Annotated in this window: 101 protein-coding genes and 1 tRNA gene (1 of these 102 running past the window's edge); 13 read left to right on the top strand and 89 right to left on the bottom strand. The window is 42.7% G+C overall.

The window, feature by feature from the left end; all coding sequences use genetic code 11:
* The 24 genes from ilvB (BXO88_RS04975) to BXO88_RS04860 form a co-directional block, all read right to left on the bottom strand.
* On the bottom strand, positions 1-1308 hold the 5' portion of the coding sequence (gene ilvB / locus BXO88_RS04975) for a biosynthetic-type acetolactate synthase large subunit (RefSeq protein ID WP_078036648.1). The gene continues 327 nt to the left of window position 1, outside the view; only the first 1308 of its 1635 coding nucleotides appear in the window; the start codon lies at positions 1306-1308; the stop codon falls past the left edge of the window.
* 85 nt (positions 1309-1393) lie between these two features.
* Positions 1394-2593 (bottom strand): threonine ammonia-lyase, encoded by a 1200-nt coding sequence (ilvA, locus tag BXO88_RS04970; protein WP_078036647.1) that lies wholly within the window; start codon positions 2591-2593, stop codon positions 1394-1396.
* A 56-nt stretch (positions 2594-2649) separates the two neighbouring features.
* The gene (gene ilvN, locus BXO88_RS04965) at positions 2650-2904 is read right to left on the bottom strand and encodes an acetolactate synthase small subunit (protein ID WP_036606254.1); all 255 of its coding nucleotides are present in this window, start codon (positions 2902-2904) and stop codon (positions 2650-2652) included.
* A gap of 79 nt (positions 2905-2983) precedes the next feature.
* The gene (gene ilvB / locus BXO88_RS04960) at positions 2984-4642 is read right to left on the bottom strand and encodes a biosynthetic-type acetolactate synthase large subunit (RefSeq protein ID WP_078036646.1); all 1659 of its coding nucleotides are present in this window, start codon (positions 4640-4642) and stop codon (positions 2984-2986) included.
* A gap of 714 nt (positions 4643-5356) precedes the next feature.
* Positions 5357-6658: an ATP-binding protein gene (locus tag BXO88_RS04955; protein ID WP_078036645.1), complete on the bottom strand. Its 1302-nt coding sequence runs from the start codon at positions 6656-6658 to the stop codon at positions 5357-5359.
* Between the two features lie 198 nt (positions 6659-6856).
* Positions 6857-7876, bottom strand: a complete 1020-nt coding sequence (gene ilvC, locus BXO88_RS04950) for a ketol-acid reductoisomerase (protein ID WP_078036644.1) — start codon at positions 7874-7876, stop codon at positions 6857-6859.
* 284 nt (positions 7877-8160) lie between these two features.
* Positions 8161-9540 carry an NAD(P)/FAD-dependent oxidoreductase gene (locus BXO88_RS04945; RefSeq protein WP_078036643.1) on the bottom strand — a complete coding sequence of 460 codons (1380 nt, stop codon included), beginning with the start codon at positions 9538-9540 and terminating at the stop codon, positions 8161-8163.
* 246 nt (positions 9541-9786) lie between these two features.
* The gene (locus tag BXO88_RS04940) at positions 9787-11070 is read right to left on the bottom strand and encodes an O-acetylhomoserine aminocarboxypropyltransferase/cysteine synthase family protein (protein WP_078036642.1); all 1284 of its coding nucleotides are present in this window, start codon (positions 11068-11070) and stop codon (positions 9787-9789) included.
* 261 nt (positions 11071-11331) lie between these two features.
* Positions 11332-11405, bottom strand: a tRNA-Pro gene (locus BXO88_RS04935).
* A gap of 199 nt (positions 11406-11604) precedes the next feature.
* On the bottom strand, positions 11605-12213 hold the full coding sequence (locus tag BXO88_RS04930) for a vacuolar family H+-ATPase subunit H (RefSeq protein WP_078036641.1): 609 nt from the start codon (positions 12211-12213) through the stop codon (positions 11605-11607).
* 29 nt (positions 12214-12242) lie between these two features.
* On the bottom strand, positions 12243-12722 hold the full coding sequence (gene coaD / locus BXO88_RS04925) for a pantetheine-phosphate adenylyltransferase (protein WP_078036640.1): 480 nt from the start codon (positions 12720-12722) through the stop codon (positions 12243-12245).
* Positions 12723-12788: 66 nt separating this feature from the next.
* On the bottom strand, positions 12789-13352 hold the full coding sequence (gene rsmD / locus BXO88_RS04920; protein WP_078036639.1) for a 16S rRNA (guanine(966)-N(2))-methyltransferase RsmD: 564 nt from the start codon (positions 13350-13352) through the stop codon (positions 12789-12791).
* Positions 13353-13399: 47 nt separating this feature from the next.
* Positions 13400-15436: an ATP-dependent DNA helicase RecG gene (recG, locus tag BXO88_RS04915; protein WP_078036638.1), complete on the bottom strand. Its 2037-nt coding sequence runs from the start codon at positions 15434-15436 to the stop codon at positions 13400-13402.
* A 140-nt stretch (positions 15437-15576) separates the two neighbouring features.
* Positions 15577-17307, bottom strand: coding sequence for a DAK2 domain-containing protein (locus BXO88_RS04910; protein WP_139355510.1), 1731 nt, complete (start codon positions 17305-17307; stop codon positions 15577-15579).
* Positions 17307-17666, bottom strand: coding sequence for an Asp23/Gls24 family envelope stress response protein (locus BXO88_RS04905; protein WP_078036637.1), 360 nt, complete (start codon positions 17664-17666; stop codon positions 17307-17309). The genes BXO88_RS04910 and BXO88_RS04905 overlap by 1 nt, the downstream gene beginning before the upstream one ends.
* A gap of 200 nt (positions 17667-17866) precedes the next feature.
* Positions 17867-18085, bottom strand: coding sequence for a 50S ribosomal protein L28 (gene rpmB, locus BXO88_RS04900; RefSeq protein ID WP_036606275.1), 219 nt, complete (start codon positions 18083-18085; stop codon positions 17867-17869).
* 196 nt (positions 18086-18281) lie between these two features.
* Positions 18282-18689: a GerW family sporulation protein gene (locus BXO88_RS04895; protein WP_078036636.1), complete on the bottom strand. Its 408-nt coding sequence runs from the start codon at positions 18687-18689 to the stop codon at positions 18282-18284.
* Between the two features lie 10 nt (positions 18690-18699).
* Positions 18700-19776, bottom strand: a complete 1077-nt coding sequence (locus BXO88_RS04890; RefSeq protein WP_078036635.1) for a hypothetical protein — start codon at positions 19774-19776, stop codon at positions 18700-18702.
* Between the two features lie 73 nt (positions 19777-19849).
* A complete protein-coding gene (locus BXO88_RS04885; protein ID WP_078036634.1) occupies positions 19850-20125 on the bottom strand; it encodes a hypothetical protein in 276 nt (91 codons plus the stop codon).
* A gap of 13 nt (positions 20126-20138) precedes the next feature.
* On the bottom strand, positions 20139-20681 hold the full coding sequence (pgsA, locus tag BXO88_RS04880; protein WP_078036633.1) for a CDP-diacylglycerol--glycerol-3-phosphate 3-phosphatidyltransferase: 543 nt from the start codon (positions 20679-20681) through the stop codon (positions 20139-20141).
* Positions 20681-21949, bottom strand: a complete 1269-nt coding sequence (rimO, locus tag BXO88_RS04875; protein WP_078036632.1) for a 30S ribosomal protein S12 methylthiotransferase RimO — start codon at positions 21947-21949, stop codon at positions 20681-20683. Before rimO ends, pgsA begins: the two co-directional genes overlap by 1 nt.
* Positions 21950-22342 carry a DNA-directed RNA polymerase subunit omega gene (gene rpoZ, locus BXO88_RS04870; protein ID WP_078036631.1) on the bottom strand — a complete coding sequence of 131 codons (393 nt, stop codon included), beginning with the start codon at positions 22340-22342 and terminating at the stop codon, positions 21950-21952.
* Complete coding sequence (gmk, locus tag BXO88_RS04865; protein WP_078036630.1) at positions 22323-22961, bottom strand: guanylate kinase; 639 nt, start codon at positions 22959-22961, stop codon at positions 22323-22325. The genes rpoZ and gmk overlap by 20 nt, the downstream gene beginning before the upstream one ends.
* 67 nt (positions 22962-23028) lie before the next feature.
* Positions 23029-23910: a YicC/YloC family endoribonuclease gene (locus BXO88_RS04860; RefSeq protein WP_242945157.1), complete on the bottom strand. Its 882-nt coding sequence runs from the start codon at positions 23908-23910 to the stop codon at positions 23029-23031.
* A 196-nt stretch (positions 23911-24106) separates the two neighbouring features.
* Between BXO88_RS04860 and BXO88_RS04855 the strand changes: the two genes are divergently transcribed.
* A complete protein-coding gene (locus tag BXO88_RS04855; RefSeq protein ID WP_078036629.1) occupies positions 24107-25888 on the top strand; it encodes an Rqc2 family fibronectin-binding protein in 1782 nt (593 codons plus the stop codon).
* A gap of 77 nt (positions 25889-25965) precedes the next feature.
* On the opposite strand, the gene BXO88_RS04850 is transcribed toward BXO88_RS04855, so the two are convergent.
* The 32 genes from BXO88_RS04850 to BXO88_RS04695 form a co-directional block, all read right to left on the bottom strand.
* On the bottom strand, positions 25966-26718 hold the full coding sequence (locus BXO88_RS04850) for a YebC/PmpR family DNA-binding transcriptional regulator (RefSeq protein ID WP_078036628.1): 753 nt from the start codon (positions 26716-26718) through the stop codon (positions 25966-25968).
* A 133-nt stretch (positions 26719-26851) separates the two neighbouring features.
* Complete coding sequence (locus BXO88_RS04845) at positions 26852-27817, bottom strand: NAD(P)H-hydrate dehydratase (RefSeq protein ID WP_078036627.1); 966 nt, start codon at positions 27815-27817, stop codon at positions 26852-26854.
* Between the two features lie 126 nt (positions 27818-27943).
* A complete protein-coding gene (gene acpS / locus BXO88_RS04840; RefSeq protein ID WP_078036626.1) occupies positions 27944-28303 on the bottom strand; it encodes a holo-ACP synthase in 360 nt (119 codons plus the stop codon).
* A gap of 9 nt (positions 28304-28312) precedes the next feature.
* Complete coding sequence (locus tag BXO88_RS04835) at positions 28313-28951, bottom strand: redox-sensing transcriptional repressor Rex (RefSeq protein WP_044994008.1); 639 nt, start codon at positions 28949-28951, stop codon at positions 28313-28315.
* A gap of 296 nt (positions 28952-29247) precedes the next feature.
* Positions 29248-30534: an adenylosuccinate synthase gene (locus tag BXO88_RS04830; protein WP_078036625.1), complete on the bottom strand. Its 1287-nt coding sequence runs from the start codon at positions 30532-30534 to the stop codon at positions 29248-29250.
* Positions 30535-30649: 115 nt separating this feature from the next.
* Entirely contained in the window at positions 30650-30835 is a 186-nt protein-coding gene (locus BXO88_RS04825) for a phosphate ABC transporter substrate-binding protein (protein ID WP_078036624.1), read from the bottom strand.
* Positions 30836-30931: 96 nt separating this feature from the next.
* Positions 30932-32374, bottom strand: a complete 1443-nt coding sequence (locus BXO88_RS17000; protein ID WP_139355509.1) for a redoxin domain-containing protein — start codon at positions 32372-32374, stop codon at positions 30932-30934.
* A gap of 264 nt (positions 32375-32638) precedes the next feature.
* Positions 32639-34075: an adenylosuccinate lyase gene (gene purB, locus BXO88_RS04815; RefSeq protein WP_078036623.1), complete on the bottom strand. Its 1437-nt coding sequence runs from the start codon at positions 34073-34075 to the stop codon at positions 32639-32641.
* Positions 34076-34181: 106 nt separating this feature from the next.
* Positions 34182-35354, bottom strand: a complete 1173-nt coding sequence (locus tag BXO88_RS04810) for a glycoside hydrolase family 5 protein (RefSeq protein WP_168171622.1) — start codon at positions 35352-35354, stop codon at positions 34182-34184.
* Positions 35351-37639: a glycosyltransferase family 2 protein gene (locus BXO88_RS04805; protein ID WP_078036621.1), complete on the bottom strand. Its 2289-nt coding sequence runs from the start codon at positions 37637-37639 to the stop codon at positions 35351-35353. The genes BXO88_RS04810 and BXO88_RS04805 overlap by 4 nt, the downstream gene beginning before the upstream one ends.
* 2 nt (positions 37640-37641) lie before the next feature.
* Complete coding sequence (locus BXO88_RS04800) at positions 37642-39288, bottom strand: CotH kinase family protein (protein WP_078036620.1); 1647 nt, start codon at positions 39286-39288, stop codon at positions 37642-37644.
* Positions 39269-39955: a DUF4956 domain-containing protein gene (locus BXO88_RS04795; protein ID WP_078036619.1), complete on the bottom strand. Its 687-nt coding sequence runs from the start codon at positions 39953-39955 to the stop codon at positions 39269-39271. The genes BXO88_RS04800 and BXO88_RS04795 overlap by 20 nt, the downstream gene beginning before the upstream one ends.
* Positions 39956-39972: 17 nt before the next feature.
* The gene (locus tag BXO88_RS04790; RefSeq protein ID WP_168171621.1) at positions 39973-40662 is read right to left on the bottom strand and encodes a polyphosphate polymerase domain-containing protein; all 690 of its coding nucleotides are present in this window, start codon (positions 40660-40662) and stop codon (positions 39973-39975) included.
* Positions 40655-41707, bottom strand: a complete 1053-nt coding sequence (locus tag BXO88_RS04785) for an alginate O-acetyltransferase AlgX-related protein (RefSeq protein WP_168171620.1) — start codon at positions 41705-41707, stop codon at positions 40655-40657. The genes BXO88_RS04790 and BXO88_RS04785 overlap by 8 nt, the downstream gene beginning before the upstream one ends.
* A 148-nt stretch (positions 41708-41855) precedes the next feature.
* Positions 41856-42884 (bottom strand): MBOAT family O-acyltransferase, encoded by a 1029-nt coding sequence (locus BXO88_RS04780; protein WP_168171619.1) that lies wholly within the window; start codon positions 42882-42884, stop codon positions 41856-41858.
* A gap of 647 nt (positions 42885-43531) precedes the next feature.
* Positions 43532-44296 carry a 4-hydroxy-tetrahydrodipicolinate reductase gene (dapB, locus tag BXO88_RS04775; RefSeq protein WP_078036682.1) on the bottom strand — a complete coding sequence of 255 codons (765 nt, stop codon included), beginning with the start codon at positions 44294-44296 and terminating at the stop codon, positions 43532-43534.
* Positions 44297-44369: 73 nt separating this feature from the next.
* A complete protein-coding gene (gene dapA / locus BXO88_RS04770; protein WP_078036615.1) occupies positions 44370-45254 on the bottom strand; it encodes a 4-hydroxy-tetrahydrodipicolinate synthase in 885 nt (294 codons plus the stop codon).
* A gap of 194 nt (positions 45255-45448) precedes the next feature.
* A complete protein-coding gene (gene typA, locus BXO88_RS04765; RefSeq protein ID WP_044993928.1) occupies positions 45449-47284 on the bottom strand; it encodes a translational GTPase TypA in 1836 nt (611 codons plus the stop codon).
* Positions 47285-47414: 130 nt separating this feature from the next.
* The gene (locus BXO88_RS04760; protein WP_078036614.1) at positions 47415-48029 is read right to left on the bottom strand and encodes a YigZ family protein; all 615 of its coding nucleotides are present in this window, start codon (positions 48027-48029) and stop codon (positions 47415-47417) included.
* Positions 48030-48140: 111 nt separating this feature from the next.
* Positions 48141-50750, bottom strand: a complete 2610-nt coding sequence (locus tag BXO88_RS04755) for a transglycosylase domain-containing protein (RefSeq protein ID WP_078036613.1) — start codon at positions 50748-50750, stop codon at positions 48141-48143.
* Between the two features lie 169 nt (positions 50751-50919).
* Positions 50920-51561 carry an RpiB/LacA/LacB family sugar-phosphate isomerase gene (locus tag BXO88_RS04750; protein ID WP_078036612.1) on the bottom strand — a complete coding sequence of 214 codons (642 nt, stop codon included), beginning with the start codon at positions 51559-51561 and terminating at the stop codon, positions 50920-50922.
* Between the two features lie 188 nt (positions 51562-51749).
* Positions 51750-52220 carry a Fe-S cluster assembly sulfur transfer protein SufU gene (gene sufU, locus BXO88_RS04745; RefSeq protein WP_139355514.1) on the bottom strand — a complete coding sequence of 157 codons (471 nt, stop codon included), beginning with the start codon at positions 52218-52220 and terminating at the stop codon, positions 51750-51752.
* 17 nt (positions 52221-52237) lie between these two features.
* Positions 52238-53482, bottom strand: coding sequence for an aminotransferase class V-fold PLP-dependent enzyme (locus BXO88_RS04740; protein WP_078036610.1), 1245 nt, complete (start codon positions 53480-53482; stop codon positions 52238-52240).
* A gap of 68 nt (positions 53483-53550) precedes the next feature.
* Positions 53551-54609 carry a SufB/SufD family protein gene (locus tag BXO88_RS04735; protein WP_078036609.1) on the bottom strand — a complete coding sequence of 353 codons (1059 nt, stop codon included), beginning with the start codon at positions 54607-54609 and terminating at the stop codon, positions 53551-53553.
* 11 nt (positions 54610-54620) lie between these two features.
* Entirely contained in the window at positions 54621-56039 is a 1419-nt protein-coding gene (sufB, locus tag BXO88_RS04730) for a Fe-S cluster assembly protein SufB (RefSeq protein WP_078036608.1), read from the bottom strand.
* Positions 56040-56054: 15 nt separating this feature from the next.
* Positions 56055-56795 (bottom strand): Fe-S cluster assembly ATPase SufC, encoded by a 741-nt coding sequence (sufC, locus tag BXO88_RS04725; protein WP_078036607.1) that lies wholly within the window; start codon positions 56793-56795, stop codon positions 56055-56057.
* A 178-nt stretch (positions 56796-56973) separates the two neighbouring features.
* Positions 56974-57894, bottom strand: a complete 921-nt coding sequence (locus BXO88_RS04720; protein ID WP_078036681.1) for a radical SAM protein — start codon at positions 57892-57894, stop codon at positions 56974-56976.
* 5 nt (positions 57895-57899) lie between these two features.
* Positions 57900-59240: an ATP-binding protein gene (locus BXO88_RS04715; protein WP_078036606.1), complete on the bottom strand. Its 1341-nt coding sequence runs from the start codon at positions 59238-59240 to the stop codon at positions 57900-57902.
* A gap of 280 nt (positions 59241-59520) precedes the next feature.
* Positions 59521-60960 carry a GGDEF domain-containing protein gene (locus BXO88_RS04710; RefSeq protein ID WP_078036605.1) on the bottom strand — a complete coding sequence of 480 codons (1440 nt, stop codon included), beginning with the start codon at positions 60958-60960 and terminating at the stop codon, positions 59521-59523.
* A gap of 162 nt (positions 60961-61122) precedes the next feature.
* On the bottom strand, positions 61123-61863 hold the full coding sequence (locus BXO88_RS04705) for a S1 RNA-binding domain-containing protein (RefSeq protein ID WP_078036604.1): 741 nt from the start codon (positions 61861-61863) through the stop codon (positions 61123-61125).
* A gap of 277 nt (positions 61864-62140) precedes the next feature.
* A complete protein-coding gene (locus BXO88_RS04700) occupies positions 62141-62719 on the bottom strand; it encodes a DUF3793 family protein (RefSeq protein WP_078036603.1) in 579 nt (192 codons plus the stop codon).
* Between the two features lie 46 nt (positions 62720-62765).
* Positions 62766-63197, bottom strand: coding sequence for a flavodoxin (locus BXO88_RS04695; protein WP_078036602.1), 432 nt, complete (start codon positions 63195-63197; stop codon positions 62766-62768).
* Positions 63198-63556: 359 nt separating this feature from the next.
* Here BXO88_RS04695 and BXO88_RS04690 point away from each other — a divergent pair, with 359 nt between their 5' ends.
* Complete coding sequence (locus BXO88_RS04690; RefSeq protein ID WP_078036601.1) at positions 63557-64042, top strand: peptidylprolyl isomerase; 486 nt, start codon at positions 63557-63559, stop codon at positions 64040-64042.
* A 49-nt stretch (positions 64043-64091) separates the two neighbouring features.
* On the opposite strand, the gene ptsP is transcribed toward BXO88_RS04690, so the two are convergent.
* The 5 genes from ptsP to BXO88_RS04665 form a co-directional block, all read right to left on the bottom strand.
* Complete coding sequence (gene ptsP / locus BXO88_RS04685; protein WP_078036600.1) at positions 64092-65717, bottom strand: phosphoenolpyruvate--protein phosphotransferase; 1626 nt, start codon at positions 65715-65717, stop codon at positions 64092-64094.
* Positions 65718-65859: 142 nt separating this feature from the next.
* A complete protein-coding gene (locus tag BXO88_RS04680) occupies positions 65860-66117 on the bottom strand; it encodes an HPr family phosphocarrier protein (protein ID WP_044993947.1) in 258 nt (85 codons plus the stop codon).
* Positions 66118-66239: 122 nt separating this feature from the next.
* A complete protein-coding gene (locus BXO88_RS04675) occupies positions 66240-68120 on the bottom strand; it encodes a PTS beta-glucoside transporter subunit IIBCA (protein ID WP_078036599.1) in 1881 nt (626 codons plus the stop codon).
* A gap of 125 nt (positions 68121-68245) precedes the next feature.
* Positions 68246-69070: an HAD family hydrolase gene (locus BXO88_RS04670; protein ID WP_078036598.1), complete on the bottom strand. Its 825-nt coding sequence runs from the start codon at positions 69068-69070 to the stop codon at positions 68246-68248.
* Positions 69071-69299: 229 nt separating this feature from the next.
* On the bottom strand, positions 69300-71156 hold the full coding sequence (locus BXO88_RS04665; RefSeq protein WP_078036597.1) for an alpha-amylase family protein: 1857 nt from the start codon (positions 71154-71156) through the stop codon (positions 69300-69302).
* Positions 71157-71479: 323 nt separating this feature from the next.
* Here BXO88_RS04665 and BXO88_RS04660 point away from each other — a divergent pair, with 323 nt between their 5' ends.
* Positions 71480-72358, top strand: a complete 879-nt coding sequence (locus tag BXO88_RS04660) for an ROK family protein (protein WP_078036596.1) — start codon at positions 71480-71482, stop codon at positions 72356-72358.
* A 136-nt stretch (positions 72359-72494) separates the two neighbouring features.
* Here the strand turns inward: BXO88_RS04660 and BXO88_RS04655 are convergent, their stop codons facing one another.
* Positions 72495-73766 carry a chloride channel protein gene (locus tag BXO88_RS04655; protein WP_078036595.1) on the bottom strand — a complete coding sequence of 424 codons (1272 nt, stop codon included), beginning with the start codon at positions 73764-73766 and terminating at the stop codon, positions 72495-72497.
* Between the two features lie 139 nt (positions 73767-73905).
* Entirely contained in the window at positions 73906-74835 is a 930-nt protein-coding gene (locus BXO88_RS04650; RefSeq protein WP_168171618.1) for a transporter, read from the bottom strand.
* A gap of 156 nt (positions 74836-74991) precedes the next feature.
* On the opposite strand from BXO88_RS04650, the gene BXO88_RS04645 reads away from it, so the two are divergent.
* Together BXO88_RS04645 and BXO88_RS04640 are read left to right on the top strand one after the other, a co-directional pair.
* A complete protein-coding gene (locus tag BXO88_RS04645) occupies positions 74992-75897 on the top strand; it encodes a TIGR01212 family radical SAM protein (protein ID WP_078036593.1) in 906 nt (301 codons plus the stop codon).
* 330 nt (positions 75898-76227) lie between these two features.
* Positions 76228-77544, top strand: a complete 1317-nt coding sequence (locus BXO88_RS04640; RefSeq protein WP_078036592.1) for an EAL domain-containing protein — start codon at positions 76228-76230, stop codon at positions 77542-77544.
* A 118-nt stretch (positions 77545-77662) separates the two neighbouring features.
* Here BXO88_RS04640 and BXO88_RS04635 read toward each other — a convergent pair whose 3' ends face one another.
* Both BXO88_RS04635 and BXO88_RS04630 read right to left on the bottom strand, forming a co-directional pair.
* On the bottom strand, positions 77663-78073 hold the full coding sequence (locus BXO88_RS04635) for a barstar family protein (protein WP_139355508.1): 411 nt from the start codon (positions 78071-78073) through the stop codon (positions 77663-77665).
* 52 nt (positions 78074-78125) lie between these two features.
* Complete coding sequence (locus tag BXO88_RS04630) at positions 78126-78617, bottom strand: ribonuclease domain-containing protein (protein ID WP_078036590.1); 492 nt, start codon at positions 78615-78617, stop codon at positions 78126-78128.
* 223 nt (positions 78618-78840) lie between these two features.
* Here BXO88_RS04630 and BXO88_RS04625 point away from each other — a divergent pair, with 223 nt between their 5' ends.
* Positions 78841-79959 (top strand): hypothetical protein, encoded by a 1119-nt coding sequence (locus BXO88_RS04625; protein ID WP_078036589.1) that lies wholly within the window; start codon positions 78841-78843, stop codon positions 79957-79959.
* 143 nt (positions 79960-80102) lie between these two features.
* Here the strand turns inward: BXO88_RS04625 and fliB are convergent, their stop codons facing one another.
* Positions 80103-81266 carry a flagellin lysine-N-methylase gene (fliB, locus tag BXO88_RS04620; RefSeq protein WP_078036588.1) on the bottom strand — a complete coding sequence of 388 codons (1164 nt, stop codon included), beginning with the start codon at positions 81264-81266 and terminating at the stop codon, positions 80103-80105.
* Positions 81267-81472: 206 nt separating this feature from the next.
* Here fliB and BXO88_RS04615 point away from each other — a divergent pair, with 206 nt between their 5' ends.
* Positions 81473-82540, top strand: a complete 1068-nt coding sequence (locus tag BXO88_RS04615; protein WP_078036587.1) for an anthrax toxin lethal factor-related metalloendopeptidase — start codon at positions 81473-81475, stop codon at positions 82538-82540.
* Between the two features lie 42 nt (positions 82541-82582).
* Here BXO88_RS04615 and BXO88_RS04610 read toward each other — a convergent pair whose 3' ends face one another.
* From BXO88_RS04610 to BXO88_RS04585, 6 genes are all read right to left on the bottom strand, one after another.
* Positions 82583-83251, bottom strand: a complete 669-nt coding sequence (locus tag BXO88_RS04610; RefSeq protein ID WP_078036586.1) for a zinc ribbon domain-containing protein — start codon at positions 83249-83251, stop codon at positions 82583-82585.
* A 159-nt stretch (positions 83252-83410) separates the two neighbouring features.
* The gene (locus tag BXO88_RS04605; protein WP_168171617.1) at positions 83411-85996 is read right to left on the bottom strand and encodes an FAD-dependent oxidoreductase; all 2586 of its coding nucleotides are present in this window, start codon (positions 85994-85996) and stop codon (positions 83411-83413) included.
* Between the two features lie 246 nt (positions 85997-86242).
* Entirely contained in the window at positions 86243-86737 is a 495-nt protein-coding gene (locus BXO88_RS04600; RefSeq protein WP_078036584.1) for a NusG domain II-containing protein, read from the bottom strand.
* Between the two features lie 40 nt (positions 86738-86777).
* On the bottom strand, positions 86778-87662 hold the full coding sequence (locus tag BXO88_RS04595; protein ID WP_078036583.1) for a hypothetical protein: 885 nt from the start codon (positions 87660-87662) through the stop codon (positions 86778-86780).
* A gap of 161 nt (positions 87663-87823) precedes the next feature.
* A complete protein-coding gene (locus BXO88_RS04590; protein ID WP_078036582.1) occupies positions 87824-89239 on the bottom strand; it encodes an alanine/glycine:cation symporter family protein in 1416 nt (471 codons plus the stop codon).
* Positions 89240-89373: 134 nt separating this feature from the next.
* Positions 89374-91656 carry an ATP-dependent helicase gene (locus tag BXO88_RS04585; protein ID WP_078036581.1) on the bottom strand — a complete coding sequence of 761 codons (2283 nt, stop codon included), beginning with the start codon at positions 91654-91656 and terminating at the stop codon, positions 89374-89376.
* Positions 91657-91888: 232 nt separating this feature from the next.
* Between BXO88_RS04585 and BXO88_RS04580 the strand changes: the two genes are divergently transcribed.
* Positions 91889-92569 carry a hypothetical protein gene (locus BXO88_RS04580; RefSeq protein ID WP_078036580.1) on the top strand — a complete coding sequence of 227 codons (681 nt, stop codon included), beginning with the start codon at positions 91889-91891 and terminating at the stop codon, positions 92567-92569.
* 126 nt (positions 92570-92695) lie between these two features.
* Here BXO88_RS04580 and fliD read toward each other — a convergent pair whose 3' ends face one another.
* The 4 genes from fliD to BXO88_RS04560 all read right to left on the bottom strand — a co-directional run bounded on the left by fliD (position 92696) and on the right by BXO88_RS04560 (position 97156).
* Positions 92696-93730, bottom strand: coding sequence for a flagellar filament capping protein FliD (gene fliD, locus BXO88_RS04575; protein WP_078036579.1), 1035 nt, complete (start codon positions 93728-93730; stop codon positions 92696-92698).
* A 272-nt stretch (positions 93731-94002) separates the two neighbouring features.
* Positions 94003-95175 carry an NAD(P)-dependent malic enzyme gene (locus BXO88_RS04570; protein ID WP_078036578.1) on the bottom strand — a complete coding sequence of 391 codons (1173 nt, stop codon included), beginning with the start codon at positions 95173-95175 and terminating at the stop codon, positions 94003-94005.
* Between the two features lie 13 nt (positions 95176-95188).
* Positions 95189-95767, bottom strand: coding sequence for a hypothetical protein (locus tag BXO88_RS04565; protein WP_078036577.1), 579 nt, complete (start codon positions 95765-95767; stop codon positions 95189-95191).
* A 6-nt stretch (positions 95768-95773) separates the two neighbouring features.
* Positions 95774-97156 carry a 2-hydroxycarboxylate transporter family protein gene (locus tag BXO88_RS04560; RefSeq protein ID WP_078036576.1) on the bottom strand — a complete coding sequence of 461 codons (1383 nt, stop codon included), beginning with the start codon at positions 97154-97156 and terminating at the stop codon, positions 95774-95776.
* Between the two features lie 218 nt (positions 97157-97374).
* Here BXO88_RS04560 and BXO88_RS04555 point away from each other — a divergent pair, with 218 nt between their 5' ends.
* Both BXO88_RS04555 and BXO88_RS04550 read left to right on the top strand, forming a co-directional pair.
* Positions 97375-99048 carry a sensor histidine kinase gene (locus BXO88_RS04555; RefSeq protein WP_078036575.1) on the top strand — a complete coding sequence of 558 codons (1674 nt, stop codon included), beginning with the start codon at positions 97375-97377 and terminating at the stop codon, positions 99046-99048.
* 59 nt (positions 99049-99107) lie between these two features.
* Positions 99108-99788 carry a response regulator gene (locus BXO88_RS04550; RefSeq protein WP_078036574.1) on the top strand — a complete coding sequence of 227 codons (681 nt, stop codon included), beginning with the start codon at positions 99108-99110 and terminating at the stop codon, positions 99786-99788.
* A 107-nt stretch (positions 99789-99895) separates the two neighbouring features.
* Here the strand turns inward: BXO88_RS04550 and BXO88_RS04545 are convergent, their stop codons facing one another.
* A complete protein-coding gene (locus BXO88_RS04545; RefSeq protein ID WP_078036573.1) occupies positions 99896-101476 on the bottom strand; it encodes a glucose-6-phosphate isomerase in 1581 nt (526 codons plus the stop codon).
* A 287-nt stretch (positions 101477-101763) separates the two neighbouring features.
* Here BXO88_RS04545 and BXO88_RS04540 point away from each other — a divergent pair, with 287 nt between their 5' ends.
* The gene (locus tag BXO88_RS04540) at positions 101764-102717 is read left to right on the top strand and encodes a carbohydrate kinase family protein (RefSeq protein ID WP_078036572.1); all 954 of its coding nucleotides are present in this window, start codon (positions 101764-101766) and stop codon (positions 102715-102717) included.
* A gap of 28 nt (positions 102718-102745) precedes the next feature.
* Here BXO88_RS04540 and BXO88_RS04535 read toward each other — a convergent pair whose 3' ends face one another.
* The gene (locus tag BXO88_RS04535; RefSeq protein WP_242945156.1) at positions 102746-103234 is read right to left on the bottom strand and encodes a ferritin; all 489 of its coding nucleotides are present in this window, start codon (positions 103232-103234) and stop codon (positions 102746-102748) included.
* A gap of 91 nt (positions 103235-103325) precedes the next feature.
* Positions 103326-104522 (bottom strand): FprA family A-type flavoprotein, encoded by a 1197-nt coding sequence (locus BXO88_RS04530; RefSeq protein ID WP_078036570.1) that lies wholly within the window; start codon positions 104520-104522, stop codon positions 103326-103328.
* A 260-nt stretch (positions 104523-104782) separates the two neighbouring features.
* Here BXO88_RS04530 and BXO88_RS04525 point away from each other — a divergent pair, with 260 nt between their 5' ends.
* Positions 104783-105961: a phosphotransferase gene (locus BXO88_RS04525; protein WP_078036569.1), complete on the top strand. Its 1179-nt coding sequence runs from the start codon at positions 104783-104785 to the stop codon at positions 105959-105961.
* 41 nt (positions 105962-106002) lie between these two features.
* Here BXO88_RS04525 and BXO88_RS04520 read toward each other — a convergent pair whose 3' ends face one another.
* Both BXO88_RS04520 and BXO88_RS04515 read right to left on the bottom strand, forming a co-directional pair.
* Positions 106003-108195, bottom strand: a complete 2193-nt coding sequence (locus tag BXO88_RS04520; protein WP_078036568.1) for an alpha-galactosidase — start codon at positions 108193-108195, stop codon at positions 106003-106005.
* A 368-nt stretch (positions 108196-108563) separates the two neighbouring features.
* Complete coding sequence (locus BXO88_RS04515; protein WP_078036567.1) at positions 108564-109478, bottom strand: Fic family protein; 915 nt, start codon at positions 109476-109478, stop codon at positions 108564-108566.
* 567 nt (positions 109479-110045) lie between these two features.
* Between BXO88_RS04515 and BXO88_RS04510 the strand changes: the two genes are divergently transcribed.
* Positions 110046-110735 carry an aspartate/glutamate racemase family protein gene (locus BXO88_RS04510; protein WP_078036566.1) on the top strand — a complete coding sequence of 230 codons (690 nt, stop codon included), beginning with the start codon at positions 110046-110048 and terminating at the stop codon, positions 110733-110735.
* Positions 110736-111084: 349 nt separating this feature from the next.
* Here the strand turns inward: BXO88_RS04510 and BXO88_RS16460 are convergent, their stop codons facing one another.
* From BXO88_RS16460 to BXO88_RS16950, 8 genes are all read right to left on the bottom strand, one after another.
* Positions 111085-111255 (bottom strand): hypothetical protein, encoded by a 171-nt coding sequence (locus tag BXO88_RS16460; RefSeq protein WP_168171616.1) that lies wholly within the window; start codon positions 111253-111255, stop codon positions 111085-111087.
* Positions 111252-112103 carry a CPBP family intramembrane glutamic endopeptidase gene (locus tag BXO88_RS04505; protein WP_078036565.1) on the bottom strand — a complete coding sequence of 284 codons (852 nt, stop codon included), beginning with the start codon at positions 112101-112103 and terminating at the stop codon, positions 111252-111254. Before BXO88_RS04505 ends, BXO88_RS16460 begins: the two co-directional genes overlap by 4 nt.
* An 83-nt stretch (positions 112104-112186) precedes the next feature.
* On the bottom strand, positions 112187-112729 hold the full coding sequence (locus BXO88_RS04500) for a GNAT family N-acetyltransferase (RefSeq protein ID WP_078036564.1): 543 nt from the start codon (positions 112727-112729) through the stop codon (positions 112187-112189).
* Between the two features lie 211 nt (positions 112730-112940).
* Entirely contained in the window at positions 112941-113252 is a 312-nt protein-coding gene (locus tag BXO88_RS04495) for a GNAT family N-acetyltransferase (RefSeq protein WP_078036563.1), read from the bottom strand.
* A gap of 255 nt (positions 113253-113507) precedes the next feature.
* Complete coding sequence (locus BXO88_RS04485; protein WP_078036561.1) at positions 113508-114122, bottom strand: LysE family translocator; 615 nt, start codon at positions 114120-114122, stop codon at positions 113508-113510.
* Positions 114123-114406: 284 nt separating this feature from the next.
* A complete protein-coding gene (locus BXO88_RS04480) occupies positions 114407-114808 on the bottom strand; it encodes a hypothetical protein (RefSeq protein WP_078036560.1) in 402 nt (133 codons plus the stop codon).
* Between the two features lie 4 nt (positions 114809-114812).
* Positions 114813-115010, bottom strand: a complete 198-nt coding sequence (locus BXO88_RS04475; protein ID WP_027871670.1) for a helix-turn-helix transcriptional regulator — start codon at positions 115008-115010, stop codon at positions 114813-114815.
* Positions 115011-115099: 89 nt separating this feature from the next.
* Positions 115100-115234, bottom strand: a complete 135-nt coding sequence (locus tag BXO88_RS16950; RefSeq protein ID WP_256363644.1) for a hypothetical protein — start codon at positions 115232-115234, stop codon at positions 115100-115102.
* Positions 115235-115343: the final 109 nt, after the last annotated feature.

The raw sequence follows: 115343 nt of genomic DNA, 5'->3' as shown, positions 1-115343 counted from the left end.
TACCTGTTTCCTGGGATCTGCAAGCTTCGCACCGAGAGCCGCCGGGATGGAATATCCCATGGTTCCCATACCGCCTGATGTGAAGAAACGGCCGTTTCTCATGATGTAATTTCCGCAGCTCCACATCTGGTTCTGACCTACATCAGCGACGTAGATGGCATCATCCTTCATATTCTGACAAAGCTCGATGATAAATTCCTCAGGTGTGACAGTTGAAGATTTTCTCACACGCTCAAGGAGCTTCTGCAGCTTTTTATCCTCAGTTTCCTTTTTGTATGCCTTCAGTCTGTCTACCCATTCTGTGTACTCAGAATCGCACTTTTGCTGATTGAAGACCTCAAAAACACTTGCTATATCTCCTACGAGAGGGATCTCAGGTCCTGCGTTCTTACCTATCTCGGCAGGGTCTACATCGATGTGAACGAGAGTTTTGTTCTCAGTGATGAGGTCAGGCTGGCTGATGGATCTGTCCGCAACTCTTGCACCGACCATGATGATCATGTCAGCTTCATTCATGGCACGGTTTCCGTAGGAATTACCGTTGTTGCCAACCATACCGAAGAACATGGGATCGTTAGACTTCATGACGCCTATACCCATCATGGTACATACTACGGGGATCCTGTTGTTGTCCGCGAAGGTTCTTACTGCTTCAACAGCTCTTGCGAGGTGAACACCGCCGCCTACGCATATGATAGGTCTCTTCGCTTCCTTAAGTCTCGCAAATACCTTCTTTATCTGCACAGTGTTTCCCTGCACAGTAGGCTTATATGTACGGAGCTTCGCCTCTTCAGGATACTTGAAGTCCTTTATCTCCTCCTGCTGCACATCTATAGGAATATCGATAAGTACAGGACCTCTTCTTCCGGAGTTGGCTATGTAGAATGCTTCCTTCATGATGCGGGGAATGTCTCTCGCGTCACGTAGTATATATGAATACTTAACGAAGGACTCACATGCTCCGCAGATATCAGCTTCCTGGAACACATCGGAACCCACCAGACTGCTCTTTACCTGTCCTGTGATGACAACTATGGGTATGCTGTCTGCAAAGGCAGTTGCTATACCTGTGATGATGTTGGTGGCACCTGGACCTGATGTTACTGCTGCTACTCCCACCTTTCCGGTGGCTCTCGCATATCCGTTTGCGGAATGGGCTGCATTCTGCTCCTGACGTACCAGTACGGTTTTAATGTCTGTGTCCAGAATGCTGTTGAAAAAGGGAGCGATAGCAACTCCCGGATATCCGAAAACATATTCAACATGTTCATTCTGGAGACATTTAGCTAAAGCGTCTGCACCTGTCATATATCCATATCTCCTTTTTACTGATCTGATGTGATGACATTTCCCATATAAGGGATCTATGTGAGTGAAAGCCGGAAACTAAATCTCAGACAAGCTTGAAGCCCTCTTCCACAAATTTTGCTCTGATAGCTTCGATATGTTCAAAGTTTCTGGTTTCCATCTGAAGAGTCAGATAACAGCCATTGATATCTGTGTCCATGGAGATGGTATTGTGATCTACCTTTGTGACATTTGCGCCCATGGAAGCAACGATATGTGAAACCTCCTCAAGCTGACCCGGCTTATCCAGAAGTTCGATAGTAAGAGTTGCCTTTCTGCCTGTCTTGATGAGACCTCTGTTGATGACACGTGAAAGGATATTTACGTCGATATTTCCGCCTGAAACTACGCAGACTACCTTCTTGCCCTTAACAGGGATCTTGTTGAAGAGAACTGCTGCTACAGAAACCGCACCGGCACCCTCAGAAACAACCTTTTGCTTCTCCATAAGTGTGAGGATGGCTGCTGCTGTCTCGTCATCTGTAACTGTTACGACTTCATCGACATACTTGCTGACCATATCGAAGGTCACATCTCCGGGACACTTTACGGAGATACCGTCTGCGAAGGTGTGAACCTCATTGAGAGCCTCCACCTTTTTGTTCTTCAGGGCTTCTGCCATGCTTGGAGCACCTGCTGCCTGAACACCATATACCTTGCAGTTTGGATTTAACTTCTTCACCACAAAGCTGACTCCTGAGATCAGTCCGCCGCCTCCTACAGGAACAACAACAGCATCTGCATCTGCAAGCTGATCGCAGATCTCCATACCTATGGTTCCCTGACCTGCGATGACATCAACGTCATTAAAAGGATGGATGAACACTGCACCTGACTCCTTCTGATATTCAACAGAAGCGGCATATGCATCATCATAAACACCGTCTATCAGGCGAATCTCTGCACCGTAGCTCTTTGTAGCCTCCACCTTTGAAATAGGTGCTATTGCAGGCAGGAAGATGGTTGACTTGATTCCGGCCTGTTTTGCTGCAAGAGCAACACCCTGAGCATGATTTCCTGCTGAGCATGCAACTACGCCCTTTGCCTTCTCTTCGTCTGTGAGAGTTGAGATCTTGTAGTAAGCTCCTCTTATCTTGAAAGAACCTGTATTCTGAAGGTTCTCTGCCTTGAGATAAAGGTCACAGCCTGCGTCTATCCTTGTGGCATGAACAAGCTCTGTTTTATTGATCACAGGCTTAAGTACATGCGCTGCCTGATAAACTCTGTCCAATGTTAATTCGTTCATAATTCCTCCCCAATAGCTGCTATCCAGCTTTTTTGTTTTGTCAAAGGCTGACGATGTCAGTCTTCCATCATTTCTGTTCTGAGGTCGACCTTCCGGATATCGTAGAGCTTTTCAAGCTGGGATATGACCTGCGTTCTCATGTAGTCGTCTCCAGTGGAAACGATCTCGATCTTTGTTACACCGGGGATGTCTGTAGGACCGGCATGAATAGTCTCGATATTGTAGCCTCGTTTTGAATAAAGACCTGTGATCCTGTTGAGTACGCCGAAACGGTTATTGACCCAAAGATCGATGATAAATCTCTCTTCCATAAGTAGTACCTCCTATTTATTTTGAAATCAGCCTTTATGAATCTGAATCATTCAGGCCGACTGTGAATTTTCCATTTACTCAGTCCTTCAGTATGATGTTCTTTATTGACTTTCCTGGCGGGATCATCGGAAGAACCTTTTCATCCGGATCTATGTGACAATCAATTACGTAAGAACCTGTATCTCCTGTATCTGTCTCTGTAAGTATCTTTTCCAGTTCTTCGAGACTTGATGCAGTGAAGCCCTTGGCTCCGAAGGCGTCTGCAAGTGCCGCATAGTTTGTTTTTCTGTTTAAGGTTGTCTGAGAATATCTTTCGTTATAGAAGATTCCCTGCCATTGTCTCACCATACCGAGAACGTTGTTGTTGAGGATGACAACAGTGATAGGAAGGTCCTGACTCACTACTGTACAGAGCTCGTTTAAATTCATTCCGAAGGAGCCATCTGATGTGAAAAGAACGGTTCTCTTTCTTCCTGAACCGATGCAGCCTCCTATGGCTGCTCCGAGACCGTATCCCATGGTACCGAGACCTCCTGAAGTAAGTAGTGTTCTCGGGGCTTCGAAGTCATAGAACTGAACCGTCCACATCTGGTGCTGACCTACATCTGTAGCAACAACAGTTGTGTCATTTACGTGCTTTCTCACTGCACTGATGATATTCTTCGGACAGAACTCACCGGGACGGTCAGGTATAACGACCTTCTTGAATTCCTCTACCTCGTTTCTCCACTCCTGATGACGGACACCCTTAAGTTCAGAAAGAAGATCCTGAAGTATGGCCTTTACATCACCCTGCAGGCAGAAGTCTGAATTTACATTTTTCCCAAATTCCGCCTTGTCGATATCGATATGGATGACGGTGCACTTTCTGGTGTATTCATCGATATCACCTGTAGCTCTGTCTGAGAAACGTACACCTACAGCAAGCATGAGATCACATTCGGCCTGAGCCTTTGTGGCTGCGTACTGTCCATGCATTCCGCACATTCCGAGGTTGTATTCGTAGGAATCAGGCAATGCTGTTCTTCCCATCATACTGAGTCCAACAGGTGCATCCAGACGGTGTGAAAGCTCCAGAACCTCATTTTCCGCATTGGCTGAGATAACACCGCCTCCGCAGTAGATGAAAGGTCTCTGGCAGTTTCTGATGGCCTCCAGAACCTTTTCCTTCATGTATGGGACTTTCGGCTTATCAGGCATGCGGGGAACTACTGCTATACCGTATTCACAGAGGTCTGTCTGAACGCTCTTTGGGATGTCTATAAGAACCGGACCCTTACGTCCTGAGTTTGCTATGAGAAATGCTTCCTTGATGGTCTGCTCCAGCTCCTGAACGTGACGTACCATGAAATTGTGCTTAACAACAGGCTGGGTGATACCTACGATATCTACCTCCTGGAAACTGTCACGGCCTAAAGCGTTTATGGAGACATTGCCGGTGATGGCAACGAGAGGAACGGAATCAAGATATGCGTTGGCGATTCCTGTTACGAGATTTGTGGCGCCCGGACCAGAGGTTGCGATGACAACGCCTGTTTTGCCGGTGGCTCTTGCATAACCGTCCGCAGCGTGACATGCTCCCTGCTCATGAGCAGTAATGACGTGATTAATCTTTTCGGAAGCCTTGTAAAGCTCGTCATAGATGTCCAGTACTTGGCCTCCGGGATATCCGAAAACTGTATCAACGCCCTGCTTGATAAGTTCTTCAATAAGGATTTCCGCTCCTTTTAATCTCATATCTTTAAACTCCTTTCCTATGGCGTCAGTCCAAAGGATTTATGATCCGAAAGGATCTGATGCTTCATGTCTATTTCATAGAAAGAGACATGTTGATAATGGATTTATGTATGTGAAGTTGTTGCTAAAACGTGGTGAAATGATAAAAACATTTGTTATAAATTAACAGTATAACTATATCACAATAGAAGTATGAAAAGAATACCGCCTTATCTGTAAATCTCCCATCTTCGATGGTCGATTTCACGTTGGCGGTCTTATGTCCGCTTGTGCAAGCACAGCGTCCGCACGACCGCCTTATCACGAAAAAAAACCTTGCAGTGGTAAAGCTGCAAGGTTTTAAAAACATATCTGTCTTTATCTCTCTTGAAAAGCTTTACACAAAAAAGGCACTATTGCGAATCACAATAATGTTCACGAGAATAATAATGACAGATAGAATCACACTGTAATTATTCATGCTTTTTTGCGTCGCCTTTCTACGGAATTGTTATCGAAGCGGAGTGGTATATCACATAGTACACCCGCTTTGTTCGAAAACTTGTACATCAATTATGCGATTATGGAGTCTCCATGTCAATAAATAATAAGTTATACGAGATATGCTTCACTTTGCTTTTTTTAGGCACACAGTATGTCATAAGCTTTCATTGAAATTTACTGAAGATCATGATGATATACCTGCATTTCAAGATGTATATCATCATGAATAAGTCAGTTGTTCAATGAATTGATGAACTGTTGGGCAACACGTCCGGTGTGGCCACCTTTTCTTACGGACCAGACATTGGCCTTTGCAAGAAGCTCCTTTTCCGGCATATCTATACCGTGCTTCTTCGCAAGGCTTATGACTATCTGCTGGAACTCCTGATACGTTGGCTTCGTGTAAAGTATGTTGAGACCGAAGCGGTCAACGAGAGAAAGCTTCTCCTCCAGAGTATCTGAATGGTGTACGTCTCCGCCTACTCCCATATCATCACGATCCGCAGTGCTCTCCTTGATGAGATGACGGCGATTTGATGTGGCGTAGATGAGGATGTTGTCCGGCTTCGTTTCCATACCTCCCTCGATGACTGCCTTCAGATACTTGTACTCTATCTCGAAGTCCTCAAAGGACAGATCGTCCATATAGATGATGAACTTGTAATTACGGCTCTTCACCTTGGAGATCACATAGGAAAGATCCTTGAACTGGTGCTTGTATATCTCGATGAGACGGAGACCTTCCGGATAAAATTCATTGAGGGTCGCCTTGATGGTGGTGGACTTTCCGGTTCCGGCATCGCCATAGAGAAGCACGTTGTTGGCACGCTTACCTTCGATGAAATTCCGGGTATTTTCAAAGATCTGTTTCTTCTGAAGTTCATACCCCACGAGGTCATCGTAGTTCACAGCGTCAAGGTTGTTTATGGGGATGAGCTCGGGAGTACCATCCGTATCGTTCCTTATGCGGAATGCCTTATTGAGTCCGAACATCCCCACACCGTGATCATGATAATATTTCCCCATGGACTCATAGAACTCATCTGCATTATCCGCATCCATAAGTTCGTCCTTAAGCTCGTTGACTGTTTTCGAGATGAAGCTGTAGTACATACGCTCATGCTTTTTCACTGCTTTATAGTTCTGAAGAGTTGAGAAACAGTCGGTGCACAGCATACTTTCAAGCCTGGAAAAATCATAATGCAAAAGTCGGATTATATATTCGAAATCATGCTTTGCAAAATGAGACGCAGATCCCTCCGGTATAGTGGCATTTTCAGATACCATGGCGAGAGGGTTCTCGTCCGTCATGAGAAGAAAGGTAATGTATCCAGCCCAGAGATCATCAGTGAAGCCATAGTTTGTGGCTGTTTCCATGATTTTGTGAACATGGTCAAAGCAGCCTGAAAGCATGCTGAAGACCTTCGATTCCTCTCCCGCTTCCGCTGCATCGGAAATGCTTGCTATGGCTTCCAGAGTTTCGTCGTGTTTCAGGTTACCGTAAACGATAAGATTTGATAAAAGGTTTCTCATAGGTACTCCGTTATATGATATTTGATCGTGTAGGGACATCCACTGCGTGATTTCGCGTTGGCCGTCAAATGTGTGCTCGTGCAGGCACAGCGAATTTACGGCCTTATCACGAATACTAAACAGACCGGCGTTATGCAGTACATAACAGCCGGTCTGAATGAAACTTTATTTGATTAGTAAAGACCGAATGATCTTTTATCAGTTGTTTACGAGCTTGTCTGACTCGTTGTTCCAGCTGTAGAGCTTTCTGATCTCAGCACCGATCTTCTCTGCCGGATGCTCAGCAGCCTTTGTTCTCATAGCCTGGAAGTGAACCTTACCGTTATTCATATCCTGAAGGAACTGAGATGCAAATGTACCGTCCTGGATATCTGCAAGGATCTTCTTCATAGCCTTCTTTGTATCCTCTGTAACGATCTTTGGACCTGTTACATAATCACCAAACTCGGCTGTGTTGGAGATAGAATATCTCATGCCGGCAAAGCCTGACTGATAGATGAGATCAACGATAAGCTTCATCTCATGAACACACTCGAAGTAAGCATTACGTGGATCATATCCGGCGTCAACGAGAGTCTCGAAACCGGCCTGCATAAGTGCGCAAACACCGCCGCAAAGAACAGCCTGCTCACCGAAAAGGTCTGTCTCGGTCTCTGTCTTGAAGGTTGTCTCGAGGAGACCTGCACGTGCACCGCCGATTCCTGCACCGTAAGCAAGTGCATAATCAAGAGCGTGTCCGGTAGCATCCTGATGGATGGCAACGAGGCAAGGTGTTCCCTTACCTGCCTGGTACTCGGAACGAACTGTATGACCAGGAGCCTTAGGAGCGATCATGGCAACATCCACATCTGCAGGAGGAACGATAAGCTTGTAGTTGATGTTGAAACCATGAGCGAACATGAGCATATCGCCAGCCTTTAAGTTAGGCTCAACATCCTTCTTGTACATGCCTGCCTGAAGCTCATCATTGATGAGGATCATAATGATATCAGACTGCTTTACAGCTTCTGCTGTAGGAAGAACTGTAAGTCCCTGAGACTCAGCCTTTGCCTTTGACTTTGAACCTTCGTAAAGTCCTACAACTACATCACAACCTGACTCTTTAAGGTTGAGTGCGTGTGCATGTCCCTGAGAGCCATATCCGATAATGCAGATCTTCTTTCCGTTAAGAAAAGATATATCACAGTCTTTTTCATAAAATAATCTGGGTTCTGACATTGTTATTCCTCCAAAATATAATAATTTAGACAATCGCTCCATGTTGTGCAGCAATTATTTTCCTGTGTTTACCGGTCAAAAAATGCACATCAACTTATGAAATATTGATAAATATTATTTGACCCCCACATTAAAAAATTATAAATAGCGAAAAATGAAATTGCAATAAAAATTATGAAAACGTAATATGATATAACTTCATAGAATGTATAACCAAAAATGAAAAAAGAGGCATAATCCGAAGATATGCCTCTTTTGGTACAAAATGTATCGATATTTTGAAATTATCCCAGTCTCTTTGCTATCTCTCTTGCAACATGTACTCCGCTGGCGCTGGCATGTGAAAGTGAGTGGGTAACTCCGCTTCCGTCACCTATGCAGAAAAGATCAGGATAGATAGTCTCGAGCTTTTCATCAACAGCGACCTCCATGTTGTAGAACTTGACCTCTACACCATAGAGCAGTGTGTCATCATTGGCAGTACCCGGAGCGATCTTATCGAGAGCATAGATCATCTCGATGATGCCATCAAGAATACGCTTCGGAAGTACGAGACTGAGGTCTCCAGGAGTAGCCTTCAGAGTCGGTCTCACTGTGCCTTCTTCTATACGCTTCACAGTACTGCGGCGTCCTCTTTCCAGATCTCCGAAACGCTGAACGATAACTCCTCCTCCGAGCATGTTTGAGAGTCTGGCAATGCTTTCACCGTAACCGTTGCTGTCCTTAAACGGCTCTGAGAAATGCTTGCTTACGAGGAGTGCAAAGTTTGTATTCTCTGTCTGAAGTGAAGGATCCTCATAGCTGTGACCGTTTACTGTGATGATGCCGTTTGTGTTCTCATTAACAACAGCTCCGTGAGGGTTCATACAGAAGGTGCGGACATTATCCTCGAATTTCTGAGTCTGATAAACGATCTTTCCTTCGTAGAGAGCATTTGTGATGTCCTCAAATACAACTGCAGGAAGCTCTACTCTGACACCGAGATCCACTCTGTTTGACTTTGTAGGGATCTGGAGATCATCACATACGGTCTTCATCCACTTGCTGCCGCTGCGTCCTACTGAGATGACACAGTACTTGCAGGAAGCTGTTCCGTCCTTGTAGTCCACTTCATATCCGTCATCAAGCTTTCTGACCTTCTCAACTGGTGTTCTGAAGAAGAACTGAACCTTGTCCTTCATTTCTTTGTAGATGTTCTCGAGAACGACATAGTTTTTGTCGGTTCCCAGGTGTCGTACAGATGCATCAAGAAGTGTGAGCCTGCTCTGGATGCACTTCTTCTTAAACTCTGAACCGGATGTTGTGTAAAGCTTTGTACCCTCTCCTCCGTGAGTCATGTTGATGTTATCAACATACTTCATGAGATCTGTTGCGGCATCTCTTCCTACATGCTCATAAAGAGTTCCGCCGAAGGCATTGGTGATATTGTACTTGCCGTCTGAAAATGCACCTGCACCGCCGAAGCCGCTCATGATGGAGCAGGTCGGACAGTTGATACATGACTTTATCTTGTCACCGTCGATAGGACATTTTCTTTTCTCCAGAGGATTTCCGGATTCAAATACGGCTACAGAAAGCTCCGGCTTCAGCTTCATGAGCTCGTAGGCTGCAAAGATACCACCGGGACCGGCGCCGATTATAATTACATCAAAATTAGTGTTCATTCATTTCCCCTCAATAAATTTAAAAAGCTGCCGTTAACAGGATCTTATGACAAATAAAGGTCATAAGGTGCTGTTAATGGCAGCTTGTGGAAACGCCCAACCATATAATGGGCATATTATGACGATGAGATTTTAAGGTTTTTGGGTTACATAGTCAAGTTAGACTTTCTCTCCAAATCTACCAAAAAGAGCAAGTGAAATATGTGCAAATTAACATATCTTGCCTGCTCTTAAGTTGATTTTACATCAGGCGTTCTGTGAAGCTTCAAGTGCCTGCTTGAGATCCTCTATGATATCATCAACATTCTCGATACCAACTGACAGACGTACCATATCAGGTTTTACACCGCCTGCCATAAGCTCTTCATCAGTCATCTGACGATGTGTGGATGATGCCGGGTGAAGAACGCAGGTATGTGCATCTGCAACATGAGTTGCGATGATGGCAAGCTTCAGATGCTTCATGAACTCTTCTGCTGTCTTACGTCCGCCCTTTACGCCGAAGGAAATGACACCGCAAGTTCCTTCCGGCATGTACTTCTGTGCTCTCTCGTAGTATTTGTCTCCAGGGAGACCAGGGTATGTAACGTAGGAAACATTGGAATTTTCCTGAAGGAATTCTGCCACCTTCTGTGCATTTGAGCAATGTCTCTGCATCCTCACTGCAAGTGACTCGAGACCGAGATTCAGCATGTAGCAGTTCATAGGTGAAGGGATCGCTCCGAAATCACGCATAAGCTGTGCTGTGGCTTTGGTGATAAATGCCTTTTCCTTTCCGAACTTCTCTGCATAGGTTATGCCATGATAAGACTCATCAGGTGTGCAGAGACCAGGGAACTTGTCGGCATGAGCCATCCAGTCGAATTTTCCGGAATCGACTATAACTCCGCCTACTGTTGCGTCGTGGCCGTCCATGTACTTTGTTGTGGAATGAGTAACGATATCTGCTCCCCACTCGAAAGGTCTGCAGTTGATAGGTGTCGCAAAGGTGTTATCCACGATGAGAGGAACACCATGCTTGTGTGCAGCTGCTGCAAAACGCTCGATATCGAATACGATAAGGGCCGGATTTGCGATGGTCTCACCGAACACCACCTTTGTGTTGGGCTTGAATGCAGCCTCAAGCTCTTCGTCACTGCAGTCAGGATCAACAAAGGTGAAGTCGATGCCCATCTTTCTCATGGTGACATTGAAAAGATTGAAGCTTCCGCCGTAGATGCTGGATGATGCGATAACATGATCGCCGGCATTGGCAAGGTTGAAAACAGAAAGAAATGTTGCTGCCTGACCTGATGATGTGAGCATGGCAGCGGTACCGCCCTCAAGTGCTGCTATCTTTGCAGCTACATAATCGTTTGTAGGATTTTGAAGTCTTGTATAGAAATATCCTTCAGCCTCAAGATCAAAAAGCTTTCCCATATCGGCACTTGTATCGTACTTGAATGTTGTGCTCTGAATGATAGGAATCATACGAGGCTCGCCGTTTTTGGGAGTGTAGCCTGCTTCTATACATTTGGTTTCTTTTCTCATTTTACTTCAAAGCTCCTTTGATTAGATTTTTTAGTGTGATCTCGCAATATAGACCAGAATGATCATCGCACTTTTTATGCCATTCATGATAGCTCATATATACCTTTTTCACAAATTAGTTAAAATTTATAACTGGTCATAGTATCAGTCTAGCATACCTCGATCGTGCGAAGTATACATGGACAATCTATATATTAACTGCTTAACGAGAAAAGAAAAAGACCCAACACGTTTCCGTGCTGAGTCAGTCCCAAGGGTTAGTCGATGCGACAAGATTCGAACTTGCGACCTCTGCGTCCCGAACGCAGCGCTCTACCAAGCTGAGCCACGCATCGCTTTTTTTTATGCAAGTGAAATATTAGCAAACTGAACAAAACATGTCAAGCTTAAGATATATCACTTTATAAAAAAGCTTAAGACAGAGTGCTGCATGATTTCATGTAGCACTCTGAATAAGTGAATTAAATAATCTGATCTGTTTAAAGAAAGATACCGTATAGACTATGATGTCCGGACTAAATCCGGGAAGTGCCATCACTGCTGATATTCATCCTGTGAATCAGCGTAAGGATCCATATACTGGGGATCCTGTGGAGCCGGAGCGTTCATAGCGTTGTTAAGCTCTCTACGGTTGTTGGTAACTATATTGTAAGTGTTCTGCATGCTGTCAAGCAATGACTGATACTTTGACTGCTGCTCTGAAATAGAATTTCCAACAAGAGTCTCGATAGAAGCAAGAATTGAATCTGTGTATGTAATGGCACTTGCCTTTACGCTGTTTGCTTCGGCAGTTGCATCAGCAAGGATCTTGTCAGCCTGAGCCTGAGCCTGCTGAACGAGAGAATTTGCCTCGTTGTAAGCCTGCTGCATGATCTCGTTTTCAGACACCATCTCCTGAGTCTGAGCCTTTGCATCCTCTATCATGCTGTTAGCCTGATTTCTTGCGTCAGCCAGAATGGCTTCCTGCTGAGAAATGATCTTCTGATACTTTTTGATCTCCTCAGGTACTCTGAGACGAAGCTCAACCAACAGCTCTTCCATCTCTTCCTTGTTAACAAGGATCTTTGAATTGGAAAGAGGCTGGTATTTGCAACTGTCTATATATTCTTCGATCTCACCGATTAACTGTTCAATTCTGCTCATTTATCTAATCCACCTTATGTTAACTAAAATTACTTTTTATATTTTTCTTTCATCTTTCTCTCGACCTCAACAGGTACGAATTCATGGATGTCTCCATCATAGCTGGCGATTTCCTTAACTGTACTGGAGCTAAGATAAGAATACTTGAGATTTGTCGTAAGAAAGATAGTATCGATATCGGGGGCAATGACTTTGTTTGTCTGAGCAAGCTGCAGCTCGTACTCGAAATCAGTAACAGCACGCAGTCCTCTGACAATAACTGTCGCGTTGCATTCTCTGGCAAAGTTGACAGTTAGACCGCCGAAGGATCTGACCTCAACGTTTCCGAATTTTTGGGTCAAATCTTCAATCATTCTAACACGTTCTGACATAGAAAACAACGGGGTCTTAGCACTGTTCTGCAAAACTCCGACAATCAGTTTGTCTACCATCTTAGATGCTCTTTCGATTATGTCGAGATGACCAAATGTGACTGGATCAAAGGATCCCGGATAGATACCTATTATCATTGTATTTCTTCTTTCTCGGATTATATTTATAGCACGTTAACTAAGCTTATGTAAATATATTGAAGCTTATTCTTTATTTTTTTTGAAAAAAACATGCTTATTTGTTTTATATGTTTTTTCGCGCTGAAGAGTGTAGCCCATAGATGCTATTTCGTCAGCGATGTCATCATTGATATCTGCCTCAATTACGAAGAGAGTGTTCTCATCAACATAATCCATATCATGGATAAGCTGCATAGCCTTACGTTCAAATCCGCGGTTATATGGCGGATCCATAAATACGATTCCGAATCTGTAGCCCTTTCCGTTCAGTCTGTTGAGTGCAGACATATAGTCTGTTGCCAAAACCAGAGACTGCTCACCGAATTTGCAGTGCTCGATGTTCTCATTGATGCAGGCTGCAGCCTTTGGATTGTTCTCTACAAATACTGCTCTTCTGGAACCTCTTGAAAGAGCCTCTATACCTATGGCACCTGAACCGGAAAAAAGATCGAGGAAATCGATGCCCGGAACTTCAAACTGAAGCATATTGAAAAGAGTTTCTTTTATTCTGTCTGTTGTAGGACGTGTGTCCACTGAATCGATGGTTTTAAGTAAAAGTCTTCTTGCACTTCCTGCAATTACTCTCATTTTAATCTCCTTTGATATTTGTTATATAGTATAAGAATCAAATTGCCTTACAGCACATAGCTTTCTTCCAGATATCTGTTTAGTCTGTCCTTTAAAGCCTGATTGTCTGTTTCTTTTAGTTCGGAATCTGAACGGAGTACATACATGGCATCCTCAGATGCTTTTTTTAAAAGCTCCTTATCCTGATAGATGTCTGCGATGCTGAAGTCCAGTGCTCCGGACTGACGTATACCGAAAATGTCCCCCGGACCTCTGAGCCTTAGGTCCTCCTCTGCGATATGAAATCCGTCATTTGAGTTTGCCAGTATCTGAAGCCTCTCCTTTGATTTGTCCGAATTAGAGCTGTCAACAAAGATGCAGAAACTCTGGTGCTCTGATCTTCCCACTCGCCCTCGCAGCTGATGAAGCTGTGCCAAACCGAAACGCTCGGCGTTCTCTACCATCATAACAGTGGAGTTAGGAACATCCACGCCGACTTCCACTACGGTGGTAGATACCAGTATATCGATCTCTTTATGAAGGAACCTGTCCATGATATCGTCCTTTTCCTTTGGCTTCATTTTACCATGAAGCTTTTCGATCTTAACCCCGGCTGGAAAAAGCTTGCGTATCTTTGCGGTATAATCGGTTACATTCTCCAGATCAAGCATATCATTATCTTCGACCATAGGACAGATAATATAGGCTTGCCGGCCCTTTTTTATTTCATCATATATAAATTTATATGCTTTATTCCGATAGCTTTCGTTCACCACTGCATTTTTGATAGGCAGTCGGTTTGAAGGCAGTCCCTTGATGAGGCTGACCTTCATATCCGCATATAAAAGCATCGCCAGAGTTCTCGGTATAGGTGTCGCGGACATGACGAGTGTATGAGGATGTTTACCCTTCTCTCCCAGAGTTTTTCTCTGGTTGACACCGAAACGGTGCTGCTCATCCGTCACCACAAGTGCCAGGTCGTCATAGATGACATTTTCCTGAAACAAAGCGTGGGTGCCGATGATTATATCCGCCTCGTGATTCTCTATCTCTTTATAGATGGCCTTTTTTTCGGAAACCTTTAGAGAACCGGTGACAAGTGCGATCTTAAGGTCATAGGCATTGTCCGAAACTATCTTTTTGAGCTTCTCATAGTGCTGGGCTGCGAGGATCTCTGTCGGTGCCATGATGGCTGCCTGATGACCGTTAAAGGCGGTCTCCAGTGCCGCGATAAATGAAACAATAGTCTTGCCTGAACCTACATCTCCCTGAAGGAGCCGGTTCATGGTGAAGCCTCCGGATAGATCACTCCGTATATCTTCTACAGCGGAAGCCTGACCTTCTGTTAATGTAAAGGGCAGAGCTTTTATGAATGAGTCTATTCTCTCATCTCTTTTTATGATGAAGTCGGATTTTTGTTCGGCGGTGTTCTGCTTCTTTTTCACCAGTGCCATGGAGAAAAGAAACAGCTCATTGTATGCTAGACGTTCCCTGGCTTTTTTGTAGTCCTCCATGTTTTCAGGAAAATGTACATGCCTTATTGCATCATTCATGCTGAGAAGTTCTCTGTTGTAACGTATGACTTCCGGGATGAAATCAGCCTCGGGTTTTGAGACTTCCATTGCCTGACGGATGGCTTTCAGGATTACAGCATTGGACAGTCCCTTAGACTGACCGTAGACTGGCTCAAGGGTATCGATCTTCTTTGCGTATTCATCAACTGAAAAGATCTTAGGCTGGTTAAGTGTCTTCTGTCCTTTATAGTCTCCTACCTTTCCGAAGAAAACGAAGGCTGATCCGGCCTTCAGCGTGTTTCTGAGGAAGGGAGCATTGAACCAGGTGAGACGCATCTTTCCTGAAATGTCACGGATGTATGCGCTGGTCATCCTGAGGCCATGAAGATTAACTACTACTGCATCCTTTTCCAGCATGCCGGTCACCGCTTCAGTTTCGCCTTCGGTGAGATTTCCTATAGATAAAGGCTTTTTGTAGCAAAGGTAAGTATGAGGAAAATAATACAGAAGATCTCTTACGGTAAAGATCCCCAGCTTATTGAATAGTTTTTCTGTTTTTGGACCTATGCCCTTTAAATCTGTCAGAGTCATATATTTTATGTTAAAAATGCTCCTGAGATGATTTTCTCAGGAGCTTGATTATCGTGATGAGTTACTTCGTTCGCATGCCGTGTACACAGACAGTTGTCCGAAGAACCGGGTTAGATCCGGAAGTGCCGGATCATAATGTTTTATTCCACAGATATGAAATAATAATAAATAGGCTGTCCGCCGTACTGAAGCTCAGTCTCAACGGTAGGATACTTCTTTCTGATCTCTGAAGCGAGCTTATCAGCGTCTTCTTCCTTTACATCCTTACCATAATAGATAGTAACTATCTCGGATTCACCATTGATCATCTTTGCAACAGCTTCATTAACTGCTGCGGCGATATCCTTCTGAACTGAAAGGAGTCCGTCATCGCCTATGGCCATGATGTCATTTTCCTCGATTGGATGTCCGTCAATGGTAGTATTACGTACAGCATAGGTTACTTCTGCAGAGTTTACACACTCAGAAGCGTCCTTCATGGCCTCGAAGTTCTCTTCTGCTGTCATATCAGGGCTGAAGCTGATCATAGCTGAGATACCCTGAGGGATAGTCTTTGTAGGTACTACGATGATGGTCTTGTCTTCGATGATATCCTTAGCCTGATTTGCTGCAAGGATGATGTTCTTGTTGTTTGGAAGAACAAATATTGTCTTTGCATTGACCTCGGCACAGGCATTTAAGATGTCCTCGGTTGAAGGGTTCATAGTCTGTCCGCCTTCGATGACATAGTCTACACCGACACCCTTGAAGATTTCTGTAAGTCCTTCACCTGCAGATACTGAAATGAAGCCGAAATCCTTTGCAGGACCGAGATCCTTCTTAGGCTCTTCTTTTGCTTCTGATTTCTCGTTCTCGGCGATCTTTGATGCATCCTTGATGAGAACTTCGTTATGCTCGAGACGCATGTTATCTACCTTCATCTTTGAAAGGTATCCCATGGAGAGACCCTTCTCAAAGGCATTACCCGGATGGTTGGTGTGAACATGAACCTTGATGATGTTCTCGTCAGAGAAACATACAATGGAATCACCGACACCGTTAAGCCAGTTTCTTAATTCGTCAACCTCTTCGTCACTGAACTCGTGATCACCGTTTACCATGAACTCTGTGCAGTAGCCGAACTTGATATCTGCGGTAGAGATATCTCCGCGGGACTTTCTTTCTGCTGCAGGAGCTGCTGCGGCTGACATCTCAACGTCAGGGATCTCCAAATCCACATACTCTCCCTTGAGAGAAGCAAGAGCACCCTTAACGACAGTCATGAGACCCTGTCCGCCGGAATCTACTACACCGGCTTCTTTAAGTACAGGAAGCATGTCAGGAGTCTGTGCCAGAACATCATCACCGTATGCGATGACCTTCTCGAGCATAGTGAAAGTATCCTCATCGAGTACAGATAATTCTGTGATTCGATCAGCCATTCCCTTGGCAACTGTAAGGATAGTACCCTCTTTTGGTTTCATAACAGCCTTGTATGCTGTCTCTATAGCGCGGTTGAAAGCTCTTGCAAGGATCACATCATCGATAACCTCAGCATCGGCATTCTCGCGAATCTCCTTTGTGAAACCACGAATGAGCTGGCTCAAGATAACACCGGAGTTTCCTCTTGCTCCACGGAGTGAACCGCTCGCCATAGCCTTTGCCACATTGTCAATGGTAGGCTCGGAAATCGCAGCTACTTCTCTTGCAGCTGACATGATAGTCATGGTCATATTTGTTCCTGTATCACCATCAGGTACAGGGAATACATTGAGCTCGTTGATGTACTCTTTCTTAGCGTTAAGACTGTTAGCGCCTGCAAGAAAAGCGTTTTTCAACGCAATTGCATCAATTTGATTACCCACAGGTAATTCCTCCTTTATTACTGTCATTAGTCAATGACTCTCACACCTTCGACGAAGATATTAACGTCTTTAACCTTCATGCCGGTATACTCTGTAACTTTATATCTGACGTTTTCGATAAGATTGTCAGCTACGGCCTGAATGCTAACACCGTAAGCTACGATAACATGGAAATCAAGAGAAATCTCATTATTCTCGATGTTTACCATGATTCCCTTGGTGAGGCTCTCACGCTTAAGAAGCTTTACGAGCCCGCCGGACTGGTAAGAGACCTTAGCCATACCAACGATACCAAAACACTCTATAGCGGTAGTTCCTGCATAGGTAGCAATAACATCAGGATTGATCTGAATTTCACCCAGCTTGGATGCGATTGTTCCTTTCATATATTACCTCCGGAAAGATACTGTTAAATCAATATATACAACGGAAATGCGTGAAATCGCATCTACATTGTGAAAGCAAGCTTGATTATAGCATATTATACCGATGTGTGCACTCTGACTTTACTTTAAGGTTTTGCATGAAAAAAGGGTATTACGAGTGATCGTAATACCCTATCATGCATCAATTAGACGATCCAGAATTAAGCGTTTGCCTCAACAGTCTTAGATGTACCGATTGCACGCTGAACCTTGCCAGATCTTAAGCAGGAAGTACATACATACATCTTCTTTGTACCGCCATTTACCATAACTCTAACTGACTTAATGTTAGCCTTCCAGATCTTGTTTGATCTTCTATGTGAATGGCTTACCTTATTTCCGAAGTGAACTGCCTTCTCACAAACTGCGCATTTTGCCATGGTTGCACCTCCCTTTTCAAAATATATCGAATCAGATACGCTCTGAATTCGCGACTCAACTATACTAGCAAAGTTAATCGGAATTTGCAAGCTTTATTTTGAGAAAAAAACATAACTTTTTGCTCTGATAAGAATAGAACATGGATGTTTATTTACAGAACCTTTTATTAAACAGCCAATAGTACGGGAATCCTTATCAATCATCCGATTTTTGTGACATTTCTATAGCTGCTGCTTCTGCCTCTTTTGAAACTCTGCTTCCGCCTGTTATCTTGTCTATGGCATCAGGGATCATATCGAGGATCTTTGTGAATGCATCCTGGTTTTTGACATTAACGAGCTTATAGTTACCATTCTGTATGATGAGAATAGCTGTGGGTGTAATCTTCGAGCTGAGTGCTCCTGCTCCGCCATCATCGCTGTTACTGTCCTTAGGCTTCATAAAGCCTCCGGCACCCATACCGCAGCTTACTTCTATAAGTGGAATAAGCGTAGCATTTCCGACCTTTACAGGTTCTCCTACCACTGTTTTTGAATTAACGAAACCCTCCATCCCCTGAAAAAGTGTTCCGAGAATTTCCGTTACATTATTTTTGTCAGCCATGGGTGCCTCCTTACAAACGATTTATGACAAACTGTCTGATTTTTTTATTTAGCATAAGCTCTATAAGAACTATCAGAAGGTGTATCACTCTGATCCTGCCCTTGAACTTCATATCACCGGCTATGACGGACCTGTCAAATACAGGTTCGATAATGAAGCTTTCTCCATATACGGGATAAAGCAGGCTAAGGTACATCATGACGCTGCCTACTGAAGAAGGATCTTCTGAGCCGTATGTGAAATGTCCGTTTAAACTTCTGAACCGATAATGTCTTAAAAGATACTTTGTGTCTTTTATAAGAAGCTTTAGTGCTTTGATATTTTCTTTATCGCTTAAAGCAGTCTTTATTTCCGCTATCTTTGTAGACACATCATCTATTTTACCAAGAATGTTTCTGAATTTCTTCTCCATTTTTTCAGAAAAGGATGAACCTGAGCTTTCATTTGGAGATGAGCTGTCGGATTCTACAAGTGAATCCTTGTCATTTTGATCTGTATCTGTTGAATCATCTGTGATATCTGAGATATTATCCTCAGAAAGATCTTTTTCCCGGTTCGGTTCAGGAGCTGTATCAGAGATTTCTGTAATTGTGATCTCTGATTTTTCTGTTGTTTCTGATTTGACCTCTTCTGAATCTGAATGATCATTTATTTTCTCTATAGTATTTTCTTGCAGATCGATCCGATTTTCTTCATGGGTTGAAATGAGATCTCCGGTAGAAGCGATATTGTTCAGGTCATCTGTATCAGTATCCTTCTCTATGGAAGAATCTGTATTTTCAACTGCAGATGTGTCAGGCTCTTCTGCTTCGTTTTCATCACTTTCTGATGAATCCATCAGTGTCAGCCAAAGAAATCTTAGATTCATTCTGAGCCCGTCCGGATCAAGGACAGCCTTGAAGCGAAGGGCCTTCAGAAACCAGCTTGCATTAAGGTCGATATAATAGTCATCATTCGCCTCTTTTTTATATCCTGTAGACCTGTATCGTACAGGTACAAAAAGAACTATGCCAAGCAGAAGTAAAATGAGCAATAAAATAACGAGGAGCACAATGCCTATGACCTTTAATATTGTCAGGACAATCATGTAAGCCTCCTCGTTTGATTACGTCTGAAAAAGCATATGTATAGACGTTTGTTTTTTGAAAATCAAGATGTAATCAGGAGATCACATCTTTTCGCTGCATCAGCATCTTTGTGACACATTCGACAGCATCCTTATAACCATAACCGATCCCCAGGATCTCGACATCTTCAGTATCCATCTTAGGATTCAAAAACATAGCCTGATTATATATCTCATAAAGATTAGGAGCCTTCGCTGCGACGATCACATACGCACCGGGCTGAAAATGTCTTTTGCGGAGATTATCAAGTATATAACTCTTTCGTTCCTCGGCGTGTCTGCCAAAGAAGAGATTCTTTGAAAAGATCATGGATAAGAACCCTTTACATTCCGCCTTCTGTGATCACACGGATGTTCTTGATCATATAATCAACAAGTGAAACTATGGTCAGTACCAGCGCGATAACTGCGATGATGTTTGTGATCATCCGTAAAGCCGGAATATCTATGATAAGTAAAATGACAGTTAACATCTGGAAGGTGGTTTTGAACTTACCCCACCAGGAAGCGGCGATAACTATGCCCTTGTCAGCTGCCACAAGTCGGAATCCAGAAATGATAAACTCTCTTGCGATGATGACGATAACGTACCATGCAGGAAGCTGATTCAGCTCTATAAGACAAATAAGAGCTGAACATACCAAAAGCTTATCAGCTAAAGGATCCATAAATTTCCCAAAATCTGTAACTAAATTCTGCTTTCTCGCAATCTGTCCATCAAGAAAATCCGTAAATGAAGCAAGACAGAATACGATCAAAGAAGCAATACGTAAATTCTGATCCTGTCCGCCGTTAAACAACAGCAGTATAACAAACAGCGGAATCAGGAGTATACGAAGTATCGTCAGTTTGTTTGGTAAATTCATTAGATGCGCTCTCCAATCAAGTCATATCCATCTGCATCGATGATACGACAATCGATCATATCACCGGAAATCTTGTTGTTATATTCTCCTGCGTCTACAAATACCATACTGTCGATGTCAGGATTATCCATATAGGAACGGGTGAGATACATGTTGTTCTCCGGGTCATAGCCTATGACCATAACTCTAAGCTCTCTTCCGATCTGCTCCTTTGCCTTTTCAAAAGCGATACCCTGCTGAAGCCTCATGATCTCGTCCTGACGCTGAAGCTTTATCTTCTCCGGAATCTGATCCGGCATTTCAGCCGCAGCTGTGTCTTCCTCCTGAGAATAAGGGAAAACGCCCAAACGTTCAAAACGCATCTCAGTAACGAAATTCTTCAGTATTTCAAAATCCTCTTCAGTCTCTCCCGGGAAACCGGTGATTAGTGTGGTACGAAGAGCGATATCAGGAATAGCCTTACGAAGTGCTGCGATGCGTTCCCTGAGCTCTGCCTGTCTGGTCTTTCTATGCATATTGCCGAGGACAGCATCCGAAGCATGCTGTATAGGGATATCAAGATAGTGTACTACCTTTTGGTTATCACGTATGGTCTCTATAAGCTCATCTGTGATCTCTTCAGGATAGCAGTAAAGTATACGTATCCACTCTATGCCCTCTATCTCGGAAAGTCTGTTGAGAAGCTCAGGAAGTGCTTTCTTCTTATAAAGATCAACACCGTAAAGTGTGGTCTCCTGAGCAACAAGGATAAGCTCCTTTGTTCCTCTGTTTGCGAGCATCGTTGCTTCTTCTATGAGATGCTCCATAGGTACAGAACGATAGTGACCTCTGAGACTTGGGATGATGCAATAGGTACAGTACTTATCACATCCTTCGGCTATCTTAAGATAGGAAGAATAGGTCTCTGAATTTTCGACACGGGACATCTGGATATCCAGCTTGTCTACGTAGTCCTTTACTCCCATGACCTCATCCACTTCGGGAAGCTCTTTTCTTATCTGATCTTTGTAGCGTTCAACCAGACAGCCGGCAACGATTATCTTCTTAAGCTTCGCCGACTGCTTGTATTCACCCATCTCTATGATGGTGTTAATGCTTTCTTCCTTGGCATCACCGATAAAAGAACAGGTATTGATGACAGCGATGTCTGCCTCTGCAGGATCATCGGTTATCTCAGAACCCGGATATTTCTCCAGAAGGTTGCTGAGCATCTTTTCACTGTCTACTCTGTTCTTATCACAGCCAAGTGATATCATATGTATCTTCATTTATGCTTCACTGTCAGAATTATAATCGTCTTCTGAAGATGCTGAAGGGCTGTTGTCGATAAGCTCTGCAGTTCCGTCATCGTCCTCATCAAACTCTTCTGTAGCGAAATCGAAGCGCTTCTCAACAGCGTTTGTTCTGAACTCATCCTCGATCTCTGAACCACGCTTGATAGTGATGGCGTTCTTTGCAAGCTCCTCTACTGCGATGGAAAGAGGCTTTCTGCTTGGGTCTACCGGGAGAACCGGAGAAGCTCCGTCTATTAACTGTCTTGCACGCTTTGCACTGGCGATAACTACAGAGTATCTGCTTTCTACAAGTTTATCTGTGTCGTCCTGAATCGCGTTGGTGTTGTTTGCTGCATCGATCAGTTCGTTATATGATTGCTGTGACATCTTCTATCCTCCTAAGATCTCTTCTAACATTTTCAATTATATCTAAATGGTTGTCAGCCTTCTCGTGCTGAGCACGAATGAGATTATGCAATTTTTCAGTGCATGTGTCAATATCATCGTTTATTAAAATGTAGTCATATGCCTCTACACCTTCAGACTCCTGAATCGCACGTTTCAGCCTCTTTTCCACCACATCCATGGATTCGGTTCCTCTTCCGATGAGTCTGTTTTTGAGCTCAGTACCCGATGGAGGGGTGATGAATACCAATACCGAATCAGGGAACTTCTGCTTGATCTTCAAAGCACCCTGGATCTCGATCTCAAGAAGAACATCCTTGCCCTCTTTGAGCTTTGAGTCTACAAATGCTTTCGGTGTACCGTAGTAGTGCTCTACGTACTGAGCATACTCGATGAGTTCATCTCTTTCTATCATATCAAGAAATTCTTCTTTTGTTTTAAAGAAATATTCTCGACCGTCCTGTTCACCTTCTCTCGGATTACGTGTTGTACATGAGATGGAAAGTGCGTAATTGTCATATTTTTTGAGCAGACTCTTCATGAGTGTGCCCTTGCCTGCACCGGAAAATCCCGATACGACTACCAAAGATCCTTTGTTCATGCTTATCCTCTTAAATATCTAAATTCTGTAGTCATGTGCTGTACAAAAGCTGGTCTGAAATGTGCTTTTACTCCAGATTCTGTATCTGCTCTCTGATCTTTTCTATCAATGTCTTGAGACCGATGGCATCATCGGAAACGATAAGATCGTTAGCCTTGCTGAGAGTCGTGTTAGCTTCTCTGTTCATTTCCTGAGCAAGGAAATCAAGCTCTCTTCCTACAGAACCGCCTGCCTCCAGCTTTCCGCGCATGTTCTTGATGTGGCTGTGGAGACGTACTCTCTCTTCATCTGTACAGATCTTGTCCGAATACATGGTGACTTCCTGAACGATACGGGATTCGTCGATACCGGCTGTTCCGAGAAGCTCTGTAACCTTTGAACGAAGCTTCTGCTCGTAAGCGGCAGTTATCTCCGGGGAACGCTCATCGATTCGAAGAACGATCTTCTCCATTTCCGAAAGCTTATTAAGGAGATCACTCTTTAAGTTAATGCCCTCAGATACTCTTGTTGCAACAAAATTGGTAAGAGCCTGTGTGAGTGCAGGATTAAGCCTGTTCCAAAGCTCGTTGTCATCTTCGGACTCTTCGGAAAGAACGAGGACATCCGGGAGGCTGGCAATGTTTGTAACTTTAACATTGTCATCTACATCGAGCTCTTTACATATCTTTCTCATGGAATCCAGATACTCTTTTGCGAGATCCAGATTAAGTCTCAGAGACTTGGAACCTTCACCGAATTCATCATAGGTGATGAAGAGATCTACCTTTCCTCTGGAAATGAACTCCTTGATGGTATTACGAATATTGGCTTCAAGTGCGTTGAACTTCTTGGGCATCTTGATGTTCAGATCAAGAAAACGTGAATTTACGGACTTGACTTCGACGGAAAGACGATAGATGTCGTTGGATACTTCACATCTGCCAAATCCGGTCATGCTTTTTAAATCCATAGCATACCTCTTTTTTGAGAGTCATCCGCCGGATGACTGTATGATTGTTTGTTTGTCGGAAACTCTCACCTCTGTCTGCGGCTTGTGTTTTCCGAACATTTGTTATAAATTATAATCTACCCTAAAAAATAAGTAAAGTTAAAGAGAAATAGCACTTACTATAGTACATATATATAAGAAATGAGAGGTGATCAACATGGCATATGATGGACTGGTTGTTTCGGCAACGGTTAAAGAATTTCGAGAGAAGCTGATCGGCGGAAAGATCTCAAAGATCACCCAGCCAGAAAAAGACGAGATTGATTTTGTTATACGTAATCAAAAGGATAATTATCGTTTAAAGATTTCTGTAAATCCTTCTCTTCCTCTTTGTATACTCTCTGAGGAAAAGAAGCTCTCTCCCATTTCTGTTCCAACATTCTGTATGGCACTCAGAAAGCACATCGGAAACGGTGCCATCCTGGATGTAAAGCAGCCGGATCAGTCTTTGAAAGGTGATGGACTGGAAAGAGTTATCATATTTGAAATAGAACATCTGGATGAAATGGGCGATCTTGGAAAGAGATACCTGTCCATCGAGCTCATGGGTAAATATTCAAATATCATATTATATAGAGAAGATTTTACTATCATAGACGCGGTCAAGAGGATTTCTCTTTCCCAGTCCTCTGTACGTGAGGTACTTCCCAACAGAGATTATTTCATTCCTGATGCTGGAGGAAAGAAGAATCCTCTGGAGCTTACAGAAGAGTCATTCGTTAGCCTTCTGAGTGATAAGCCGGAGCCTGTATTCAAGGCTCTGTTTCACAATATCACAGGACTTAGTCCTCTGACAGCTTCGGAAATATGTCATAGAAGCTCGGTGGATCCCGATCTTTCAGCCAACTGCCAGCCGGTGGAAGCATTGATAAAGCTCTATCATGGTTTTAATGATGTGATAACTTCTGTTGTGAGAGATCATGCTCCTGATCCTATCATCGTTTATAAGGATGGTGTTCCTTCGGATTTCTCGGCATTTCCTCTTACGATCTATGATAGTGACAGTCAGTATGAAGTCCGTCATTTTGATTCCATGAGTGATGTTATCTCACGTTTCTACAGTGAGAAGGACAAGAGCTCACGAATCCGACAGAGATCTACGGATCTTCGTAAGGTCATAAATACTCTTATGGAGCGTACTTCGAAGAAGCTGAACATTCAGGAAAAGCAACTTAAGGATACTGAGGATATGGATAAGTTCCGTGTCTACGGGGAGCTGCTTCATACCTACGGATATTCACTCACAGGTGGCGAGGAGGTGCTTCGATGTGAGAACTTCTATACCAATGAAGAGATAGAGATTCCTCTCAAAAAGGATCTGACTGCTTCAGAGAACGCTAAGCATTATCTTGAAAAGTACGATAAGCTGAAGCGTACCAGGGAAAATGTTACTGTTCAGCTTGTGGAGACCAGACAGGAGCTTTCGCATCTTGAGTCAATACAGACAGCCCTCGATATCGCCGAAAGCGAGGAGGATCTTCAGGATATAAGAAGGGAAATGGGTGATTTCGGTTTTATCCATAAAGCTCAGGGGAAGGATAAGGCTAAGCTTCAGAGAAAGTCGAAGCCATATCACTTTATTTCCGAGGACGGTTACGAGATATTCGTTGGTAAGAACAATTATCAGAACGAGGATGTGACTTTCAAGATCGGTGATGGAGGCGATATGTGGTTCCACGCCAAGAACGTTGCCGGTTCCCATGTTATCGTAAAGACAGGAGGACAGTCCATGGAGGAGATCCCTGACAGACTGTTCATCGAGGCTGCCGGACTCGCAGCCTACTATTCTTCTCACAGGGATGATAAAAAGGTGGATGTTGACTATACTATCCGAAAGAATCTGAAGAAGGTTCCTAATGCAGCACCTGGTTTTGTTATATATCACCAGAACTGGTCAGTCACTGTTGAACCTAAGAATATGACAGAAGTAAATGATTGATCAAAAAAAGATGCGGCCTTAGTGCTGCATCTCTTCATAAAAAAGCGTATCCGTTTTTGACGGATACGCTTTTTGAATTATATTTCGTCGTTCTCTTCTGCCCAGTTAGTGTAGACATTCTGAACATCCTCAGATGCATCAAGGAGATCGAGAGTTCTGCGAAGTCCCTTAACAGCCTCAGGATCTGTTACAGATACGTAGTTCTGAGGAACCATAACTACATCAGCCTCAGCCATAGGGATGCCCTGCTTCTCGATGTTCTCACGAACTGTCTCGAAATCGCTTGGAGCTGTGAAGATTACGTAAGAATCTTCCTCATCCTGGATATCCTCGGCACCTGCCTCGATAGCCATATCCATAAGTGTATCGAAATCCTTATCCATGTCGTCCATAGCCTCACGGTCAAGGATGATCTGTCCCTTCTCATCGAACATGAAAGAAACGGCACCCTGTGTAGCGAGTGATCCCTTACCCTTTGTGAAAGCTGAACGGATGTCTGCTGCAGCACGGTTCTTGTTATCTGTAAGTACCTTTACGATGAGAGCAACGCCGTTAGGACCGTAGCCCTCATACTGAAGCTCCTCGAAGTTATCAGCCTCCATAGAACCTGCAGCCTTCTTGATACCGTTGTTGATAGTATCGTTAGGCATGTTGTTAGCCTTAGCCTTTGCGATAACTGCAGCAAGCTTTGAGTTGTTGGAAGGGTCAGGACCGCCAGCCTTAACAGCAAGCGCAATCTCATGGCCGATCATTGTGAATATTTTACCCTTAGCGGCATCATTCTTTTCTTTCTTAGCTCGAATGTTAGAAAATTTTGAATGTCCTGACATATCATTCTCCTCAAATCATATATAAAAATCATTGTTTATAAATCAAACTCTAGTACTATAACGTAAAAGAGGCGCAGAATCAAGAGTTTCATGAAGCTGCACCTGTAAAATTAATCGACGGTTGATGATACTGTCAAGATAGCATCTGATCAATTACAAATCCGAGTGAATTGGCTGTGTCTCTCGCCAGAACTCCGTTTATGCCGTATTGTTTTGCAGCATATTGACCGGCTTTTGCATGGATGATGACCGAAAGTACGGAAGCATCATAGGATAGATCGTTGTTATTTTTTGATCCCGGTAGTTTATCTTGTTTTTTGGTATCTGCACGGAGCAACGTATATATGCCTGCGATGGCACCGCTCAGAACATCACCTGAACCACCCTTACTTAGGGCTGGGCTCTTTAGTGTATTTTTAAAGAGCTGCTCTCCTGTTCTGTCTGAGATTATGGTCTCGCTTCCCTTCATTATCGTTATCAGATGATGATTTCCGGAAAATTCCGAGGCTGCCATATCCGGTGCATCAAGTATTTCCTGAACTGTTTTTCCTGATAATCTGCTCATTTCCATCGGATGAGGGGTTACTATGACCGGGACCTTTTCTGATATTTCGGAAAGATCTTCTTTTATAGAAGGAATTCTACTGAGGATATTCAGTCCGTCAGCATCGAGGATGAGAATCGGCGATTTCTTTCGGATGGTTTCATCATCCAACCATGAATCCTTTATGGCTGTCAATGTTTCTGCAAGAATTTCTTCGCTCAGCTTTGAAGTACCGAGCCCGGGACCTGCTATTACAACATCCGCCCAGGAGATGTTTTTCAGGGCGATATCTTTTAATGAAGTCTTCTCATCGTAGCCTTCGTAAACAGCCTCCGGCAGAAGTGTCTGAAGTATAGTCCTGTTTTCCTCATGGGTCAGAAACTTTACGAGTCCCGCGCCTGTGCGATAAGCAGCCAGGGCGGAAAGATAGGCCGCTCCGCTCATACCTTTGCAGCCGGCAAGAACAAGGACCTTACCGTAGGTGCCCTTGTTGCTGTCTGGTAGTCGTGAAGGGATCGAATTAATATAAGGGGAAGCATCAGTCTGGATAGTCATGGATGTATCCTTTCATAGTCAGGAACCTTACTGAATCATGCATTTGCTGCGGTAAAAATCATTTTCTTATCTGTGTAAAGTAAATACTCTGACATTATGTCCAAAGCAGTTGACCAAAAGGATTTTCTATCCTTCCATCACTGCCATTGCTGAAACCAGATCTTTGGTATCGGTTATGGAAACAAGAATATTTTTGCCGCCTAATTCCTCGTATTTTTCCAGAGCTTTACCATGCAGAACGACGTAAGGCTTACCTTTTTCGTTTCTGAGAATCTCGATATCAGCCGGGCGTATGCCTTCAGTGAAGCCGATTCCGAAGCATTTGACCACACATTCCTTACATGCAAAATCACCGGCAAGCATCGAGTCTTTATCTGATGCCTGCCGGAGTTCTTCTTCGGTAAAAATACGTTCTGCAGTACGATTCTTTCTGGTGTTAGCTATACGCTTTATTTCTATAAGATCAGTACCTATACCGATAATCATGACGACCTCTTATTCGGCATTGAGGGACTCGCCCATACGATAGCTAAGACGCATAAGAGACTCGGAAAGGTGCACGTTCTCTATAACGATGTTCTCAGGAACCTCGAGATCCACATGAGCAAAATTCCATATGCCGACGATTCCGTCATTGATAAGCTGCTCTACTACCTTAACGGCAGCGTTCTTAGGGATACATACCGCAGCCATCTTTATGTTTGATGCCTTGATGATCTCATCAAGCTTTTCCATAGGCTGGATCTCGATCTCACCGACTTTCTTTCCGATGATGCTTGGATCCTTATCGAAAATGGCCTTTACGATAAATCCTCTCTTACGGAAGTTGGTATAATTTGCAAGAGCCTGTCCGAGATGACCTGCACCAACGATGATCATTTCATGTTCGTTGTCAATGTTAAGAATCTTTGCGATCTCGTCATGGAGATTTTTGATGTTGTAGCCATAGCCCTGCTGTCCGAAACCACCGAAGTTGTTCAGATCCTGTCTGATCTGAGAGGCGGTAAGCTTCATTCTTTTACTGAGCTCACTTGAGGAAATACGTTCGATGCCCTGATCCATAAGGTCCTCAAGATAACGGTAGTATCTTGGAAGTCTCTGAATGACTGCCTGAGAAATCTCTTTTTTTGCCATAAAATAATCCTCTATATTATCAATCTTTTTTTTATCTGAATTTGATGAGATCATGTTTCCTCTTTCATCACCTAACATATTATACAGTTTTGTTAATTATATGTCAAAAGTTATAGTAGAATTCTTAACAAAGTTTTTATAGTTATCTGTCCTCAATGGATATGACAGTTTTATGAGATTTACATCGAAAGGCGGATCGGAAATGATCCGACCCGCCGATTTTTAATCAGAAGCTGAATGCCTGACACAAAGGTGTCGGCTTAAACATCATCCTGATATCAGATTTTATAGATATATCAGATCTTCGGTGTACGCTTGAGGATCTCATGTCTCTCCGGTCCGTTAGAAACCATGGTGATAGGAGTCTCGATCTGCTTCTCGATGAAGTCGATGTAGTCCTTGCACTCCTTAGGAAGCTCATCATAGTTCTTGATACCGCGGATATCGCAGTTCCAGCCCGGAAGTGTCTCATAAACAGGCTTTGCCTTGTTGAGAAGTGGTGTTACAGGGAAATCCTTTGTTACTTCACCGTCGATCTCATAGCCTGTACAAACCTTAAGCTCCTTGAGATAACCGAGTACATCGAGAACTGTAAGAACAGCCTGTGTAGCACCCTGAAGCTGACAGCCGTACTTTGAAGCAACAGCATCATACCAGCCTACTCTTCTCGGACGACCGGTTGTTGCACCGTACTCACCCTTATCTCCGCCTCTTCTTCTGAGTTCCTCGGCCTCATCACCGAAAAGCTCTGAAACGAAGTCTCCGGCACCGACAGCAGAAGAATATGCCTTTGTTACAGCGATGATATCCTTAATCTCATATGGAGGGATACCAGCGCCCACAGCACCGTAAGCTGCAAGTGTTGAGCTTGATGTAACCATAGGGTAAATACCATGGTCAGGATCCTTCATGGTTCCGAGCTGACCCTCAAGAAGAACTGTCTTTCCAGCCTTGAGAGCTTCTCTAAGGAACTTTGAAGTATCTGTTACGTATGGTGCGATGAGGTCTCTCTGCTTATGAAGCTCAGCAAGAAGTTCATCATAATTGATCTCGGCTGCATGATAAAGCTCGCGAAGTGTAGCGTTTTTGATCTCAACTACCTTATGAAGTCTGTCACACAGAACTTCCTCGTCAAAGAGCTCACATACCTGAAGACCGATCTTTGCGAATTTATCTGAGAAGAATGGAGCGATACCTGACTTTGTAGAACCGTAGCTCTTTCCTGCAAGTCTCGCCTCCTCAAGAGTATCGAAAAGTACATGATACGGCATCATGACCTGTGCACGATTGGAAACAAGTATCTTAGGCTTAGGAACACCTGCGTCAACTAAAGACTTAAGCTCAGCACAGAACTTTTCGATATCCAGTGCTACACCGTTGCCAAGTACAGAAGTTGTGTGATCGTAAAATACACCACTTGGAAGAAGGTGAAGTGAAAAACGTCCGTAGTTGTTGATGATGGTGTGACCTGCATTTGCTCCGCCCTGAAAACGAACTACGATGTCTGAAGACTCGGCAAGCATATCAGTTATCTTGCCCTTTCCTTCGTCTCCCCAGTTTGCGCCTACGATTGCTCGAACCATATAAATCCTCCTAAAGAGATAGTATCCTATAGGATACTACTGATGCCCCTCACCTTTTTGACACATATGAGCTTATAAGCTGCCGTGAGAGATTCGTGACCGAAGCATCAAAAAATTATTTTTTTGTGAGATTCGTGAACCAGATAAATACATATATTACCGATGGTACCACGATCAGGCAAAACATAACGGCCAGAATGTACTCCTTTTTTGCACCTGTAAATGCAAAAAACAGTAGAAGGACAAGCAGTATGGCTATAACGATTAATGCTATGATCGCAAGAATACGTTTTAAAGTCACTTCTGCACCTCCTCGATTCTGCGCATTATATTTCACACAGACATTGAGAATTATAAAGGTTATGCGGCTTATTTTCAAGTTCAACAGATCATTTGTTTAAGACAAACCTGATTCCATTCTCGCTCTGTCGATAACATCTTCCATCATTTCCTTATCCATAGCGCCCGGAACATAGCCGAGGATGTTGCCGTCAGGATCGATCAGGAATGTGGTTGGGAAAGAATTAATATAGTACTCCATTTCTGTGTCATATCCGGTGTCCATAAGTACAGGGAAGGTGTAGCCCTGATTATCTATGAATTTCCGTATTCCTGATACACTCTTTTCCTGTCCCAGGTTGGGAAATGTTATAGTCAGGAAAACTATGTCTGAATCAGCTTTTCCGCTGTATTCTTCATACAGTTCCTGGATATAAGGCAGTTCATATTTACACGGTGGACACCATGTGCCCCAGAAGTTCAGGAAGACGATCTTACCTTTATAGTCAGAAAGAGAGTGAATGTTACCGTACTGGTCTTCAAGCGTGAAATCATATGCTGGATATACGTCTTCATTTGAAGTATTATCAGAAGATTCTGTTTCTTCTGTGGACTCTTCTATACTCTGATCGACTGATTCGTTCCCGGCTCCTTCGTTTTTTTTGACAGAATCCTTCCCGGTTCCTTCGGACGATGCATTACTTTCTTCCGATGCGTTTGTATTTGAAGAAGCTTCTGATTCCTTGTCTGATTCTTCTGATTTGGAAATTCTGTCTTTGACGTTATTTTCATCGGTATCCTGTTTTGAATCAACACTGACAGTATCCATGGAAATTGAAGACATGTAGGAGGATAAACTGTTCATTTGTCCCGTGATCATCAAACAACCGATCATGATAAGCAGTGCCCCGCCTATCTTCACAGAATGACGGACTATGGATCTGTGTCTGCTGAAAAATTCAAGAAGTGTGGTTGTGAAGATTCCAACCAGAAGAAATGGGATAACATAGCCTAAGGTATATACAAAAATAAGAAGTATGCCTGTAAGCATGGTATCTGCAGATGCGGTCATTATGAGGATAGATGATAAAACCGGGCCTATGCAGGGAGTCCATGCGAAGCTTAATAAAAAACCAAACAGAAATGCCGTGAAAGGAGACATTGTCAGACTGTCAGTGTTGAACGGAAGTTTCAGCTCTCTGCTCATGAACATGTTCGTTCCGAAGAACCCAAGCTGATAAAGACCGAGAAGTATGATGATGACACCGCCGATCCTTGCGAAAAGCAGACTATGACCCGAAAACATTCGTCCGATAGCATTCATTCCGAAACCGAGGATCAGAAAGGCAAAGCTTATGCCTACTGTAAAGAAAAAGGTGTTGATCATGACCTTTTTCCTGTCATAGGTGAATCTTCCGTCATCTTCTTTTTTTAATGTACCACCTGAAAGGTAGGCGATATATACAGGTATAAGAGGAAGAACACAGGGAGAGAAAAAGCTGATAACTCCTTCAAGAAAAACAGTCACTAATGATATTCCTGTATTGACCGGTATGTTCATGACTGTTTATTCCTCCCCTATTTCTTAGATGACTGAATCAATATTTATCTAAAAGTATAATAAGATATGAGATTAATTTAGTCTATAAATTGTTTGCAATGAATTGCTTTTCGTAACAATCTGATCAGGAAAAGCATTTTTCTCGATTTATCGAAGGCTCTGGTTTCCATATCCTGAGAGTATGGTGTCTATCTGATATCTCAATCATAAAAAAGAACTATCGAATTATGGTTCGATAGTTCTTTAGGAAAAGTCTTTATTTGATTAGACCTTTATTTCGGCTGTAAGACCAAGAAGAGCCTTATTTTCTTCAAGAATAGGATTTACCACTTCGTTGATGTAGTCCTCTGTCTGTTTTGGAGAGCGGCCAACATAACGCTCAGGCTGCATGCTTGCCTCGAGGTCTTCGAGTGAAAGATGGAAGCTTGGATCAGCAGCAATAAGCTCAAGGAGATTGTTGTCCTTACCCTCTTCCTTTACAGTCTTTCCTGCCTCCATGCTGAGCTGACGGATCTTCTCATGAAGCTCCTGACGGTCTCCGCCTGCCTTAACAGCATCCATCATGATGTTCTCGGTAGCCATGAATGGAAGCTCTGCCATAAGGTGCTTTCTGATTACCTTTGGATAAACAACAAGTCCATCAACAACGTTAAGGTAGAGATCAAGGATACCGTCGATGGCGAGGAATCCCTCAGGTACAGAAAGACGCTTGTTTGCGGAGTCATCAAGGGTTCTCTCGAACCACTGTGTGCTGGATACAAGCATTGGATTCATAAGATCTGACATAACATAATCCGCAAGAGATGCGATACGCTCTGAACGCATAGGATTACGCTTGTAAGCCATGGCACTGGAACCGATCTGATGCTTCTCGAAAGGCTCTTCGATCTCCTTCATGTGCTGCAGCATACGGATGTCGTTTGTGAACTTGTGGGCTGACTGTGCGATTCCTGCGAGAATGCTTAATACGCGGAAATCCACCTTACGGCTGTAGGTCTGTCCTGATACAGGATAGCAGGACTTGAAGCCCATCTTCTCTGCTATCTTCTGATCAAGCTCACGGCACTTTGCGTGGTCTCCGTCAAAGAGCTCAAGGAAGGAAGCCTGGGTTCCTGTGGTTCCCTTGGAACCTAATAATTTAAGAGAATCGAGAACATAATCGAGATCCTGGAGATCCATAACGAGATCGTTGATCCAGAGAGTAGAACGCTTGCCGACTGTTGTTGGCTGTGCCGGCTGGAAATGAGTATAAGCAAGTGTTGGAAGATCCTTATGCTTGAGAGCAAACTTGCTGAGCTCATTGATACAGTTGATGAGCTTCTTTCTCACAAGCTCGAGACCCTGACGCATGATGATGATATCTGTATTATCGCCAACATAGCATGAAGTTGCACCAAGGTGAATGATTCCCTTTGCGTTAGGACACTGTACACCATATGCATAGACATGGCTCATAACATCGTGACGAACCTCTTTCTCACGAGCCTCAGCTACTTCATAGTTGATTTCATCCTGATGTGCCTTTAACTCATCGATCTGCTCTTTGGTGATGTTGAGTCCAAGCTCATGCTCTGTTTCCGCAAGAGCTATCCAGAGCTTTCTCCATGTACGGAACTTGTTGTCCTGTGAAAAGATGTACTGCATCTCCTCTGAAGCATAACGTCCTGTCAGTGGGCTTGTGTAACGATTATGTTCTGCCATCTTGATCTCCTTTAAATAAAGCTTGTATGAACTTATTCTTTTATCTGTGATCAAATGCCCGGTCCAATCCTAAGACTAAAGCAAAAAAAGACCACAGCAACTAGAACTATATAACATTTTTTCTCTGCTGTCGAATGCTTTTACCATCCGGGTTCACAAATACTTCATTTGTCGAAACAGTTTTAACCGAATCATTTATCAAATCCGTCACTTCCCTATCTGTTATTTCATTAGTTTGTCTGTCTATAAGCCTGTACTTTCCACCATTGTCCCACCAAATGGAATGAATATGAATTTTACTCATTTCTTCAGTGAAATATTTTGTCCACTCTGATCTTCCATTACCGGATTTCTTTTCCGAACAGCCATACTCTGTAATGAGAACAGGGATACCTTCTTTCATGAACAGCTCTAAGAGATCATTTTTAAATCGCTGTATGACTTCGGTGTCCTCAGGAGAAGTTCTGTCCCATTTTACTTCTCCGGAATCATCACTTGTAAACCTATGGGGAAGGTAGCAGTGTATGGAAACGATTATATTGTCATAATCAGGATATTCCAGCCCGCTTAGTGCCTCTCTGCCTGAAGAACCGGCATAATCAGTTATGAGGAGATAACGTTCGCTGTTCTTCCCACCGGAGTCTCGAACAGTTTCAATGAAAACAGTATTAAGATAATTAATAACACTTCTGCTTTCTTCAGTACCTTCGGTCCACTCTAGAGAAGATCCTCTGAGTCTTGGTTCATTCATTCCTTCAAACAATAGTTGTATATCGTAATCCCTGAATTCCTGAGCTATCTGCTCCCAAAGTTTTTTAAGTTTCTGTGCGACTTCCTGTTGTCTTTCATAGGTGGGGATCAGCCAGTCCTCATGGTGTGTATCGATTATGACATACAAATCATGAGAAAGAGCCATATCCACTACCTCTTTAACACGATTCATCCATTCAGGGTCAATGTCTCCCTCTGAATCAAGATGTTCCCCCCAGCTTACAGGAATCCGTACCGTGCTGAACCCGCAATCCTTTACGGATACGAACCATTCGTCGGTAATTTCCGGATTATGCCAGTAGGTTTCATAATCATTAACGGTTCTTAATTTATGCTTATATTCCCGTGCAACACACTCTAAAGAATTACCTAGATTTATGCCGTTTCCCATTCTTTCGAGCATTAGATATTCATCCATCCTGTGACCAATGACTCCACATCCCGAGAAACAGATAAGAAGTATAAAAATGATGAATGAAGCCAGTAGTATGCTGATTTTTTTTCTCATTGATTCTCCCATTGATCTATTTTTACCTGCCAACTATTGGTTCTTTCAAGCTCTTTGAAATTATCTATTCTGTAAATATACTGGTTAAATCCGCTTTGAACCAATTTCATTTCATAAGCTTCGTTAGGAAAAATGGTAAGAGACTCAGGAAGATCTTCTCGTTTTCCCTTTTTTTGCTTATCCGTAAGTAAAGTAGGAAATTCAAGCCTCATATACTCAAAATTAAAGTCTTTGATAATGATGTTAAGTCCGTTACTGCTGGTAGTTAGTTCATTAACATTGATCCTTGCTGTAGCTCTGGGCTGAATCACCTTTTTAGTGTTGATTCTTTCATCCAGATTTCTCATTATATCTCCAACATAATTGCTTCTGGCACTAAGCTTTTTCGGCAATGTATGTTCTCTGTCATATACTATCTGGTTGTATTGTTCCTTGTTTTCAAAATCCATCTCCTCTACGATCACACAGTATTTCCAGCAGCTTTTTTCCCGATTGACTTCCTTAACAGCCACGGTTCTGCCCTTTACTTCAGCTTTATAGTTTCTGTCTGTTATCACAAATGTAGCCATGTCTCCCTTATTATGAGGAAAATAAACTGCTTCGTTCAATATAAATGCTAGTCCTCCTTCAGATATGTCCACCACTGTTCCTTTATAGCTTCTTCCATCAAACTTGATATCCACTGGAAGGTTTACTGTGAGTCGTTCGGACATGCGGACATTATTTCTTCCTGTCATGAAAAATACAGCCATAAGTAGATTGAAAGCATTTTGAAATATCCAGTAGATCACAATAAGTGTTCCCATGGAATGATACTGAATCAGATCAAGGCAGGACATAAACAGTCCTATTACCGAGAATACAAGAAGGACTATATGCGGTGCCGCCATGTATGTGCAGGATTTTTCTATCTTTGATCTGGATTTATTTGTAACGGAAAATTCTTTTTTTCGTATTCCTATAAGTTCTTTAAATATGGGAATGATGAGATATGGAAATAAAATTGTATCTACCGTATTGCTCCATCTTGTGTTTCGTATCTCTCCGGATATTTTTTTTAGTGTATAGGAATATACGGCATAAGAAGGCAGCCATATAAATAGCAGCTCCTTGAGCGTACAAATAACAACAGGAATCCTGAATATACTGAACAGAAGTGGTGAGATGATATAAACCATTCTTCTGGCAAAGCTCATCCAGTACAGACCGCAGGCGATGTAACTGAGTTTTAAGGAAAAGTTGAATTTTGGGTTCAACATGATACGGACACGTCTTAAGGAAAAAACACATCCTCTGGCCCATCGTTCTCTTTGTTTCATAAGTGCCGGTATGGAAATGGGCGAAAGACCCTTTGCCAGAAGTTTGTCCAGGGCATAACATCTGTAGCCGTTTCCTTCAATTAAAAGACCTGTTTCAAAATCTTCAGTTATGGTTCCTGTTGCAATGCCTCCCACCGACTCAAGAGCCTCCCTTGAAATGACTGTATTTGAACCGGCATAAATGGGAGAATTGTTTCTGTTCTTTCCGATATTGACCTGTCTGAAAAAGTAGTCCTGCTCGTTTGGTATATTTCCTGAACTGTACAGGTTATATTGAAAAAGGTCGGAATTGTAAAAGCTCTGTGGTGTCTGGATAAAACCGATCTTTTCCTTCTTGTCAATTTCTTCTTCGCTTTTCCGGATCCATTTGCCATTTTCATCTTTTTTCATTACAGGAAGAAAGAAGTAAGGAACCGTCTCCATAAGAAATTCACTGTTTGGAATCATGTCCGCATCAAAAGTGGCTATGAGCGGAGCATGAGTTTTTTGAATAGCATTGTTCAGATTACCGGCTTTTGCAAGCTTATTACCGCTTAAGCCCATATAGCCCACTTTCAGTGAATCTGCGAGAGCCTTCATCTCCGGTCTGTTATTGTCATCACATATCCATACATGAACCTTGCTTTTGTCCGGATATTTCAGCATACGACAGGCATTTGCGGTGGTAAACAGAAGATCCACATCTTCATTGTGAGTGGCAATCATTACATCAACTTCCGGGTACATATCATCATCTATTACCGGCATCTCAGGCTGAAACTCCAGATTCAGATCGATGTAGCTCATGACTGCTTCAAATATGGACAGAGCTTCCGACACCAAAAGAGCGACACCTGCAATGAAAGCGATCCATCCGTAAGTGCCGGGCATGGGTATGGTAAAGAAGGCACGCCACAGTATATAGACTATAAGCAGTATGGCACCTATTACCGATGTTAGATTTAACAGTCGTTTTTTGATATTCATATTTATTTAATCGTTCCGTTTTTTATTCTGTTGACGTAAATAATGGATGTAAAGAAGGACACTATCATGATAACCGCCAAAGCAGAATAGAGAGCATTTCCTGATTTTTTCTCGTTTTTTTCTTCGTATTCGCTGAGGAAGTCTTCGATATGGGCATCCAGCCATTTTGCATGAAGCTGCTGTACATCTATAAGACGGGTTATCTCTTCGTTGTAACGATCCCTTGCTCTGTAAATGATGAATCCGTCATCTCCTTCTCCGCTTTTTAACACATGGTTTTCGTTATATACCTCGCCCCAGCGACTGCTTTCCCGGTCGATGGCATGGCCAAGATATTCTGTGGTGCCTTTTACAAATTCTTTTACAAATCTGTCTGAGAAAACAGTTTTTCTGAGTGTGTGATATCTTTTTGCCACTTTTTGGTTAAAATCCGGATCACGGGTAAGTCTTTCGTACCATGGATGACTTGGAAAAACCATCCATGATATGCCGGCTACAGCATTTTTATAGTTATCAAGGCAGTTGTCATAGTCCCATATGGGACCTGCCGAAAATCTGTGGGACCTGTCTTTGTAATAATAGGTGGAATGCTCTCCGGCGTCATAGTTCATCAGAAATTCATTTACAACCATGTAATCAATGAAACTGTCAACATTTATCATGCCTACATAGTTTTTGAACATATCAGGATCGTCGGAATAAAGCACCTTTTCAATTTCCGAGATTTCTTTTTCTATGGCATGTACTGTAGCTTCATCGGCCAGTTCGTTTTTGGGATAACGAAGGTCAAACCAACCGTAACATAGTTGTGTGTCTGAGGCATAGGTTGAAAGCATCTTTGCGGTGGTATCATAGCGGTCTCTGTCCACTATATAGCTGAGACGGCCGGGATTTCCTTTATAAGTTGCTATATTTACCCTGCCCTTCCCTTTTTTTATGGATTCCATCAGGAGATAAAGCCCCTTATATTCATAACTTTTTCCGTTTCTGTACACAAGTTCACAGAACCTCACCTCCGGAGTAAATGGCATGACTATTCCCCCCAGATTCATGGCAAGGTAACTTCGTATATAACTTGCGTCCAGTATGCTGTTGCAGAGTATCCAGTCCTCGTCGGCTTCCATTCCGAGAAGCGGAGCTTCCAGTTCATTTCCTTTTGAGTCAAGAAGCTTTATTTTATACTGTTTCTTCTCAAAATGTCTGGAGGAATTACCTCTCATTTTTATTTTGCCCGTATTTTTGAAACCGGGGGTATCTGTTATCCTGTTTCCGCCCTTTTCATTATTCACGAGATACATATGAACAGGTATATAAGGATCTGTAACCTCCGGATCAGCGTAACCTCTTGTCTGATTATCATCTATACTTTTATAGATATTAGGTACTTCCACACCGTTTGTATCTATGACTACAAGAGGAAGGTGGGTTATGAATGTTTCCGGATCAATGATACCGCCCTCAGGAATTTCTGTGGGACCGATTTCGGGATCCGCATCCTTGTCATTTAGGTGCTGGAAATTGTATTTTTTAAGTTCTTCGTCTGCTCTCAGGGAATAAAAAAAATGAACAAACAAAGCAAGTATCAGCACAACAAATAAAAGGGCAGGCATACTTGTATTTAATTTTTTATCACCTAGTAATTTCGTCATTCTGACACACCAAATTCACACTATCAACACCTTCAATTTCCATAAGACCTGCTCTGATATCGAAACCGGGATTTTTCTTTCCGGCTTTTCTAAGGGTACTTTCACTTATTTCATATATAAGTTCCATGTCTTTATGGGTTACATTGGCTACTCTTAACGAGATCTTGTTTCTGTATGTATCAACCATAAGGTTATTGGCTTTTTCTTCCGAATCCTGATTTCCGCGGATTATGATAAGGTATTTTTCATTATTTCTTACGTTTCCAAGAAGAAGCATTATCAGGAATATAGTTGCACTTCCTATGGCTACAACTGTAAAATCCTGTATTCCGCAGCATACACCTGCCGCCACACACCAAAATATGTAGACAGTGTCCCTGGGATCCTTGATTGCTGTTCTGAAACGAACGATGGAAAGGGCGCCTACCATTCCAAGAGACAGGGCAACGTTATTGCCTATTACCGACATGATGAGTGTGGTGACAGATGTGAGCATCATTAGCGAGACATTGAACTTTGCACTGTAAACTGTGTTGGAATGTGAAAATCTGTAGGATATGAAGATGACAGCTCCTATGACCACAGAAGCCAGAAAACAGGTTGCTATCTCTTCTACAGTCATATTTCCTGCATTGGCAATAAGATACTTGTATAAGTCTTGTTTCATGGTTTATCCTCCTCTGACTAAAAGAGCTGTATCCTTCCGGCTATATACTTGCTGTAAGACCGTTCGTCAATGTAATCCATGGCAAGAAGGTCCTTGATATAACTTAAAAGAAAATGATTATATTTCACCTCCAGTACCACCAGATCACTTGTATCTGCAGGCCGGAAATAGTTTCTGTCTGTAAACAGATCCAGGTTCCCTTCCGATGTACGGATATCCGTGTCAAAGGTTATACGGATATCGTTTGTGGGTACTGCAAAGGCTCTTCTCTCATATTCTATGAGACATTTTGGTCTGTAGACTTCCTTCATCATGATGTAGTAAATTTGCTCCATGTCAGGATTTCCTGTATCAAGGAGAAAGCTGAATCTTCCGGAAGTCATATTGAGAGCCTGCTGCTTTGTTATGGTGAATGACTTTTTGTTCTGGGCATCACCGGATTTTTGTTTAAGCTCAAGTTTTATAACATCTGCACTTCCGTTGTAGATCCTTATTCGTATTTTCTTTCTGTTTTTAATGCCGTCCATTTTATCGAAGTAATCATCATTATAATAAGAATCGAAATACAAGGATCTGACATAATAAGGATCATTTCCCGAAAAAGGATCCCCGGGAAGAGCCTTAAGCAGTCTGTTGAATATTTTTTCAGCCTGATACTTGCCTATAACAAATTTTCGTTCAGTACGTGCGACGGAAAGTTCACTCATTATTATCCTGCCTTTCCTTTGTTTTAAAATCATAAGGAAAATGCTTGATGTCAAGGGAATCCGGATGTAAGCCTATGAATATATAATCGTAAGTATTTTCCGAAAGTTCCTTTTTTATCCTCGCATCATCCATATACTCAATGTTCAGACTATCAACTGTTCCCGCCATACTTGATGTGAATGCAGCTACTTCGGGAGACCATACGTTCCACATAAAAAGGAACTTCGGTCCTTCGGGGTTAAGCAGATTTTCTATATGAAACCTGGCATGAAGGGAACCAAGGTATGTTTTGTATACTTCCTTTTCGTATTCATTTTTTTCATTTATGTATCGTCTTGTAGTCAGGACCTCGGAAAAAAGCCCCTGCTCACGGACTATCCTTCCTCCGGGACTTTCAGAAACAGTACTAAAATCCGTATCAAATCCCGGAATTATAAGTTCGTAACTGTCGGCCTTTGTATGATAACGCTCGGTTTTCAGTGCATAATCACCGTAAAAAAGTTCTTCATACAGGGTTCGTAAATAATTATCTGAATTAAGATATATATGATCCGGATCCAGGTCCAGTCCATACCTATATTTTATATATTCGGCGAGATATACTGTGGCATAAAAGGCAGTATTGACTTTCCAGTGAGAATCTGAAAGATAAAACATATCTGCGGAACTTCTTCCGCTGTCTTTCAGCCACTTTCTGTAATCTATATAGTCAACACTGTATCTTCTCAGATACTGCAAAAGATCATCTGCATATTCGTTCATATCCGGATAAGGCAGTCCTTCGTAACCCCTGCTTCTTTGTTTATCATATTTGGACGGAAACATTAGTACTACGACTTTGGTTCCGACTTCTCCGGTTTCTTCATTTCTGAAGATATCCTGTAGGGCACGTATCTTTTGAGCTGCGTCCTTCATACTGATATCTGTATTATTCCAAAAATTGGCATGATACAAATACCCGTCTTTGTCTCTTACAACACTGAAATTGTTTATTTCATTCTTTCCCAGCAGCCGATAAAGGAAAGAATGAAATCCGGTCAACATATCATCCTTATATAAGACTTCATAGAAGGTGGTACTGTTTATATTTTGCAAAGGAATGTTATTTAATGTAAAACATATTCCTGCAATAAAAGCCATCAACGTCACTATGATAAGGATTCTGGAAGGCGATTTTTTGTTATTTTTCATATCAAAGATTCAGAAAAAATCTTGGCTTGTAATAGCCTCTTGTCAGTGCCACAAGGGAGAAAAAATACAGTGCTATAATAAGAAGATAGTTTAGACTAATCATTCTGTTTCGTTCTTTCTCACTGACGGCATGTTCCATAAAACTTTTAAATGGGGTTGATGAAAGTAAAATACATACTAAAGAAGAGGCCATGGTTAGTTTATATTCACTTATAAACATGACAAACCTTGAGGAATAAAAAGAATTACCTCCCAACCCGAACATATATGACAGGAATACCCGCATTTGGTCTGCACTGTCAAATCTTAGCAGCAGCATAAAGAATACAGAAAATGAAAGCACGTAAATGTGCCTTTGCAGCATTTTATCCGACTGATCTTTTATTTGCATAATCATCTCAAGAACCAGAGCAGTGATAATGATCACTGCCCACCAGAGATAGTTCCAGCCGCTTCCGAACCATAGACCTGTCAGGAGCCAGATCAGTGCAATTTTTGAAACCTGCTGGTCCTCATTCGGTATATCTTTCGCAGAGGATTTCTTAAAAGCATATTTTTCAAACCATAGTCTGAGACTTATATTGAATTTTGCGCAGAATGATGTAATGGATGTCGCAAGCAAAGGATGATCGTAGTTTTCTTTACATTCAAATCCTAAAAGTCCGCATAATCCTATGGACATATCGGAAAATCCTGTGAATTCATAGTAAAACTGAAGAGTACAGGTGGCAGCCCCCAGCCAGCTTACAAGCACAGGAACAGGTATTGAAGTATTGCCGTAGGTTGTAACCATAAAGATATTGTCGGAAACATGAGAAAGATTACGTGCTATGAGTACAACCTTGATGAGACCTATGGCGAATCTTTCAAAACTCTTATAAAAAATATCTCTGTCTATCTTTCTTGATTTGAATTCTTCACAGAACTCGGTGTAGCTTACAAGGGGACCTGTAAGAAGCTGCGGGAAGAATGTTATGTATACCGCAAGATCAATGGGATTTTTACAGGCAACTGTATCTTTTCTGTACACATCCACATGATACGATATGGCTCTAAGAGTATAAAAGGATATGCCTAACGGAACGGTTAAGGTGAATGGCATGATAAGTTTATTATCGAAAATATTGTTATAGAGTTCGATAATAAAATCCAGATATTTAAAAGGAACTAGTACTGCTAAGTGAAATATGATTATGAAATACAGGAACAGCCTTGAATAACGAACTTTAGGCCTGTTAATGATGAGTCCCAAGAGGATACCGGATAAATAGTCAAAGAAGATAAGCCCCAAAAGGAGAATTAAATGCGGAGTATTTCCTCCCATGGAGTAAAATATGATATTAAGAATAAGTAAAGTCGCTTTTTGTGCAGCACTATGGGAACGTAAGATATGATATAAAAAAAGTGCTGTGGGCAAAAAGAATATTACAAATAATATATTCGAAAAGAACATGTCTATGCCTCTAATCTATAGAAAGTAATAAACTGATATAACAAGTCCTGTTTCTTCTATAAGATAAACAAGTTTTCGTCCGTAAAAATTCTTTATAAATAATTATAACACCACTATCGACTAAAACTATATAAACATTACAAATGATACTTAAAATGAATACTGGTTCATATCTGATTTATACAAAAATAAGCAGTCACAGAGTGACTGCTTTTGTGATTCTGTTATCGAAGAACATCCTGCATGGAATATAGTCCTGCTTCCTTACTGTTAAGGAACTTTGCGGCATTGAGTGCTCCGTTTGCGAAAATGTTTCTGGAGTAAGCTGTATGATTAAATGTGATGACTTCGTCTTCACCGGCAAAGATTATGTCATGAACTCCTGCGATGGTTCCGCCTCTAACAGCACTGATACCGATTTCTTCATGAGGTCGCGGCTGGCGACGGTCAGAACGATCGTAAACATAATCAAGCTTGTTGTCGAGAGCTTCGTTTACGGCATCTGCCAGTGCTAAAGCTGTACCTGAAGGAGCATCAGCCTTTCTTCTGTGGTGCTGCTCTACGATATCTATATCGAAGCCTCTCTCGTAAAGCTTCTGCGCGGCTGTCTTTACAAGTTCTAAAAGAAGGTTTACACCGATGGACATATTTGCACTTCTGAGAATTGGAGCCTTCTTTGAAATTTCCTTCACTCTTTCAAGCTGAGCATCATTTAGACCTGTTGTGCACTGAACACATGCCTTGCCGGTCTTCTCCACATAATCCAAAAGCTTGTCTATGGCAAGGGCAACCGAGAAATCTATGATCACATCAAACTCTTCTGTCACCTTATCGAAACTGTCATATACTGGGAATCCAATAGAAGGATCATCAAGGTGATCTTCCCTGTCTATTCCTGCCACTATTTCAATGTCATCCATAGACTTTGCGCAATTTGCGACGTTCTTACACATAACACCCATGGCACCGAATAATAATACCTTTGTCATATATTCATTCCTTTCCTTTACAAAAACAGCAGTGATCCTGTTGACCACTGCTGAAATTAACGTTTGATCTGAATCAAAGAACTCCGAACTTTGTCATTTCATCCTTAAGAAGTGCCTTTGTCTTGTCAGAAGCCTCTGTGAGAGGAAGTCGAAGAGATCCTACATTCTTACCCTGAAGGTTAAGAGCTGCCTTTACAGGAATAGGATTTACTTCTGCGAAAAGAGCCTTGATAAGCGGAAATGCCTTGAGCTGTGCATCAAGAGAACCCTTGATATCTCCGTTGAACCATTTCTCACAGATATCGTGAGTCTGTTTTGGAGCGATGTTTGAGAGTACTGAAATAACTCCGGATCCGCCGAGTGCAAGAAGTGGAACCACCTCGTCATCGTCACCTGAATAAAGTGCGAAATCCTCATCAACGAGAGTCATGAGCTTGGTGCTCATTTCGATATTTCCTGTTGCGTCCTTTACACCTGCAATGTTCTTTACGTTCTTGTAAAGATATGCCATGGTCTCAGGCTGTATGGTAACACCTGTTCTGGACGGGATATTGTAAAGAATACAAGGAATGCTGATAGCCTCTGCGATAGTTGTGAAATGCTTGATCAGACCTTCCTGAGTAGCCTTGTTGTAGTATGGAGTAACGAGAAGGACTCCGTCAGCTCCTGCTTCCTCAGCCTGCTTTGAAAGCTCAACAGCAGTTGCTGTACAATTACTTCCTGTTCCGGCGATGACAGGTATGCGGTGAGCTACCTTATCAATGATGAAACGAACAACATCCATGTGCTCTTTCTCTGACATGGTTGATGCTTCACCTGTTGTACCGCAAGCAATGATGGCGTCTGTGCCCCCTGCGATCTGTTCCTCTATGAGTTCTGTAAGTTTCTCGTAATTTACAGATCCATCCTCATTAAATGGAGTAATGAGAGCTACTCCTGCCCCTTTAAATATGGCCATAACAACCTCCGTTATTTATGGTTTTAGCATTAAACTTCACCTATTATACAATATGATTTAAAAACAGGCGACAGAAAATCTGCCGCCTGTTATACATTTTACTTATTATGACATAACCTGAGGTATTTTTAATCGGTTTTAGTATTGATCCGAAATTAAAACGGCCCGGACAGCTTATGCCATGAAGAAAGACATTATCCGTTCTTTCTTGCGATGCCTGCTCTCTTTCTGAGAGTCGGATCGAGGATCTTCTTACGGATACGAAGGTTCTCAGGAGTTACCTCGAGAAGCTCGTCAGTATCGATGAAGTCGATGCACTGCTCGAGAGACATTATCTTCTTAGGTGTGAGCTTAAGCGCTTCGTCTGATGATGAAGTACGTGTGTTTGTAAGGTGCTTTGTCTTACATACGTTAAGCTCGATGTCCTCGGATTTAGGTGACTGACCGATGACCATACCTGAGTAAACCTTCTCACCAGGTCCGATGAAAAGAGTACCTCTTGCCTGTGCCTGGAAAAGACCGTATGTAACAGCCTCACCGTTCTCGAAGGCAATGAGTGAACCTTGGTGACGATATGAAAGCTCACCTCTGAACTCGCCGTAGCCGTCGAACTCGGTATTGAGGATACCGTTACCCTTTGTATCTGTCATGAACTCGCCTCTGTATCCGATGAGACCTCTTGAAGGAATATCGAACTCGAGACGTGTGTATCCTGTAGCCAGAGGGCTCATTCCGTTGAGAACACCCTTACGCTGTGTGAGTTTCTGAATAACTGTACCTGTGCACTCATCAGGAACATCGATGTAAGCGATCTCCATAGGCTCCATCTTCTTGCCCTGCTCGTTTGTCTTGAAGATAACCTCGGCCTTTGATACAGCGAACTCGAATCCTTCACGACGCATAGTCTCGATAAGAACTGAAAGGTGAAGCTCACCACGTCCTGAAACCTTGAGTGTATCTGCTGAATCAGTCTCCTCTACACGGAGAGAAACGTCTGTCTGAAGTTCTCTCATAAGACGGTCACGGATATGTCTTGATGTAACGAACTTACCTTCCTGACCTGCAAGAGGAGAATCGTTTACGATGAAGTCCATAGAGATGGTAGGCTCAGTAATCTTCTGGAATGGAATAGCCTCTGCATCACCTGTGATAACAGTATCACCGACATGGAGATCCTCGATACCTGAGATAGCAACGATCTCACCGCACTGTGCCTCCTGAACGTCTACTCTTCTGAGTCCGTCGAAGGTATAAAGCTTAGTGATTCTTACCTTACTCTTCTTTGATGCATCGTGGTGGTTTACTACGAATGCCTCCTGATTGAGCTTGAGAGAACCGTTCTCGATCTTACCGATACCGATACGTCCTACGAACTCGTTGTAGTCGATTGTTGAAATGAGCATCTGAGTGTCAGCTTCAACATCTCCTTCAGGAGCCGGAATATAGTCAATGATAGCCTGGAAAAGAGGCTCCATATCCTTTGCCTCATCCGAAAGCTTTGCCTTTGCGAAGCCTTCCTTTGATGATGCGTAAAGGAATGGGCAGTCAAGCTGCTCGTCGGAAGCATTGAGATCCATCATAAGCTCGAGAACCTCATCCTCAACCTCTGTAGGACGAGCCTGTGGCTTATCGATCTTGTTGATTACGCACATAACCGGAAGTCTGAGATCGAGAGCCTTTTGAAGTACGAATCTTGTCTGAGGCATAGGACCTTCGAAAGCGTCAACAAGGAGGATGGCACCGTCAACCATCTTCAGGATACGCTCTACCTCTCCGCCGAAGTCTGCGTGACCCGGAGTATCGATGATGTTGATCTTTGTGTCCTTGTAAGTAACAGCTGTGTTCTTTGAAAGGATGGTGATACCTCTCTCTCGCTCCAGAGGATTGGAATCCATTACACGGATGCCTACGTCCTGGTTGTCACGGAATACACCTGACTGCTTTAAAAGCTCATCGACAAGTGTGGTTTTACCATGGTCAACGTGAGCGATGATTGCGACGTTACGAATATTTTCTCTCTTCTGCTTCATTTTTGTACCTCGTATATTGAATAAAACCCAGTCGCATAAAATATGCGAACTGAAAAGTTGAGTTTCAGAGCGCATAAGTTTTAGCGACTGGGCTTAATATGCGCCTTGAGTACATACACTCAAAAAAATCCTACGCATTATACCACCGGTGTTTCTCGATTGCAAGAGAAATACTGCCACCGGACATTTCCTGTATTTGATTTTGAAATGATGAAAGCTTATCCTGAGGAACTAACCAGGTCATATTTACGTTGTTTCCGTACTCTGCCTCAGCTTCGGTTATGCCTTCCGTTTCAGTAAAATATTTTATTTTTCCAACCAGTGTATAAGGGATCTCGGCACTTGCCCTGAAGCCTTCCACAGCCTCCATTACTACTGCATTGTCGATTGCAGCCTTGCTGGCGTTTGTGTAGCTTCTCACCAGTCCACCGGTTCCGAGAAGTGTTCCTCCGAAGTAACGTGTGACCACTATAAGTGCATCGTGTATCTCCTGACCCTTAAGAACATTTAGTATGGGCATACCTGCTGTCTGGGAGGGTTCACCGTCATCAGACTGCTTGATGGTTTCATAGTTGTCTCCCAGAACATATGCGTAACAGTGATGGCGGGCATCATAATATTTCTTTCTTATAGCTGCTATATGCTCCTGAGCCTCCTCCTCTGATTTTATAGGAAAGATCTCTCCTATAAAACGGGATTTCTTTTCTTCATATTCGCCTGTTGCGTAATCTTTTATATATCTCATGCTTTATCCAATTACACCCATCTCGATCTGAGATGGGTGCTTAAGTGTTTTTTATTTTATGCCAATGTCTCTGCCTCTGATTCTGTGAGGCAGTTTCTGTATCGAAAGCCTTTACCCGATTATGACTACCGGAGCTTCTACACCACTAGGACCGAATTCATAGGTCTCCGGCTGAGACGGGACAGGGTTGTCCTGGATAATCGGCTGGATGTTCTGAGGAATAAGCGTTGCCTGATAATCAGCATAACTGTATCTGCTGTCATCCGTTCCGTGGTCTTCTCCATCAGGTATCTTGATTCCACCCCAGCTGTAGTGAACTTCACAGGTATCCTTAGGTTCTGTTCCTTCAGCAAAGTATTCTGTTATAACAGAACTTCCACGGTAATCATGATAGCATCCTGAAGAAGGAAGCTTACCTGACTTTCTGCATACCTGAGCGGTCACTATGCCGGCTGGTTCATCGAAGCCTATATCAGGGAGTCCCTCATGAACTCTCTGCATTATCTTTCGCCATATGTCTTTATGGAAGCCTGATCCTCCGTTGTACTCTCCGCTTGCATTGTCGATGAGGGGCTGGTTTTCATCGCAGCCGCCCCATACTCCGGCAGTATAGTATGGAGAAAATCCAACGAACCAGATATCAACATCCTTTGTGGTGGTTCCTGACTTTCCGGCAAGGCTCATACCGTCAAAATGAGCTCTGGTTGATGTTGAATTTACGTTTATCGTGGCGGCATATGCTCTGTTCGGAAGCATTGACTGACTCATGGCGTCTGTAAGAAGGAATGCTGTTGTTTCCTTCATGGCCTGTCTCGGCTCGTCAAGAGTTGTGTCGATAAGCACATTTCCGTCCTGATCCAGTATCTTCGTGAAGAACTTTGCCTTATTGAAGGAACCGCTGTTTGCGATAGTTGCAAATGCCTGAGTAAGTTCAAGGTTGGTCACACCGTTAGTAAGTCCTCCGAGGGCAAGCGCCGGGTTCTCGTCGTCATCCACGAGAGTGGTGATACCGAGGTTCTCTGCATAGAGGCGTCCCTTGTGAGGATCCAGCTGCTCCATGAGACATCTTACAGCGATGATATTAAGTGAATAAATGATACCGTCTCTTATGGTCTGATATCCGAGATAGCCCTTGCTGTACCAGTTTTTGAAGGTCTTCTCACCCAAGGTATAGCTTCCGTCATAGTAGCTTGAAGCAAGTGTGGCTCCGTAAAGATCTATGGCAGGTGCGAAGCTTGAGATGACCTTGAAGGTAGATCCCGGCTGTCTCGGTGTGTTTGTGGCACGGTTAAGTGAACGTGAGAACAGCTTTTCTCCTCTTCCTCCGCTGATGGCCTTTACCTGACCTGTATGCTGGTCCATGAGCACGAAGGAAACCTGTGGCTCAAGTGTAGTGAAAAACTTTTCTCCAAGTATCACATCGGTATCTGTAAGAAGCTCCGCCTTATACTCGTTTATATAGGTCTGGGCAGCTTCCTCAGACTTGTAAAGTCCGTTAAAAGAGATACCTCTTACTTCCTTTATATAGCGGCTCAGATCTCTCTCCGAGTAGTTGACAATTGTACCGTCTTCATGACGTACTGTGAATCTCCAGGTTATGGAGTATTTCGCCGTATCATAATTTTCAGGATTGTTGACCTCTTCATCAACTATGGTCTGCAGTGCAGGATCCTGAGTCGAATAGATGGTTAGTCCTCCGGAATAAAGCATTTCCGTGGCTTTTTCCTTTGTGTACTCAAAACGGGTCTGAAGCTCCTCCACTACCTGTTCGGTGAGCTCATCCACGAAGTAAGAATACGGCTCATCGATCTCTGCTGATTTCTGAATGTCTACATTCTTGATTCTGGAGTAAACATCATCCGCCATAGCCATATCATACTGCTCTTTTGAGATGTAGCCCTGCTTAAGCATGTTGGAAAGAACCTGAGCACGTCTGTCAGCATTCTTTTCAGGATGGGTGATGGGGTTAAGGGCAGAAGGATTCTTCGTGATGGCTGCGATTACAGCGCATTCTGAAAGAGTAAGTGTATTTACTTCTTTATTAAAGTATCTTCTTGCCGCAACCTTTACGCCCAGAGTGTTGGCTCCGAGGTTAATGGTGTTCAGGTATGCAGTTATGATATTCTGTTTTAATTCTTCCTTGGGGATATCCGGCTGGCTTTCCAGCTGCAGTGCGAGATACTGCTCCTGAAACTTACGGACATACTTCTGGAAGGTTCCTTCGTTTAAACCGCCGCCGAAGACATTGTTCTTTATAAGCTGCTGGGTGATGGTAGATCCGCCTCCGTCAGAGCTGTTGCTGGAAACTACGCCTCGCACCGCACGGAGTATGGATTTAATGTCTATTCCGTTATGTTCCCAGAATCGCTCATCCTCTATGGCTACAAATGCGTTGATGAGGTCCTTAGGAACCTGCTCATAGCTTACCCTCTCTCTGTTGGAACCGGCCTGTACGAGAGTGGCTGTTACATGGCCCTCCGTATCCAGAACCTTTGAAGCATAGGCTGTAGGCCCTATATGAATGGACTTGATGTTCGGCGCGGAATCTATGATGCCCTGAAACATACCGAATCCAAGCGCAGCTGCAAGTATGCCGCCGGACAGAGCTCCTATGATCATGGCCATCTGGAAAAAGTATGTTATACGTCTTCCTACTTTTCCTTTGGTGTCATCCAGAGCATCAAGGGTTTTATCTATATTGTATCTTGTATATTTTGTCATTACTTCCTGCCTAAAATGGTTATTACAGTCTTATCGTTGATTATACAGTTCCCGCAAATTGTATGCAATGCCATCAGGCTTACAAATTCATGTCAGTTGCTCCTTAAACAAAAGAAGAACCGGCATTTCTGCCGGCTCCCAGTAGATTAAGAAGGATACATCATTAAATTTAGTCTAAAAGAGACTTGATATAAGCTCCGATCTTCTCATCCTTGCAGTTTGCGAAGAAAAGCTCCTTGAAATGCTCACCCTTGAAAGCACCCTTTACGAGCTCAGGATCGAGCTCCTTGAGAACCTCTACCAGATCCTGTCTCAGAGTGTGTTTACGAACCTCATCGAGGATCTTCTTGTTTCTCTGCTCAGGCTCACGTCTCTCTGGTGGGTATCCGCCTCCGAATGGCTGTGAAAAGAGCTTCTCGAAGATGTATACGAGATTGAGGTCTCCGCCCCAGCCGAACTTCAGTGCGAAAGGAAGTGCTACAGCATTACCATCGTTGATCTGTGCAAATGTGAAAGCATCAAGTGCATCCTCAACATGTCCGCAGATGACGCCAGGGAATGAGTTGAGTGCAAGCATGGCTCCCTCTCCTGTTCCGCATCCTGTTACTACGAAATCTGCAGCGCCGCTGTTCAAAAGAACGGCTGCCAGTATTCCGTTCTGAACATATGTGAGCTGTGCCTCGTCCTCGGCAGCATACATGCCATAGTTATCTACAGTGTAGCCCTTCTCATCTGCAACCTTCTTGAGAGAACCGTAGATCATGGCGTTCTTTGCTGCCTGAGAGTTCTCATTGATTAAAGCAATTCTCATGATTTTTTATATCTCCTTGTTTACTTGGTTAACCGATTTACTAATGTTTATTTTAACTGATTTTGTCGGCAAAAACAAGTGGATTGTTGGTGAAAAGATAAAATTGTATGACAAATGCCATCGCAAAAAAAGACCTGTAAGTTGATTTTACAGGTCTTTGTATAAGTGATCTTTAAAGACGGTATAATTCACTGTTCGAACTTTCCGTCGTATTTATCTACTTTTCCTTCTTCTGCATCCTTGAAGATCTGATCCATGGTATGCCAGCCGAGGACAGCGCACTTTACTCTTGCAGGCATATGATGGATATCCTCAAGGATCCCGGCCTCCTCAAGTTCTTCCTTTTCCTCCGGAGTGATGGTGTCCTTTATCATCCTTAAAAAGATATCTGAAAGACGCAATGCCTCTTCCTTTGATTTTCCTATGATAAGGTCGCACATCATATCGGCACTGGCCTGTGAAATGGCACAGCCGTCACCGAAGAAGGAAGCCTCTTCGATGGTGTTCTCGTCATTGACCTTTATATAGAGAACCACATCATCACCGCAGCTTGGGTTCACCCCCTCAAGAGAGAAGGTTGCATCCTCCATCTTGTATTTGTGTGTAGGATGAATGTTGTGGTCTGTTAATATTTCATTGTAAAAAGTGTTTGCCATTATTACCTCCAAATGGGATATCAATCCTGATATCCCATTTCACCTCTTATTTTCTTTAAGGCATCCAGAAACTTATAGACATCCTCTTCTGTGTTGTATAGACCTATGCTGGCTCTTACCGTACTCGGTGTATGGCAGAATTTCATAAGTGGCTGTGCGCAGTGATGTCCTGCGCGAATGTCTACATTATGCTCATCAAAGATGGCTGCGATATCGTGCGGATGTACTCCGTCGATGGTGAAGGTCACGATGCCGTGATGATCCTCCGCAGTTTCCTTCCCGAGAATATGTATATAGGGAAGCTTCTTCATTTCTTCCATCATGAGCTTAGTGAGGTGAAGCTCACGCTCTTCTATACGGTCGAAACCTATAGAACTCACATACTTAAGTGCTGCACTCAGTCCAACCGCACCGCCGTCATTGACAGTTCCTGCTTCGAACTTGTGAGGAAGCTCATTCCATGTGGCCCCCTCTGTTGTTACATATTCTATCATTTCGCCGCCAAAAAGGAATGGCGGCATCTTTTCCAGCAGTGCTTTTTTACCGTAAAGTACGCCTATTCCCATGGGTGCATAGATTTTGTGACCAGAGAAGGATAGAAAATCCACGTCGAGATCCTGTACATCCACCTTTGTATGAGGGATGGACTGTGCACCATCCAGTGAAAATACTGCCCCGTTTTCATGAGCGATACGTGCAAATGTCTTCACATCATTCTTTACACCGAGGACATTGGATATGTGAGTCATGCTGACCAGCTTCACATGGGAATTCATATATGAACGGAACTTTTCTTCAGAGATGGTTCCGTCCTCATCAGGAATAATATATGTGAGCTTCGCTCCCTTTTCCTTACAGAGCTGCTGCCATGGTATCATGTTGCTGTGATGCTCCATGATGGTGATGACCACTTCATCGCCTTCGTTTATAAAGGCTCTTCCGTAGGTGTAGGCCACAAGATTGAGGCTTTCTGTTGCGTTTCTTGTAAAGATCACCTCTTCGGTGGAGCCTGCATTAATGAAGGAGCGTACAGTCTCTCTTGACTCTTCATAGGCTTCAGTGGCATCGAGACTAAGCTTGTAGAGACCACGCATTGGATTCGCGTTCATGGTTCTGTAGTAATTGTCTACCGCTTCCAGAACACACTTTGGTTTCTGGGTGGTGGCACCGTTATCGAGATATGTAAAGCTTCCGTCAAGGATAGGAAAGTCTTTTCTGATCCTCTCGTCCTCTGCCTGACGGATCTCCTTTGTTATTTCGGACATAAAACTTTACTCCTTTATTGATTAGTCAATATACGTCAATTTGAAATGATCTCAGACGATCTATGATCTCATTTTTCCTCCAGATATTTCGAAATGAGACTCTTTGTTTCTTCATCAGGTATCTTTGCGACCACTGAATCTATTCTCGCCTTAGCCATCATTTCATAGACCTCTTCCTTATTCATGCCGCGTGATTCCATGTAGAAAAGAAGGTCGTCATCCAGACGTCCGATGGTGGCACCATGATTTCCTTCTACGTCGTCCTCATCGCAGAGGATAACCGGGATGGTCTGGTTGATGACATTGTCATCCATAAGAAGTACATCCTCAAGCTCATTTCCGACAGCACCCTTTGCGCCTCTTCTTAGATCGATGGTGCCTCTGAAAAGCTTGAAGGCTTCGTCTCTTAAAACACCGTCAACCTTTATATCGCACAGGGTCTTCCGGCCTATATGATTTGCGATGTAGTTCATATCCAGATGTTCATCACCTCTCAGAAGATATCCGATATCGGTCTTCAGGCTGCTGCCCTTTCCGTAAAGGTCAGTACGGGATCCCTGATAAGTCTCCTTACCACTGAGTACGAGCTGTATCTCCTCGAAGGATCCGCCATCATCGGTCCTTGATGCGACATCATTGAAGAACCTGAATTTGTCGCCAAGTCTCTGTATCTGTATGAGAAGCACTCTTGCGTTCTTTCCGATTCGGACCTTGGTCTGTATAGCTGCGAATCCGCTTAATTCTTTAACGCATGAGTAATCCATGATGACAGTCACGTCGCTGTCATCGGAGGCATCAATATAAACTGCATTAACAGTATTCTCGTCTTTAACGAAATTAAAATCTATTTTTACAGGAGAGGTGACTTTCTGTCCCTTACCCGGAGATATCTTAAGTACATCCGCACCTGACTTCTGAATATAGTTATCCATGTCAATGCCCATTCCGCCGGGTATATCCTTTATTTCCTCATAAGAACATGCACCAACGGATACTTCATGGCTTCTGGTTACCATCGGATTCCCTTCAGTTATATCTGACGGAACCTTCACCGTCGCATCATTCATCCTGAGCCAGTTGTAAGTCGGTGCAGGCATGGCGTTTATCAATAATGTGTTGTTTTCCATATCTGTCTCCCTTAACCTATCGCTCCGACCATCTCAAGACGGATCAGATTGTTCATTTCAACCGCATATTCCAACGGCAGCTCTTTGGATACTGAATCAGCAAAGCCTGATACTATCAGTGCTCTTGCCTCTTCCTCGGAGATTCCTCGTGACATGAGATAGAAAACCGCATCATCGGAGATCCTTCCTATCTTTGCTTCATGTCCCACATCCGCCTGCTGTGTACGGACATCCATAGCCGGTATGGTATCGGATCTGGAGATGTCATCAAGCATCAGTGACTGGCAGGAAACAGAATTCTTTGCATTCTTTGCCTTGTTGTTAATGACTACTGATGAACGATATGTGCTTGCACCACCGTCTTTACTGATGGAACGGGTACTGATGTAAGAGCTGGTGTCGGGAGCATTGTGAACTACCTTTGCACCTGTATCGAGATTCTGTCCTTTTCCTGCAAATGTTACGCCCGTAAAATCCATGTGTGAATGTGCACCCTGAAGTATGGTCATAGGGTAAAGATATGAAACGTGAGAACCGAATGAGCCTGATACCCATTCCATGGTTCCACCCTCTTCCACTATGGCACGCTTTGTGTTCAGGTTATACATGTTCTTTGACCAGTTCTCTATAGTCGAGTAACGAAGTCTTGCATTCTTTCCTACAAAAAGCTCTACGCAGCCTGCATGAAGGTTTGCTATGTTGTACTTCGGTGCAGAGCATCCCTCGATGAAGTGAAGGTCGGCGCCTTCATCAACTATGATGAGTGTATGTTCGAACTGACCTGCCCCGGGTGCATTTAAACGGAAGTATGACTGGAGAGGGATCTCAACAGAAACTCCCTTTGGAACATAAACGAAGGAGCCGCCTGACCATACCGCACCATGAAGTGCTGCAAACTTATGGTCTGTAGGTGGTACCAGGTGCATGAAATGATCCTTTATCATATCGGCATAGGGACCGTGAAGTGCAGATTCGATATCTGTATATACTACTCCCTTGTCGGCAACCTCCTTTTGAAGGTTATGGTAGACAAGCTCTGAATCGTACTGCGCACCTACTCCCGCAAGAGACTTACGCTCTGCCTGAGGGATTCCGAGCTTCTCAAAGGTATTCTTTATGTCCTCGGGAACTTCTTCCCAGTCTGCTGTCATTTTTGTCTTCGGTTTTACATAGGTCACGATGTTACTCATATCGAGACCTTCTATACTCGGACCCCACTGAGGGATCTCCTTTTCGTTATATATCTCAAGGGATCTTAAGCGGAAATCACGCATCCACTGAGGATCCCCTTTTTTATCTGATATTTCCTCTACTATTTTTCTGGTGAGACCTTCCTGTATTTTGTAGAAGTCCTGATCCTTCTCTTCGTAGCGGAAATCATACATTGAACGGTCAATGTCATTGACCTCTGCTCTTTCCTTTTTTGCCATGTTGTATCCTCTTTCTTATTTCAGGAACTCTTCGAATCCTTCGTTGTTGATCTTATCAACCAGAGAAGCATCACCCTCTGCCTTTATATTTCCGTTTACAAGTACATGCGTGTGATCTACCTTCAGTGATTCAAGTATCCTTGTGGAGTGAGTGATGATAATTAGAGCTCCGTCCATGGACTTCTGATATTCCTCCACACCCTTTGAAACAGTGCGGACAGCGTCAACATCGAGACCTGAGTCTGTCTCGTCGAGGATGGCAAGGGATGGCTTCAGCATGAGAAGCTGAAGGATCTCAGCTTTTTTCTTCTCTCCGCCTGAGAAACCTACATTCAGGTCGCGGTCTGCATAGGAAGGATCCATATTGAGGATCTCCATGGCCTTTCGCATTTCCTTTTTAAAGTCCCAGAGACGGATATGCTGACCTGTTCTCTGCTGAAGAGCTGAACGTATAAAGTTTCCGAGAGTGATGCCCGGAACCTCCAGAGGATTCTGGAATGAAAGGAACATACCGAGCTTTGCTCTTTTGTCGGTTGAGTCATTTGTGATGTCCTGGCCGTTGAAAAGTATGTTTCCTCCTGTTATCTCGTACTGGGGATTTCCCATGAGAGCGTTTCCAAGTGTTGACTTTCCGGCACCGTTTGGTCCCATGAGTACGTGGGTCTCCCCTTTATTTACAGTAAGGCTGATTTTGTGAAGGATCTCCTTATCCTCAACATTTACAGCCAGATCTTTGACCTTAAGTAAATCTGCCATAATGTTTCTCCCAAAATATATAAATTAAAATTAAAACGTTTATTTGAAAAATGTCCTCCAGACATGATGATTATAATTCCTAGTGAATCACTATGCAATATAATCCCTACCATTTATATAGGATTTCATAAAAAAAAACAAGTCCCTTACCATTAAAAAATAATGGTAAGAGACTTGTTCAGACTCCTTCACCGGTCCACTCCGGAATGAAGCTTTCCTTTGCCACGCTTCCGTCCTGGATGAAGGCATTGGTGATACCTTTTTCCATGGCGTGATCAAGAAGTCTTTCATATTCTCTGTGAGTTACTCTTCTGTTTATTTCGGGATATTTTTCCAGTCTTTCAAATGGCGTGAACTGGTGCATGATACTAAGGTAAACATTATCACCATAGGTATCATAAACGTAGTCCACCACCGCTTTTCCGTTTTTGACCATTCCGGGCATAAGAAGGTGACGTACTATGACGCCCTTCTGCATGATGCCTTTTTCATCGAAGGAAGGCTCAGGGCACTGTCTCACCATCTCGGCGAGACTCTCCTTTGCGCGTTCAGGATAGTCACCGGCTCCCGAATATTTTGCGGCTTTTTCATTGTCCATGTACTTGAAATCATCCAGATAGATATCTGCAAGTCCATCAAGCTCTTTTATTAGTTCACGGGTCTCATAACCGGAACAGTTGATTACATAAGGGATTTTGAGCCCTTTGTCACGTCCCTTTATCATGGCTTCACGTATCAGTGGTATGTAGTGATCCGGTGTTACCAGATTTATGTTGTTGGCACCCTTTTCCTCAAGCTCCAGGAAGATCTCAGAAAGCCTGTCTATAGAGACCTTCTTTCCGTTCTCCCCGTGGCTCAGTTCATAGTTCTGACAGAACACGCATTTCAGTGTACAGCCTGAGAAAAAGACTGCACCTGAGCCTTCGGTTCCCGATATGCAGGGCTCCTCCCAGAAGTGCAGTGCTGCTCTTGCCACATATATGTCTGATGATACTCCGCAGACTCCACGCTTTCCACGGTTTCTTTCTGCTCCGCACTGTCTCGGACAGAGACGGCAGCTTTCAAGAAGGGGATGTTTTGTCTCATAGCTTATATTCATGTACATTAACTTTCTTTAGGCGGATTCAGCTTTCTGAAATTTGCATTTTTTCTGTTCTCTTCCGCGTTCTTTCTCGCCTGCTCGGATTTCGGCATGGAATCGATGCGTGCCTTCTCCTTCTGAAGCTCCTGTGCCTTACGCTTTTCATCCTCCAGGCGGATCTCATCCTCATTTAGAACACCGATCTTCAGGTCATTCTCATCCTCGTACCACTCCAGGAAGCTATGCTTCACATGCTGGCGCTTGAATCCGAGTATCTTGTTGAGGCTTATATTTTCCATCGCGCTGAAGATGTTTCTTTCCACATATGGATTTGTCTCTTTAAGCTTCGCTATAAGATGCTTTGTCTCCAGACGCTTTGAGCTGGTCTGTCCGTCGGTGTGACAGGTCGAACATGTTGCAGTGAAGTGGCAGGCACACTGGATGAAGTTCAGGCTGTTATAGTCTCTCCAGTGCTTGATCTCTGCCTCATGAATCAGGTAAAGAGGTCTGATGAGCTCCATTCCCGGGAAATTGGTGGAATGAAGCTTCGGCATCATAGCCTCATACTGTCCGGCGTAAAGCATTCCCATAAGTATAGTTTCGATGACATCATCGAAATGATGTCCGAGAGCGATCTTGTTGCAGCCGAGCTTCTGAGCTTCTTTATAAAGATAACCTCTTCTCATTCGGGCACAGACATAGCACGGTGACTTCGGGATATTGTAGACAGAGTCAAAGATATTGGTCTCAAATATGGTGAGAGGAATGCCTAAAAGCTCAGCATTTCTCTCGATTATCTTGCGGTTTGCCTCATTGTAGCCCGGATCCATGCAGAGGTACACAACCTCGAATGGAAGCTTGTTGTGACGCTTCAACTCCTGAAAAAGCTTCGCCATAAGCATGGAATCCTTGCCGCCTGAGATGCAGACCGCGATCTTATCACCCTCTTCAACGAGATTGTAATCGCAGATTGCCTTTACGAACATGCTGTAAATGTTTCTCTTGAACTTTTTCCGCAAAGACTTTTCGATGTCTTCTCTTCGCTTCTCCGAATCCAGATCCTTCTGTATCTGCCGGAGGACCCATTTTCCGTAGCCTCCCTGAAGACTGTAGGCTTCATAGCCCTGCTCGGACAGCTGGTCTGCCGCCAAAAGTGAAAGTTCTCCGTATTTACAGTAGAGCATCACTTTTTTATCCTTTGGTATAGTGTGCTTCTTATCGGCAATGTCCGAAAGCTCTACGCGCATGGCATCAGGCATCTTTCCTGTCAGAAAATCCTGTTCCTCACGGACATCTATGAGGTTATAGTCCTCTCTCTTCCAGCTTTCAAATTCATCTATTGATATTTCTCTTCCTGTTTCCATATATTCCTCGGATCTTTTATCATGACGTGAGTGTAAAAATCGGTATCAGACCGTTTTCCTCTCACATTTATGTCGCATCATAAAAAAATCGTCGTGCTGAAATAGCAACGACGATTTTGTGTCGCTTAAATTGCTCACGCCATTATATGCGATGTGTAAGTATTCGGCAAGTATATACTGAGTAAAGCCTTCCCACAGGTTATTACCGCTTCTACTATGCTTATGCCAATGCACACATCAGTGTGCCGTATGCTACATCATGAAGAAATTCAGTCTGATGCTACAATGAATTCGGAATATGCTCTTTCATTTCTTTTTTGTTTTCATACATGGCATAGTCAGCTTTTTTGAATACATCCTCAACAGTTATATCAACATCCTTTGTGTACACAGCATAGCCTATGGCTGCAGAAATACGCTCCCACGGGTCAGCTGAATCATCCAGATAGTTCTTATCCAGTTTTTCTCTGAATCCTGCTATCAGTTCATCACGTTTTATGTACTGATCTTTTTCCAGAATAACAACAAACTCATCCCCGCCTATTCTGAAAACAGGTGAATGTGAGAAGCTTGTGCATATGATGGAACAAAGCTTGCGAATGGCTATGTCTCCCTTTTCGTGTCCATAATTATCGTTGATATTTTTGAGATAATTCATGTCCACCATAAGGAGACCGAAATGAGCTTCATCCCTTTGGATGCTTTCTTCCAATCGTTTAGTTTCCTTGTCATATGCTCTTTTATTTCTCACGCCCGTGAGTGCATCAACATTCGCCAGACGATTCATATTCGCTACTTCTTCCTTTGTATATCGGAGCTCTTCCTTTGCCTCGATCATGTTCGAGAAGTATTCATTCAGATCCCTTTCCATCTGCTTCATGGCATTTTGAAGCTGTTCTATTTCATCTCCTGTTTTAATATTTAATGAGGAGAATTTGTTCATGCCTGTTTTGATGTCTCCTACGGAATAGTTGACTGCCGCATCAGTCAGAGCCTTGATGGGACGAACCAGCAAGCGATATACATAATAGACAGCAAAATTACAGAGGATAATAGTTACGATAAATAAAACAGAAAATGAAAAAATCACATATCTGGTCTGTACACGGATGACATCGATCATGGATATGTCCACCATTGCATAGGCTGCAATGTCTCTGCCGCAAAATACGGGAGCACCTGATGTCACCAGCCATCCATATTCCGGTGTATCTGTAACATATGCAGGAAAGCCTATGGATGGATCCATAAGCAGAGCATAATTCATTTCAAAAAGCGGATCCACGATTCCCGGTTCACAGGCATCCTCGTATGCACCGTCGCATACATAAACGATTTTTTTATCTTCAGGTATCAGTATGGTCAGATAAATACAGTTGACATCATTTTTATCCTGGATAATTCGTAGCTGTTTCCTTATTGAATCAAATTCAGGTTTTTCCTTGATATATGAAAAGCAGCTTAAGTACGCATCTGTGTCCTGATTCAAAAGTTCCTTATTCTCATGGTAAGTATTCCTTACTGAATCAGCCAGAACCTTTGTTTCGTTGGAATCTATCACAGATGCCATGGTGGCAGAAATCTCTTCGGAGTGATTTCTGTAATAATCATTGACCATAGCTCTGATAACCGCGATGCTGCATATAAGCGCGGCACCGCTCAATACAAAGGCGATGATCACAATCATCAATATGGTCTTTTTTCTAAGTGAAAATTTCATTTCCCTTACCTTATATTACGAGTGTTTTCCTGGTCATAAATATCATCGTCAGTTTAAAAGCAGATATAAATTTATAATATCCATATAGAAAAAACTCCTTTTTTTTGTACTAAAAAAGACGTCTGAAGAAATCCAGACGTCTTTATCCGCTAAATGAAACGATCAGTTAAAGCTGATTCCGCTCTTCTTAAAGAGATCTCCGAGAGATGTTGTAGCTGCACCTGACTCCTTGTAGTTTGCGCGGAAGTCCTCACGCTCCTCCTTCTCCTTACGCTCCTTGCGCTCTGTTTCAAGTGATTTCATGGAAAGAGAAATCTTACCATCCTTGATGGCGATGACCTGAACCTGGACAGTCTCACCCTCTTTGAGAACCTCGGAAGGGGACTTGATACGCTTGTTAGAGATCTGTGATACATGAAGAAGACCTGTCACACCATCTCCGATGTCAACGAAAGCACCGTAATCCTTGATGGAATCAACCTTACCTTCTGTAACGAGACCTACCTGAACCTTCTGAGCCTTCTCTTCCTTTGCCTTCTCCTGCTCCTCACGAAGCACGTCTCTTGCAGAAAGAACCAGCTTGTTGTTCTCAGGCTCAGCTGTAATGATGCGGACATTAAGCTTCTTTCCTACATAATCCTTTAATTCCTCATCCTTTACAAAGCCGAGAGAAAGCTTTGAAGCTGGGATAAATGCTCTGAGACCCTCAAGTGTTGCAGTAACACCGCTCTTAACAGCCTCTGAGATCTCAACCTCAATTGTGTTCTTGTTCTCGAAATCATCAAGAATCTTTTCCCATTTGCTCATGTCTACACGCTTTGTCTTTGCGTGTTCTTTGAAGGAAGCTTCAAGCTCATCCTTGAAGTCATCCATTGATGGAATCTTTTCGTTAACTTCTGACATAATCTTTGGTACCTCTTTTTTCATAATAATCCCGGGCAAGGCCCTCATGAAATCTATGATACCATAAATCAAATATTTACAACACAAAAAAGCTTAAAAAAGAGACGATTGCGAAAAGGTTTCATTTGAGTGATCACATATTTCGGGTATTTATGGAACAGATATACTATTATTTATAAAAAAGGATCTGCTCTCCCGGAGAGCAGATCCTTTACATAGAGTAGAGTGTAGTAAAATGATGATACAAAATATGTTGCAAAATTAATGAAATTATGAATTATGCTGCCACAGTCATTGACTCTATAGGGCAATTTCTGTCTGCAGCGTTCTCATAGATTCTTGCGCATATCCTGTATCGTCGGAAGGTATCAAGTGCCTTGGTCTTATTGCAGTATACCTTCCAGAAACCACAAGCCAGACAGTCCCGGCCATCACGGCGGATGAACTCTTCTACATCTTCAACAGGGAACCCCAGAAAAAGACCTATTTCATGTGGAAAGCATTCATAGTCGGATAGCCTTTTCATGAGAAAGTTCACTCTTCCGTCCAGAATGATGTCTTCGGTCGCTCCACACTCAGGGTAGCCGAAAGATCTGAGTATCTCACATGCTCCTTCATCACAGAGATCATTGATGAGCTGAGATCTTCGATACACATAGATCAGAGAATTGTTCTTTTTACTTCTGATCCTTTCGATGTATATGCCTAAAGGGTTAAGTTTTGCGCTTAGTATGGCGATCTGAAATTCAAGAACCGAAACCGGTATATCAGATATATTAAAGATGGTGCCTGTTTTCAGACCTGCCAGAGTCTGGGAACAGTTTCTCAAAAGCTTTTCACTGAGTTCGTCTGCCATGGTTTATTTCCTGACTGTATTATTTATTATTCGATATGTATAGTCCTTAGACAGCTGCAAGCTTCTTTCCAAGCTCTTCACAGGAAGCCTTCGCGGCATCATCAGGTGCTTCGTTTGCGATAACTCCTTCGCCGCCTACTACATTGGCACCTGCCTTCTGCATACGGTCTGTCCAGTTGCGCATCCATTCACCATCGCCCCATCCGTATGAACCAAAGAGACCTACAGTTTTTCCACTTACGAATTTTTCAACCTCGGCTACGAAAGGCTCCATTTCACTTTCATCGAGCTCCTCTGCGCCCATTGCAGGACATCCGAGAGCAAAGGATGTTGCCTCCTTCAGGACCTCGGCTGAAACATCAGATACTGAAACTACCTGAGCTTCCTTTCCGGCTTCAGTGATTCCCTTACCCACAGCTTCTGCCATCTCCTGTGTATTTCCTGACTGAGTCCAGTAAACTACGTAAACCTTATCCATTATTCCCTCCATTTGTTTAGCCTGACGGCCACGTTCATCCCCTTTGTTTTTCGCTGTGCGAAGGATTGACGTATATGTATTTGTATAATTTTGTTGGTTAGTATCCGCTAACCATAGTTATTATAAGTTAGAGTATACTAACTGTCAATTAAAAAGTTAGTTAGAACTAATTATACTTAATTCAAGTACGGATATTGTTAATTGGATTTATCCTATTGTTTTGACATTCAATAATTGGTAAAATGCAGAGACAGACAGCTAGGTTATTGCGTTCGCTTTTTACTTATTCTGTCATGTATATATCGGATTTATTTGACATAGGTGTCATGAACCGACGTTTTATTATGAAAGGAAAAAATATGGCTAATCCAATAGTTACTATCACAATGGATGACGGTAAGGATATAAAGATCGAGCTTTATCCTGAGATCGCTCCTATCACAGTTGAGAATTTTGTAAAGCTTGTAAAGGACGGATTTTATGATGGTCTTACTTTCCATCGTATCATCCCCGGTTTTATGATCCAGGGCGGAGATCCTGAAGGAAACGGAACAGGCGGACCGGGTTGGAACATCAAGGGTGAGTTCTCATCCAACGGTGTAAAGAATGATCTCAAGCATACACGTGGAGTTATCTCCATGGCACGTGCTATGGATCCTGATTCAGCAGGTTCTCAGTTCTTCATCATGCATGCAGATGCAAACTATCTTGATGGTCAGTACGCTGCTTTCGGTAAGGTTATCGATGGTATGGATGAGGTAGACCGCATCGCATCAACTCCTACAGGCTGGCAGGATGCACCTGTTGTTTCAGTAACTATGACTAAGGTTACAGTAACAGAGTGATATAATTTAAAAAAATCCCGGGTCGGTATTACATCGACCCGGGATTTTTTTACTTTCTGAGATCTATGCCTCTTATCACCTTTCTGAGAGGAAGTATAGATACAGGATTTACAGAAAGCTCATCTACTCCGTAGCGGAGGAAAGTCTCTGTAAGAGTGAGATCTGATCCGAGCTCACCGCAGATTCCTACCCATGCACCATGACGGTGACCGGCTTCGATAGTCATCTTGATCTCCTTGAGAACTGCAGGATGATGAGTATCAAGGAAAGGATCAAGCGCCGCATTCTGTCTGTCTATAGCGAGAGTATACTGAGTGAGATCGTTTGTTCCTATGGAAAGGAAATCACACTCCTCTGCCAGCTCATCAGCGATCATAACAGCTGCCGGAGTCTCGATCATTACACCGATGCTGTACTTTCCGACGATATATCCCTTCTCCTCAAGCTCTGCTGTACACTCCTGAATAAGCTCCTTACACTCATGAAGCTCTCTGGAAGAGATGATCATAGGGAACATGATTCCGAGGTTACCGTAAGCGGAAGCTCTAAGAAGAGCCTTGAGCTGAGTTTTGAAGAATTCTCTTCTGGTGAGACAAAGTCTGATGGCTCTGCATCCCATTGCCGGATTCTCTTCCTTGGTGAGATTCATGTAATCTACCTGCTTGTCAGCACCTATATCACAGGTTCTGATGATCACCTGCTTTGGAGCGAGGGACTCAACTGCCAGTCTGTATGCATTGAACTGCTCTTCCTCTGTAGGATAGTCCTTACTGTTGAGATAAACAAACTCTGAACGGAAAAGACCAACACCGCCTGCATCGTTCTGCTGAACGAGTCCAATATCTGAAGGTCCGCCGATATTTGCATAGACCTTTATGGTCTTTCCATCGATAGTTGTGTTTGTCTGCCCCTTGAGCTCCTGAAGAAGTGCCTTCTGCTTGGTATCCGCATCTCTCTTGTTTTTAAGAGAGGTCATGAGATCTTCTGTTGGCTCGATATAAGCGCAGGCATTGTAGCCGTCGAGGATAGCGATCTTGCCGTCCCATTTGCTGGCAACCTCACCGCACTGTACGAGAGCCGGGATACCCATGGATCTCGCAAGGATAGCTGTATGGCTGTTGAGAGATCCTGCTCTTGTGATGATACCGAGAAGCTTTGACTTGTCGAGACGTACTGTCTCTGAAGGTGTCAGATCGTTAGCTACAAGAATGGCAGGTTCTGTACCCTGCATGGATTCCGGATCGATACCGAAAAGGATATTGAGGACAGCCTGCTCTATGTCATAGATATCAGCTGAACGCTCCTTCATATACGGATCATCCATTTCTGCAAAGACTCTTGCCTGGTTGTTAAATGCAGTCTTTACAGCGTACTCTGCATTGTGCTTCTGAGTCTGGATGATTTCCTTTGTGGCGTCGATGAGATCGTCATCCTCGAGCATCATGGCATGAACAGAGAAAACCTCTGCACTGTCTTCACCTGCATCGATCACAGCTTTTTCATAGAGAGCATTCTGCTGTTCTATGGCCTTCTCTCTTGCATCTTCAAAACGGGCAAGCTCAGCATCTGTATCTTCGATAAGCTTTTCACTGATCACAACTTTAGGTGGTGTATATACTTTTATCTTACCTATGGCGATTCCGTTAAGAACACTCTTTCCTGTTGCAACTTGCATATTATCTCCTTGAAAAAAAGACACCTCCCGGAGATACCATCCGGTCATCCGAGAAGTGCCTGAAAATTATGGTTTTACGATGTTCATAAGGATGTGAAAAATGTTTCGGATTTCACATCACAATCATCTTTCTGAAAGAGAATCAGAAATTCTCCTTAAGTGACTTCTCAAGCTCAGCTGCGCATGCCTCTTCATCATCGCCCTCGATCTGAACCTTGATGGTGTCACCCTGCTTGATGCCCATACCCATAAGGGCAAGAAGCTTCTTCATGTCAACGTTCTTGTCTCCCTTGAAGATAGTAACCTTTGAATTAAATGACTTTAAAGCCTTTACAAGAACTCCTGCAGGACGTGCGTGAATTCCGTTAGGGTCATTTATTGTGTACTCAATTTCTTTCATAATGTTATCTCCTTTGTTATGGTTTTCCTATTATAGTATAGTTATGCCAACTCAATCAAGGAAAATCAGCTATTTACAGTTCAAAAAAGAATGAATACAAGATTTGGAAATATCTTTTTTGATCAATCTCCTAATTTCACTTCCTTGTAATCGTCACTGTTGGTCAAAAGAACCACAACGGTGTCAGGATGATTTGCAGCCTTTATAGCACTTCTTGAGAATTTGAGAATAGGCTGTCCTGCTGTGACCTTGTCACCTTCCTTTATCAGAGGCTCAAAGCCCTCTCCGTTCATGGCAACTGTATCCACACCTACATGGATAAGAACCTCCATATCATTCGGACCTGAAATTCCAACAGCATGCTTTGACTCAGCAACTGAAGATATCTCTCCGTCGAAAGGAGCATAGACTGTCTCGTCCTCCGGTTCGATTCCTACACCGGCTCCGAGTACTCCGGTTGCAAATGTCTCATCCGGGATCTTGTCCTGAGGAATTACATTTCCCTTTACGGGTGAAAGTACCTCGCCTACTTCACAAGTGATAACAGGCTTCTGCTCGAATGAAACTTCTTCCGCAGCATCACCCTTGACCTCTTCAGTCTTCTTTGGTGCCTTCACATCCTCATTCCAGAACAGCCATGTTCCTGCAAAAGCTACACCGCCTGATACAAGAAGAAGGATGGTATAAACGGGAATGTTGTTTATGGTGAGATATCCGGGGATACCTGTAACGCCGTATGCAGTAGCACCGATTCCTGTTACCGCACCAAAGATAGAACCTACTGCTCCACCTACCATGCCGGCAAGGAAAGGCTTATAGTAACGAAGGTTCACACCGAAGATAGCAGGCTCTGTGATACCAAGAGATGCGGAAAGAGCTGAAGGAACAGCGATAACCTTTGTCTTGTTGCTTTTTGCCTTGAGACCTACTGCAAGACATGCTCCAAACTGTGCGAAGTTTGCGGCTGAAGCGATAGGCATCCATGTGTTAAGCATCTGTGCCGGATCTGAAAGCATACCTGCTTCGATAACATTATACATATGGTGAAGACCCATAACTACTGTAACAGGATAAATGGCACCCATGACCATAGCACCTATAGGGTTCTTTACAAGTACTCTCGCACCGCTCAAAACAAGTGTCTCGAGACCTGAGAAAACAGGACCGATCATAGTGAAGGTGATAAGTGCTGTGATGAGAACAGTACAAAGCGGAGTAATGAAAAGATCAAGCATCTCAGGTACATGCTTATGGAACCATTTTTCGATGTTGCTCATAAGCAGCACTGCTATGATGACAGGAATTACATGTCCCTGATAGCCAAGCTGGTTGATCTGAAGAAGTGAATAACTATCTGTGATCTTTAAGTTTCCAAAGAGATACCAGACACCGTATCCGTCTGCTGCTGCCCAGCCGTTTGTAAGGGCTGAATGTATCATCAAAAGACCGATGACCGCACCGAGGAAAATGTTTCCGCCGAATACTCTTGCCGCTGAGATCGCAACTATTACAGGCAGATATGCAAATGCTGTGTTAGCAACCATATCCAGGAAAGAATACCAGTCTGTTCCTGCAAAATTAAGTCCCGGTATCTTACCGAGAGCCTCTACGAGACCCATCATGAGACCTGATGCAACGATAGCAGGAAGGATAGGTACAAAAACATCACCGATAGGCTTGAGAAGCTGCTTCCAGAGAGGCTGCTTTGCTGCAGCAGCAGCCTTGACATCGTCCTTTGTTGCTGCAGTCATGCCGGTGATACTGAGAAATTCATCGTAAACCTTGTTTACGGTTCCTGTTCCGATGATCAGCTGAAGCTGACCGTTTGACTCGAACATTCCCTTAACGCCTTCAACATTGTCGAGATATTCCTTGTCAACCTTACTGTTATCCTTTATGACAAGTCTGAGTCTTGTTGCACAGTGCGCTGCCTGGGCGACATTATCGCGGCCGCCTATATGGTCCACGATTTCCTGCGCACATTTTCTGTAATCTAGTGCCATTGTTTTTACCTCGCTAAAAGTGATTTATCTGATCTGCCGTCTCCCACAGCAGAAAGGTACATTGAAATTTTATACATTGATCCGGATCTTTATCCTGATGGATCCGGTATCCTCAGGCGCTTTTCTCAGATAAGCTGAAGATCTGCAAATGCTTTTGCCAGTCCATCATCTGTTACAGCAGGACAAACGATATCGGAAAGCTTTTTCAGAGTATCGGAGCCGTTTTCCATGCAGACAGATACACCTACAGTTTCTATCATTTCCAGATCGTTCATGCTGTCTCCGAAGCCGATAGTATCTTCTATGTCTATTCCGAGATGCTCTGCTATAAGCTTTACTCCCTTGCCCTTATCAAATTTTCTGTTGATCAGCTCTCCGTTGACACATCCATGTGCAGGCACATCCTGGACAACGAAATTGAAATCCTTTTCCAAAAGAGATCTGCATTCATCCAGCTGGAAAGCTTCCCTTGCCATGATGACTATTTTATAGATAGGCTGACCATCGTACTGATTCATGGGCTTAATGCCTAAGTTTTCACTCAGTGCCTTTCTCCACCGCTCTATCTCGGAATTTCCTCCTTCAGTGCTGTCCAGAAAATCCTTTAAATTGGAATCTCCGAATGAACCATCCCTTCCTTCTATAGTACAGAAAACTCCGTTTCTATGAAGTGAATCAAGAGCTGTATCGAGCTGCTCCTTACTCATAGGACAGTCGTAAAGTATCTCATCACCACAGGTCACATATCCTCCCGAGCAGCTTACCAGTCCGTCAAAACCGTACTTGAGTACAGGCTTAAGCATGTCGTAGTTTCTGCCGGTACAGAGAAAGACCTTGTGACCGTTTTTTTGAGCTTTTTTTATGGCATCAACAGCACTGTCCGGAGGAGTATTTGTTCCGGCAGGTGTCAGAGTGCCGTCGATATCTACAAAAATCAGTTTTTTACTCATGATATAAACCAGCTTTCTATATGCCGAGACCTTTTTATGTTGTTTTTTTAGAACTGACCCGGCATAACAGTCAATCTAAATATGTCATACGATTGACATATCACTAATACTAACAGACTTTGATAATAAATTCACTAATAAATTAAATTATTTTTCAAAAAAATTTCAATCAAGGCGGTATTTTATGTGCACAGTGCAGTGTTTTTAAATATTGTATGCAATAGACAATTCAATTATTGTAGTTTGTTATCAGCCAGGCGAAATCTCTTGCAGGAATACCTACCGCCACTGCAGGACGTTTTTTGTTTGTCAGAAGGTCTTTATATTCCTCCACCTCATTTATCCAGGCTGTTTCGTCATGATCGGAAAAATTAAAAAGTGCTATAAGCTTTTCTCCGCGATGGTAACGTCCTATTCCCAGTATATGATCGTTATATGTCTCCACTATCCAGCAGTCAGCCCCGGAATCAAAAACATCATGTGTTGCACGGAGCTTTTCGAGCTTACGTATAGCCTTATATATCCTTCCCTGACGACTTGTTGTGGAACGTCGTTTTCCGGCCTCGTCCCACTTAAATGATCCTCTATGAAGATATCTGGAATCATCCCATTTTTCAGGATCACTGTGATAGCTGTAGTCATTGAGCTGACCTATCTCATCTCCTGAATATATGATAGGTATTCCGCTCTGGCTAAGCAGAAATGCATGTAGCATTATATCCAGTCTTATGGACATATCGAGCTTCTGGGGATCGTTCTCGTATTCAGCCGCTTCCACTCCGCATAAAGATGCTGTGGTACCGCAGAGTCTGGCGTCTCCGAGACGGGGATCGTTATTATACAGCTCTCCTCTCGAATCGGAGCCGAAAGTGTTTCCGCAGAAGTAGTCATTCAGGAACTTCTTATGTTCGACTTCTTTGACTCCGAACTGTTTCAGGTAATCATAGTCCAGTCCCCAGCCTATATCATCGTGACATCTCAAATAATTAAGGAAAACATACTGTTTAGGAAGTGCGAAGATCTGTCCGAGCTGATGCTTCATGAGACGTACATCCTGTGTCGCAACTGTGTGCCATGTACTTGCCATCGTTGTAACATTGTAAAGCATGTGACATTCAGGCTTATCTACTGTTCCGAAATAAGGAACGACCTTGCTTGGCTCCATAACGACTTCACCGAGAAGAAGTGTACCAGGACAGACTATCTCTGATGCTATACGCATGATACGTACCAGTGTATGTACCTGAGGGAGATTTCTGCAGTTCGTGCCCAGTGACTTCCAGATGTAAGGAGTCGCATCCAGCCTGACTATATCTATGCCATGATTGCAGAGGTTCAGCATATTGGCTGTCATGTCGTTAAAAACAGTAGGATTTCCATAGTTTAAATCCCACTGGTATGGATAAAATGTGGTCATTACAACCTTGTGAGCTTCCTCGCACCAGCTGAAATTACCCGGAGCGGTTGTCGGAAAAACCTGAGGAACGGTCTTTTCGTATTCATTTGGAATGTACCAGTCATCAAAGAAGAAATATCTGTCCTGATACTCCTTTTCTCCTGCTCTCGCACGACGTGCCCATTCGTGATCCTCGGAGGTATGGTTCATGACAAAATCCATACAAACGCTCATTCCGTTTCTGTGGCACTCTTCTGCAAGATCCTTCAGGTCCTCCATGGTACCGAGTTCCGGCTGCACCCGCCTGAAATCCGATACGGCATAACCTCCGTCCGAGCGCCCCTTTGGACTCTCCAGAAGAGGCATAAGATGTATATAGTTTGAACCTGTTTCCTTCAGATAGGAGATCTTATTCTTTACTCCCTTCAGATTTTGGTTGAAGCAGTTAATATACATCTGCATACCGAGCATCTCGTTTCCGTGAAACCAGTCCGGTACCAGCTCTCTCGCTTCGTCCCACTCCTTAAGATCCGGGTCGCGATCCTTATAATACTGATGAAGCATGCATAAAAAATAATCAAATGCCTGAGTATCGTTGTTATAAAGCTCGCTGTAGAGCCATTTAAGTTCATCATAGTATTTCTCAAGTCTTGATTTGAAAATCTTATCCGTTTTTATATCTTTGAACATGTTTAAGCCGTTCCTTTTCTAAAATCTATACTTCTGATTATGTTAATGTTTAGTCCAGACGTCATGGCCTGAAAATCAACAATGCTTCATCTTTGATTATAAAAAATTTTTTTCATCCCATCAATCTGATGAAGTCAGGTTTCTTACGAAAAAAACGGTAATTTTTTATAAATAATGTTAGTAAAACAGTTTACGTAGCTTTCAGAATTAATGTCCTGATTCTGAAAATAAATTTTAGTCCTGCTATCAGATTGATTTTTCAAATTCACTCTTTTACAATTGATTTTATTAGGGAAAAGTTCCCGGATTGAGAGGTAAATTATATGTTGTATGGAGCATTGGAGGCCGGCGGGACCAAGATGGTCTGTGCTGTAGGCGACGAAAATGGAAAGATATTGGAACAGACTTCTATTCCTACCGTCTCCCCTGAAGAAACGATTCCAAGTATCATAGACTGGTTCAAGGATAAAAAAATAGAAGCTCTCGGTATCGCGGCTTTCGGACCTATAGATCTGAATCGGGATTCAGAGACCTACGGAAGCTTCACCACAACACCGAAGCTTAAATGGGCAAATTACAACATCGTAAGAGCCATGAAGGAAGCATTGGGCGTTCCCGTAGGATTTGATACAGATGTAAACGGTTCTCTTCTTGGTGAGATCACATACGGACAGGCAAAGGGACTTACTGATGCAGTTTATATAACCATAGGAACTGGTATAGGCGGAGGAATCATGTCCAACGGAAAGCTGGTTCACGGCATGCTTCATCCGGAGCTCGGGCACATGAAGATGGTGCCCTATGATGGTGATACATATAAGGGACACTGTCCTTTCCATGGTACATGTCTAGAGGGACTGGCTGCAGGTCCTGCTATCGAGGAGCGTTTCGGAAAACTTGGTATAGAACTGAAGGACGATGATCATGTCTGGGAGATGGAGTCATATTATATAGCTCAGGCCCTTGTTAACATAATTCTCGTCATGAGTCCTCAGATGATCATTCTCGGCGGCGGAGTTATGCATCAGACACAGCTCTTTCCTCTCATCAGAAAAAAAACAGCCGAAATGTTGAACGGCTACATAAAGACTTCTCAGATCGCTGATATGGATCATTATATAGTTCCTGCTTCTCTCAATGACGATCAGGGAATCATGGGCTGCATCAAGCTTGCCATAGATGAAAAAGCATTGGAAGGATAACAAAAAGCTCTGTAGTATATAACCTGACGGTTTATACTACAGAGCTTTTATTTTATATCATAGTGTTTTTGAGTATCCTACTCACAGTATGGATGCTTATGATCCCTTTACGAAACAAAGGTGTTTTTTTAACATCTCACTGTGAGTTTCTGTCTATAAGCTCAGGCTCATATTTATTGAATCTTATCTTCTGTGAACCGTAAAGGCTGTAGTTACCTGAGAAAAGATATGTGACCGCGACACCAAGAAGTACATATGAAGACATCCCGAAGCCAAAGAGCTCAAATCCTATAAGGATAGATGCTACAGGGCAGTTGGTGACTCCACAGAAAACAAATACAGCTCCAAGGGCAGCTCCCATCATAGGAGAGATATGGCATATTCCGGCTATGGCATGTCCGAAGGTTGCGCCAATGAATAGCGACGGTACTATCTCACCACCCTGGAAGCCACCGGATAATGTCACTGCTGTGAAGAGTATCTTTAAAAGGAACGCATATGGCACTATCTGGAATCCGGGATTGTTTATGCAGGCTGCTATTATATCTGAACCTGCACCGTTGTAGACTTGTGAGCCGACGATAAGTGTCATGACTATAACAAGGGCACCTGTCAGAACCGCTCTAAGATAGGAATTCTTAACCGCATTTTTCGCAAATTTCTTTGTTTCATGCAGGGTTGTACAAAAAAGTATAGCTACCAGTGAACACAATACTGCAAAAAGTATGGTATATGCTCCGGTTTCCCATGAAAATTCTATGACATCCGAAAGTACCATGGTCGTCTCTGAACCGGGATTTATGATGTCTGCAATTTTCCGGGCGGTAAGTGCCGCTATGGCACATGGAGCCAGTGCCGAGTAATACATGATTCCTACGGTACTAACCTCAATAGGCATGATCGTTGCTGCAAGGGGAGTTCCGAAAAGAGCCGAGAAAGAAGCGCTCATTCCGCACATGATGGTCCGGCGTCTGTCTTTCTCGGAAAATCTGAGAAGTCTGCCCAAAGCATTACCGAGAGATCCTCCAACCTGAAGAGCCGCACCTTCACGTCCCGCAGAACCACCGAAGAGGTGTGTCACTACAGTTGACACTATGATAAGGGGCGTCATGCGGAGAGGTACTCTCTGCCCGTTATGTATGGCTTCCAAAACCAGATTCGTGCCTTTCGGAGTTTTAGCTCCCAGAACCGCATAGAAAAACACGATAAAAACTCCTGCCAGAGGCAAAAGGAAAAGTATGTACGGATGTGATGTCCGGAAGGCTGTGGCAAGGGATATGGCCTTCGCAAAGTAAGAGGACACAGTTCCCACGAGCACACCTGATACTGCTCCGAACATCATCCATTTAAGAGTTACTAAGGTATTGTGATAAGTTTTTTTGATAAAATTGCTATGTTGTGAAGACATGAAGCTTTAACCTCGCAAAAAATACTATCGTTTATTTGATATGAATTTTATAAGTGCATATCCCGAACTGTGTTATCACAGGTTCGGGATAGATGTATGACGCTTATATCTGTTTGTTTGATTTAGACATTGTCCTGTTTCAGCTTGTGCGCTGTGAAATTCCCTTTATGCTCTTGATAGCCCAGTCTTCGTTGACCACGGTTATAACTGATCCGCAGTATGGACACTTAGCGGTCTGGTTGATGTCAAGCGGCGCACCGCAGTGAGGACATGTGACTGTATTGAGGCCCTTCTCTGTATGAGTTGTGATTCCGCTCTTTCTGCAGAGGTCGTATTCGTAGGTCATGAACTTCTCCTTTACCTTGTTTCCGGATACGAGAGCGCCTGTTCTGTCATCGAGAGTATAGTCCACTATACGTGTTTTGAGAATGGCAACTATGTGATCCATTCCATTCTCCTGATAGAAAGTCACAGGCTCTGAACTGAGTACGGCGATCCTTTCGATATAGTTAGTCTGATTTCTGCTCTTCATGGCACTGAGCTGTCTATCCATCTGAGCATAGAAATCATCTGTAAGATAAGGACGTATCGGTTCCAGATCCTTGTCCTGCCATGCATTCTGAAGCTTCACATAAACATTGGAGAGCTTTGCTGCAAGCTCTGCGGAATCGAATCCCGGATCGATGCTTGTATATTCTGAAATAGGTCTTCCCTTGCTCCGTGCCACGTTGTTGACAGGCTGACTCGGGCGAGAATCTGTAAGTCTGCTTATATTCTTGCTGCGCTGTATGATGAAGATAAATATAATGATAAACACTATAAGAGGTACTACCATATCCCAAAAGAAACCGTCACTTGAACTGCTGCCGGATCCTCCGTAGTAGCTGTAGCCTCCGGAGCTGTAGTCACTGCTGCTCCACCCTGAATCACTGCTGCTCCAGCTGTCAGAGCCGTAGTCAGAGTCACCGGAATAGCTTCCGAAATCAGCAAAGCCCTTCAATGTGAAGGCTGAGATCACGAAACAAAGAGCTAAAATCATCAATAGTTTAAATCTGAATTTCTTTTTCATACTCAAAACTCCTATTGTGGATTTATGTGTCATATCGATTTATGTGTCATATCTGTCGTGATAGTACAAAAAATGATCATTTATTGATAACTGACACATTTGTCTTTATATATTCTAGCAATTATATTTTAAACATGAAATGTTATAATGAGATACATGTATTATTTATCTCTATCAGATTATTTAAAAAGAATTTACGGACAGAAGGTCTACAAGATCTCACTTCAGTCAGGGTGCTCATGTCCAAACAGAGACGGAACCATATCCAGAGGAGGATGTAGCTTTTGCTCAGAGGGCGGCTCCGGTGATTTTGCCGCACCACTTCTTCCTGTAAAAGAGCAGATCGAAATCGGAATAAAAAGAGTCGAAGCAAAGCTTCCGAAGGTGACTGAACATAAATTCATAGCCTATTTTCAGTCTTATACCAATACCTATGGTGATACAGCTAAGCTCATAAGTCTGTTCGATGAAGCTCTCAGAGATCCGAGGGTGATTATTCTTTCCATAGGAACGAGACCTGATTGTATAAGCGATGAGATGATCTCTGAACTGAAGAAGCTACAGGACAGATATGATAAAAAAGTCTGGATCGAGCTGGGACTTCAGTCTGTCCATGATGAAACCGCAAAACGTATCAACAGAGGATATCCTCTGTCTGTTTTTGATGACACATATAAACGGCTAAAGGCTTCCGGACTTTCAGTGATAGTTCACGTAATCATAGGTTTTCCATGGGAGGATGAAAAGGATATCCTCGAAACCATACAGTATCTTTCTGCATTGACACCTGTACTAGACGGAATAAAGCTTCAGCTTCTACATATCCTTAAAGGAACAAGGCTCGGGGAAGAATACGAAAGAGAGCCATTCCATGTTCTCACTCTGGAAGAGTACTGTTCCATCCTTGTAAAATGCCTGAAGCTTCTTCCTTCAGAAACCGTCGTACACAGGATAACCGGAGACGGACCTAAAAAAATCCTTATTGCCCCGTTATGGTCAGGTGATAAAAAGCGTGTGCTTAACACTATAAATCAAGCCATAAAACTTGCTTCTGATACCTGATTTTTCATGCGAAAACGGTTTCGATTAAGATTGTCCGCTACAGTTTACACTAATAGAAACTATAGATGAATTCTATAGCGCAATCGTCTGATATACATATATTTATTAAATATATGTAAGTTTGTTGATTGTGTTCATCAGTTCCCGTAAAATATAAATTGGTATATTAAATATCGTTTTTGTATTATGAATTCTATATATTAGGGTGTATTTAAATTCATGATTATTTTGTCTCACGGATGAGATGATTTAAACATTATTCTGTTTAAAGTTATGGCATCATGATCATATGAGGGTGTGATCTGATGTTTTTAGGGGAAGGATATTTATATGTGTAAGAGTAAATTGAATAGTTTTATGTACGTGGAAAGGATCAGACATGTTCTGTGTTCTAATCCTGACAAGCGTTATCTTCTGGTTCGATCCAATATACGGGATTTCAAGCTTGTGAATCAGATCTTTGGATTCCCGAAGGGTAATGAGATTTTACGCTGTATGAAAAAACTCATCGTAGAGCATGGACGGTATTTTGAAGTATTTGATCAGCTCCACGTTGATCAGTTTGTTTTTCTTATCGAGAAAGATAAGTTTGAGGAGGAGCTTTTCAGAAGGATCGCACAGGTCTGCTCAGAGTTTATAGATAATCCCGGATTCCGTATGCATTTTCAGCTTGGAGTTTATGAAATAACAGATCCTGAAATGGAAGTTCTTTCCATGTGTGACAGGGCGAAGCTCGCCATTAAGTCCATAAAGATCGATGAGCCATTCTCTGTTGCCTGGTATGACGAATCCATCATGGAGGAACGTCTTTACAGTAAAAAGATCATAAGCGAGTTCGACAGTGCTCTAAAGGAAAACCGTTTTCTTTTGTATCTGCAGCCACAGGCAAACACCAAAGGCGAGATCATCAGTGCCGAGGCTCTTTCCAGATGGCTTCTTGAAGATGGTACCATACTGAGTCCATCTCAGTTCATTCATATACTTGAGGATTCAGAGCTTATCTGGAAGCTGGATCTCTATATGTGGGATAAGGCCGCCAGCCTTCTCAGTGAATGGAAAGAAGACCCGGAAAAAAAGAATCTCAGTCTTTCGGTCAATATCTCCCCCAAGGATCTTTATTATCTCGATATAGCGAAGATCCTTATCGGACTGGTTCAGAAGTATGATATCTCACCCTGCAAGATGAATGTCGAGATCACGGAATGCAGTTTTGTGAACAGTCCTGAGCTTTATGTCGATCTCATCGCAAAGCTTCACGATGCAGGTTTTTCTATCGAGATCGATGATTTTGGAAGCGGATACTCTTCTCTCACACTCCTGAAAAATCTTCATGCGGATGTTCTGAAGCTTGATATGGGATTTCTGCAGGATACTGATGATCTTATCCGTTCAGAGATAATTATTGATTCTGTCATAGAGATGGCTAAGCGTCTGGATATGCAGGTCATCTCAGAGGGCGTGGAAACACAGGAACAGGCTGCTTTTTTAAAGATCAACGGCTGTGATTTCTTTCAGGGTTTTTATTTTTCGAGACCGGTTCCGTCCGATAAGTTCGATACGGTTCTTAAGGCTTATAATCTCGAAAGGACCAATTCAAAAAGTGTCAGACCAAAGTCACTCAGGGATCTGGTACAGGAAGCAGTATAAAAAAGAGAATGTGAAAAAAACAGGTTCCATAAAAAGAAAGAACCACGAGCTTTATGGGCTCAAGGTTCTTTCTTTTTATGTTAAATTTATCTGTGCAAAATAATTTCAGCGGTTCTTTTTATTCGTTTACGTCCATCTTGTCATAGCCGTCGCTGTCACCATAATTATCATCAGGATCTGAATAATCATCTCCGCTTGCATCATACTCGGATTCATCTCCGTTATCGTAATCCTCATCATCTTCCTCTGATTCTTCATCATCAGATGAGAACTTAACAGAAAAATCAGGTATCTCCAGCATGAGATCCTTCAGGGTATGTTTGAATTTCTTAAAATACTGAGGGTCTATCTCCGCAAATTCCTCGAAGTTCTTTACGATCAAAGTACAATCATCTATCACCTCACTCAGGTCATCATAAAGTGCATCGAGATTTCTTCCGAAGTAATTAGGTACAGGCAGCTGATCTTCGATAGCGTCATACAACTCGTCACGATCTGTTACATCTGATAGATCAAGAAAATATTTCATACGTTCCTCCGATATTTCCGGCATCCCTGCCACAAATTTTAATCAACAGGCTTCATGGATCTCCATAAAGAAGTTCATAGCTTGCATAGTGGTCTTCTGTGTAGTAGATCAATCCATCATCTGAATAAATGATTCTTTTTGCACCCCTCTTTTTCTTATGAAGAGTGTCAATGTCACATTCATAATAGCTTCTGTCTTTACTGTCAGGAAGCAGCCCCTCACGGTTCTTGAATCTGTCTCCGCCGATACATTTGCCATAGGCTACATCGTCAAGGCTTCCACCATTCCACCCCAGTTTTCTGGCCTCATATTTGGTTATAAAATTGGACGGAAGATGCTCGTAGGTGTAAATATATAGAGCTACATCATCCTTTGAAGTATAGGTTCCATCTTCCGTAATCTCCATGAGACCTGCGGTTTCAGGATCACTAACTGTAACATCAATCTCTTTAGACAGGGATTCTGTACAACCGCTAAATACCGATATGATGCTTATGCAGAAAAAGATCAGTAAAAAGCGGTAAAGTCGTTTTGTAATGTTCATAATTTTTTTCTTTTTGTCCTATTTTGTAATGTATAATTCAATTAATTTTATCAACTGTCCGTATAAAATAGATTATGATGTACTTACATCATTTATTACCGACAAGATTTCAAAAAAGATTATACTTCAATTTACAGAAATTACCGATTTGTATTTCAGGTCTATTTCAGTTTCAGTTCAGCGTCGATAGTTATAATAACTACAGAGATTCAAAGGAGGACACATGTTTAATTTAAAGAAATTTGCGATAATATTTGTATCTTCTTCATTTATGGCTGCTATGGCTGTTCCATCTTACGCTGCAGATTCCAGAACCAGTGTCTCTACAGTAAAGATCAATGTTTCCACTGACCTTTCCCTTGGCTCCACATCCAGTGATGTAGAGGTCACAACAACCTCCACTCTGTATGATGTTCACAGTGCCACCATCACCAATGTACCTGCAGACGGATGGGATGGCGATGACAAACCAAAGGTTCAGATAAAGCTTGCCCTTGAAGATGATGATAATTATAAGTGGAATATCACAAAGGCCAATGTCAACGTGACAGGTGATGCCGGTAACGTAACCTCTGTTTCAGGCGGAAGCGGTCATGGATATCTGACCATAGTTTATACCCTCGATGCTCTTGATAAGGTCTATAAGGACTGGTCCAGCTCACTGGATCTGAACATCGACAATGCTTACTGGCAGACGGCTTACGGTATCGCCAACTGGAGCACCGTTGAAAATGTGAAAAAATTCGAGGTAAAGCTTTACCGCGGCAGTACTGTTCTTACCACAGTAACTACCACTAACAATTATTACAGCTTTGCCAACTATTTCACACAGGCAGGAACCTATAGCTATAAGGTTCGTGCGGTATACTCAAGTTCACATAAAGGATCATGGGCAGAATCAGAAGATCTGTATGTCACAGAGTCTGCAGCCGCTTCCATTAAAGCAACCTACAACGCAAATATTAACAATCCTACCAGCTCCGCTTCCTCAGCTTATCTTTCAGGTCTGACGGGAACTACGGTTTACGGCTCCACATATTATGCAAACTCTCCTGTCAATACAACCGACGGACAGTGGATACTTGATCAGTACGGCTGGTGGTACAGAAATGCTGACGGATCCTGGACTTCAAACGGTTGGCAGCTTATAAACGGAAAGTACTATTATTTCAATTCTCAGGGATATATGAAGACAGGCTGGATCTACTGGAACAATCAGTATTACTACTGCGGTGCAGACGGAGCTATGCTCACTAACACAACCACACCGGACGGTTATTATGTAAATTCAACAGGTGCCTGGGTGTCTGATTACAATCCATACAGCTATACCTTCGGATGATCCACTATGAGGTTTTCGGTTAATCTACGATTTAGACAAATGATATCGTAGATATAGCTTTAGATCAAAAGTTAAATAAACAGGATCTCTAAGAGCATGATAAGATTTCATCCATGTCCCTGAGAGATCCTGTTTTTTATACATCAGCCCAATAAGAAATCAGCATATCCAAAGTCCCATACGGCGGATTCGAAGCTGTTTGTCAGATACTCTTCTATATCAGCTGCATCGTAGCCTGTGAGTCTCGAAATGAGAACTATCATTTCCCTGACATTTTCATATGAAAGAGTGTGCTCTTCTGCAGATATCCATTTCAGGAAAAGTCCCTGCAGGATGGCGGCATATTCCATCATCATCCATTCAAACTGCAGAACCATGTCTCTTAGATCCATATCCGGGATCAAAAGATTTGAGAAGGTTTCTGAGATAAGATAGTTTCTGAGGAGTTTTTCATAACGTGATAAGGCTGCATTGAAGTCCTGTATTTCCTCATCGCTATATGTTGATGCGGTATCTCTCAGAGGCTTTAGAAATGAAGTATATCTGTTCTCTCTTGCATAGTTTTCTGTCATGTCGAGGAAAAGCTCATTTCTCTCGTTCAGTGATTCTTCCGGATCTCTTTCCAGACTATCGATAGTAGCCTTCAGTTTACGGATGGATCCCTGATCAATGTAATCGTCCATTGAATCCAGAGAATCTTTATGATAGATATCAAGAAGTATGAAAAAGGCTGACAGAAGATTTGTACGATTGTCAGAGGCTTCATCTGAAAGGTGAAACATCATGAGATCTCTGGTAAGCCTGAGGATGTCTTTTTTGTCAGCTCTCCGCAGTATGTCGCTGTTTTTATGATCGAGGCCTGTGAAGGAAAGTGAATTTCTTTCGTTCCACCGGTCTACTATCTCCGGACAGCATGATACAAGTGCCCTTTCTGTACGATCAGGGAAAATATGAGTTTCTCTTGGAAATTCATGGCATGTAACGGAAAGTATTTCTTCACCATGCTCTTTCACAAGGCGACAAAGATGATCACATTCGAGAAATGGACATTTCATGTTCGGCAAAAGACCTATGACATCCGTATCATCGATCTTTTTTATAAACTGATTCAGCGAACTATGTTCACTGAGACCTGCAGGTAACCGGTGGTTTTCTTTCAGATCTTTCGGAGCCGATATGGAACGCCATCTTTTCTTTGTTTCACGGTCTACCGAGATCTTCCATTCCTGACAGCAGGTGAAGGAGCATTCACCTCCTATACAGTGGAAATCATCATAATAATCGGGTTTTATTTCTGATATAGACATTGGACTCTCTTTCTATTTAAACTGAAATAATCAATATTTTAAAAAAAGCATCATAAATTGAACACAAATTTGAATTATAAAGTAAGTATCATTCGATGATAAGCAGTATGAGTGTTATAATCTTTGAATATATTCCTGTTTTTTGAATCTGACATATAAAGCAGGAAATATATCCGGATTTCTACTTACTTTTTAGGAGGACAGAATTGTTTAACATTAATATAAACAGTATCAAAACAGGTTTTTTAACAGTTGCTTCCACTGCGGCATTTTCGTTCGCCTTAGGTTCGACAGCTTACGCAGCCATACCTCTTGCTGATATGGGATTTACCGCAACCAATGAGCAGATTCAGGCTGTTACCTACCAGTATAATATGATTCCTGCGTCCATTAGGCAGTATTATGAGGATCTCGGAAATCAAATCTATTTCTTTGAGACAACCGCGTCTATAGGCGATCTACTGGGAGCCTATTCCGGTCAGGAAGGACATGATGCAAAGATCATACTTACAAACAGGGATTATGGTGCTGCAGAGGCTATAACCCATGAAATGGGACATTTTTTCGATGACATCTGTTATTCAGACGAAGGTACTTCCGTAAAGACCATGAGATTCAGAGATATCATTTTCTATGTAACTCAGGATGGAAAGAAGTATATTTCGGATACAGATGAGTTCAAACGCATATTCCAGTATGAAAAAGCCACTGCTCCGGTCACCAAATACGAAAAGACTGATGCCAATGAATATTTCGCCGGCTCCTTCGGTCTTTACTGTACAGATCCCGATACACTTATGACCTATGCCCCTTATACCTACGATTATATCGACAGACTGATTCAGAACTTTGCCCAAATCTATCCTGCTTCTGCTGAAAATGTCGCTTTAACTGTCACAATGCCGTCAACTATTGATGAACTTACCGGCGGTGCCACAAGCTCAGGCATATTTATCAAAAACAGAAACGGCTCAGATGTACATTCCTCTCTTTCAGAATCCATATCTGCGATCATTGGCGGCAATGTCAATGAAATCACTGGTGTGACATCCGAAGGGATATCATATACGGGATATACCAACGTAGATACATCTACCGAGTACGGTGCCGTAAATACCGGTCAGCATATACAGAATGCAGCTGATGCCGCAAAGAATGGTGACGGAACTACTACTGTTTATAATGGTGACGGTTCCATAACTACCACAACAGTAAAGCACACCGAAAACGGGACCATGGTTTCTGTTGTCAGAGTATATTCAAACGTACAGTGAGGGGCATTTCCCTCACTTTTTTAATTGTAAAAATATTCTGTTCTATACTGCTCCGGCGAGGGCCATGGCTCTTATATCCATGGTAAACATCACACTTATGATCAGAAGTGTAAAAATAACAGTGTGAATCAAAGGATATAGAGCCCTTCTGTTCATTCCCGGAAGCTGTCTTCTGTCCCATAAACTCAGCATGGGAAGAAAATAACTCATGAATACAAATTTTTCACTGTAGACGAGTCCATCCATCATTTCAGGTCGTGTAATAAGATTCTTTATATCCTTGTACCCAAAGAAGAAAGAAAGTGCCTCATAGATGATAAATGTATTTATGAGATTAAAAGTGATGTTGTTTCTAAGTACCATAAAATGGTATATAAGGGCCAACGTTCCCGGAAGAAATGACTGAAGCCAGGCATACTTATCTCTTTTAAATTCGCTGATAAGCTTGCTATGGCAGTTGTTTCCATCTGTTCCTGTAGAAGTGCTTTCAGCCTTTTCTCTGTATCCGGATGCAGAATTACCGGAAGCTGTCTGGTGGGCTTTTCTTTTTATACCTCTTCCACATCCCGGACAGATATCTGCATCATCAGGAACTTCACTTCCGCAGTTTGTGCAGATTCTCATAGGTTTTATCTTTATAATGGGTGTAAAGCACTTGGGACACTTCCTTGAATCATCAGGAATGTCTGAATTGCATTTAGGACATCTCATGTTTTACCTCTATTTTATCTGAAAATCATCTTTATATAAGCGTTATCCTATTATACACATCTTATCTGAAATAATATACAAAAAATCAGGGGACATGCCTTTCGACATGTCCCCTGAATATTTTATCCCTGTGCTTTAAAAAAATTAATAAGATTCAGATTACTTGTTATCAGCTGTTACAGCCTTAGCTGCTGTACGTCCTGATACGAAGATCTCAGTGATAGCGTTACCGCCGAGACGGTTACCACCATGGATACCTCCGGTAACCTCACCGGCTGCGTAAAGTCCATCGATAGCCTTTCCGTCCTTATCAAGTACGTGACGGTTTACATCAACAGAGATACCACCCATTGTGTGGTGTGTTGAAGGAGCCATGAGACGTACACGAAGCTTAGCGTCATCAAGGTTGTATGTATCAGCCTTGTATGAACCGTTGTCGTTCTTCTCTGCATCACCGATGAGAGCTGAGAACTGCTTCTTTGTTACATCCTTAGGCTGCTTGCCTGACATGATTGCCTGATCGTAATCCTTGATTGTCTCGATTACAGCATCAGCATCAGTCTCAAGACCGATCTCCTTGAAGAGATCAGCAAGCTCGCCGATAGTTCTTACATACTGTCTTCCTTCAACGTCCTCATCCTTGTAGAGGTATGGTCCTGGGATAGGAACTGCAGCATTAGCGATCTCAATGAATACGCCCTTGTGGCCCTTCCACTCGATACCGTTCTTGAACTCACCAAGTGAAAGAACGTCACGCTCTGAAGTCTCATCTACGAAACGGTTGCCTGTTGTAGGATTGATGTAGATAGCGTAATCTCCACCACCGAATGCAAGGTCACCATTGTCTACCCAAGAAATAGGCATAAGCTGTGTGAAGCCCTCACCTGTTGTAGCGGCACCGGCACCCTCAGCCATCTTGATACCATCACCCTGAAGTGATGAACGGTTTGTTGTCTCAAGCTTATCGTTAAGGAACTCACTTGACCAGTACTCGTTAGTCTCTACAACCTTACCGATATTTGCAGCGAAACCACCTGTTGCAAGGATAACACCCTTTGTAGCATGTGCTGTTACAGGTGTTCCATCGAACATAGTAGCCTTAACGCCTGTTACACGACCATTCTCAGTGATGAGCTCTTCAGCTGTTGTACGAGTCATGATCTTGTTTGCTTCATTAGCGTTCTTGAATGCGGTCATAGGAGCCATGAAGTATGTTCCCCATCTTCCGCCGTACTCTTCTTCCTTGCCATCGCCATCAGCATCTACATTAGCACCGATGAACTGATTCTCTCTGTACCAGAGAGCACCGATAAGTGTTGGCTGTGTATCCTCAACAAATGTTGAACCCATTGACTCGAGCCATGGCTTGATATCCTGTCCATCGTTGATGAACTGTGATACGAGGTCTACATCACCATAGATCCATGATGACTTGTCAGCGCTCTGACGAAGTCCGCCATAGTATGTCTGGAAGATGTGAAGGTTGATTGTTGAGAAAAGTGTAAGGTCTGACTCAGGTGTTCCTGCGTCGAGCTTAGGCTGTGCCCAGTCAAGGTAAGCCTGGATCTCCTTCTTAAGAGCCTGGAGAGTAGGAAGATAATCCTTAACTACACCATGCTTTGAAAGCTCTTCGATATCACCTGCTACATACTCATGATCCTTGTAGTAGTCAGCATCGAACTCATCCTCTGACCAGTTAAGGATGGTCTTTAACTCATCGATACATCCCTGAACTGACTTAACCTTGTTATACTCGTTGCCGTCGAAGCCCTTGCCTGTTGTAGCATCAGGATTCTTTGCATCCCATACAAGGTAAGGCATAACTGACTGATACTGTCCGCCGGATACAAGTGTGTTACCACCAACCTCAGCGTTCTTCTCGATAACGAGAACTGTGTTTCCGTCCTGAGCTGCCTGAGCTGCTGCAGAGATACCTGCTCCACCTGCACCTACTACAACTACATCGTATGTCTCGTCGATAGCATCCTGAGCCTTAACTTCAACAGTGTTGGATGTAAATGCATCCTTGTTTGTTACTGAAGCCTGATCAGCTGCATCATTTACAGCTTCCTTAAGAGCTCTTGATGAGAATGTAGCACCTGATACACCGTCAACGCCTGTGCCGTTTGCCTCGATGATCTGTGGAATGAGGATGTCGTATGCAACATCACCAACGTGCTCAGTCTCCTTAGACTCCTTAACCTCGATAGCTGTTACCTTACCTTCATCAAATGTAACGTCAACAGCGATATCTCCGTTGTAGCCTGTTCCCTTACCTGTGTAAGTACCTGCTGTGAAAGCGAGCTCAGCATCGTTAGCGCCTGTAGCCTCGCCCTTCTTTGCAGCCTCAATAGCTGCGGCTGCAGCTGCCTTAACACCGTTTGATGTTAATGTAGCACCTGAAACACCATCGATCTCAGCAGACTGCTTTGTCTTGATCTGAGATGCAAGCTCTTCAAGAGCTGCCCCACCTACTGTAGGTGTTTCGTCTTTTCCTTCGATCTGAACGTCTGTGATCTCGGCATCTGTTGTTGTGATAGTAACAGTTACCTTTCCACCGAAGCCCTGATCTGAACCTGAATATGTACCGGCAACAAAGTTTCCGGCAGCTTCTGTTGCTTCAGCAGCTGTTGTAGCTGCCTCTGTAGCAGCTGCTGTTGTTGATTCAGGAGTCTGCTGTGATGCGCAGGCTGTCATTGATGCAGCAAGACCTACGGCCATTGCTCCCCTAAGAAATTTTTTCATTTTGCCTCCTATTAAAGCACTCATAAAATACGATTTTATTTAAGCATATTCGACAATAAAAAACAATTTGAAAGCGGTTACAATATAGTTAAAAATCTTAAATGACATATTTATATCATTTTAATGAACATAATGTTTATATAATACTCGTTAAATCCTGCCCTTACAGTCAAATTTCTTTAATCATCATAAAAAAAGCAGTCTATTCTTTGAAAGAATAAACTGCTGACCATGTAATATGAACTTTTACTGAATAACTATGATAAGTCCGTGTGGAAGGCAGGTGATAGGAAAATCGTAGTCTGTATCTGTCATCTTTCCTATGGAAACACAGATCTGGTTGCTGCAGTTAGACTGTACGACCGCAACTGAATTATCCTTTACCTGCATGAGATTTATATGATGCTTTGTTTCGAGTGCCTCATCTCCCATGGACTCAAGTGTTGTGCCTTCAGGAACTTCCGAGACCACGCCGTCCTTAATCATATAGAGAGCATCCTTACTGAGAGGTGCTCTGAAGATCTCTCGATCAACATACTGTACAACTACCTGAAGCTCGTTGGTCTTCTCATCTTTGCTTTCACCTTCAGCTGATGAAGAAGACGATGCAGCTGTTTCACTTCCGTTGCCCTGTTTTGCACTGCTCCTTATATATGCCGATAGACCGAAGCTAAGTAGGATAACTACCAGAATGGCTGCGATCAAAATGATATTACGTTTCTTATTATCTGAATTCTGCATTTCGATTAGTACTCCTGTTTTTAAAACTTTAGGGACTATCTTAGCACATTTTTATATCCTGAATCAACATGGTATATTTCCGCCTTTGTTCAGGATAGAAGGGCCATTCAAGAGTAGATTCCCTGAGTTCTATCTCTCCTCCGGTGAATCTCTGTCTGATATCCTTTATGCATTGCCATGCACCCTCAGATGGACTGTTTGGATCATACTCGGAAGAAAACAGAACACGATGCTTTGAGGATTTAAGTATGGCTTCGTTTATAAGCGGTATGAGTCTGTCATCCACCTCCCGGATGTGATCATGGAGGGGCTCGGGATCTATGACATCACCACCGAATATCTGTTCAGAAACATTACCGGAAAGTATGTGCCAGCTGTAGGAAAGAATACTCCAGAGCTGGCTGTGAAGTCCGGCTGCCACCACCATATCATAGCTTTTTACCGGAAGTATGTTACTGAGATCTGCTTCATTCCGAAACAGTGCTTCCTCAATCGATCTGAATTCCATGAGAGAACGCTCGATAAAATCAGCTTTAGTCAGAGCTCTCCCCTTTTCCATAAGGTACATATAAAGTCTGTTGAAAAATCGTTCTGTAAGCTCCTGACTGACTCCTGTAAGGGATCCTTCCTTTATATGTATATTTGGACAATGCTCCTGCCCCTGATTTATGAGCCCATCCATTACACTTTCTCCGTCCACGTCTATGAGATCTATACTTCCGAAGTGTGTCGTAAGACGCTTAAGATCCAGGTCATTACAGGGGCCTGCTCCGAGAACAGCGATGGAACGCTTCTTAGCGGCTGAAGGATCACATATTTCTTCATCCTGAAGTATAAGGTCTGTGAGTGCTTTCCTATAGTCCTTCCAGTTTGAATATGCGTTTGGTATAGTAAATTCTTTTTTAATGCTTTCAAAAATATTCATAGCCTTCATTTTACTGACTGAAACAACATAAGTCTATCTTACGTTTAAAAAGTCATTATCATTTGTTGTTCTTTTTATCATCGTATCAATGTGCCTAAGATAAAGATACATTGACAGCCTTATAGCAAAAAAAGATCTGCAGTTTCCTGCAGATCATTAAATCAGCTTGCCAGATCAGTTACTTTTTTCTCTTCATTCTTTTTCAAAAATCTCTGCTCATAATCTCTTAGTGATCTTACCGCATCCTTAGACATAGGAACTAAAGCTATGAGATTAAAGATGGTCATGAGGCCAATGCCTACATCTCCGAGATCCCATACAAAGGTGTAAGCCGCAAGGCAGCCGATGAAGAGGTTTACAAGTGCTATGGCCTTATAAACAGTCTGTGATGTCCAGTTATCTCCGAAGATATATGCAACATTTGAACGGGCATAAAAGAGGATGCCGAGGAATGTTGAGAAACAGAACAGCCAGAGTGTTACAGCGATAAATATTACGCCTGCTTCTCCGAAGTGGTAACGCATGGCTGCCTGAAGAAGGTCCATTCCACCGAGTCCGCTTGTGAGCTCTTCCGGTGCAAGAAGCATAACAAAAGCTGTACAGCTGCAGATGATGATGGTATCTATAAAAACACCCAAAGCCTGAAGAAGACCTGACTTTACAGGATGATCAACATCGGCACTCGCTGAAGCACATGGCGCTGACCCTGAGCCTGCTTCATTTGAAAAAAGTCCTCTTTTTACTCCGTTCATGAGAACAGCACCGAAACCACCGGCAATGGCCTGACGTGCACCGAATGCCTCTCTGAAGATCTGCGAAAAAACAGATGGAAGGCTGGAAAAATTGTTGATAACAACAAAAAGTGTCAGGAAGAAATAGAAGCCTGCCATCACAGGAACGATGATATCCAGAACCTTTACGGTAACGTTTTTCTTTAAAACAATGTATGCACCCGGAATGCAGAGAATGACAGCCGTTGCCAGCGGTGGCACATTAAAAGCATTTTCAAGAGCTGAGGAAACGGAATTTCCGATGACCTGACTGATTCCGCACCAGCAAAGAAGTCCTGAAAGAGCAAAAAGTACCGCCATGATACTCTTCTTCTTTTTTCCTGCAAAGAGGTGATGAATGTAATATGCAGGACCTCCTCTGAAGCCTCCGTAAAGAGGATCCTTTTCCTTATACATCTGAGAAAGAGTCGCTTCTACAAAGGCAGTTGCTGAACCTATAATAGCAGTTATCCACATCCAGAAAACAGCGCCTGCTCCGCCGGCTGAAACAGCTGCTACAACCCCCACAAGGTTTCCCATTCCGACACGGGTGGCTGTAGAAACGATAAGAGTTTCGAGACCTGATACACTGCTCTTCTTGTCACCGGTACTGTCTTTTTCGGATGCTACTCTGATCATCTCCGGCAGCAGACGTAAAGGCAGGAATCTGGTGATCACCATACAGAAAAGACCCGCAGGGATCAAAAGAAGAACCAATAATGAGAGACCTAAGCCTGATCCTCCCGGAAGCGGTATAGTGATGAGGTCCCCCCAGAGGAAGTTGTAGACAAACTGAAATAACTGCATTTTATAAAACCTATTCCTTTTCTTTATTACCTTATTGGATTATACACATTTACTTTAGGAATGCAAAGCGTAACAGTGTAAAGTTTTCAAGTGAAAAAGAAATAGATTTAATGATACCTATAAATAACATTTAATTAAAGTAGCTTTAAAAGATCATGTGAATATAAGAAATGCAGCTGGAAGGTGGTCTCTTTTCCGTCATCGAAGGCTATGACAACTTTTCTTTTGTCCAATGAGACTACCGTTCCCTCTCCTGACTTAATGTGTTTCACCCTCACTCCTTCACCTAAAGAGTCAATGAAATCTCTGTAGTCGGCTTCTGAAAAGATCTTTTCCGATTCGATATTTCTTTCACTATATGCGTGAGGAGTGAACAGGGAGTATCTGGTGCTTCGTGAGGAAGTACCTGTAGTATCATAGACCTTTAGATCCGGATCATTCCTAAAACGGTTAGCCCCTCCGAAGGCTCTTCCGCTTTCAAAGGAAAAGCTTCGTGTGGAAGTTCCGTCCTTCAAGCTGTTATGGCTGTAGCCTCTGTCCAGAAGCTCATTGATAAAGGTTGTATCTTCGTTTTTATATTCAAATATGTTGAGGCTGTTCTTTGCTCTCGTGACAGCAACGTAAAAGAGCCTGCGCTCCTCCTCAAAGATCTCGAGATTCTCCATGTCATCACCACTTGCAGCCTTTCTTATGGAACAGCTTTTCCATGCTATATCAGGCACCTCCTGAGGAAAAATGCCGTCCATAACGTCCATGAGATATACCGTATCGTACTCGAGCCCCTTACTGCTGTGGATGGTAGAAAGTATAAATTTACATTCAGGGTCACTGTTTTTCTCTTTCAGTATGAACTGAAGATCCTTAAGTCTCTCCAGAAGTGACATAGGACTGTCCTCCTGATAAGAAAGACTTCTTAATATGAAGATCTTACTTTCACTTATTTTGTTTCTTTCCAGGTAGTCGTTATACCCCATCTGACGGGTTATACGGCCTATGGCCTGATCTGCTTTATCCTCAAGAAGATTTTTGAGATTGGCTCTAAGCTCAAGAAGATTTGCCTCTGTTCCCTTCGGAAGCTTACAGAAAGACAGTGCCGCATCAATGATGGGAAGCCCGTGTTTTCTTGCCTGCTGACACGCTTCTGCTGCCAATGCCTTGGAAAGGTAGGTCTTAAGCTTATAGTAGATCTGAAAGAACAGTTCATCGTTTCCGGGATCAGCCGCGAACCTGATGACATTTGATATATCGTTTATGGTTCTGTGAGTAAAAAAGCTGAGATCCATATTTTTGACTCTGTAGGGTATATTGTTCCTTTCGAGAAGATCCACCAGAGGCAGGATGCTTTCATTATCCCTGTAGAGGACAGCTGTTTCCGTCTGACAGTCCTTTGCCACCTTTTCGAGATAACTGTACTGGGCTGTCCTGCTCTTAAGGCTGATGGTATGAATCGCACCTTTTCCTGAACGTTTGGTGAACATGGTCTTTTCGTGTCTCAAAACATTTTGAGATATGAAATGCTGTGCGCTGTCAACTATGAACTTACGTGATCTGAAGTTCTCTTCCATGAGAAGGACCTTTGCATCTTTATGATCCTTCTCGAAATTTAAGAGCGCATCGGGATAAGCTGCACGGAATCCGTAGATACTCTGGTCCTCATCTCCTACCATGAAGAGATTACCGCTTTTTTCGGAAAGCAGACTGATTATGGCATGCTGAATCTTTGAAGTGTCCTGAGCCTCATCGACACAGATATACGGATACTTTGACTGAAAAAAGTTCAGGGTCTCCGTACTTCGTTTAAGGATCATCAGTGCGTAGACCATCTGATCATCATAATCCATAAGCCCCTGGTTTCGCATCTCCTCCTGATATAAACGATATATGTCAGAGATCTTCATCTCGCTTGTATCATCCAGCTTTTTTATCTCTTCAGGATCTAGCATCATATTTTTGATGTAGGTTATCAGGGTTCTGACAGCCTTCAGATCACTTTCAGTGGCAAAATCATTCTGTACAGTCCTGTAAATCTGTCCCAGAAGCTCTGAAGTCATCCTGTCATCTGTCACCAGATCGAAAGCATTCTTGCCGATCTTCTTTCCGAAATAGTTGATTATGCGGGCGCAGACACCGTTAATGGTACGGAATTCCAGTCTTCCGGCATATTCTTCACCGAAAAGACTACGGAATCGCAGTGACATATCTCTGGTTGCCGCCACTGTATAAGTCAGTGTGAGTATCTGTTCCGGTGCTATATGCTTCTCATAGATCATAAAGCCAAGTCTAGTGACCAGAACTGTAGTTTTTCCTGATCCTGGTACAGCAAGAAGCAGCACTGCGCCGTCTGTAGTAGTGACCGCGAGCTGCTGCTGTCTGGTAAGATCGATATCATGTTCCTGAAGGTAATTGTAAAAATTCATAGGCAACAATATATCATAATAAGTGATCATTTCTCAATATTTATAAATTTACGCAGATGTAACATAATCGATATCTTTTTCTTTATTCTATAGGATTACTCGGACTAATATTATATTTTTTCATTAAAAAACCCCTTATTTCTCGCTATATTTTTGACGAAGTTATATTAAGGTATGATGCCTTGAGTTTACTCACTGTGCATCTTTATAAAAAACAAAGGGGATATTAGATATGAGGATAAAAGCCGGAGTTATTCTTCTTTTATGTATGATTTCTTGTGTACTCTGTCTTTCAGCCTGCAGGGAAAAGGAGAAAGAGTACCCTACTGTTAAAGCTAAATTGGATGATAAGATGCAGGAGCTTCTGAAGGATCCTGCTGTTATGAGATTCGATGATGCCGCCGGTGCATCCTACATTTACTATGATGAAGGGATCTGTGTTATCTATCAGCCGAATCATAACAACAAAGTCATAACCGTTACATATCTGCAGGACGGCAACTGGTCCACCTACTGTTTCATAAAGAACGTAAAGGTTGATAAGTATAAACAGTACCCTCCCAAGACCAACCTGAACGGAAAGATCGTATATGATACTTATATAAAACCGTTCCTGGAGGCAGAAGAGATCTCTTCAGACGATAAGGAACAGACTATGGTCCTTTCCATAGAGTTTGGTAATCTCAAGGAAAACTGGACTACTACTCTCAAGTGGAAGAGTTTCATTGAATTCCGTCGTGACGGAGCACCTACAGATGTTCATCTTTACTACATAGGCTATAAAGACTATAAGAACATAATCGAAGCTATACTCTCAGAAATGAAGGAAGCAAATCCTCAGCTTGGAGAGAAATATGAGAAGGCTGTAGATAAGATCCTGAACAGCGGTATCGAGTGGAAGATGACAGCATAAACATCATTACACAGGGTTAAGAGGCATGTCTGTAGAATTTCAGATTGACGGGCGTGCATCATTAAATACGAAGGGGAAGGCCATAAGCCTTCCCCTTCACTAGTTGTGTCGTGAACCCGGATGAAATCATCCAAGGAGATTCAACAATGAACCTACAGAATAAAAATTTGTATAACTGTACGGCATATTCTTTGAAAAGTCGTACATCAGATTGAAATAATTCTTTCCGAGATCATCACCTGACAGTAATCCGGACAACCCTGACAGACTGCTCGTAGTTGTAGAAGCCGCCGGGCTGACTCCAACTATGGATGTAACCGACTCTGATAAGGTTGTTCTCGCTCTCTCACCTAAGGTTGTAGCGATACCATACTGACCACCGATCAGTTCACGAGTGGTATCGTAATCCTTTTCAAGAGCAGATCTGAGTCTCGCCTCATCCAGTTTCAGGTCACCGTTTTTATCATAGGATAATCCGACCATACTGAGTACTGCTCCGTTAGCGATATTACCGGACATACGTGATAGCTGCTTCTGTACACCAGATCCGAGATCCTTTCCAACCGAAAGTGTCTCCATGGTGTTGTTGTATGCTTTCACCATGTCTTTCATCGCTGATACAATGTTGTCTTCATCAACACCGGTGTAAATGTTAGTGGTTCCTGTACCCTTCAGTGTCATGGTGGCATCGGCGTTGCCGAGCTTTATGGTGTTAGACTCTGAAGTATACTGAGTGGTTCTGCCATTCTCTGTTATGGAATAACGTGCAGGAGATTTGTCTGTTGCGAGATTCTGAACATCAATCGTAAAGTTTGAGGACTTCCTGAGCGAATGTGTAGTGATCTCCGCAACTTCCTCATCAGAGGATCCTAAAGTGTACTGTGAAAAAACATTGCCGGATTTGAAATAATTCAATTTGTCGGCAGCTTTTTCAGTACTCTTGACATCACTTTGATATGCACTGAGAAAGGCTTGTGTTCTGTCAACACCGGAGGACGAAGCTGTAGCTGCTGAAGTGCCTAAAAATGAAGATACTTTAGGTGTACTTCCGTAAGCTGATGTCTGGTTTATACCATACTGATACCGCATCAGCTGGTACATATTGGATATACTTGAACTGTATAGATCATATGAACTTATACCGCTGATTGCACTGATCATCTTCTGCCTCCTTTCCCTGGATATGTCAGTATATGTCCTTATATACTGCAAATAATTAAAAATAAACACGGTAGTCTACAAGATAGACTCTTCTATAATTAGAGTACCACAAATCCTTTGAAAATACCCTGTGAAAAATACTTTTATTTTGGGGGTTAAAGGCAGATTTTGTCGGTTTTTAAAAGAAATTTTTTGCACGAAATTACCCCCTATCTTTATTGCGCAATAAAAAACGGCAGATCCGGATCGAATCTGCCGCAAACTTAACGATTTTAAATTCTTGCAACTCCTGACTTTCTTGCAGCCTCCGCTGTAGCCTTTGCAACCGCATCCTTTACTCTCGGGTCAAATGCCTTAGGAAGGATGTAGTCAGCATTAAGCTCCTCATCTGAAACGAGACTTGCGATAGCCTTTGCTGCTGCGATCTTCATCTCATCGTTGATGTCAGATGCACGGACATCCAGAGCACCACGGAAGATGCCAGGGAAGCAAAGAACGTTGTTGATCTGATTAGGGAAATCTGAACGTCCTGTTGAAACAACTGCAGCACCTGCTTCCTTTGCTTCATCAGGGAAAATCTCCGGTGTAGGATTTGCACATGCAAAGATAATAGGATCCTTAGCCATGGTACGAACCATTTCCTTTGTGAGTGTTCCCGGAGCGGATACACCGATAAAACAGTCAGCTCCCTTGATCACTTCTGCGAGAGTTCCCTTCTCATGGTTAAAGTTTGTGATCTTTGCCATTTCCTCCTTGATAGGATTGAGACCATCTCTTCCCTCATAGATAGCACCCTGTCTGTCAGTCATGATGACATTCTTAAGTCCCATAGCCATGAGAAGCTTGATGATGGCGATTCCGGCAGCACCGGCACCGGAAGTTACGATCTTGATATCCTCGATCTTCTTGCCTACTACCTTGAGAGCGTTCATGAGACCTGCAAGAGTAATAACCGCTGTTCCGTGCTGATCATCATGGAAAATAGGAATATCAGAAACTTCTTTAAGCTTCTTCTCTATCTCGAAGCATCTTGGTGCTGCGATATCCTCAAGATTGATACCTCCGAAAGAGCCAAGTAAAAGCTGTATGGTATGTACGATCTCATCAGGATCCTTGGAACGAACACAGAGAGGGATGGCATCTACATCACCGAATGCCTTGAAAAGTACACACTTTCCTTCCATAACAGGCATACCGGCTTCAGGTCCGATGTCACCGAGACCAAGTACTGCAGTACCATCTGTAACAACAGCTACGGTGTTCCATCTTCTTGTAAGCTCATAAGACTTGTTCACATCCTTCTGAATCTCAAGACATGGTGCAGCAACACCTGGTGTATAGGCGATGGATAATGCTTCTGATGAGTCAACAGCCGCTCTTGAATTCACTTCTATCTTGCCCTTCCACTCATAGTGTTTTTCCAATGAAACTTTTGCGTAATCCATATATTTTTCTCCTTTATCTTTGATTTAAATAGTCTGCATTGATAACAGACCATGCTTTCTCAACTATTTCAGGGATCAAATCATACATTACCATAAAATCCCCTTTTTTCATATTAACAGTTTCTCTGTCAACAGGTATATAGGATAAATCCGAGTCGACAGACTTTTTCGGAGCGCTTGCCAAAAGTTCAAGCCATGCTGCCCTTTCCAGCCTTTTTTCAAAAGAAAGAGCCATCAGTTCTTTTCTCGTACGTAACCACTCACTTACAGTTCCGTATTCTATGAGAATTCCGCCAAGTATGAAAAACAGTCCTGTAAAACCTATAAGACCTTCACTTCCCATATTAAGCAGAATGAGGCAGCCCATAATTATGATGACAATGCTTAGAAAACAATGCTTTTTCTTTTCTCCCGAAAACTCCAGTGTGTCTTTAAGCCTTCGTTCTGCACAGCTCCGGCATATCCCGTAATCCTGAAATTTCCCGAGAGCCTGTACTTTATTATCGCCCTTCAGGGATCTTACATGAAGGGTCTGGACTTCCAGCACCCTGTACCTGAAGTCTGCCTCTTTTTGACAATTACTGCATTTCATAAATGCTTACAACATTCCTCCGAGTATAGATAACAGAAGTGATCCGATTATAAGGATAATGGAACCACCTATTCTTGAAGAGATCTGTGAGAATGGCATAAGCTCCATTCTGTCTGCTGCTGAAAGGACAGCAACGTCACCTGTTCCACCCATATTTGCCATGCAAAGTCCTGCAGTTATACCTGCCTCTAAAGGATAGAAACCAACAAGCTTACCAACAAATGCAGCACCGATAAATGCGCCTATACATGTAAGAAGGCAAAGAACGAGATATGTAAGTGAGAAGCTTGCTATAACTGTTCCGAGCTCCAGATAGCAGATACCGATACCAACGAGAAGTGTAGTTGTGAGATTCTTCATGATGAACTGGAACCACTGGAAGCAGTCTATCTCTATATCTTCAGGAATGATATCGAGAACCTTGCAAACTGCTACGGAAATGATCATCCATGCATATGCGTGGATACTTACTGACGGAACAAGCATGGTCCAGAACTTGGATACGATATAGCCCCATGCGAAGAAAGAACAGGATACTAAAAGTCCCTTACCGAGATTAGTGACATTAACCTGATCTCTTTTCTTCTGCATCTCAGGACTGATCTCATACTCTGCTGCATTGGCAGTACCTGTTCTCATAAGTGCGCCCTTACCGTTTAAGTTTCCGCTGAGAACCTTTGAAAAAACGCCGGCCATAACGATGGAGATCGCATTTCCGATGGCAACCGCAGGTGTCATGGTGGAAATAGCTTCATCAGCTGTCATGGTTCCTGATGATTCAAAGATCTTTGAAAGAGGAACTGCACCTGCTCCCATTCCGCCTCCCATGATAGGAAGTGCTATAAGAAGAACTGACTTGATAACGCCAAAGCCCATTATAGCGCCTGCAACACCGGCAAGTAAAAATGAAAGTGCGATGGCTCCGAAAATTGCAGGGAAATATCTCGCTGCTGCCTTCGCAAGAAGCTTTCTGTTCATACCGAGAATAGAACCGCAGATAAGAGCTGCGATATAGAAATCAAGGAACGCACCTGTAGGCTTAAAGAAAGTGGTGATATTTCCAATGAGATCAAGCTTGATCCCCATGGCATAGACTTTATTTTCAGCATCTAAAAGCTTAGGTATCAGATTGAAATAATTGAGTGCAGCTGAACCAAAGATAACAACGATAGCTCCGCCACCGAGATAATCCTTGATTATAGGTGTCCTGTTTCCGATTTCATTCAGTACAGTTCCGATAACGATCATGAATGCAAAGCAACCCGCCATTCCCTGCGGTAGAACACCCAGATAAGTTGCTGCAAGGACTATCGCCGAAAAAATCGCGAATATCGTCCATGGCAGCTCAAACAACTTTAATCCTTTGTAGCCTTCCGTACTCTGTGCCATATAACCCTCCTAAAATTAAAAAAATTTTTTCGTAGTAAGATCCCTGAAGCAGTTACTTATTATCCGGACAGGATTAAAATAAAGTATGCCTTACACGACCATGGCATCTCACTATCTGTTGCATTTCTGTATTTGAATATATACAATCTTAGAAAAAGTTTTAAGCTTTAGAAACTTAAAAAAAATTGCTATTTTTTTATCATACAGGAGGTTTATTTTTGAAAAAACCATTCCGAAAAGTCACCAGTCTTTCCCATATCCTCATCAACACTTTCATCATAACCGCTATAAGTACGCTTATACTTACCACTGCTCTTCTTTATACGACTATGCGTATTTCTGCAGGGCGACTGGAAAACACCATTGAAGAGATACTGGTTTCCAATGCTGACATCCTTGCATCCTCCGAAAGTGTCAAGGAAGCCCTCATAAATAAAAAATGTGACGATGCACTTATGAATTTTCTGGATTCAATCGCCAGTACTAGCGATACCATCAATATCATAAGCATTGCCGATACGGATTCGAAACGTGTATATCACATAAGACATAACCTCATCGGTCAGTCCTTCGTAGGTGATGACCAAACGGAAGCCTTGAATGGTAATTCCTATCTTAGCTTCGCCACAGGAACAGAAGGAGCCCAGAGAAGAGCCTTTCATCCTGTATTTGATGATTCAGGAAATGTCATAGGTTTCGTAATGGTGTCCACAAAGATGTCCCAGGTAGGAGAACTTAAGTATAATCTGCTCCTGCAGTACCGATGGCTTTTCATCGCTGCTCTTGCGACCAGCATTCTCATACCGGAGGTCATTTACAAGATGCTAAGCAGTGTCCTTTTGGGTAACCGCCCGGAACGTCTGGTATACTTATATCAGACTCAGCTCGGTCTTCTGAACACTCTGGAGGAAGGAATTCTTTCCATAGACAAAAATGGAGATATCAAGCTCGCAAATGCCGCTGCCGAGCGTATTCTTTTCTCCACAAAGGATGAACTTGAGCAGCATAACATCTCCGAATTCCTCACAGCAGAGGACGGAAAAAGCGTACTGGACATAAAGAAAAATACAAAAAACCTTGCATCCTCAAGACCCAATGTCCTCATGCATATAATTCCTCTGTACGAAGGGAAAAAACAGACAGGCCTCACTCTCATACTGATCGATAAAACAGAAGCGCAACGACAGGCTGAGCAGCTCACAGGCTCCATGCATATGATCTCAGCATTACGCGCCAACCGCCATGACTTTATGAACAAGCTTCAGGTCATATACGGTCTCATACAGATGGGGAATCCGGAAAAGGCTGCAGCCTACATAAATGAGGTTTCGGAGATACAGCACAATGTTGAAGATCCTATACTTCATAAGATTAGAAATGTCAATCTGGCTGCTCTCATACTCGGAAAGCTGCAGAATATGCTGGAGACAGATATAGCTATGAATATATCTTCTGAAAGTGTCATCCCGAGGCACAGCGCTTTTCTTTCAAGCAGAGAGCTGGTGACTATCGTAGGAAATCTGCTGGAAAATGCCATAGAAGCCATCAATATGAAGCAGGGAAATGATGCAAGGACCATAGATCTGCAGATAACTGAAACCGAAGAATATCTCATGATTTCGGTATCTGATACCGGTATCGGCATCAAAGAAGCCGATTTTGATAAGATATTTTCCTATGGCTACAGTACAAAGTCAGATACAGGCAGAGGAAACGGTCTGTATATCACAAAGGAAATAGTCACGAGACATCATGGAAATATAGATGTTGAATCAGATCCGGGAGAAGGTAGCACATTTGAACTTTTCTTCAATGAAGTCCGTACCGGATTCAGAAAAGAATTTCAGGAATTTGTTCCGGCAGGAAAAGAAAAACATGAGCCGGAAGTATAAATTTATTCCGTCTGACTAATCGATGTCAGCACGAGAGACAAATAAACAGAGGAAAATCTATGTATAAAGCAATTATAGTTGATGACAATGCTCCTGTCGCAGAGATCAATCGCGAATACCTCATGAAATGCGGTGAATTTGAAGTCACTGCCATGTTCAAGGACGGTTTCGAGGCCATGGAATATCTGAAAAACAATAGTGTGGACCTTGCGATACTTGATGTCTATATGCCTAAAATGGACGGGATGCAGATGCTTCACAAGCTTCGGGCTCTCCATAATCCTGTTTCCGTTATCATGATCACCGCCGCAAATGACCTGATGGTCATAGAAAGCTCTTTGAACTCGGGAATCATTGACTACATCATAAAGCCTTTTTCCTTCGAACGTTTTTCTTCAGCTATAGAAAAGTTCAAAAAAAGAGCCGGCTTCATGAAAGAAAATAAGGCTGAACGACTTACTCAGACTAAGCTTGATAAACTTCTCGAATCACACATTGAGGCTTCGGAAAATGAGCCTCTGGAAAAGGGACTCAACAAAAAAACTCTTGAAACTGTTTATACATGGCTTACAGAACATCCAAAAGATCGTGTGACCTGTGAGAATCTGTCAGGACAGCTCAAGCTTTCAAAGGTGACCATACGCAGATATATGAACTATCTTATAGGGGAAGGTAAAGTCCAGAGTACAGTTGATTACGAAACAGGAGGACGCCCCTCCATCATTTATCAGTTAAAATAATCAAAAAGAAGCATGCACAAAGTGCATGCTTCTTTTTGTTGTATTCTCTATCACCATGTATTCTTATACTTGAGGAACAACTCAAATAGGTGATAAAAATATTTTTATCAGATATTCAGAAGCTTGCTGTATGCTGCAAGTGCTCCGTCAGTCTCATGTGCAAGAACCTTCTTGGCAAGAGTCTTTCCGAGCTGAACACCTTCCTGATCGAAGCTGTTTATGTTCCATACAAAGCCCTGGAACATTACCTTGTTCTCGAAGTGAGCGAGAAGTGCACCGAGAGCCTTAGGATCAAGCTCCTCACCGATAATGATGCTTGAAGGACGACCGCCCTTGAAGTTCTTGTTGAGGTTTTCGTCAGTCTTTCCGCAGGCGAAGGCTACGATCTGGGCTGCAACATTGGCACAGAGCTTCTGCTGGCTTGTGCTGCCCTGAATGTCTACATCGTTTCTGATCTGGCTGTTTCTGAAGCCGATGAACTGAAGAGGAACGATGTCAGTTCCCTGGTGAAGGAGCTGATAGAAGCTGTGCTGTCCGTTTGTTCCCGGCTCACCGAAGATAACAGGTCCTGTTACATAGTCTACAGTCTCACCGAAACGGTTGACCTGCTTTCCGTTTGACTCCATATCAAGCTGCTGAAGATGTGCAGGGAAACGGCTGAGAGCCTGTGAGTAAGGAAGTACAGCAGTGCTTGGATATCCGAGCACGTTTCTCTCATATACGCCGATAAGGGCATCAAGCATGGCAGGATTCTTTAAAAGATCACTGTTTGTGGAAAGCCTGTCCTCTTCTGCTGCTCCATCAAGGAAGTCAGCAAATACCTTAGGTCCGAAAGCAAGTGAAAGAACTGCTCCGCCTACACCTGAGGTGCTGGAGTAACGTCCGCCGATATAATCATCCATGTAGAAAGCTGTGATGAAATCATCACTATGTGCAAGAGGAGATGTCTCTGATGTAACTGCGATCATGTGCTTTGCAGGATCGAGACCGGCCTTCTTAAGTGCGTCCATGACGAAGGACTGGTTTGTAAGTGTCTCAAGTGTTGTTCCTGACTTTGAAACAAGGATGAAAAGTGAATGTGCAACATCTATAGAATTAAGCACGGATGAGGCATCGTCAGGATCAACATTGCTGATGAACTTTGCTTCCATCTTGAATGTATCATGCTTCTTAGCCCAGTTCTCAAGTGCGAGATACATAGCACGAGGACCTAAGTCACTACCGCCGATACCGATCTGAACTACTGTTGTGAACTTTTCGCCGGAAGCATTGGCAATCTCACCTGAATGAACCTTTTCAGCGAACTCGGCGATACGCTTCTGCTCGTTCTCATAGAACTCACGCTTGTTAACTCCGTCAGCTACCACATCCTTTCCGAGCTGACCTCTGGTGAGCTGATGAAGAACCATACGCTTCTCACCTGTATTTATAACTTCGCCTTCATAAAGAGCCTGATACTTCTCTGTGAGCTGTGCTTCCTTTGCGAGCTCAGAAAGAGCTGAAAGGATATCATCATCAACTTCCTTTGAAGCATAGTTGTAAGTAAGACCTGCTGCCATAGGTACAGAATACTTGCCTACACGCTCTGCTCCGTTTTCGCCGGACATGGCTTCCACAAGATTAAGACGCTTTGCAGCCTTGAGATTTTCATAGGACTTTAATGTATCGAGATTATTCCAGTTGATCATGTAGAGATTCCTCCTTAAACCATACAATTATGTATAATTTTATCTTTAGACTTTGATAAAAAATCAACGTTTATATTATCGCTTTTATTTATGCAATTCGCAAGAAAGAAATTCCAGTCTCTGTAAATATTTTGGATACGATAATTCATGGTTGCTTTACGATATGTTTCTGGGCTATGATTTTGCATGTCACTTTTCATGGATGATACAGTAACGAATCATCCATGCCTTTTAAATAATAGATGCCTTATATTCATCAGGCTTAATGTCATATAGAGGAGATTTACATGAGTCGTAAAAAGCTGCTTGTCATAGGTTCTACATGCGTGGATGTCATCATCAAGCTCGATCACCTTCCTGAAACAGGCGAGGATATGCACCCGGAATGGCAGCATTTCGCCATGGGAGGCTGCGCATACAATGTAAGTCAGGTCCCGAAGGGCTGCGGTATAGATGTGACTCTGGTGACTCCTGTTGGTACAGAGGGAGTATACAGCGGTTTCGTTAAGTCGAATCTTTTAAAACAGGGAATAACGGGAATAGTAACTGTTGATGGTGCCGAGAACGGCTGTTGCTACTGCTTCGTGGAAAAAAATGGTGAAAGGACCTTTGTATCTGTTCACGGAGTGGAATACAGCTTTCATGAGTCATATATGGACGGGCTGAAGGGACAGAGCTTTGACTACACTTATATCTGTGGTCTGGAGGTAGAGGAAGAGACCGGATATGAGCTAATAGAATGGCTTGAGAAGCATATAGATCATGTTCCTTCAAATGAAGATGACATAACTGCAGGAACTCTTGTTTATGCTCCGGGGCCCAGGGGTGTCAATATTTCTCCCGACAAAAATGAGCGAATATTTGCCATGAGACCCATTCTTCATTTAAATGAAGCTGAGGCTCTTGCATTAAGCGGTGAAAATTCTCTTGAAGACGCGGCATCAAAGCTTCAGAAAAAAACACAGAATCTCATAGTGATAACATTGGGCGAAAAGGGAGCTTTATGGATAGAAAAAGACGGCTCCCTTCACAGGATGCCGTCTCGAAAAGTAAATGTAAAAGACACTATAGGTGCAGGTGATTCCCACTGTGGCTCTCTTCTTGCAGGTTTAAGCATGGACTGGTCTATAGATACGACCATGGAATTTGCCGCTGCTGTTTCTTCAGAAGTTGTGAGCATAGAGGGTGCTGTACTTTCTGAAGACAGGATCCATGAGCTATTTGAATCGATAGAGCCTTAGCGCGGTTTTGGCCGGATACCTACATGTTTCATCCCTTTCTCGCCCCCAGCTCCTTATCAAGAAGATACAGGTTCTTCGGCTTATCACCAAGCATCTGAACCTTGACTATCATATCCTTGGAGTTCTTCTCCTCCTCCACCTGTTCAGTTATGAACCAGTTAAGGAAAAGCTGTGTGCGATAGTCCTTGGCAGAAACCGCAGCGTCATAGATCTTGTTGATCTCATCGGTTATATAATGCTCATGCTTGTCAGCTTCTTTGACAGCATCAAGCACAGTCTTGAACTTTGGAGCAACCTCTTCGATGACATTTAAAGGAACATCCTGATCATTGTCCAGAAGATAGTCATAAATCTTCAATGCATGCTCCTGCTCCTCTGCTGCCTGAGCCCTGTACCATGCGGCGAATCCCGGGAGATCATTCTGACTGAAATATTTTGAGATTCCGAGATAAAGATATGCGGAATAAAATTCCTTGTTTACCTGAGCTGCTAAAAGATCTGCTACTTTTGAGTTCATAATTTCTCTCCTTTATATTTTCTTGTTAAGGACTCCTGGTGGATTCCTTTGAATCTGTCCTTTGATCCGATCATGACTCATATCGGATTTTTCATTTTACTGTTTCTGCCAATGCCTTTGCCATTACATCGAGTTCTGCCAGAGCACTTTCATCTACCGATGATGTTACAGAGATCTTCGGCTCCAGTATGGTCATGTTCTTCATACTTACCAGTATCTCTTCCATTTTTTTGTTGGCGAATTTAGCCCAGCTTCCGTTCTCTATGATTCCGACAGTTCGTCCTGTGAGATTATGGTTCTTGAGATCTGTAAGGAAGGTATGCATGTTGTCAAATATCTCTGCATTGTAAGTGGCACTTGCAAAAACAAGAGTTGAATATTCAAATGCTGTAGAAACAAGGTATGAGACCTCAGTCTTTGATACATCATAGACCTTCACATCCCTGACACCGAGTTCCGCAAGCTTCATGGAAAGGATGTCGGCTGCATTTCCCGTATGACCATATACAGAACCGTAAAAGACAGCAACTGACTTCTTTTCCGGGGTATAGGATGCCCAGCTCTTATAAAGCTCTATAATGGTGTTCAGATCATTTCTCCAGAGATGTGCATGAAGAGGAAGTATCATCTTCAAATCGAGAGTCTCGAGTTTCTTGAGAAGAGCTGTGGTCTGTACACCGTATTTACCTACTATATTTGCGTAATATCGTCTTGCCTCATCCTTCCAGTCATGTTCCCAGTCAACTTCGTCTGCGAAAATGTTTCCGCTCATGGCTCCGAAAGCTCCGAAGGCATCTGCCGAGAATAGAGTTCCTGTTGAAGCATCAAAGCTGACTATAACTTCAGGCCAGTGTACCATAGGTGCTGTATAGAAAGTCAGGGTATGGTGGCCAAGCTCCAGAGTATCCTTTTCCTTCACAACTACGGAATCCACATCTATGTGATAGAACTGTCCTATCATCTGTATGGCTTTCTGTGATCCGACTATCTTTAGTTTTGGATATCTAAGCAGAAGTTCAGGTATGCAGGCACAATGATCCGGTTCCATATGCTGGACAACCATATAATCAAGCTCTCTTCCATCAAGAGCTTTTGTGAGATTATCAAAAAACTGTCTCGAAACTGCATCATCGATTCCATCCATGAGACAGGTCTTGTCATCGAGGATAAGGTAATTGTTGTAGGACATGCCATCAGGTGTTGCATAGGCATTTTCAAAAAGCTGAAGTCTTCTGTCGGATGCCCCGACCCACCATATGTCTTTCTGAACTTCACGTATGTTGTACATGTAAAACAGCTCCCTTCTTTATATTTGATTTGATCCGAACTGAAACTTATAAAAACCGTGAAAACTATTGCTTTAATTATATCCTAAATAAAAAAATCATGTCATTATTTTTGATTATTTATAAAATAAATTATTCAGTTTTTATGTATTTATATCTCTATAATCTTTTGACGAAAAAATATGTATGAAATCATTTCGGCTTTAAATGATCCATTCATACTAAAGCGCTGTATGAGGGGCTTGATCGTAAGGAGTTTATCATGCGTACGAACAAAGAGAACGGTAAGACAACAATCTATCTTGAAGGATATATAAATTCTGATAATGCATCAACGATAGAGGATGAGATAATGTCCATTCTCAAGGACACCGCACCGGATTCGGAGATAAGCTTCGATGCTGAAAAACTCTCATATATTTCCAGTGCAGGTTTACGTGTTCTTTTAAAAGTAAGAAAAAAACTCGGAAAAGCTTTTACCATATATGACGTAAACAGGGATATCTATGATATTTTTGAAGTATCCGGCTTTAATGAAATGATGAATGTCAAAAAAGCTCTTCGCAGTATCTCCGTAGATGGCTGCGAAAAGATCAGCAGCGGCGCGCACAGTGATTTTTACCGTCTTGACTCCGAAACCACAGTCAAGGTCTATAAAGGTGATTTCAATTCCCCGGAAAAAATCGAACAAAACAGGATCATTGCAAAGACAGTGTTTACCCATGGAATCCCTTCGGTTATACCGTTTGATATGGTCAAAGTAGGTGACAGTTATGGCCTCGTTTATGAAATGATGTGCGAAGGTACTCTCGCGAGTCACCTTTCAGCTCATCCTGAAGACATAACAAAATACGGAAAACGTATAGCTGAGCTTGCCAAAAAGCTTCATTCAACTGAAATTGAATCAAGTGAACTGCCGGATGCACGTTTTCCGTATTTCTGCAATCTCAATTACATTAAAGAAAAGGGTTATTTTACTTCTGAAGAAGAATCAGATGTATATAATCTTATCACGAGCATCCCGGAAAGAAATACCTTTATCCATCGTGATCTTCATCCCGGCAATATCATGCTGATGGATGATGAGCTTATACTTATAGATGTGGATGATTCCGGAGTAGGACATCCCATGATCGATCTCATAGGAATGTATAAGGTCTATAACGAAGCTTCAAAAACCGGTTGGACTAAACGTACAATGGGCCTCGGTGAAGATATACTGGAACCTTTATGGAATATAACCATACAATCATATCTCGGAAATGAGTACAGCGATAAACTCCCCGAAGTGAACAGGGTTCTCAAAGGATATGGCCTACTGAACAGTTTAGTCGGAATTGCAGCAGCACCTACATTATCCGAGGATGAAAGAATCGAAAAAATAACAAAGATGAAAAAGCTTCTATTTTCTATGATAGATTCACTTTACCCGATACCATAAAAATCAAGCCACCTCTTATGAGGTGGCTGAATTTTTGCTTATCACTTTTTCATGAAATGAAGCTGTACTGCAGGGTAATCTCCCTGAGAAAGATTTATGGCATAGCCTCCGTACATGAGAGCTGCACCGGTGAAAGAAAGCTCTGTGCCTTCAAGCTCATAGACTGAAGCTTCATCGAGCCCCTTCAGCTTTACATTTTTGATGTGAGCATTGGCCTCAGGCTTCTTTACAACTATGTTTAAAAGAGCCTCGGATCTGTCAGCTGAAACAAATTCCCATGCCTTGTAAATCTCATGCTCTTCACTGCGACCGAGCCTGTAGTAGTCACCTCTCTCGATGAGACTGTAGTATCTGTCAAAGGTCTTTATCTGCTCTTTTATGGTCTCGCGGTCTTCAACTGATGCCTTAGTTATATCAAGCTCGTAACCGAAGGTACCCGACATGGCAACTATTCCTCTTGTATTAAGAGGTGTAGTTCTGCCTGTCTGATGGTTTGGCACAGCTGAAACATGGCTTCCCACTGTACTTACAGGATAACCGAAGGAGCTGCCCTCCTGGATCTCCAGTCTTTCGATTGCATCGGTGTCATCGGAGCACCAGATCTGCGGACAATAGTACATCATGCCTGCATCGTAACGTCCGCCTCCTCCGGCGCATCCCTCGATCATAAGATCAGGATAAGCCTTCAGGATCCTGTCTAAAAGAGAATAGGTTCCAAGTATAAATCTGTGAGCAACTTCTCCCTGACGGTCTGCAGGAAGATGGTTTGAAAATACATTACTGATGCTTCTGTTGAAGTCCCACTTGATATATGAGATGTGTGCGCTTCCGAGAACCTTGCTGATACAATCAAAAAGATAGTCAACAACCTCTCCGTTACTCATATCGAGAACCATCTGGTTACGTGACATGGTAGGACGTCTTTCAGGGTCTCTAAGAGCCCATTCCGGATGCTTTCTGAAAAGCTCAGAGTCCTCGTTTATCATCTCAGGCTCGAACCAGAGTCCGAACTTCATGTCCATCTTATCAAGCTCGTCGGAGATACGCTTAAGTCCGCCCTGAAGCTTTTTCTCATTGACGAACCAGTCGCCTAGACCGGAGTTGTCATCATCACGCTTTCCGAACCATCCGTCGTCGAGAACCATCATTTCGATTCCGAGCTCTTTTGCGCTTCGTGCTATATCAAGTATCTTTTCGCTGGTGAAATCGAAGTAGGTTGCCTCCCAGTTGTTTATGAGAACAGGACGTCTCATATGGAGGTACTTCCTGTCACAGACATTCTCACGGATTATGTGGTGGTAATTGTGGCTAAGTTCCGTGAGACCGCGATCGGTGAAGGACATGATAACTTCCGGTGTATGGAATGTATCTCCTTTTTGAAGCTTCCATGAGAAGTTCTCATCATTAATTCCGGAAACTATCCTCACTGCTCCTGCCTGATCCTCTTCTATCTCGAACTTGTGGTTTCCTGAGTACATGAGCATCATGCCGTAGCACTCGCCTCTGTCTTCATTGGCATCCCTGTCGCAAAGAATTACAAATGGATTTTCATGGTGGCTGCTCATGCCCCGCTTTGAACTGATTACAGCTATGTTCTGAGTGAGCCTGTTGCGGGTAATTGAACGCTCCATGCAGTGTCTTCCTGCGAAATGTATCTCATCCCAGCATCCGAAAGGCACGTCAAGCATTGCGGAAGATGCTTTTCTAAGGTCAATGCTTACATCAGAAACATTAACAAAAGCAGAATGTCTCGTTATGACATCCTTCTCTGGGAATACAGAATAGTAAAGCTTAAGCTGTAAGCCTATTACGCTGTCCTCAAGTGTGATGACAAGAGTTTCTGCCTCTTCACCATACTGTCTTACAGAAGGAAGTCCGGGAATCTCAGGTTTCACTCCGAGTATTTCATGAGACTTGTATCGGAAATCGCAGCTTCTGCTTCCGTTTTCTGAAATGAGATTTACAGAGCTTACTCTGTAGTCGCCAACATTGGAACCTGAGAACTCTTGTGGAAGTACGTCAATTGAACGACCCCTGTCCAGCCTGTTCTCGTAAAGGTTCCCGGAGAAGCCTCTATCTATAGGCACTATCTGATAACTCATATCAGCTCCAAATGTGTTCCTTCCGTAGTAGTTATGTATGAGAAGACCGATGTCATCCACCTGCATCTGATATTCGGTGTTCTTTGTCATCAGTCTGAAAAGCTTTTTTGATTCATCAAAAGTGATTGCCATAAAATATCCCTCCTATAGTTTTCAGGTTTCTAAACATGTCATAGGAAAAAGTGTTCAGAAATCCGGCCGCATCCCTATTTCGTGTGCCAGTGATGGGATGAGCCATGTACAAGTATACAGTAGATTTTTCTTATTAAAATCACTTTTGTTTAAAATTTAATAAAACTCGATTTAGTCTTTACTTAACGACCTCCAGAAGTTCTCTTCTTCCAATCACCACAGATTATAAATACCCTATCACTCCTCTGATTCGTCAACGAATAACCCTTCCCACAGCATCCTATTATAATATGCATTAGCTTCTTCGCATGCCTTCTTCATAAATACCATTCCATTGATACATCATTATCCTTATGAGAGGTACTTTATTAAGAGTACTGTATCTCCAACATATCCATGAGTCTCACGAATGTATCCTGTCCGTCCAGACAGATGTCCGTAAGCCAGCCTTTCTCGTTTCTCCATTCAGAGAGACCTCTGTAATAATAATTTTTCTTTGCATCTTCGATGATAAAAGGTATTACATTATGCCTAAGGCATTCCTTTAATGCTACAAGGCGTCCGACTCTGCCATTTCCATCCTGAAAAGGATGGATATACTCAAATTCGGCATGCAGCGCTATGATATCCTCCATAGTGATATTGTCTTTAGCATTATACTCTTCCAGCAAAGCCTTCATATGCTTATGGACCTCAGAAGGTTTGGATGTCTCCCGGCCTCCCACCATATTTGCACGCTTTTTGTAATCACCAACCGCAAACCATCCGAGGGTAGAATCCTTTGTGTCATGCTTCAGGATATAATGCAGATGTTTGATGATATCCTCTGTAAGTTCATCTTCCGCAATATCAATCACATAATCGATAGCCTTGAAATGGTGTACCGTTTCCAACACATCATCTACAGGGATGCCATCACACACATCAAGGGTATTTGTCTCAAAAATCATCCTTGTCTGATCCTCGGACAGTTTGCTTCCCTCAATATGATTTGAATTATATGTCATCCGGACCTGCAGCTCATGATATAGTCCTCCCGGAAGCTTCATCTCTTTTTCTTCTCTGAGAACCTGTAATATCTTATTATCAGAGACTTCCTTCATCAAAATCTCCGGATCCAATCCAAGATAATCGGCTATCTTATGTAAGCTCCGTTTTGAAAGCTTTTCGCCTTTACCTATCTTTGCTATGGTTCGGGTAGAGAGTCCAAGCTGCAAAGAAAGCTCTGTCTTTCCGATTCCCCTGTCTTTAAGAGCTTTTTCAAGAATATCATATGAAATCACAGACTCACCTCCGTCAATATCTTTACTTATTATATTTGTTTTGCGTGATAAAGTAAAGATTTCAGCATTACAACTACATAAAAGTAAAGATAAAGCCGTGTTCCAATGACTCCTGTCAGCTTTGCTGTTCTACTTCTTTCATAAAAATCCATCTCTTCCTATCTGCATTTTGCTAGATAATAGTGCCTGATCAATCACATCGTATGTGATCTTCTTTTGAATAATTCATTCACCAGAAGTATAGATGTAAATATCACTATTGGTTCTTGGCTACACTTTATATGAACGTTTTATAAATACTGGAGTCTTTGTCTTCCAATCATCATAAGATGGGCCCATGAATACTTACAGAGCCTTCAGGTGGATGTGACCCTTGAATGGAATCAGGGTAATCATTTTAAAGATGCAGACCTTCGGACAGCCAAAGCTTTTTCCTGGATCCTTGGCAGGGCATAAGAACATATATAAGTGTAAAACAGACTCAAATCAGTGTCAGATGGGAGTCTGTTTCTTTTTGGTGATAGGATATCTTTGACAACATAGATGTAATAATGAATGGAGGCAGGTATGAAAACTATAGGACTTATCGGTGGCATGAGTTGGGAGAGCACTGTCACCTATTATGAGATTTTAAATAAAGAAGTAGCAGGTGCACTTGGAGGATTTCACAGCGCCAAGATCCTTATGTACAACGTGGATTTTGCAGAGCTTGAGGAGAATATGTCAAACGGCTACTGGGCGGGAAATGCAGTGATCCTTGCTGATGCTGCCACAAGACTTGAGAAGGCAGGTGCTGACTTTATCGTTATTGCTACTAACACCATGCACAAGCTTGTGGACCATATACAGAAGCAGATAAGTATCCCGATCCTTCACATTTCTGATGCTACAGCTGATGCTGTAAAGCGCGACAACATATGGAAAGTGGGACTTCTTGGAACGAAGTTCACCATGACACAGGGCTTTATCAAGGACAGGCTAGCTGATGCAGGACTTGAAGTTGTGATCCCGGATGATAAGGACATTGAGCTTGTAAATGATGTTATCTTTAATGAGCTCTGTCTTGGAAAGGTTCTGGATTCTTCAAGAAAAGAGTACCAGAGGATCATCGATGATATGAAGGCAAAGGGAGCAGAGGGAATCATCCTTGGATGCACAGAGATTGGAATGCTTATCAGTGACAAGGACAGCACCCTTCCAACCTACGACACCACCATCATCCATGCAAAGGCAGCCGCCGCTATGGCCCTGGCCTGAAAAATGAAATAATCTAAAAGAAAAATTTCAAAAGCAGTTCTACTCATATCGAGTAGAACTGCTTTTTACATGCAGGAAAAGGGGTGAGACGGAAACAAAAAAAGGTCCGGGGGACTTTTTTCCCGTCGAACCGACCGACGAAGCCCGTAAGGGCGAGGAGACAGAACGACGAGTGATGCCCGTGAGCCCGCATTTTAAGCGGGTTTGCGGACTTTGAAAGTCCCCGGACAAAATCTCGGAAGATGTTAAGAAGCAAAATCTAAAAACCAACAAAGCAACACCAACCGCGCATATGCTTAAATCTATGATAAGATCTTTTCTTTTTTCTTTGTCTACAGCCTTATCTGTATTACTGCAGGGCGCGTATTTCTTCATATTTCAAAACCACTCTCACAACACTTTTTTTCTCTGCATTTTCTTCAGCACAGATTTCTTCCGCAATTTCAATATTCAGCTCCTCATCATTTCGCCCGAATTTGCAAGGCAAACGATCCAGTACAGATACATATTCTTCACTCATACTGTTCCTCCTTTTGGGGACGGGGTTAGTGGCTCATTTTTCTTAATCCTTTGGGTACGGGCAAGCACTACACCTAAAATCAGAACAATGATTCCCTGCAGGCTCCAATAGCAGATGCTGTATGTGCACACGGTTCCCAATGCTTCTTGATACCCGATACTCAGGACAAAATTATCAATTGTATGGAACAAAACAGCCGCCCAGATACTGCATCCACACTTTACGAATACTGTTGAGATTATGATACTAAGAAAGATTGTCTGCAATAAGTATAACGCAAAAGACATCTCGTATCCATCGGCATGAAAGACAAACATGGGAATGTGCCAGCCTGCCCAGACAATTCCGACCATTACGGCCGCAAGCAGCGGATTCAGTCGAAGACACAATTTACGAAAGAGATATCCTCTCCACCCGATTTCTTCTCCCAAAGGACCGCCGGCAACCAGAACCAAAATAAAAATCAAAGCCGCCATAAACGGATTATGAAATGTGATTCCTCCCACTTCGTTTCGAATATGAAATGCTTCCGTATTCGAATCAAGGACACGCGCAATCAGATACGGAAGAAGTAAGGATAATACGGAATACAGCAGCCCGAAGCAAATAAAAAAGGGAGACAGTTGAATCTTTTTGTGCTTCGGAAACAATCCTCTCTCTTGATACAGGAAAAAAAGACCCATCAGTGACGGAACAAAGGATCCTGCAATGCGAAACCCACTCATTCCGCGGAATTCAAAATACCATAACACCCATGTTATTCCATAGGTCAAAATAATAAAAGGAAACATTTTTTCAATTCTACTGTTCTCCGGAAAAACAATAGTTCCTCCGCTTTTTGCCTCCATCAGCCCACACTCTCGCGGCTCTCCCGACTTACTTAGTTATATTGCGATTTTATGTTCCAGCAGTCAACCCGACAAATGAGAAGTTATCTGACAAACTGCCATTCCTCTTTGGAAAGGCATGTTATATGTTCCGTTCGGAGAACGCCCTCTATGGCACAGGGCACATTATAGGCCGTATGATGATAATGAAAACCGCACTTCTCCTGAACACGCTTTGACTTTTCATTCCCATCAAAGTAACCACACCATATTTTATTAAGTTTCAGGTTTTCAAAACCGTAGCGCATCAATTCCCTGACTGCTTCCGGTATCAGCCCTCGTCCCCAATACGGAACTCCGATCCAGTAGCCGATTTCACCTTCTGAATCAGGAAGGCCAATATTGCTGGCTTTCCCAAGCATAAGTCCAATGCTGCCAACAGGCTGGCCTGATTCTTTTAATACTACAGCATAGGTCTCCGGCGCTGAAAGAACCCTCCGGATTATTTCACGGCTATTCTCTACACTTGTATGAACCGCCCATCCTGCGATTGGTCCCACATCAGGATGACTTGCATATTTAAATAAATTCTCCGCATCGCTTTCTTCCCACGGTCGGAGGATCAATCTTTTCGTTTCAAGTATCATGGCATACCTCTCTTACCAACGGCATCTCTGCAGACTTGAAGTTGTCTGTTTATGCAGAACGCAGTTATATCGAACTGCATTTTACATTTTCCTCTCATAAAGATAGAAATCAGTCCAGCCGGTGTTGTTGGCAAACCAATGCTACTTCCCGCAAAATACAAAACTAAGACTTTCGTACAGTTTCTGAGCAGGAAGATTTGAAGAAAGTGCGTCAAAGCGGCAGGCTTTCATTTTTTTTAGTCCGTCCAAGTTCCAGCGCAGACTGAATCATTTTCTTTCCGATTCCTTTTCCCTGAAAATCCGGCATGATTCCAAGAATGTGAAGTACCATCACCTCGTTATCATTTGCCTCAACCTGCCATTTTACAGGATGATAATCTTCTCCCTGAGAGAACGTGATTGCGATCACTCCCGCAAGATTCCCATCCTCCATAAACAGGTACATGTTTCCACCGTCGATGTACATTTGAATCATTTCGTCGGTTGGATGCTTTCCGTATTCCCAGCGGGCGTATTCCTTCATACTCGGCACGCGGTTGATTATGTCGATGTATGCCGACTTTATTTTTCAAAATCCGAGGCAGATGCTTTTACAAGATTTTTTTGAGATTCGTCTGATTTTTCGTGTTCCTTTTCTCCATTGCAGCGCCTAACAACAATCCAAAACATAGACCTATAGGCAGCCAAAATCCGATATTATGTGTAGCGATTCCTATGCTCATTCCGTAAATGAGTCCTAAACACATTCCGATAGATTGCGTAAATCCTTCTTTCATTTTTATCTTTCCTCCAGTGCAAGTTTTATCGACAATCCGGCGAAAGACAATGCAAATCCCCGTTCGATGTTCTTCATAATAGGTTTACGCCTTTGAACCAGCTCACGCAAAGCACCTGCGATCAGCCCGTATATAATGAAAACAATCAGAGTCATAAGCATGAAAACCAGACTTAACACAACCATGCAATCAATTTTGTCAACGGTATCTGAAGGAATGAACTGTGGCAGAAACGAAAAGAAAAATATAGTCAGTTTTGGATTCAGAAGATTCAAAACAACGCCCCGCGCAGCAGTTTTTAATGAAGTTGTCGCAAATCTATTTTCATCAAATTCAAGCTGTCCTGCGGATGTCCAAGTCTTCCATGCAAGATACATGAGGTAAACGGCTCCGGCATATTTTATTACCGAAAATATTTTCGCGCTCATGTGCATGATTGCGGACAAACCCAAAATACATGCGACAATATGAGGAATTATTCCGAGCGTGCAACCAAAAGCCGCAGCCAGCATAATTCTCTTTTTTTGTGTAAGACCCGTGTTGATTGTATAAATCACACCAGTTCCCGGAATAAGTACGATAACAAGTGCTGTCAGTAAAAAACTAATAGAGATCAATTTGCTCTCCCCTCTTTATTATCTTAGTGTTTTTAATTCATTTTTCAGCCTATCTGCATTTAATATATAGCAAAAAACAGAACCGACTGAAATTTCACTGATTTCAGCCGGTTCTGCACAGATTTGTTTTGATTTTGCACTCCATCTATTTTTAATGTCAAGGACATAGGTTTGTTGTGGCCATGAACTGAATTTTCATATCTGTTTGCACTCCTTGAAGAATTATAGTCATAAAAGAGACCGGTTTCCCGATCCCTTTCGCCAATATCAAGCCCCACTTACTCTTAAAACTCTCTGTTTGTGATAAAACGACAAATAAGGTAGATTACCTCCATCCCACAAACCATGTAAAAACACATCTGTGATTCACCCACACATCCAAGGGGTCTGAGTATTATACCCAAGGCACAAAGAAGCAAAATCGAAAAGAAAAATGCCCGCGATCGAGCCTTATCAGCAATAAAACGTAACCTTTCATCCTCATTTGAGATATCTACATGTTTGGCATACTCCGGATCCTTTTTATATCTCACTAAAAGCATCAGCCGTACAGCAGATACTCCGATAAGTGCACCGCCCATCCCACTCCAAAAGCTGTCAATATACTCCAAACACCCTGCTGCATACAATGCCGCACCGATAATTAGCAAAGCAATATACCATACATTTTTCTTTTGATTACTCATAGCACTACTCCTCCTCAAAAATAAACACATCTTCTATACTGAGCTTAAACAACTTTGCAATCTTATGAGCCAACCCGATTGAAGGATCATATTTTCCTTTTTCCAGTGAAATTATCGTTTGCCTTGACACTTCCAACTTGTCAGCCAGTTCTTGTTGCGTCAGCCCGTTTGTTTTTCTCAATTCAGAAACACGGTTTAGCATGATTATTCTTCCTTCTGTATTTGCTATGTAAAGTTCGCTTTACATTTTCATTATACATCCATTTACAAATATGTCAAGCGTACTTTACATTAAAATTCTTTCAGCGAAAAACTCACAGTCCACAGTCCCTTATAGCTTGTATCCTTTTCAAGCTTCACCTTAAAGCCCTCCACATACATCTGAGTCTGCACCGCCTGCAGGAATGCATCGCTCACAGGATACAACCGCCTCACCTCCCTCAGGGCATAAAAAAATAAGTGCAGATGTCAGAGGTAATTTGATATGCTCCCCCCAAGTAGGACACTGAAATATAAAACCTACTTGGGGGAATTT

The organism is Oribacterium sp. C9 (genome assembly GCF_002007235.1).
GTDB lineage: Bacteria > Bacillota > Clostridia > Lachnospirales > Lachnospiraceae > Oribacterium.
The sequence above is the reverse complement of the archived record's forward strand: the minus strand, read 5'-3'. Positions and strand labels throughout refer to the sequence as shown.

Bases quoted from the DNA above. Each gene is read 5' to 3' on its own strand.
- ilvA (WP_078036647.1), bottom strand. From the start codon at position 2,593: ATGAACGAATTAACATTGGACAGAGTTTATCAGGCAGCGCATGTACTT.
- ilvN (WP_036606254.1), bottom strand. From the start codon at position 2,904: ATGGAAGAGAGATTTATCATCGATCTTTGGGTCAATAACCGTTTCGGC.
- ilvB (WP_078036646.1), bottom strand. From the start codon at position 4,642: ATGAGATTAAAAGGAGCGGAAATCCTTATTGAAGAACTTATCAAGCAG.
- BXO88_RS04955 (WP_078036645.1), bottom strand. From the start codon at position 6,658: ATGAGAAACCTTTTATCAAATCTTATCGTTTACGGTAACCTGAAACAC.
- ilvC (WP_078036644.1), bottom strand. From the start codon at position 7,876: ATGTCAGAACCCAGATTATTTTATGAAAAAGACTGTGATATATCTTTT.
- BXO88_RS04945 (WP_078036643.1), bottom strand. From the start codon at position 9,540: ATGAACACTAATTTTGATGTAATTATAATCGGCGCCGGTCCCGGTGGT.
- BXO88_RS04940 (WP_078036642.1), bottom strand. From the start codon at position 11,070: ATGAGAAAAGAAACCAAATGTATAGAAGCAGGCTACACTCCCAAAAAC.
- BXO88_RS04930 (WP_078036641.1), bottom strand. From the start codon at position 12,213: ATGAGCAGAATTGAACAGTTAATCGGTGAGATCGAAGAATATATAGAC.
- coaD (WP_078036640.1), bottom strand. From the start codon at position 12,722: ATGATAATAGGTATCTATCCGGGATCCTTTGATCCAGTCACATTTGGT.
- rsmD (WP_078036639.1), bottom strand. From the start codon at position 13,352: ATGAGAGTAATTGCAGGAAGTGCAAGAAGACTTTTACTTAAAACCATC.
- recG (WP_078036638.1), bottom strand. From the start codon at position 15,436: ATGACTCTGACAGATTTAAAGGGCATAGGTCCAAAAACAGAAAAACTA.
- BXO88_RS04910 (WP_139355510.1), bottom strand. From the start codon at position 17,307: ATGACAGTAATAAAGGAGGAATTACCTGTGGGTAATCAAATTGATGCA.
- BXO88_RS04905 (WP_078036637.1), bottom strand. From the start codon at position 17,666: ATGAAAGGAACAATCGCATCCAAGCTGGGTGAAATTCAGATCAATCCT.
- rpmB (WP_036606275.1), bottom strand. From the start codon at position 18,085: ATGGCAAAATGCGCAGTTTGTGAGAAGGCAGTTCACTTCGGAAATAAG.
- BXO88_RS04895 (WP_078036636.1), bottom strand. From the start codon at position 18,689: ATGGCTGACAAAAATAATGTAACGGAAATTCTCGGAACACTTTTTCAG.
- BXO88_RS04890 (WP_078036635.1), bottom strand. From the start codon at position 19,776: ATGATTGTCCTGACAATATTAAAGGTCATAGGCATTGTGCTCCTCGTT.
- BXO88_RS04885 (WP_078036634.1), bottom strand. From the start codon at position 20,125: ATGATCTTTTCAAAGAATCTCTTCTTTGGCAGACACGCCGAGGAACGA.
- pgsA (WP_078036633.1), bottom strand. From the start codon at position 20,681: ATGAATTTACCAAACAAACTGACGATACTTCGTATACTCCTGATTCCG.
- rimO (WP_078036632.1), bottom strand. From the start codon at position 21,949: ATGAAGATACATATGATATCACTTGGCTGTGATAAGAACAGAGTAGAC.
- rpoZ (WP_078036631.1), bottom strand. From the start codon at position 22,342: ATGTCACAGCAATCATATAACGAACTGATCGATGCAGCAAACAACACC.
- gmk (WP_078036630.1), bottom strand. From the start codon at position 22,961: ATGAACAAAGGATCTTTGGTAGTCGTATCGGGATTTTCCGGTGCAGGC.
- BXO88_RS04860 (WP_242945157.1), bottom strand. From the start codon at position 23,910: ATGGATTTAAAAAGCATGACCGGATTTGGCAGATGTGAAGTATCCAAC.
- BXO88_RS04855 (WP_078036629.1), top strand. From the start codon at position 24,107: ATGGCATATGATGGACTGGTTGTTTCGGCAACGGTTAAAGAATTTCGA.
- BXO88_RS04850 (WP_078036628.1), bottom strand. From the start codon at position 26,718: ATGTCAGGACATTCAAAATTTTCTAACATTCGAGCTAAGAAAGAAAAG.
- BXO88_RS04845 (WP_078036627.1), bottom strand. From the start codon at position 27,817: ATGACTATCCAGACTGATGCTTCCCCTTATATTAATTCGATCCCTTCA.
- acpS (WP_078036626.1), bottom strand. From the start codon at position 28,303: ATGATTATCGGTATAGGTACTGATCTTATAGAAATAAAGCGTATAGCT.
- BXO88_RS04835 (WP_044994008.1), bottom strand. From the start codon at position 28,951: ATGGCAAAAAAAGAGATTTCTCAGGCAGTCATTCAGAGACTTCCAAGA.
- BXO88_RS04830 (WP_078036625.1), bottom strand. From the start codon at position 30,534: ATGGTTCGAGCAATCGTAGGCGCAAACTGGGGAGACGAAGGAAAGGGC.
- BXO88_RS17000 (WP_139355509.1), bottom strand. From the start codon at position 32,374: ATGAACATACCGGTCAATACAGGAATATCATTAGTGACTGTTTTTCTT.
- purB (WP_078036623.1), bottom strand. From the start codon at position 34,075: ATGGCAGAACATAATCGTTACACAAGCCCACTGACAGGACGTTATGCT.
- BXO88_RS04810 (WP_168171622.1), bottom strand. From the start codon at position 35,354: ATGAGAAAAAAAATCAGCATACTACTGGCTTCATTCATCATTTTTATA.
- BXO88_RS04805 (WP_078036621.1), bottom strand. From the start codon at position 37,639: ATGAATATCAAAAAACGACTGTTAAATCTAACATCGGTAATAGGTGCC.
- BXO88_RS04800 (WP_078036620.1), bottom strand. From the start codon at position 39,288: ATGACGAAATTACTAGGTGATAAAAAATTAAATACAAGTATGCCTGCC.
- BXO88_RS04795 (WP_078036619.1), bottom strand. From the start codon at position 39,955: ATGAAACAAGACTTATACAAGTATCTTATTGCCAATGCAGGAAATATG.
- BXO88_RS04790 (WP_168171621.1), bottom strand. From the start codon at position 40,662: ATGAGTGAACTTTCCGTCGCACGTACTGAACGAAAATTTGTTATAGGC.
- BXO88_RS04785 (WP_168171620.1), bottom strand. From the start codon at position 41,707: ATGTTGACCGGATTTCATTCTTTCCTTTATCGGCTGCTGGGAAAGAAT.
- dapB (WP_078036682.1), bottom strand. From the start codon at position 44,296: ATGACAAAGGTATTATTATTCGGTGCCATGGGTGTTATGTGTAAGAAC.
- dapA (WP_078036615.1), bottom strand. From the start codon at position 45,254: ATGGCCATATTTAAAGGGGCAGGAGTAGCTCTCATTACTCCATTTAAT.
- typA (WP_044993928.1), bottom strand. From the start codon at position 47,284: ATGAAGCAGAAGAGAGAAAATATTCGTAACGTCGCAATCATCGCTCAC.
- BXO88_RS04760 (WP_078036614.1), bottom strand. From the start codon at position 48,029: ATGAGATATATAAAAGATTACGCAACAGGCGAATATGAAGAAAAGAAA.
- BXO88_RS04755 (WP_078036613.1), bottom strand. From the start codon at position 50,750: ATGACAAAATATACAAGATACAATATAGATAAAACCCTTGATGCTCTG.
- BXO88_RS04750 (WP_078036612.1), bottom strand. From the start codon at position 51,561: ATGAGAATTGCTTTAATCAATGAGAACTCTCAGGCAGCAAAGAACGCC.
- BXO88_RS04740 (WP_078036610.1), bottom strand. From the start codon at position 53,482: ATGTCCGAAATAACAAAGGAGATCCGTCAGGCAGAGGACGAGAGGATC.
- BXO88_RS04735 (WP_078036609.1), bottom strand. From the start codon at position 54,609: ATGGAAAACAACACATTATTGATAAACGCCATGCCTGCACCGACTTAC.
- sufB (WP_078036608.1), bottom strand. From the start codon at position 56,039: ATGGCAAAAAAGGAAAGAGCAGAGGTCAATGACATTGACCGTTCAATG.
- sufC (WP_078036607.1), bottom strand. From the start codon at position 56,795: ATGGCAGATTTACTTAAGGTCAAAGATCTGGCTGTAAATGTTGAGGAT.
- BXO88_RS04720 (WP_078036681.1), bottom strand. From the start codon at position 57,894: ATGAATATAAGCTATGAGACAAAACATCCCCTTCTTGAAAGCTGCCGT.
- BXO88_RS04715 (WP_078036606.1), bottom strand. From the start codon at position 59,240: ATGGAAACAGGAAGAGAAATATCAATAGATGAATTTGAAAGCTGGAAG.
- BXO88_RS04710 (WP_078036605.1), bottom strand. From the start codon at position 60,960: ATGAAATTTTCACTTAGAAAAAAGACCATATTGATGATTGTGATCATC.
- BXO88_RS04705 (WP_078036604.1), bottom strand. From the start codon at position 61,863: ATGTCAGAAGTTAACGAAAAGATTCCATCAATGGATGACTTCAAGGAT.
- BXO88_RS04700 (WP_078036603.1), bottom strand. From the start codon at position 62,719: ATGGCAGACGAACTCAGTGAAAAGCTTTTGAGAAACTGTTCCCAGACT.
- BXO88_RS04695 (WP_078036602.1), bottom strand. From the start codon at position 63,197: ATGGATAAGGTTTACGTAGTTTACTGGACTCAGTCAGGAAATACACAG.
- BXO88_RS04690 (WP_078036601.1), top strand. From the start codon at position 63,557: ATGGCTAATCCAATAGTTACTATCACAATGGATGACGGTAAGGATATA.
- ptsP (WP_078036600.1), bottom strand. From the start codon at position 65,717: ATGCAAGTTGCAACAGGAAAGAGTGTTCTTAACGGAATCGCCATAGGT.
- BXO88_RS04680 (WP_044993947.1), bottom strand. From the start codon at position 66,117: ATGAAAGAAATTGAGTACACAATAAATGACCCTAACGGAATTCACGCA.
- BXO88_RS04675 (WP_078036599.1), bottom strand. From the start codon at position 68,120: ATGGCACTAGATTACAGAAAATGTGCGCAGGAAATCGTGGACCATATA.
- BXO88_RS04670 (WP_078036598.1), bottom strand. From the start codon at position 69,070: ATGAGTAAAAAACTGATTTTTGTAGATATCGACGGCACTCTGACACCT.
- BXO88_RS04665 (WP_078036597.1), bottom strand. From the start codon at position 71,156: ATGTTCAAAGATATAAAAACGGATAAGATTTTCAAATCAAGACTTGAG.
- BXO88_RS04660 (WP_078036596.1), top strand. From the start codon at position 71,480: ATGTTGTATGGAGCATTGGAGGCCGGCGGGACCAAGATGGTCTGTGCT.
- BXO88_RS04655 (WP_078036595.1), bottom strand. From the start codon at position 73,766: ATGTCTTCACAACATAGCAATTTTATCAAAAAAACTTATCACAATACC.
- BXO88_RS04650 (WP_168171618.1), bottom strand. From the start codon at position 74,835: ATGAAAAAGAAATTCAGATTTAAACTATTGATGATTTTAGCTCTTTGT.
- BXO88_RS04645 (WP_078036593.1), top strand. From the start codon at position 74,992: ATGTATTATTTATCTCTATCAGATTATTTAAAAAGAATTTACGGACAG.
- BXO88_RS04640 (WP_078036592.1), top strand. From the start codon at position 76,228: ATGTGTAAGAGTAAATTGAATAGTTTTATGTACGTGGAAAGGATCAGA.
- BXO88_RS04635 (WP_139355508.1), bottom strand. From the start codon at position 78,073: ATGAAATATTTTCTTGATCTATCAGATGTAACAGATCGTGACGAGTTG.
- BXO88_RS04630 (WP_078036590.1), bottom strand. From the start codon at position 78,617: ATGAACATTACAAAACGACTTTACCGCTTTTTACTGATCTTTTTCTGC.
- BXO88_RS04625 (WP_078036589.1), top strand. From the start codon at position 78,841: ATGTTTAATTTAAAGAAATTTGCGATAATATTTGTATCTTCTTCATTT.
- fliB (WP_078036588.1), bottom strand. From the start codon at position 81,266: ATGTCTATATCAGAAATAAAACCCGATTATTATGATGATTTCCACTGT.
- BXO88_RS04610 (WP_078036586.1), bottom strand. From the start codon at position 83,251: ATGAGATGTCCTAAATGCAATTCAGACATTCCTGATGATTCAAGGAAG.
- BXO88_RS04605 (WP_168171617.1), bottom strand. From the start codon at position 85,996: ATGAAAAAATTTCTTAGGGGAGCAATGGCCGTAGGTCTTGCTGCATCA.
- BXO88_RS04600 (WP_078036584.1), bottom strand. From the start codon at position 86,737: ATGCAGAATTCAGATAATAAGAAACGTAATATCATTTTGATCGCAGCC.
- BXO88_RS04595 (WP_078036583.1), bottom strand. From the start codon at position 87,662: ATGAATATTTTTGAAAGCATTAAAAAAGAATTTACTATACCAAACGCA.
- BXO88_RS04590 (WP_078036582.1), bottom strand. From the start codon at position 89,239: ATGCAGTTATTTCAGTTTGTCTACAACTTCCTCTGGGGGGACCTCATC.
- BXO88_RS04585 (WP_078036581.1), bottom strand. From the start codon at position 91,656: ATGAATTTTTACAATTACCTTCAGGAACATGATATCGATCTTACCAGA.
- BXO88_RS04580 (WP_078036580.1), top strand. From the start codon at position 91,889: ATGAGGATAAAAGCCGGAGTTATTCTTCTTTTATGTATGATTTCTTGT.
- fliD (WP_078036579.1), bottom strand. From the start codon at position 93,730: ATGATCAGTGCAATCAGCGGTATAAGTTCATATGATCTATACAGTTCA.
- BXO88_RS04570 (WP_078036578.1), bottom strand. From the start codon at position 95,175: ATGGATTACGCAAAAGTTTCATTGGAAAAACACTATGAGTGGAAGGGC.
- BXO88_RS04565 (WP_078036577.1), bottom strand. From the start codon at position 95,767: ATGAAATGCAGTAATTGTCAAAAAGAGGCAGACTTCAGGTACAGGGTG.
- BXO88_RS04560 (WP_078036576.1), bottom strand. From the start codon at position 97,156: ATGGCACAGAGTACGGAAGGCTACAAAGGATTAAAGTTGTTTGAGCTG.
- BXO88_RS04550 (WP_078036574.1), top strand. From the start codon at position 99,108: ATGTATAAAGCAATTATAGTTGATGACAATGCTCCTGTCGCAGAGATC.
- BXO88_RS04545 (WP_078036573.1), bottom strand. From the start codon at position 101,476: ATGATCAACTGGAATAATCTCGATACATTAAAGTCCTATGAAAATCTC.
- BXO88_RS04540 (WP_078036572.1), top strand. From the start codon at position 101,764: ATGAGTCGTAAAAAGCTGCTTGTCATAGGTTCTACATGCGTGGATGTC.
- BXO88_RS04535 (WP_242945156.1), bottom strand. From the start codon at position 103,234: ATGAACTCAAAAGTAGCAGATCTTTTAGCAGCTCAGGTAAACAAGGAA.
- BXO88_RS04530 (WP_078036570.1), bottom strand. From the start codon at position 104,522: ATGTACAACATACGTGAAGTTCAGAAAGACATATGGTGGGTCGGGGCA.
- BXO88_RS04525 (WP_078036569.1), top strand. From the start codon at position 104,783: ATGCGTACGAACAAAGAGAACGGTAAGACAACAATCTATCTTGAAGGA.
- BXO88_RS04520 (WP_078036568.1), bottom strand. From the start codon at position 108,195: ATGGCAATCACTTTTGATGAATCAAAAAAGCTTTTCAGACTGATGACA.
- BXO88_RS04510 (WP_078036566.1), top strand. From the start codon at position 110,046: ATGAAAACTATAGGACTTATCGGTGGCATGAGTTGGGAGAGCACTGTC.
- BXO88_RS16460 (WP_168171616.1), bottom strand. From the start codon at position 111,255: ATGAGTGAAGAATATGTATCTGTACTGGATCGTTTGCCTTGCAAATTC.
- BXO88_RS04505 (WP_078036565.1), bottom strand. From the start codon at position 112,103: ATGGAGGCAAAAAGCGGAGGAACTATTGTTTTTCCGGAGAACAGTAGA.
- BXO88_RS04500 (WP_078036564.1), bottom strand. From the start codon at position 112,729: ATGATACTTGAAACGAAAAGATTGATCCTCCGACCGTGGGAAGAAAGC.
- BXO88_RS04495 (WP_078036563.1), bottom strand. From the start codon at position 113,252: ATGAAGGAATACGCCCGCTGGGAATACGGAAAGCATCCAACCGACGAA.
- BXO88_RS04480 (WP_078036560.1), bottom strand. From the start codon at position 114,808: ATGAGTAATCAAAAGAAAAATGTATGGTATATTGCTTTGCTAATTATC.
- BXO88_RS04475 (WP_027871670.1), bottom strand. From the start codon at position 115,010: ATGCTAAACCGTGTTTCTGAATTGAGAAAAACAAACGGGCTGACGCAA.